At 66.4% G+C, this 114,117-nt stretch carries 98 protein-coding genes and 8 tRNA genes (1 of these 106 only partly in view); 33 read left to right on the forward strand and 73 right to left on the reverse strand.

What is annotated here, in order from left to right; genetic code table 11:
• Window positions 1-229: 229 nt before the first annotated feature.
• On the reverse strand, window positions 230-2,629 hold the full coding sequence (gene ppsA / locus O1Q03_RS15680; protein WP_269504573.1) for a phosphoenolpyruvate synthase: 2,400 nt from the start codon (window positions 2,627-2,629) through the stop codon (window positions 230-232).
• Between the two features lie 375 nt (window positions 2,630-3,004).
• On the opposite strand from ppsA, the gene ppsR reads away from it, so the two are divergent.
• Window positions 3,005-3,820, forward strand: a complete 816-nt coding sequence (gene ppsR / locus O1Q03_RS15685) for a posphoenolpyruvate synthetase regulatory kinase/phosphorylase PpsR (protein ID WP_269504574.1) — start codon at window positions 3,005-3,007, stop codon at window positions 3,818-3,820.
• Window positions 3,821-3,931: 111 nt separating this feature from the next.
• On the opposite strand, the gene O1Q03_RS15690 is transcribed toward ppsR, so the two are convergent.
• The 16 genes from O1Q03_RS15690 to rpsB all read right to left on the reverse strand — a co-directional run bounded on the left by O1Q03_RS15690 (window position 3,932) and on the right by rpsB (window position 19,968).
• Window positions 3,932-4,714 (reverse strand): TrmH family RNA methyltransferase, encoded by a 783-nt coding sequence (locus O1Q03_RS15690; protein WP_269504576.1) that lies wholly within the window; start codon window positions 4,712-4,714, stop codon window positions 3,932-3,934.
• A gap of 277 nt (window positions 4,715-4,991) precedes the next feature.
• Window positions 4,992-5,648: a ribonuclease HII gene (gene rnhB / locus O1Q03_RS15695; protein WP_269504577.1), complete on the reverse strand. Its 657-nt coding sequence runs from the start codon at window positions 5,646-5,648 to the stop codon at window positions 4,992-4,994.
• The gene (gene lpxB, locus O1Q03_RS15700) at window positions 5,645-6,814 is read right to left on the reverse strand and encodes a lipid-A-disaccharide synthase (RefSeq protein ID WP_269504578.1); all 1,170 of its coding nucleotides are present in this window, start codon (window positions 6,812-6,814) and stop codon (window positions 5,645-5,647) included. The genes rnhB and lpxB overlap by 4 nt, the downstream gene beginning before the upstream one ends.
• Before the next feature lie 3 nt (window positions 6,815-6,817).
• A complete protein-coding gene (gene lpxA / locus O1Q03_RS15705; RefSeq protein ID WP_269504579.1) occupies window positions 6,818-7,606 on the reverse strand; it encodes an acyl-ACP--UDP-N-acetylglucosamine O-acyltransferase in 789 nt (262 codons plus the stop codon).
• A 67-nt stretch (window positions 7,607-7,673) separates the two neighbouring features.
• Window positions 7,674-8,141, reverse strand: a complete 468-nt coding sequence (gene fabZ, locus O1Q03_RS15710; protein WP_006402657.1) for a 3-hydroxyacyl-ACP dehydratase FabZ — start codon at window positions 8,139-8,141, stop codon at window positions 7,674-7,676.
• A 129-nt stretch (window positions 8,142-8,270) separates the two neighbouring features.
• Window positions 8,271-9,350, reverse strand: coding sequence for a UDP-3-O-(3-hydroxymyristoyl)glucosamine N-acyltransferase (gene lpxD / locus O1Q03_RS15715; RefSeq protein WP_269504581.1), 1,080 nt, complete (start codon window positions 9,348-9,350; stop codon window positions 8,271-8,273).
• 16 nt (window positions 9,351-9,366) lie between these two features.
• Window positions 9,367-9,864, reverse strand: a complete 498-nt coding sequence (locus O1Q03_RS15720) for an OmpH family outer membrane protein (RefSeq protein WP_269504583.1) — start codon at window positions 9,862-9,864, stop codon at window positions 9,367-9,369.
• Between the two features lie 65 nt (window positions 9,865-9,929).
• A complete protein-coding gene (gene bamA / locus O1Q03_RS15725; protein ID WP_269504584.1) occupies window positions 9,930-12,236 on the reverse strand; it encodes an outer membrane protein assembly factor BamA in 2,307 nt (768 codons plus the stop codon).
• Window positions 12,237-12,300: 64 nt separating this feature from the next.
• On the reverse strand, window positions 12,301-13,671 hold the full coding sequence (rseP, locus tag O1Q03_RS15730; RefSeq protein WP_269504585.1) for an RIP metalloprotease RseP: 1,371 nt from the start codon (window positions 13,669-13,671) through the stop codon (window positions 12,301-12,303).
• 11 nt (window positions 13,672-13,682) lie between these two features.
• Window positions 13,683-14,879: a 1-deoxy-D-xylulose-5-phosphate reductoisomerase gene (locus tag O1Q03_RS15735; RefSeq protein WP_269504586.1), complete on the reverse strand. Its 1,197-nt coding sequence runs from the start codon at window positions 14,877-14,879 to the stop codon at window positions 13,683-13,685.
• Between the two features lie 15 nt (window positions 14,880-14,894).
• Window positions 14,895-15,716 carry a phosphatidate cytidylyltransferase gene (locus tag O1Q03_RS15740; protein ID WP_269504587.1) on the reverse strand — a complete coding sequence of 274 codons (822 nt, stop codon included), beginning with the start codon at window positions 15,714-15,716 and terminating at the stop codon, window positions 14,895-14,897.
• Complete coding sequence (uppS, locus tag O1Q03_RS15745) at window positions 15,710-16,492, reverse strand: polyprenyl diphosphate synthase (RefSeq protein ID WP_269504588.1); 783 nt, start codon at window positions 16,490-16,492, stop codon at window positions 15,710-15,712. The genes O1Q03_RS15740 and uppS overlap by 7 nt, the downstream gene beginning before the upstream one ends.
• 47 nt (window positions 16,493-16,539) lie before the next feature.
• Entirely contained in the window at window positions 16,540-17,100 is a 561-nt protein-coding gene (frr, locus tag O1Q03_RS15750) for a ribosome recycling factor (RefSeq protein ID WP_269504589.1), read from the reverse strand.
• Window positions 17,101-17,202: 102 nt separating this feature from the next.
• Window positions 17,203-17,916, reverse strand: coding sequence for a UMP kinase (pyrH, locus tag O1Q03_RS15755; RefSeq protein ID WP_011885142.1), 714 nt, complete (start codon window positions 17,914-17,916; stop codon window positions 17,203-17,205).
• Window positions 17,917-18,183: 267 nt separating this feature from the next.
• The gene (tsf, locus tag O1Q03_RS15760; RefSeq protein ID WP_269504591.1) at window positions 18,184-19,065 is read right to left on the reverse strand and encodes a translation elongation factor Ts; all 882 of its coding nucleotides are present in this window, start codon (window positions 19,063-19,065) and stop codon (window positions 18,184-18,186) included.
• A 162-nt stretch (window positions 19,066-19,227) separates the two neighbouring features.
• Window positions 19,228-19,968 carry a 30S ribosomal protein S2 gene (gene rpsB, locus O1Q03_RS15765; RefSeq protein WP_006483818.1) on the reverse strand — a complete coding sequence of 247 codons (741 nt, stop codon included), beginning with the start codon at window positions 19,966-19,968 and terminating at the stop codon, window positions 19,228-19,230.
• Window positions 19,969-20,358: 390 nt separating this feature from the next.
• On the opposite strand from rpsB, the gene map reads away from it, so the two are divergent.
• From map to O1Q03_RS15780, 3 genes are read left to right on the forward strand one after another with little or no spacing between them, the layout of a single operon-like run.
• Window positions 20,359-21,174, forward strand: a complete 816-nt coding sequence (gene map / locus O1Q03_RS15770) for a type I methionyl aminopeptidase (RefSeq protein ID WP_126362171.1) — start codon at window positions 20,359-20,361, stop codon at window positions 21,172-21,174.
• Window positions 21,175-21,220: 46 nt separating this feature from the next.
• Window positions 21,221-23,797: a [protein-PII] uridylyltransferase gene (locus O1Q03_RS15775; RefSeq protein ID WP_269504592.1), complete on the forward strand. Its 2,577-nt coding sequence runs from the start codon at window positions 21,221-21,223 to the stop codon at window positions 23,795-23,797.
• 16 nt (window positions 23,798-23,813) lie between these two features.
• Complete coding sequence (locus O1Q03_RS15780) at window positions 23,814-25,697, forward strand: pseudouridine synthase (RefSeq protein ID WP_269504593.1); 1,884 nt, start codon at window positions 23,814-23,816, stop codon at window positions 25,695-25,697.
• A 116-nt stretch (window positions 25,698-25,813) separates the two neighbouring features.
• Here the strand turns inward: O1Q03_RS15780 and def are convergent, their stop codons facing one another.
• The 5 genes from def to O1Q03_RS15805 form a co-directional block, all read right to left on the reverse strand.
• Complete coding sequence (gene def / locus O1Q03_RS15785; protein ID WP_269504594.1) at window positions 25,814-26,347, reverse strand: peptide deformylase; 534 nt, start codon at window positions 26,345-26,347, stop codon at window positions 25,814-25,816.
• A complete protein-coding gene (ligA, locus tag O1Q03_RS15790) occupies window positions 26,344-28,419 on the reverse strand; it encodes an NAD-dependent DNA ligase LigA (RefSeq protein WP_269504595.1) in 2,076 nt (691 codons plus the stop codon). The genes def and ligA overlap by 4 nt, the downstream gene beginning before the upstream one ends.
• A 177-nt stretch (window positions 28,420-28,596) precedes the next feature.
• Window positions 28,597-29,898 (reverse strand): cell division protein ZipA C-terminal FtsZ-binding domain-containing protein, encoded by a 1,302-nt coding sequence (locus O1Q03_RS15795; protein WP_269504596.1) that lies wholly within the window; start codon window positions 29,896-29,898, stop codon window positions 28,597-28,599.
• 85 nt (window positions 29,899-29,983) lie between these two features.
• Window positions 29,984-33,496: a chromosome segregation protein SMC gene (smc, locus tag O1Q03_RS15800; protein WP_269504597.1), complete on the reverse strand. Its 3,513-nt coding sequence runs from the start codon at window positions 33,494-33,496 to the stop codon at window positions 29,984-29,986.
• A 139-nt stretch (window positions 33,497-33,635) separates the two neighbouring features.
• Window positions 33,636-34,577, reverse strand: a complete 942-nt coding sequence (locus O1Q03_RS15805; RefSeq protein ID WP_269504599.1) for a DMT family transporter — start codon at window positions 34,575-34,577, stop codon at window positions 33,636-33,638.
• 92 nt (window positions 34,578-34,669) lie between these two features.
• Here O1Q03_RS15805 and O1Q03_RS15810 point away from each other — a divergent pair, with 92 nt between their 5' ends.
• From O1Q03_RS15810 to cls, 7 genes are all read left to right on the forward strand, one after another.
• Window positions 34,670-35,722: an RNA-guided endonuclease InsQ/TnpB family protein gene (locus O1Q03_RS15810; RefSeq protein ID WP_269504600.1), complete on the forward strand. Its 1,053-nt coding sequence runs from the start codon at window positions 34,670-34,672 to the stop codon at window positions 35,720-35,722.
• 175 nt (window positions 35,723-35,897) lie between these two features.
• On the forward strand, window positions 35,898-37,145 hold the full coding sequence (dapC, locus tag O1Q03_RS15815; protein ID WP_269504695.1) for a succinyldiaminopimelate transaminase: 1,248 nt from the start codon (window positions 35,898-35,900) through the stop codon (window positions 37,143-37,145).
• Window positions 37,146-37,190: 45 nt separating this feature from the next.
• Window positions 37,191-38,018 (forward strand): 2,3,4,5-tetrahydropyridine-2,6-dicarboxylate N-succinyltransferase, encoded by an 828-nt coding sequence (gene dapD / locus O1Q03_RS15820; protein ID WP_006478479.1) that lies wholly within the window; start codon window positions 37,191-37,193, stop codon window positions 38,016-38,018.
• On the forward strand, window positions 38,018-38,386 hold the full coding sequence (locus tag O1Q03_RS15825) for an ArsC family reductase (RefSeq protein ID WP_269504601.1): 369 nt from the start codon (window positions 38,018-38,020) through the stop codon (window positions 38,384-38,386). The genes dapD and O1Q03_RS15825 overlap by 1 nt, the downstream gene beginning before the upstream one ends.
• Before the next feature lie 88 nt (window positions 38,387-38,474).
• Entirely contained in the window at window positions 38,475-39,614 is a 1,140-nt protein-coding gene (gene dapE, locus O1Q03_RS15830) for a succinyl-diaminopimelate desuccinylase (protein ID WP_269504603.1), read from the forward strand.
• 11 nt (window positions 39,615-39,625) lie between these two features.
• Window positions 39,626-40,534, forward strand: coding sequence for a 50S ribosomal protein L3 N(5)-glutamine methyltransferase (gene prmB / locus O1Q03_RS15835; RefSeq protein WP_269504605.1), 909 nt, complete (start codon window positions 39,626-39,628; stop codon window positions 40,532-40,534).
• A gap of 113 nt (window positions 40,535-40,647) precedes the next feature.
• Complete coding sequence (cls, locus tag O1Q03_RS15840) at window positions 40,648-42,087, forward strand: cardiolipin synthase (RefSeq protein ID WP_269504607.1); 1,440 nt, start codon at window positions 40,648-40,650, stop codon at window positions 42,085-42,087.
• Between the two features lie 119 nt (window positions 42,088-42,206).
• Here the strand turns inward: cls and O1Q03_RS15845 are convergent, their stop codons facing one another.
• The gene (locus tag O1Q03_RS15845) at window positions 42,207-42,686 is read right to left on the reverse strand and encodes a glutathione peroxidase (protein ID WP_269504608.1); all 480 of its coding nucleotides are present in this window, start codon (window positions 42,684-42,686) and stop codon (window positions 42,207-42,209) included.
• Window positions 42,687-42,821: 135 nt separating this feature from the next.
• Between O1Q03_RS15845 and O1Q03_RS15850 the strand changes: the two genes are divergently transcribed.
• Window positions 42,822-44,753 carry an ATP-binding cassette domain-containing protein gene (locus O1Q03_RS15850; RefSeq protein WP_269504609.1) on the forward strand — a complete coding sequence of 644 codons (1,932 nt, stop codon included), beginning with the start codon at window positions 42,822-42,824 and terminating at the stop codon, window positions 44,751-44,753.
• Window positions 44,754-44,940: 187 nt separating this feature from the next.
• On the opposite strand, the gene O1Q03_RS15855 is transcribed toward O1Q03_RS15850, so the two are convergent.
• From O1Q03_RS15855 to alr, 3 genes are all read right to left on the reverse strand, one after another.
• Window positions 44,941-45,207, reverse strand: a complete 267-nt coding sequence (locus O1Q03_RS15855; RefSeq protein ID WP_050012917.1) for a DUF2866 domain-containing protein — start codon at window positions 45,205-45,207, stop codon at window positions 44,941-44,943.
• Window positions 45,208-45,355: 148 nt separating this feature from the next.
• Window positions 45,356-46,732 (reverse strand): DNA repair protein RadA, encoded by a 1,377-nt coding sequence (radA, locus tag O1Q03_RS15860; RefSeq protein WP_269504610.1) that lies wholly within the window; start codon window positions 46,730-46,732, stop codon window positions 45,356-45,358.
• Between the two features lie 11 nt (window positions 46,733-46,743).
• Window positions 46,744-47,814 (reverse strand): alanine racemase, encoded by a 1,071-nt coding sequence (gene alr / locus O1Q03_RS15865; protein WP_269504611.1) that lies wholly within the window; start codon window positions 47,812-47,814, stop codon window positions 46,744-46,746.
• Window positions 47,815-48,032: 218 nt separating this feature from the next.
• Here alr and lplT point away from each other — a divergent pair, with 218 nt between their 5' ends.
• On the forward strand, window positions 48,033-49,340 hold the full coding sequence (gene lplT / locus O1Q03_RS15870; protein ID WP_269504613.1) for a lysophospholipid transporter LplT: 1,308 nt from the start codon (window positions 48,033-48,035) through the stop codon (window positions 49,338-49,340).
• A 58-nt stretch (window positions 49,341-49,398) separates the two neighbouring features.
• The gene (gene thiD / locus O1Q03_RS15875) at window positions 49,399-50,208 is read left to right on the forward strand and encodes a bifunctional hydroxymethylpyrimidine kinase/phosphomethylpyrimidine kinase (protein ID WP_269504615.1); all 810 of its coding nucleotides are present in this window, start codon (window positions 49,399-49,401) and stop codon (window positions 50,206-50,208) included.
• 18 nt (window positions 50,209-50,226) lie between these two features.
• On the opposite strand, the gene O1Q03_RS15880 is transcribed toward thiD, so the two are convergent.
• Genes O1Q03_RS15880 through tsaB form a run of 4 tightly spaced genes read right to left on the reverse strand, consistent with a single transcriptional unit; the run spans window position 50,227 to window position 53,465 of the window.
• The gene (locus O1Q03_RS15880) at window positions 50,227-51,186 is read right to left on the reverse strand and encodes a DUF1853 family protein (protein ID WP_269504616.1); all 960 of its coding nucleotides are present in this window, start codon (window positions 51,184-51,186) and stop codon (window positions 50,227-50,229) included.
• Window positions 51,183-52,214, reverse strand: coding sequence for a uracil-DNA glycosylase (locus O1Q03_RS15885; protein WP_269504617.1), 1,032 nt, complete (start codon window positions 52,212-52,214; stop codon window positions 51,183-51,185). The genes O1Q03_RS15880 and O1Q03_RS15885 overlap by 4 nt, the downstream gene beginning before the upstream one ends.
• Window positions 52,201-52,701 carry a ribosomal protein S18-alanine N-acetyltransferase gene (gene rimI, locus O1Q03_RS15890; protein ID WP_269504618.1) on the reverse strand — a complete coding sequence of 167 codons (501 nt, stop codon included), beginning with the start codon at window positions 52,699-52,701 and terminating at the stop codon, window positions 52,201-52,203. The genes O1Q03_RS15885 and rimI overlap by 14 nt, the downstream gene beginning before the upstream one ends.
• A complete protein-coding gene (gene tsaB, locus O1Q03_RS15895) occupies window positions 52,698-53,465 on the reverse strand; it encodes a tRNA (adenosine(37)-N6)-threonylcarbamoyltransferase complex dimerization subunit type 1 TsaB (RefSeq protein WP_269504619.1) in 768 nt (255 codons plus the stop codon). Before tsaB ends, rimI begins: the two co-directional genes overlap by 4 nt.
• Window positions 53,466-53,613: 148 nt before the next feature.
• Here tsaB and O1Q03_RS15900 point away from each other — a divergent pair, with 148 nt between their 5' ends.
• From O1Q03_RS15900 to aceA, 3 genes are all read left to right on the forward strand, one after another.
• Complete coding sequence (locus tag O1Q03_RS15900; protein WP_269504621.1) at window positions 53,614-53,883, forward strand: acyl-CoA-binding protein; 270 nt, start codon at window positions 53,614-53,616, stop codon at window positions 53,881-53,883.
• Window positions 53,884-54,240: 357 nt separating this feature from the next.
• The gene (locus O1Q03_RS15905; RefSeq protein ID WP_269504623.1) at window positions 54,241-55,782 is read left to right on the forward strand and encodes a DEAD/DEAH box helicase; all 1,542 of its coding nucleotides are present in this window, start codon (window positions 54,241-54,243) and stop codon (window positions 55,780-55,782) included.
• 380 nt (window positions 55,783-56,162) lie between these two features.
• Window positions 56,163-57,470, forward strand: coding sequence for an isocitrate lyase (gene aceA / locus O1Q03_RS15910; RefSeq protein WP_269504624.1), 1,308 nt, complete (start codon window positions 56,163-56,165; stop codon window positions 57,468-57,470).
• 212 nt (window positions 57,471-57,682) lie between these two features.
• Here the strand turns inward: aceA and O1Q03_RS15915 are convergent, their stop codons facing one another.
• Window positions 57,683-58,117: a universal stress protein gene (locus tag O1Q03_RS15915; RefSeq protein ID WP_269504625.1), complete on the reverse strand. Its 435-nt coding sequence runs from the start codon at window positions 58,115-58,117 to the stop codon at window positions 57,683-57,685.
• A 192-nt stretch (window positions 58,118-58,309) separates the two neighbouring features.
• Window positions 58,310-59,215: a LysR family transcriptional regulator gene (locus tag O1Q03_RS15920; RefSeq protein WP_269504626.1), complete on the reverse strand. Its 906-nt coding sequence runs from the start codon at window positions 59,213-59,215 to the stop codon at window positions 58,310-58,312.
• Between the two features lie 157 nt (window positions 59,216-59,372).
• Between O1Q03_RS15920 and O1Q03_RS15925 the strand changes: the two genes are divergently transcribed.
• From O1Q03_RS15925 to O1Q03_RS15935, 3 genes are all read left to right on the forward strand, one after another.
• Window positions 59,373-60,134 (forward strand): haloacid dehalogenase type II, encoded by a 762-nt coding sequence (locus O1Q03_RS15925; RefSeq protein WP_269504627.1) that lies wholly within the window; start codon window positions 59,373-59,375, stop codon window positions 60,132-60,134.
• Window positions 60,135-60,201: 67 nt separating this feature from the next.
• Entirely contained in the window at window positions 60,202-61,794 is a 1,593-nt protein-coding gene (gene aceB / locus O1Q03_RS15930; RefSeq protein WP_269504629.1) for a malate synthase A, read from the forward strand.
• A 172-nt stretch (window positions 61,795-61,966) separates the two neighbouring features.
• On the forward strand, window positions 61,967-63,295 hold the full coding sequence (locus O1Q03_RS15935; RefSeq protein WP_269504630.1) for an IS4 family transposase: 1,329 nt from the start codon (window positions 61,967-61,969) through the stop codon (window positions 63,293-63,295).
• A gap of 61 nt (window positions 63,296-63,356) precedes the next feature.
• On the opposite strand, the gene O1Q03_RS15940 is transcribed toward O1Q03_RS15935, so the two are convergent.
• Window positions 63,357-63,770 carry a gamma-glutamylcyclotransferase family protein gene (locus O1Q03_RS15940; RefSeq protein WP_269504632.1) on the reverse strand — a complete coding sequence of 138 codons (414 nt, stop codon included), beginning with the start codon at window positions 63,768-63,770 and terminating at the stop codon, window positions 63,357-63,359.
• A gap of 295 nt (window positions 63,771-64,065) precedes the next feature.
• On the opposite strand from O1Q03_RS15940, the gene O1Q03_RS15945 reads away from it, so the two are divergent.
• Window positions 64,066-64,947, forward strand: a complete 882-nt coding sequence (locus O1Q03_RS15945) for an AraC family transcriptional regulator (protein ID WP_269504634.1) — start codon at window positions 64,066-64,068, stop codon at window positions 64,945-64,947.
• Between the two features lie 24 nt (window positions 64,948-64,971).
• On the opposite strand, the gene O1Q03_RS15950 is transcribed toward O1Q03_RS15945, so the two are convergent.
• The 9 genes from O1Q03_RS15950 to gltX form a co-directional block, all read right to left on the reverse strand.
• The gene (locus tag O1Q03_RS15950) at window positions 64,972-65,436 is read right to left on the reverse strand and encodes a GNAT family N-acetyltransferase (protein WP_269504696.1); all 465 of its coding nucleotides are present in this window, start codon (window positions 65,434-65,436) and stop codon (window positions 64,972-64,974) included.
• Window positions 65,437-65,815: 379 nt separating this feature from the next.
• Window positions 65,816-65,892 (reverse strand) — tRNA-Asp (locus tag O1Q03_RS15955).
• Window positions 65,893-65,965: 73 nt separating this feature from the next.
• Window positions 65,966-66,041 (reverse strand) — tRNA-Glu (locus O1Q03_RS15960).
• 65 nt (window positions 66,042-66,106) lie between these two features.
• Window positions 66,107-66,183, reverse strand: a tRNA-Asp gene (locus tag O1Q03_RS15965).
• 79 nt (window positions 66,184-66,262) lie between these two features.
• Window positions 66,263-66,338 (reverse strand) — tRNA-Glu (locus tag O1Q03_RS15970).
• A 63-nt stretch (window positions 66,339-66,401) separates the two neighbouring features.
• Window positions 66,402-66,478, reverse strand: a tRNA-Asp gene (locus tag O1Q03_RS15975).
• Between the two features lie 78 nt (window positions 66,479-66,556).
• Window positions 66,557-66,632: transfer RNA gene (locus tag O1Q03_RS15980), tRNA-Glu, on the reverse strand.
• Window positions 66,633-66,773: 141 nt separating this feature from the next.
• A tRNA-Ala gene (locus O1Q03_RS15985) sits at window positions 66,774-66,849 on the reverse strand.
• A gap of 127 nt (window positions 66,850-66,976) precedes the next feature.
• On the reverse strand, window positions 66,977-68,386 hold the full coding sequence (gene gltX, locus O1Q03_RS15990; protein WP_269504636.1) for a glutamate--tRNA ligase: 1,410 nt from the start codon (window positions 68,384-68,386) through the stop codon (window positions 66,977-66,979).
• A gap of 281 nt (window positions 68,387-68,667) precedes the next feature.
• Between gltX and O1Q03_RS15995 the strand changes: the two genes are divergently transcribed.
• Window positions 68,668-69,594, forward strand: coding sequence for a patatin-like phospholipase family protein (locus O1Q03_RS15995; protein WP_269504638.1), 927 nt, complete (start codon window positions 68,668-68,670; stop codon window positions 69,592-69,594).
• Between the two features lie 184 nt (window positions 69,595-69,778).
• Here the strand turns inward: O1Q03_RS15995 and O1Q03_RS16000 are convergent, their stop codons facing one another.
• The 18 genes from O1Q03_RS16000 to cysS all read right to left on the reverse strand — a co-directional run bounded on the left by O1Q03_RS16000 (window position 69,779) and on the right by cysS (window position 90,495).
• Window positions 69,779-70,453, reverse strand: a complete 675-nt coding sequence (locus tag O1Q03_RS16000) for a C40 family peptidase (RefSeq protein WP_269504639.1) — start codon at window positions 70,451-70,453, stop codon at window positions 69,779-69,781.
• 128 nt (window positions 70,454-70,581) lie between these two features.
• The gene (locus tag O1Q03_RS16005) at window positions 70,582-72,204 is read right to left on the reverse strand and encodes an ABC transporter ATP-binding protein (protein WP_269504640.1); all 1,623 of its coding nucleotides are present in this window, start codon (window positions 72,202-72,204) and stop codon (window positions 70,582-70,584) included.
• The gene (locus O1Q03_RS16010; protein ID WP_269504641.1) at window positions 72,201-73,298 is read right to left on the reverse strand and encodes an ABC transporter permease; all 1,098 of its coding nucleotides are present in this window, start codon (window positions 73,296-73,298) and stop codon (window positions 72,201-72,203) included. The genes O1Q03_RS16005 and O1Q03_RS16010 overlap by 4 nt, the downstream gene beginning before the upstream one ends.
• 75 nt (window positions 73,299-73,373) lie before the next feature.
• The gene (locus O1Q03_RS16015; protein WP_269504642.1) at window positions 73,374-74,417 is read right to left on the reverse strand and encodes a microcin C ABC transporter permease YejB; all 1,044 of its coding nucleotides are present in this window, start codon (window positions 74,415-74,417) and stop codon (window positions 73,374-73,376) included.
• A 51-nt stretch (window positions 74,418-74,468) separates the two neighbouring features.
• A complete protein-coding gene (locus O1Q03_RS16020) occupies window positions 74,469-76,352 on the reverse strand; it encodes an extracellular solute-binding protein (protein WP_269504643.1) in 1,884 nt (627 codons plus the stop codon).
• Window positions 76,353-76,553: 201 nt separating this feature from the next.
• On the reverse strand, window positions 76,554-76,925 hold the full coding sequence (locus tag O1Q03_RS16025) for a hypothetical protein (protein ID WP_269504644.1): 372 nt from the start codon (window positions 76,923-76,925) through the stop codon (window positions 76,554-76,556).
• Between the two features lie 331 nt (window positions 76,926-77,256).
• The gene (gene cyoD, locus O1Q03_RS16030; protein ID WP_269504646.1) at window positions 77,257-77,589 is read right to left on the reverse strand and encodes a cytochrome o ubiquinol oxidase subunit IV; all 333 of its coding nucleotides are present in this window, start codon (window positions 77,587-77,589) and stop codon (window positions 77,257-77,259) included.
• The gene (gene cyoC / locus O1Q03_RS16035; protein ID WP_269504647.1) at window positions 77,590-78,198 is read right to left on the reverse strand and encodes a cytochrome o ubiquinol oxidase subunit III; all 609 of its coding nucleotides are present in this window, start codon (window positions 78,196-78,198) and stop codon (window positions 77,590-77,592) included. It lies immediately after the preceding gene.
• The gene (cyoB, locus tag O1Q03_RS16040; protein ID WP_269504648.1) at window positions 78,198-80,204 is read right to left on the reverse strand and encodes a cytochrome o ubiquinol oxidase subunit I; all 2,007 of its coding nucleotides are present in this window, start codon (window positions 80,202-80,204) and stop codon (window positions 78,198-78,200) included. The genes cyoC and cyoB overlap by 1 nt, the downstream gene beginning before the upstream one ends.
• Window positions 80,205-80,207: 3 nt before the next feature.
• Window positions 80,208-81,095, reverse strand: coding sequence for a ubiquinol oxidase subunit II (gene cyoA / locus O1Q03_RS16045; RefSeq protein ID WP_124829351.1), 888 nt, complete (start codon window positions 81,093-81,095; stop codon window positions 80,208-80,210).
• Window positions 81,096-81,362: 267 nt separating this feature from the next.
• A complete protein-coding gene (locus O1Q03_RS16050) occupies window positions 81,363-82,892 on the reverse strand; it encodes a complex I subunit 4 family protein (RefSeq protein ID WP_269504649.1) in 1,530 nt (509 codons plus the stop codon).
• A 481-nt stretch (window positions 82,893-83,373) separates the two neighbouring features.
• On the reverse strand, window positions 83,374-83,754 hold the full coding sequence (locus tag O1Q03_RS16055) for a hypothetical protein (RefSeq protein ID WP_269504650.1): 381 nt from the start codon (window positions 83,752-83,754) through the stop codon (window positions 83,374-83,376).
• A gap of 108 nt (window positions 83,755-83,862) precedes the next feature.
• Window positions 83,863-83,956, reverse strand: a tRNA-Ser gene (locus O1Q03_RS16060).
• A gap of 111 nt (window positions 83,957-84,067) precedes the next feature.
• Window positions 84,068-85,321, reverse strand: coding sequence for an aspartate kinase (locus O1Q03_RS16065; protein WP_269504651.1), 1,254 nt, complete (start codon window positions 85,319-85,321; stop codon window positions 84,068-84,070).
• A gap of 342 nt (window positions 85,322-85,663) precedes the next feature.
• The gene (tilS, locus tag O1Q03_RS16070) at window positions 85,664-87,070 is read right to left on the reverse strand and encodes a tRNA lysidine(34) synthetase TilS (protein ID WP_269504652.1); all 1,407 of its coding nucleotides are present in this window, start codon (window positions 87,068-87,070) and stop codon (window positions 85,664-85,666) included.
• A 43-nt stretch (window positions 87,071-87,113) separates the two neighbouring features.
• Window positions 87,114-88,085 (reverse strand): acetyl-CoA carboxylase carboxyltransferase subunit alpha, encoded by a 972-nt coding sequence (locus tag O1Q03_RS16075; protein ID WP_006478433.1) that lies wholly within the window; start codon window positions 88,083-88,085, stop codon window positions 87,114-87,116.
• Between the two features lie 102 nt (window positions 88,086-88,187).
• Window positions 88,188-89,054, reverse strand: a complete 867-nt coding sequence (locus O1Q03_RS16080) for a DNA-3-methyladenine glycosylase family protein (protein ID WP_269504653.1) — start codon at window positions 89,052-89,054, stop codon at window positions 88,188-88,190.
• Window positions 89,055-89,097: 43 nt separating this feature from the next.
• On the reverse strand, window positions 89,098-90,495 hold the full coding sequence (gene cysS, locus O1Q03_RS16085) for a cysteine--tRNA ligase (protein WP_269504654.1): 1,398 nt from the start codon (window positions 90,493-90,495) through the stop codon (window positions 89,098-89,100).
• A 235-nt stretch (window positions 90,496-90,730) separates the two neighbouring features.
• Between cysS and O1Q03_RS16090 the strand changes: the two genes are divergently transcribed.
• From O1Q03_RS16090 to O1Q03_RS16105, 4 genes are all read left to right on the forward strand, one after another.
• Window positions 90,731-91,453 carry a tetratricopeptide repeat protein gene (locus O1Q03_RS16090; protein WP_269504655.1) on the forward strand — a complete coding sequence of 241 codons (723 nt, stop codon included), beginning with the start codon at window positions 90,731-90,733 and terminating at the stop codon, window positions 91,451-91,453.
• 39 nt (window positions 91,454-91,492) lie between these two features.
• Window positions 91,493-92,068: a peptidylprolyl isomerase gene (locus O1Q03_RS16095; protein WP_269504656.1), complete on the forward strand. Its 576-nt coding sequence runs from the start codon at window positions 91,493-91,495 to the stop codon at window positions 92,066-92,068.
• A gap of 92 nt (window positions 92,069-92,160) precedes the next feature.
• Window positions 92,161-92,652 (forward strand): peptidylprolyl isomerase, encoded by a 492-nt coding sequence (locus tag O1Q03_RS16100; protein ID WP_269504657.1) that lies wholly within the window; start codon window positions 92,161-92,163, stop codon window positions 92,650-92,652.
• Between the two features lie 23 nt (window positions 92,653-92,675).
• Complete coding sequence (locus O1Q03_RS16105) at window positions 92,676-93,476, forward strand: UDP-2,3-diacylglucosamine diphosphatase (protein WP_269504658.1); 801 nt, start codon at window positions 92,676-92,678, stop codon at window positions 93,474-93,476.
• Window positions 93,477-93,514: 38 nt separating this feature from the next.
• Here O1Q03_RS16105 and cysE read toward each other — a convergent pair whose 3' ends face one another.
• Both cysE and O1Q03_RS16115 read right to left on the reverse strand, forming a co-directional pair.
• Entirely contained in the window at window positions 93,515-94,288 is a 774-nt protein-coding gene (gene cysE / locus O1Q03_RS16110) for a serine O-acetyltransferase (RefSeq protein ID WP_269504659.1), read from the reverse strand.
• A gap of 299 nt (window positions 94,289-94,587) precedes the next feature.
• A complete protein-coding gene (locus O1Q03_RS16115) occupies window positions 94,588-95,412 on the reverse strand; it encodes an RNA methyltransferase (RefSeq protein ID WP_269504660.1) in 825 nt (274 codons plus the stop codon).
• A 280-nt stretch (window positions 95,413-95,692) separates the two neighbouring features.
• Here O1Q03_RS16115 and O1Q03_RS16120 point away from each other — a divergent pair, with 280 nt between their 5' ends.
• From O1Q03_RS16120 to O1Q03_RS16140, 5 genes are all read left to right on the forward strand, one after another.
• Entirely contained in the window at window positions 95,693-96,496 is an 804-nt protein-coding gene (locus O1Q03_RS16120) for an inositol monophosphatase family protein (RefSeq protein ID WP_096507276.1), read from the forward strand.
• A gap of 312 nt (window positions 96,497-96,808) precedes the next feature.
• Window positions 96,809-98,431: an NAD(P)/FAD-dependent oxidoreductase gene (locus O1Q03_RS16125; RefSeq protein ID WP_269504661.1), complete on the forward strand. Its 1,623-nt coding sequence runs from the start codon at window positions 96,809-96,811 to the stop codon at window positions 98,429-98,431.
• Between the two features lie 612 nt (window positions 98,432-99,043).
• On the forward strand, window positions 99,044-99,928 hold the full coding sequence (gene galU / locus O1Q03_RS16130; protein ID WP_269504662.1) for a UTP--glucose-1-phosphate uridylyltransferase GalU: 885 nt from the start codon (window positions 99,044-99,046) through the stop codon (window positions 99,926-99,928).
• Between the two features lie 486 nt (window positions 99,929-100,414).
• Entirely contained in the window at window positions 100,415-103,072 is a 2,658-nt protein-coding gene (mutS, locus tag O1Q03_RS16135; RefSeq protein ID WP_269504663.1) for a DNA mismatch repair protein MutS, read from the forward strand.
• Window positions 103,053-104,324, forward strand: coding sequence for a hypothetical protein (locus O1Q03_RS16140; RefSeq protein ID WP_269504664.1), 1,272 nt, complete (start codon window positions 103,053-103,055; stop codon window positions 104,322-104,324). Before mutS ends, O1Q03_RS16140 begins: the two co-directional genes overlap by 20 nt.
• Here O1Q03_RS16140 and O1Q03_RS16145 read toward each other — a convergent pair.
• Window positions 104,304-104,846 (reverse strand): FKBP-type peptidyl-prolyl cis-trans isomerase, encoded by a 543-nt coding sequence (locus O1Q03_RS16145; protein ID WP_269504665.1) that lies wholly within the window; start codon window positions 104,844-104,846, stop codon window positions 104,304-104,306. The two genes, O1Q03_RS16140 and O1Q03_RS16145, sit on opposite strands and share 21 nt — an antisense overlap.
• Window positions 104,847-104,878: 32 nt before the next feature.
• Here O1Q03_RS16145 and O1Q03_RS16150 point away from each other — a divergent pair, with 32 nt between their 5' ends.
• Entirely contained in the window at window positions 104,879-106,099 is a 1,221-nt protein-coding gene (locus O1Q03_RS16150; RefSeq protein WP_269504666.1) for a cupin domain-containing protein, read from the forward strand.
• A 54-nt stretch (window positions 106,100-106,153) separates the two neighbouring features.
• Window positions 106,154-106,399 carry a hypothetical protein gene (locus tag O1Q03_RS40190; RefSeq protein ID WP_011657350.1) on the forward strand — a complete coding sequence of 82 codons (246 nt, stop codon included), beginning with the start codon at window positions 106,154-106,156 and terminating at the stop codon, window positions 106,397-106,399.
• Here the strand turns inward: O1Q03_RS40190 and O1Q03_RS16155 are convergent.
• The 10 genes from O1Q03_RS16155 to O1Q03_RS16200 form a co-directional block, all read right to left on the reverse strand.
• Window positions 106,327-106,539: a hypothetical protein gene (locus O1Q03_RS16155; protein WP_269504667.1), complete on the reverse strand. Its 213-nt coding sequence runs from the start codon at window positions 106,537-106,539 to the stop codon at window positions 106,327-106,329. The genes O1Q03_RS40190 and O1Q03_RS16155 overlap by 73 nt on opposite strands.
• A gap of 170 nt (window positions 106,540-106,709) precedes the next feature.
• The gene (locus tag O1Q03_RS16160; RefSeq protein ID WP_269504668.1) at window positions 106,710-107,486 is read right to left on the reverse strand and encodes an MBL fold metallo-hydrolase; all 777 of its coding nucleotides are present in this window, start codon (window positions 107,484-107,486) and stop codon (window positions 106,710-106,712) included.
• A gap of 3 nt (window positions 107,487-107,489) precedes the next feature.
• Window positions 107,490-108,635, reverse strand: a complete 1,146-nt coding sequence (gene bamC / locus O1Q03_RS16165; RefSeq protein WP_269504670.1) for an outer membrane protein assembly factor BamC — start codon at window positions 108,633-108,635, stop codon at window positions 107,490-107,492.
• 111 nt (window positions 108,636-108,746) lie between these two features.
• On the reverse strand, window positions 108,747-109,652 hold the full coding sequence (dapA, locus tag O1Q03_RS16170; RefSeq protein WP_175689003.1) for a 4-hydroxy-tetrahydrodipicolinate synthase: 906 nt from the start codon (window positions 109,650-109,652) through the stop codon (window positions 108,747-108,749).
• Window positions 109,653-109,699: 47 nt separating this feature from the next.
• Complete coding sequence (locus O1Q03_RS16175) at window positions 109,700-110,302, reverse strand: class I SAM-dependent methyltransferase (protein ID WP_269504671.1); 603 nt, start codon at window positions 110,300-110,302, stop codon at window positions 109,700-109,702.
• A gap of 9 nt (window positions 110,303-110,311) precedes the next feature.
• On the reverse strand, window positions 110,312-111,514 hold the full coding sequence (locus O1Q03_RS16180; protein WP_269504672.1) for a tryptophan--tRNA ligase: 1,203 nt from the start codon (window positions 111,512-111,514) through the stop codon (window positions 110,312-110,314).
• Between the two features lie 8 nt (window positions 111,515-111,522).
• Window positions 111,523-112,185 carry a site-2 protease family protein gene (locus O1Q03_RS16185; protein ID WP_269504673.1) on the reverse strand — a complete coding sequence of 221 codons (663 nt, stop codon included), beginning with the start codon at window positions 112,183-112,185 and terminating at the stop codon, window positions 111,523-111,525.
• A gap of 47 nt (window positions 112,186-112,232) precedes the next feature.
• Complete coding sequence (locus O1Q03_RS16190) at window positions 112,233-112,865, reverse strand: L-threonylcarbamoyladenylate synthase (protein ID WP_269504675.1); 633 nt, start codon at window positions 112,863-112,865, stop codon at window positions 112,233-112,235.
• 73 nt (window positions 112,866-112,938) lie between these two features.
• On the reverse strand, window positions 112,939-113,769 hold the full coding sequence (locus tag O1Q03_RS16195) for a 3',5'-nucleoside bisphosphate phosphatase (protein WP_269504676.1): 831 nt from the start codon (window positions 113,767-113,769) through the stop codon (window positions 112,939-112,941).
• 82 nt (window positions 113,770-113,851) lie between these two features.
• On the reverse strand, window positions 113,852-114,117 hold the final stretch of the coding sequence (locus O1Q03_RS16200; protein WP_269504677.1) for an alpha/beta fold hydrolase. It continues 625 nt past the right edge of the window; 266 of the gene's 891 nt are visible here — the last part of the coding sequence; its start codon lies beyond the right edge, outside the window; the stop codon is at window positions 113,852-113,854.

A 114,117-nucleotide genomic window follows, 5' to 3' on the forward strand; every position in this document is an offset into this window, starting at 1 on the left:
TTCGCTCCACGCTTCCTCCCCACACTCGGTCGCCCTCATGCAGTTGCGCTTCGCTTCGCTCGCTGTGATCAACTTGCGGTGGGACTTGCACCCACTAGAGTGCGCCCATGCTGGGCGCACAAAAAAAACACCCCGGTGCTTACCGGGGTGTTTATAGCACGAACCTTGCATTTTGCCTTCAACGAAAGCGCGGCAGCACCGCGCTTCGTCGAACCGGCATGACCGGGTGTTACTTCCGGTTGGCCAGCGCCTGCCACGTATCGATGATCGTGTCGGGGTTCAGCGAGATCGACACGATGCCTTCGTCGGTCAGCCATTCAGCGAAGTCCGGGTGATCGGACGGGCCCTGACCGCAGATCCCGACGTACTTGCCCATCTTGCGGCAGGTGTCGATCGCGCGCTTCAACAGGAACTTGACGGCCGGATCGCGTTCGTCGAAGTCGGCAGCCAGCAGTTCCATGCCCGAGTCGCGGTCGAGGCCGAGCGTGAGCTGCGTGAGGTCGTTCGAACCGATCGAGAAACCGTCGAAGTGTTCCAGGAACTCTTCGGCGAGGATCGCGTTGGTCGGCACTTCGCACATCATCACGAGGCGCAGGCCGTTCTCGCCGCGCTTCAGACCGAACTTCGCGAGCAGGCCGACGACACGCTCCGCCTGCTTCACGGTCCGCACGAACGGCACCATGATCTCGACGTTGGTCAGGCCCATCTCGTCACGCACGCGCTTCAGTGCACGGCATTCCATCTCGAACGCCTGCGCGAAGTCGTCGGCGATGTAGCGCGACGCGCCGCGGAAGCCCAGCATCGGGTTTTCTTCGTCCGGCTCGTAACGCGAACCGCCGATCAGCTTCTTGTACTCGTTCGACTTGAAGTCGGACAGACGCACGATCACGGGTTTCGGATAGAACGCCGCCGCGATCGTCGCGACGCCTTCCGTCAGCTTGTCGACGTAGAACTGGCGCGGCGACGCGTGACCGCGCGCAACGCTCTCGACGGCCTTCTTCAGATCCTGGTCGATATTCGGATACTCGAGGATCGCCTTCGGGTGCACGCCGATGTTGTTGTTGATGATGAACTCGAGACGCGCGAGGCCAACACCACCGTTCGGCAGTTGCGAGAAGTCGAACGCGAGCTGCGGGTTGCCGACGTTCATCATGATCTTGACCGGGATTTCCGGCAGTTCGCCGCGCTGCACTTCCGTGACTTCCGTCTCGAGCAGCCCGTCGTAGATCTTGCCTTCGTCGCCTTCCGCGCACGACACGGTGACGAGCGCGCCGTCCTTGAGGATGTCGGTCGCGTCGCCGCAGCCGACGACTGCCGGCACGCCGAGCTCACGCGCGATGATCGCCGCGTGGCAGGTCCGGCCGCCACGGTTCGTGACGATCGCCGACGCCCGCTTCATCACCGGCTCCCAGTTCGGGTCGGTCATGTCGGCCACCAGCACGTCGCCCGGCTGCACGCGTTCCATTTCGGACGGATCCTGGATCACGCGCACGGGGCCCGCGCCGATCTTCTGACCGATCGCGCGCCCCGTCGCCAGCACCTGCGACTGGCCCTTCAGCTTGAAGCGCTGCTCGGCCTTGCCGCTCGCCTGGCTCTTCACCGTTTCCGGACGCGCCTGCAGGATGAAGATCTTGCCGTCGCGACCGTCCTTGCCCCACTCGATGTCCATCGGACGCTGGTAGTGCTTCTCGATGATGACCGCGTACTTCGCGAGCTCGATCACGTCTTCGTCGGTGATCGAGTAGCGGTTGCGCTGCTCGTGCGGCACGTCGACCGTCTTCACGCGGCCCGGCTCGCCCGGCTGCGTGAATTCCATCTTGATCAGCTTCGAGCCGATCGAGCGGCGGATGATCGGGTACTTGTCCTGCGCGAGCGTCGTCTTGAACACATAGAACTCGTCCGGGTTCACCGCGCCCTGCACGACGGTTTCGCCCAGGCCGTAGCTCGACGTGATGAACACGGCGTCCTTGAAGCCCGATTCGGTATCGATCGTGAACATCACGCCGGCCGCGCCGACGTCCGAGCGCACCATGCGCTGCACACCGGCCGACAGCGCGACTTCCGCGTGCGTGAAGCCTTTGTGCACGCGGTACGAGATCGCGCGATCGTTATACAGCGACGCGAACACGTGCTTCATGCGGTCGAGCACGTCGTCGATGCCGACGACGTTCAGATACGACTCCTGCTGGCCGGCGAACGAGGCGTCGGGCAGGTCTTCCGCGGTCGCGGACGAGCGCACGGCAAACGACAGCTCGCTCGGCGAGCCGTTCTTCAGGATTTCGAACTGCTCGCGGATTTCCTGCTCGAGACGCGCCTGCATCGGTGCGTCGACGATCCACTTACGGATTTCGGCACCGGCTTCGGCGAGCGCCTTCACGTCGTCGATGTCGAGCGACTCGAGACGCTTGGCGATGCGATCGGTCAGATCGTTGTGCTTGAGGAAATCACGGAAAGCGAGCGCGGTCGTGGCGAAACCGGTGGGTACGCGAACGCCTGCCTCGGAAAGCTGGCTGATCATCTCGCCGAGCGACGCATTCTTGCCGCCCACGATCTCCACATCGGTCATCCGCAACTGCTCGAACGGGATTACATACGCCTGGTCCTTTGCGACGTTTGCTGCGTTAGTCATACAAGCCCCTAAGTGTGAAAAAAATGCTCGATTGCGCAAGTGGGCTCGGACGCGGGCGCTTGCAAAAAGGCGCGGCGCGTCTTGCGCAACCTGTTAGATAAACACTCGCAGCGGCGGAAATCTTCCGACCCGATTTGCAAAAATCCCGGCAGAAGGGCGATATTTGCAGACAAATCGCCAGACTTGCCGGGAATTCCGGAATCGTGCGGCCCAGCTACGGGCCGCCGTTCGCGCCCCGCCCCGCAATTGCTTATCCAACAGGTTGCCGCTATTCTACCGTGCCGGCTGCCGGATGTGGCGCGACCTTGTCACTGCGTCTGGAGGCGATCCTCCAGCCGTCCGCGCAACTGCCCTTCACGCTCGACGCCCAGATTCATGCTGCCTACCGTTTTCATCGTCTCCGACGGCACCGGGATCACTGCCGAAACCTTCGCGCACTCGATCCTCTCCCAGTTCGACCAGAAATTCCGTCTCGTGCGCGTGCCGTTCGTCGACTCGCTCGAGAAAGCCTATGCGACCGTCGAGAAGATCAACGAAGCGGCCGTGCACGACGGCCGTCGCGCGATCGTGTTCACGACGCTCGTCGACAGCGAGTCGAACGACATCGTCAAGCGCTCGAACGCGCTCGTGCTCGACATGTTCCAGCGCTTCGTCGAGCCGCTCGAGCAGGAACTGGAACTGAAGTCGAGCCATGCGATGGGCCGCGGCCACCAGAACGCCGATACCGAGGAGTACAAGACGCGGATCGAGGCGATCAACTTTTCGCTCGCGCACGACGACGGCCAGTCGAACCGCAACCTGTCGGAAGCCGACGTGATCCTGGTCGGCGTGTCGCGCAGCGGCAAGACGCCGACGAGCCTGTATCTCGCGATGCAGTACGGCGTGAAGGCGGCCAACTACCCGCTGATTCCGGAAGACTTCGAGCGCGGCAAGCTGCCGTCGGCGCTGTCGCCGTACAGCGACAAGCTGTTCGGGCTGTCGATCGATCCGCAGCGCCTGTCGGAGATCCGCAACGAGCGCCGCCCGGGCAGCAAGTACGCGGCCCCCGAGAACTGCCGCTACGAGATCAACGAGGCCGAGGCGATGATGCGCCGTGAAGGGATCAAGTGGCTGTCGTCGACGCACAAGTCGATCGAGGAGATCGCGACGACGATCCTGCAGGAAATCCGTCTCGACCGACAGTCGTACTGATCGCCTGCCCGCCGGCGGCCCGCAGGCCGCCATGGAAAACAAGAAGGCCGCGTCCAACGCGGCCTTCTTGCTTGTTGCGGCATGCCCGCGGGCATGCCGCACGGCACGTCGTCATCCGTGCCGTTGCTGTCGCACCTGCTCGAACAGGCATACCGCCGCCGCCGCCGCGACGTTCAGCGACTCCATGCCGCCGGGCTGCGGAATCGTCACGCGATGCGTGGCCGCGTCGCGCCAGAACGCCGACACGCCCGCGCCCTCGTTGCCGAACACCCATGCGACCGGCCCGGCCAGGTCGCAATCGTAGATCGCCTGCGCGCCGTGCGAATCGGTCAGCGCGACCGGCACGTCGAGCCGCGCGGCGAGCGCGTCCGGCGCGACGTCCTCGTGAATCGACAGCAGGAAATGCGCACCCATCCCCGAGCGCAGCACCTTCGACGACCACGCATACGCGGTGCCCGGCGCGCAGAACACGTGCCGCACGCCGGCCGCCGCCGCACTGCGCAGGATCGACCCGACGTTGCCGGCGTCCTGCACGCCGTCGAGCACGACCGACGTGTGCGTCACGCGCTCGGGCAACGGCTGCGCGGGCCGCTCGACGAGCAACAGGAAGCCGACGCCGCTGACCACGTTCGACAGCTGCCCGAACAGCGCATCGGGCAGCGTGACCACGCGCTGCGCGTCGATGCGCGCGATGATCGCCTGCGCTTCGGCGTGATCGAGCGCGCCTTCGGTCGCGACGCACAGCTCGGGCGTGGCGCCCGTATCGAGATACGCGCTCGCGAGGTGGAACCCTTCGAGCAGCGCGTGGCCGGCGCGGCGCTGCTGGGACGTCGACCCCGCGAGCGCCTTCAGGCGCTTGTACAGCGGGTTGTCGCGGGAAGTAATACTTTTCATCAGAGGGCCTGTTCCCGCTCAAAACGGGCTTGCGAACGTGCGTTGCCGGTCGCGGTGCAAGAAGCAACGCGTGCAGTTTGCGCCGAGCCAGCCAAACAAGCGACGCACGACGCCGCACTGCGGCCGGCAACGCACATTGCCGAAACTAAAAAACCCCTTTCCCGGGGCCTGGCCGCCAGAAAGGCCGGTCGCGGCGTCAGCCGCGTTGCGAATACGCCGGGCATCCGCCGCGTCCAATTCGTTGCGCCCGGCCCTTGTCGCGGCCGGCGCAAGCCCTTTATCCGCGGGAATTGGCCATCAGGTCGAACGCCTCGCGCACGGGTGCGAACGAGCGCCGATGCGCTTCGCACGGGCCGTGTTTGCGCAGCGCGGCAAGGTGTTTCTCGGTGCTGTACCCGGCGTGCACGTTGAAGCCGTATACCGGGAAGCGTTCGTGCAGTTCGACGAGCATCCGGTCGCGCGAGACCTTCGCGAGGATCGACGCGGCCGAGATGCTCGGCACGAGCGCGTCGCCGCTGACGATCGCCTCGGCACGCACCTTCAGCGTCGGACAGCGGTTGCCGTCGATCTGCGCGAGCGTCGGCAGCACCGACAGCCCCTCGACGGCCCGCTTCATCGCGAGCATCGTCGCGTGCAGGATGTTGAGCGTGTCGATTTCGTCGACGCTCGCCGACGCGACGCAATACGCGCGAGACCGCGAGACGATCAGTTCGTACAGCGCGTCGCGCTTCTTCGCGGACAACGCCTTCGAATCGTCGAGCCCGTCGATCGGCTGCGCGGGATCGAGAATCACCGCGGCGGCGACCACCGGCCCCGCGAGCGGGCCGCGGCCGGCTTCGTCGACGCCGCACACGATCTCGTCGGGGCGGCTGAAGTCGAACCCGGCCTGCACGTCGGTCGGTGCGCCGCGGCGTGAGATACGGACCGTCGTCATGCGCGCCCCTTGCGTTGCTCGAGCACGCGTACGACCGCTTCGGCGGCCTTCGCGGCCGTGTTCTGCCGCAGCGTCAAATGCATTTCGGTAAAGACTTCGGTCAGCGTACGGCGGTTCGCATCGTCGCGCAGCTGCGTGAGCGTCGCATCGGCGAGCGCCTCGGGCGTCGCGAAATGCTGCAGCAGCTCGGGCACGACGAAGCGCCCCGCCAGGATGTTCGGCAAGCCGACATACGGCAGATAGCCCTGCCGCCGCATGATCTGCCCGGTCAGCCAGGGCACCTTGTACGAGATCACCATCGGCTTCTTCAGCAACGCGGCTTCCAGCGTGACGGTGCCGCTCTTCACGAGGATCGCGTCGGCAGCCGTCATCGCGAGCTGCGAGCGGCCGTCGGTGATCGTCAGCGCGAGTTGCGGATGCGCGTCGACGAGCGGCTGCAGCAACTCGCGCAACGCGGGCGTCGCCGCCGGCATCACGAACCGCACGCCGGGCTCGCGCTGCTGCATCAGCGCCATCGCCGCGAAGAACGTCGGGCCGATCAGCCCGATCTCCGAGCGCCGGCTGCCCGGCAGCACCGCGATCACGGGGCCGTCGGCCGGCAGCCCGAGCGCGATGCGGGCGCCGTGCGTGTCGGGCTCGAGCGGAATCTCGTCGGCCAGCGGATGGCCGACGTAGGTCGACGCGACGCCCGCCTTGTCGAGCAGCGCCGGTTCGAACGGGAACAGGCACAGCATGTGATCGACGGACTTCGCGATCTTCTTGATCCGGCCGCCGCGCCATGCCCAGATCGACGGGCACACGAAATGAATCGACGGAATGCCCGCGTCGCGCACTGCCTGTTCGACGCTGAAGTTGAAGTCGGGTGCATCGACGCCGATGAACGCGTGCGGCCGCTCCGCGAGCAGCTGGCGCTTCAGTTCGCCGCGAATCCGCAGGATCTCGGGGATCTGGCCCAGTGCCTCGACGTAGCCGCGCACGGTGAGCTTGTCCATCTGCCAGTGCGAGTCGAAGCCATGCGCGAGCATCCGCTGCCCGCCGATCCCGTAATACTGGGTCGACGCGGGCAGACGCTCGTGAAGGCCGCCGAGCAGCGAAGCCCCGAGCAGGTCGCCCGACGGCTCGCCGGCCACCATCGCGAGCCGGATCTGATTGGTCGGGAGCGACATCGCTTAGCGGATGATGCCGCGCTGCGACGCGTCGATGAACTCGACGAACGCGCCGACTGCCGCGTCGCCTTCGCCGCCTGCCGTCGCCAGTTCGCGCAACTGCACCTTCGCTTCCTCGAGCGACAGGCCGCTCTTGTACAGCAAGCGATATGCGCTGCGCAGCGCGGAGATCGCGTCGGGCGCGAAACCGCGCCGGCGCAGGCCCTCGACGTTGATGCCGTGCGGTTCGGCCTTGTTGCCGGCCGCGATCACGAACGGCGGCACGTCCTGCACGAGCGCCGATGCGCCGCCCAGCATCGAGTGCGCGCCGATCCGCACGAACTGGTGCACGCCCGACATCCCGCCGACGATCGCGAAGTCGCCGATTTCGACGTGACCGGCCATCTGCGCGTTGCTCGACAGGATCACGTTGTTGCCGACGCGGCAGTCATGGCCGATGTGCACGTAGGCCATGATCCAGTTGTCGTCGCCGAGCGTCGTCACGCCGACGTCCTGCACGGTGCCCGTGTGGATCGTCGTGAATTCGCGGATCGTGTTGCGGTTGCCGATCACGAGCCTGGTCGGCTCGTCCTTGTACTTCATGTCCTGTGGACGGCCGCCGACCGACGCGTAATGGCCGATGCGGTTGTCCTCGCCGAGCGTCGTGTGACCTTCGATCACGCTGTGCGACCCGATCGTCGTACGCGCGCCGATCGTGACGTGCGGCCCGACGATCGCGTACGGCCCGATCTCGACGGACTCGTCGATCTGCGCGCCCGGTTCGACAATCGCGGTGGGATGAATCCTGGTCATGCGCCGTTGCCTCTCGATGTGATGTGTCGCGTTGCTCGCGTTGCGTTACCCATGCGTGCCGCGTCGCTCAAGGCGCCGCGTCGGCCGTCTTGACCGTGCACATCAGTTCGGCTTCTGCCGCCACCTTGCCGTCGACTTCCGCCACCGCCTTGAACTTCCAGATGCCGCGGATGTAGCGCTCGAACGTCACGTTCAGAATCAGCTGGTCGCCCGGCTCGACCACGCGCTTGAAGCGCGCACCGTCGATCCCGACGAAGTAGTACAGCGTGTTTTCCGGATCCTTCGGCTGCTCTTCCGAGAACGTCAGCAGCGCGGCGGCCTGAGCGAGCGCCTCGAGGATCAGCACGCCCGGCATCACGGGCCGCTTCGGGAAATGCCCCTGGAAGAACGGCTCGTTGATCGACACGTTCTTCAGCGCTTTGATCCCTTTGTGCGGTTCGAGTTCGAGCACGCGGTCGACGAGCAGAATCGGATAGCGGTGCGGCAGCAGCGTGAGGATCTTGTGGATGTCGAGATTGATTTTTTCGGTGCTCATGATGGTTCGTCTCACGCAGGTGCTGCGCGGTGGTGATGCAAAGGCTGAAGCGGGCCGCCACGCGGCCCAGTCTGGCAAACCGGGCCGGATGCGCTGGCCGTGCCCGGTTCGTGGTCTCGCATGATGAGGTCAGGCGTCCGTGCCGCCCTGGGCGGCAAGCGCGGTCTCAAGCGCCTTGATGCGGTCGCGCAGCTTGTCGAGATTGCGCACGAGCGCGGCGCTCTTGTTCCATTCGCCGTGGTCGACGGCGGGAAACGCGCTGGTATAGATGCCGGCCTTCGGCAGCGACTTCGACACGCCCGACTTCGCGGTGATGATGACATAGTCGCCGAGCGTCACGTGGCCGGCGATGCCCGCCGCGCCGCCGATCATGCAGTGGCGGCCGATCGTCGTGCTGCCCGCGATGCCCGCGCTGCCGGCGATCACCGTATACGCGCCGATCCGGCAGTTGTGGCCGATCTGGACCTGATTGTCGATCTTCACGCATTCCTCGATGACGGTGTCCGCCATCGCGCCGCGATCGATCGTCGTGTTCGCGCCGATCTCGACGTCCGGGCCGATCGTCACGCCGCCGACCTGCGGGATCTTGACCCAGCTGCCGGTGCGCGCGTCGCCTTCGCCGACGAAATCCGGCGCGAAGCCGAAGCCGTCGGAGCCGATCACGGCGCCCGAGTGGATGATCGCGCGCGGGCCGATCTTGCAACCGTGGTACACCGATGCGTTCGGATACAGGTGCGAATCCGCGCCGATCGTCGTGCCGCGGCCGACGAATACGTTCGCGTCGAGCTGCACGCCGTCCTCGATCACCGCGCCGGCTTCGACCGTCACGTGCGGGCCGATGACCGCGCTCGCGGCGACCTTCGCAGCCGGATCGATCGTTGCGCTCGGATGCACGCCGGCCGCGCGCGGCGGCGTGGCGAGATCGATGAACATCTGCGCGACGCGTGCGAAGTACGCGTACGGATTCGGCGTCACGATGAAATTGCGACCCGTCGCGGCCGCACCCAGCTTTTCCAGATCCTTCGGCGCGATCAGCACCGCGCCGGCGCGGGTCGTCTCGACCTGCGACAGGTACTTCGGATTCGCGAGAAACGCGAGTTGCTGAGGGCCTGCCTGGTCGAGCGGCGCGAGGCCGCTCACCTTGCACTGGGCGTCGCCGGCGATCTCGCCGCCGAACCGCTTTACGAGTTCCTCGAGCGTCAATGCCATTCGTCGTCTGCTCCGTTCAGTTCGTCGAGCCGGACGCGAGCGCCTTGAGCACCTTGTCGGTGATGTCGATGCGCGGGCTGACGTACACGGCTTCCTGCACGATCAGGTCGTAATTCTGCTGCTCGGCGATCTGCTTGATGACCCGGTTCGCACGCTCCAGCACGGCAGCGAGTTCCTCGTTGCGGCGCTGGTTCAGGTCTTCGCGAAACTCGCGCTGCTTGCGCTGGAAGTCGGTATCGAGCTGCGCGAGATCGCGCTGCTTCTGCGCGCGATCGGCCGACGACAGCGACGCGCCGTTCTTGTCCAGCGAATCGGACATCGACTTCAGGCGGGCCGCCATGTCCTGCAGATCCTTGTCACGTTTCGCGAACTCGGCTTCGAGCTTCGTCTGCGCCGCCTTGGCGGGCGCGGACTCGCGCAGGATCCGATCCGAATTGACCGCCGCGATGCGGGCGACGTCCTGAGCGTGTGCCGTCGCCGCGCCCAAGGCCAGCGCAACGGTCAGCGCACACATCACTCGTTTCGAAAACTTACCGGTTAGCAAAATTACCCTCTCGATGCTTGTTGTCATGCGTTCGGTCAGAACGCCGTCCCGATCTGGAACTGGAATTTCTGGTACTGGTCGCCTTCGTGCTTCTGCAGCGGGAAACCGAGGCTCAGCTTGAGCGGGCCGATCGGCGAGATCCACGCCAGACCGACACCGTAGCCGTAACGCAGGCCGTTCGCACCCGTACTCGTGCCGCCCGGCGCGTTGCCCCACACGTTACCGCCGTCGAGGAACGTGAACACGCGCAGCGTGCGGTCGTAACCCGTGCCCGGCAGCGGGAACGTCAGTTCGATGTTGCCGACCAGCATCTTCGAACCGCCGATCGGGTCGTTCGTCTTCGTGTCGCGCGGGCCCAGCGAGCTCGGCTCGTAGCCGCGCACGGAGCCGATACCGCCCGCGTAGTAGTTCTTGAAGATCGGGTACGGGTTGCCGATACCGTTACCGTAGCCGCCTTGCAGGTTCAGGCCCAGGATGAAGCCGCGCGAGAACGAATAGTAGTACTGCGCCTGCAGGTCGGCCTTGTAGTACTGGATCTTGCCGACCGGCACGCCGTACTCCATGTTCGCCTGCGTGAAGTAGCCGCGGCTCGGAATCAGCGCGCTGTCACGCGCATCGCGCGACCATGCGACCGTCAGCGGCACCGTGTTCGACACGCGGCCGAACTCGTTCACGTAGTCCTGGTAGCTCTGCGGCGTGTTCGAATCGATGTCGAGACGGTTCTGCTCGAAGCCTGCGCCGAAGTAGACAGTGTCGACTTCCGAGAACGGAATGCCGAACTTCAGGTTGCCGCCCGCGCTGATGATCCGGAAGCTCGAGCTCGTCGAATAGTAGAGCGGCTGGTACGTGCGGTAGTAGACGTCCGTGATCCGCTTGATGCCGTCGACCGTGAAGTACGGATCGACCTGCGTGACGGTCAGCGTGCGGTAGCTGCGCGCGGTGTTGACGTTCACCGACAGGCTCGTGCCCGAACCGAACACGTTGTCCTGCGACACGCCCGCCGACAGCACGACCTTGTCCGTCGACGAGAAGCCTGCGCCCAGCGTGATCGCGCCGGTCGGCTTTTCGTCGACCTTCACGTTCACGTCGACCTGGTCGTTCGTGCCTTCGACCGGCACCGTCGTCACGTCGACGTTCGTGAAGTAGCCGAGACGGTTCACGCGGTCCTTCGACAGCGCGAGGCGGTTCGAATCGAACCACGAGCTTTCGAGCTGGCGCATTTCGCGACGCACCACTTCGTCACGCGTACGCGTGTTGCCGACGACGTTGATGCGGCGCACGTACACGCGGCGGCTCGGGTCGACGACGAGGTTCAGGTTCACCTTGTGGTTCGCCTGGTCGATGTCCGGCTGTGCGTTGACGGTCGCGAATGCGTAACCGTATTCGCCCAGCTTGTCGACGATCGACTTGGTGGTCTGCTGCAGCTTTTCGGCCGAGAAGCGATCGCCCGGCTTGATCTTGATCAGCTTGTTCAGCTCGGCTTCGCGATCGAGCAGGTTGCCCGACAGCTTGATGCCCGACACGGTGTACGGCTGGCCTTCGTGCAGCGTGACCGTCAGGTACATGTCCTTCTTGTCGGGCGAGATCGACACCTGGGTCGAGTCGATGTTGAACTCGAGATAGCCGCGGTTCAGGTAGTACGAGCGCACGGCCTCGAGGTCGCCCGTGAGCTTTTCCTTCGAGTACAGGTCGTTCTTCGTGTACCAGGAAAACCAGTTCGGCGTCGACAGCTGCATTTCGTCGCGCAGCGTACTGGTGCTGAACGCCTTGTTGCCGATGAAGTTGATCTGGCGGATCTTCGCGCTCGGGCCTTCGGCGACCGCGAACAGGATCGACACGCGATTCGCGTCGACCGGCGTGACCGTCGTCTTGACCTCGGCCGCGTAGAAGCCGCGCGTCAGGTACTGACGCTTGAGCTCCTGTTCGGCCTTGTCGACCAGCGCCTTGTCGTAATAACGACCGTCGGCCAGGCCGACCGCGCGCAGCGCCTTCGTCAGGTTGTCCTTGTCGAATTCCTTCGTGCCGGTGAAGTCGATCGACGCGATGGCCGGACGCTCCTGCACCTGCACGATCACGACGTTGCCTTGCGTGGCGATGCGCACGTCGTTGAAAAAACCCGTCGCGTACAGTGCGCGAATTGCTTCGGATGCCTTGTCGTCGGTGAAGGTATCGCCCTGCTTGATCGGCAGGTAGGCGAACACCGAGCCCGCTTCGACGCGCTGCAACCCCTCGATCTTGATGTCTTGCACCACGAACGGTGCCGCTGCATGTGCCGCGAGGCCGTGAGCGGCGAGCGCGGCCGCTGCAACTGTCTTAGGTACAAAGCGATGAGGTTTGAACAACGTGCATCCCCAATATTTAGCTGCATCAAATCAGGCGGCTGCCCAGCGGCCGCCGCCTGACGCTTCAGAAATGGATTAACCGAGCCAGGTCGTTGAACAGCGCGATCGCCGATAACGCGACGATGCAGATCAACCCGGCTCTTTGCAGAATCAGCTGCCAGCGCTCCGAGATCGCTTTCCCGGTCGCGGCTTCAACCAGATAATATAACAGATGCCCCCCGTCCAAAACGGGAATCGGCAGCAAGTTCAATACGCCGAGGCTAATGCTGACAAGGGCGAGGAACGACAGGAAGGCCGACGGACCGAGTCGCGCGCTCTTGCCCGCGTAGTCGGCAATCGTCACCGGGCCGGACAGGTTCTTCAGCGACGCATTGCCCGTGATCATCCGCCCGAACATCTTCAGCGAATAAACGGAGATGTCCCACGTGCGGCGCGCGCCGAGCCGCAGGCTCTCGATCGGCCCGTAGCGCACGTCGACCGACGGCGTGTGCATCGACAGCGCCGCCCCGATGCGGCCGACCGCCTGCCCCGTGTCGTCGTCGCGCTGCGCCTGCGGCACGATCGACACGGCCCGCGTGGCGCCGCCCCGCTCGATCCGCAGCTCGAGCGCCTTGCCCGCATGGTGCTTCACCGTGTCGATGAAGCGCGATGCGCCGCCGATGGGCGTACCGTCGAGCGCGAGCAGCTTGTCGCCGGCCTTCAGGCCCGCCTGCTCGGCCGCGCTGCCGGGCTGCACGGACGCCACCGACAGCGCGCCGCCACCGGTCTCGAAGCCCAGGCGCGACATGAAATCGTCGTCGAGCTCGCTTTCGGGAACGTTGCGCAGATCGACGCGGAAGTCGAACGTCGAGCCGTCGTCGCGTCCACCGAGCACGATCTCGCGATGATCGAATGCGGCGGACAGCAGCTTCCAGCGCAAGTCCGACCACGACCGCACGGGCTCGGACTCGCCGCCGTGCTCGTCGCGGATCGATACGATCGTCTCGCCGCCGTCGAAACCCGCGCGCGCGGCGACCGTGCCGGCGGCCGGCGGTGCGAGCACCGCGACCGGCTCGGTCACGCCGGTTGCGAATACGGCGGAAAACAGCAGGATTGCCAGCAGGAAGTTCGCGATGGGGCCTGCGGCGACGATCGCGATGCGCTTGAACACCGATTGCCGGTTGAACGCCTGGCCGAGCTCCTCGGGCTTGATGTCCGGCCCCGGCTCGCGCTCGTCCAGCATCTTCACGTAACCGCCGAGCGGCAATGCGGAGAGCGTCCATTCGGTGCCGGTCTTGCGGCTGACCCAACGGGCGACGGGCTGGCCGAAACCGATCGAGAAACGCAGCACCTTCACGCCGCACCAGCGCGCGACGCGATAATGTCCGTACTCATGCACGACGACCAGCACCCCGATCGCCACCGCAAACGCGATCAGTTCGACCAGCACGTTCATGAGCACCTCATTCAGACAGTACGCTCCACGCGAGGCGCAGGCGCTTTGGCAATGATGTCGGCGGCGAGGCGGCGTGCATCGGCATCCGCCGCAAGGACGTCATCGAGCCCGTTCGGGTTGCGGTTCGGCAGCGCGTTGAGCACGGCGTCGACCGTCGCCGCGATCGCCATGAAGCCGATCCGGCGCTCGAGAAATGCTTCGACCGCCACTTCGTTCGCCGCGTTCAGCGCCGCGCTCGCGATGCCGCCCTCCTCGAGCGCCTTCAGCGCGAGCGCGAGGCACGGGAAACGCGTGTAGTCGGGCTGCTCGAACGACAGCTGCGCGATCTGCGCGAGGTCGAGCTGCTCGACGCCGGCGTCGACGCGCTCGGGGAACGCGAGCGCGTGCGCGATCGGCGTACGCATGTCGGGATTGCCGAGCTGCGCGAGCACCGAGCCGTCGCGGTACGACACCAGCGAATGGATCACGCTTTGCGGATGGATCAGCACGTCGATCCGGTCGCCCGGCAGGCCGAAGATCCAGTGCGCCTCGATCACTTCGAGGCCCTTGTTCATCATCGTCGCGGAATCGACCGAGATCTTGCGACCCATCACCCAGTTCGGATGCTTGCAGGCTTCGTCCGGCGTCACATCGACGAGCGTGGCCGGCTCGCGCGTGCGGAACGGGCCGCCCGACGCGGTCAGGATGATCTTCGAGATCCCGCCGTGCTCGTTCGCGTCGCGCGGCATGCACTGGAAGATCGCGTTGTGTTCGCTGTCGACCGGCAGCAGGATCGCGCCATGGTCGCGCACCGCGTCCATGAAGATCCCGCCCGACATCACGAGCGATTCCTTGTTGGCGAGCAGGATACGCTTGCCGGCGCGCGCGGCCGCGAGGCTCGGCGCGAGGCCGGCCGCGCCGACGATCGCCGCGACGACCGTATCGCAACCGTCGCTCTTCGACACGTCGACGAGCGCCTGCGGCCCGTACAGCACCGTCGTCTTGCTGCCCGCCGCACGCAGTTGCGCGTCGACGTGCGCGGCCGTCGCCGCATCGCCGACCACCGCGACTTCGGGTGCGAAGCGCAGGCACTGCTCGACGAGCTTGTCGCCGTTGCGGTGCGCGGTCAACGCGTAGACCGAGAAACGCTCGGGATGGCGGGCGACCACGTCGAGCGTGCTGTCTCCGATCGAGCCCGTGGAACCGAGCAGTGTCAGACGTTTTTGCATAACAGAAATAGTGGTTTAACCAAGCAGCAGCATCGCGAGCGGCAGCACCGGCAGCAGCGCGTCGACGCGGTCGAGCACGCCGCCGTGACCGGGCAGCAGTCCGCTCGAATCCTTCACGCCCGCCTGACGCTTGAGCAGCGACTCGAACAGGTCGCCGACCACGCTGTAGACGACCAGCAGCGTCAGCGCGGCCCACGCGCCGAGCATCCGGTAGCGTGCGGCAAATGCGGAAAACAGGGTCGGCTCGAACCAGTGCGCGCCCATCGCGACGCCGGCCACGACCATCACGGCAAGCCAGCCGCCGATCGCGCCTTCCCAGCTCTTGCCGGGACTGATCGTGATCGCCAGTTTACGCTTTCCGAAGGCCTTGCCCGCGAAGTATGCGCCGATATCGGCCAGCCAGACGACCAGAAGCAGCGACAACACGAACGGAACGCCCTGCGCACGCGCCGCGACGAGCGCGTGCCAGCAGGCCGCGAAGACCACCAGTCCGGCCGCGAGCAGGAACGGCCGCCATATGCCGGAAGCGAGCGTCGGCTTGCGCCGCAGCGCGAACGGGCCGACCAGCAGCCAGAACACCCCGGCCGCCATGAAAAGGGGGCGGGATGAAGCCGCATCGCGGCCGAGCGGCAGGGTCGCCGCGAGCGCCAGCGCCGCGACGACTGCGTAGACGACGGAACCGGCGCCGCCCAGCTTCAGCAGGCGCGCCCATTCCCACGCGGCGAACACGAGCACGACGCCGATCAGCGCGCCGAACGCCGTGAGCGGCGCGAACAGCGTCACCGGCAGCAGCACTGCCAGCATCACGATCGCCGTGATCACACGGGTTTTCAGCATGAAAGGGAGTCGGCGTTCTGCGAGTTCGGTTCGAGTTGCGCGCTGGTGCGCCCGAAACGGCGCTCGCGCTCGGTATACGATGCGATCGCGTCGGCCAGCGCCGCGCCGTCGAAGTCCGGCCAGTATTTGTCGGTGAAATAGAATTCGGCGTACGCGAGCTGCCACAGCAGGAAATTGCTGACGCGCTGTTCGCCGCCGGTACGGATGAAGAGATCGGGCTCCGGCGCGTAGGCCATCGCCAGGTGCGGCGCGAACGCGTCTTCGGTCACGTCGACCTCGCGTCCCTCGCGCACCGATTGCTCGATGAGTTTCTTCGTCGCCTGCAGGATGTCCCAGCGGCCGCCGTAGTTCGCGGCGATCGTCAGGGTGAGGCGGGTGTTGCGCGCCGTCTTGGTTTCCGCGCGGCGGATCAGGTCGCGGATGCGCGGCTCGAAGCGGTCGAGGTCGCCCACGACACGCAGACGGATCCCGTTTGCGTGCAGCTTGCCGACTTCGCGCTCCAGCGCGGTGATGAACAGCCGCATCAGGAACGACACTTCCTCGTTCGGACGCCGCCAGTTTTCCGAACTGAACGCGAACAGCGTCAGGTATTCGACGCCGGCGCGCGCGCAGCCTTCGACCACCGACCGCACGGCGTCCACGCCGCGGGTGTGGCCCGCGACGCGCGGCAAGCGGCGTTCGGTTGCCCAACGGCCGTTGCCGTCCATGATGATCGCGATGTGACGCGGCACGGCGCCGACGTCAGGCACGCGAACGGTAGAGCTGGTATAAGTCATGGCCGTTGAGACAGTTGCGGGAAGAAGGCGGCGCGCGAGGACGGTCGTCAGACCGTCATGATCTCGGCTTCCTTGGTCTGCACGAGCTTGTCGACTTCGGCGACGTGCTTGTCCGTCAGCTTCTGCACGTCGTCGTTCGCACGGCGCTCGTCGTCTTCCGAGATTTCCTTGTCCTTCACGAGCTTCTTGAGCGCTTCGTTCGCATCGCGGCGCAGGTTGCGGATCGCGACCTTGGCCGTTTCGCCTTCGCTCTTGACCACCTTGGTCAGCTCGCGGCGGCGCTCTTCCGTCAGCGCGGGCATCGGCACGCGGATCAGGTCGCCGGCCGTGGCCGGATTCAGGCCGAGATCGGCTTCGCGGATGGCCTTCTCGACCTTCGCGACCATGTTCTTTTCCCACGGCTGCACGCCGATCGTGCGCGCGTCGACGAGCGTCAGGTTCGCGACCTGCGAGATCGGCACCATCGACCCGTAGTAGTCGACCTGCACGTGATCGAGCAGACCGGTATGCGCACGGCCCGTACGGATCTTCGCCAGATCGTTCTTGAACGCTTCGATCGAGCGCTGCATCTTCTGCTCTACGCCCTTCTTGACATCAGCGACACTCATTTCAACCTCCGAACCTTCAAACCTTCAAAGAACGCGGGCCCCGCCCGGCGCGCTTCGCACCGCGGCCGGCGACCCACGCCGCTTGCCCGCATCCGCGGGAGTTTACACGTGGACGAGCGTACCTTCGTCCTCGCCCAGCACGATGCGCTTGAGCGCGCCCGGCTTGTTGATCGAAAACACGCGAATCGGCAGCTTCTGGTCGCGGCACAGCGCGAAGGCCGTCGCGTCCATCACCTGCAGATTGCGGCTGATCGCCTCGTCGAAGCTGATCGTCGTGTAGCGCGTGGCCGACGGATCCTTCTTCGGATCGGCAGAATATACGCCATCGACCTTGGTCGCCTTCAGTACGACCTCGGCGCCCACTTCCGAACCGCGCAGCGCGGCGGCCGTGTCCGTCGTGAAGAACGGGTTGCCCGTGCCGGCCGCGAAGATCACGACCTTGCCTTCCTCGAGCTGGCGGATCGCGCGGGGCCGGATATACGGCTCGACGACCTGGTCCATGCGCAGCGCGGACTGCACACGCGCGACGATACCGGCGTGGCGCATCGCGTCCTGCAGCGCCAGCGCGTTCATCATCGTCGCCAGCATCCCCATGTAGTCGGCCGTTGCGCGGTCCATGCCCGCCGCACCGCCCGCGACACCGCGGAAAATGTTACCGCCGCCGATCACGACAGCGAGCTGCGTGCCGAGACCCACGACTTCGGCGATATCCGCCACCATCCGCTCGATCGTCGCGCGATTGATGCCGAAGGCATCGTCGCCCATCAGCGCTTCGCCGGAGAGTTTGAGGAGGACGCGTTTATAGGCATTGGACATAGGGGCTTCCGAGCGACGAGAGGATGACAACCACGAACTGTAGGGGCGAAATACTGATTCGGGCAAGCGCCGCCGGTCGGACCGGGTTTCCCGGCCGGCCGGCGGCGCCGCCGGGGCCGGGGCGGCGGACCCCCCCCCCCGCACTAAACCGAAAAGATAATCGGGTGTTGCGCCCCCCCCCCCGCGGCGGGGCGGGGGCCCCCGGCGGGGCGGCCCCCGCCGCCGGCCGCGGCGGAGCGGACGCCCGCCGCGGATACTACCTGATGCTTACTGCTGCTTTGCTGCTGCGACTTGCGCGGCCACTTCGGCGGCGAAGTCGTCCTGGCGCTTCTCGATGCCTTCGCCGACGACGAACAGCGCGAACTTCTGCACGGCTGCATTCGCTGCCTTCAGCATCTGCTCGATCGTCTGCTTGTCGTTCTTAACGAACGTCTGGTTCAGCAGCGACACTTCCTTCAGGTACTTCTGCACGCTGCCTTCGACCATCTTCGCGACGATTTCAGCCGGCTTGCCCGATTCGGCAGCCTTCTGCTCGGCGACGCGGCGTTCCGTGTCGATCAGTTCCGCCGGCACGTCGGCCGCCGACAGCGCGACCGGCTTCATCGCGGCGATGTGCATCGCGACGTCCTTGCCGACCTGTTCGTCCGCGCCCGTGTACTCGACGATCACGCCGATACGCGCGCCGTGCAGGTACGTTGCGATCTTGTTCGCGGTTTCGAAACGGACGAAACGGCGGATCGACACGTTCTCGCCGATCTTGCCGATCAGCGCCAGACGCACTGCGTCGACCGTCGAGCCTTCCAGCGGCAGCGCCGACAGCGCAGCCACGTCGGCCGGGTTTTGCGTCGCGACGAGCTCTGCAACCGTCTTCGAGAATGCGAGGAAGTCGTCGTTCTTCGCGACGAAGTCGGTTTCGCAGTTCAGCTCGACCAGCGCGCCCGCGTTGCCGCCGACGAACGATGCGACGACGCCTTCGGCCGTCACGCGCGATGCCGCCTTGCTTGCCTTGTTGCCGAGCTTGACGCGCAGCAGCTCTTCAGCCTTGGCCAGATCGCCGTCGGCTTCCGTCAGCGCCTTCTTGCACTCCATCATCGGTGCGTCGGTCTTTGCGCGCAGTTCTGCCACCATGCTTGCGGTAATTGCCGCCATCATTCGCTCCTTGAGTCTGTATTCACAACGCCGCCCGCTTGGACGCGAACGGCCGAGATTCGTTTCCGGACCCGCGCCGATTCGGCGCGATCAGGTCCGGCGCACAAGCTTAAAAAAAGGGGGCCTGTTGAGAGCCCCCTTTTTGCGCCGGCTCGGGGCCAGTTACGCGTTTTCCTCGACGTACTCGTCGTCGCCACGCGCTGCCTGGACCACTTCGTTGACCGCGTTCGCACGGCCTTCCAGGATCGCGTCGGCCACGCCTTCTGCGTACAGCGCGACTGCCTTGCTCGAGTCGTCGTTGCCCGGGATCACGTAATCCACACCTTCCGGCGAGTGGTTCGTGTCGACCACGGCGATGACCGGCACGCCCAGCTTGTTCGCTTCCGTGACGGCAATCTTGTGGTAGCCGACGTCGACGACGAAGATCGCGTCCGGAATGCCGCCCATGTCCTTCACGCCGCCGATCGACTTCTGCAGCTTGGCGATTTCGCGTTCGAACAGCAGCGCTTCCTTCTTGCTCATCTTCTCGAGCTCGCCTGCCTCGACTGCCGCTTCCATGTCCTTCAGGCGCTTGATCGACACCTTCAGCGTCTTGAAGTTGGTCATCATGCCGCCGAGCCAGCGTGCGTTGACGTACGGCATGCCCGCACGTTGCGCTTCCTGGGCGATCGTGTCACGCGACTGGCGCTTCGTGCCGACGAACAGGATCGTGCCGCGGTTAGCCGCCAGCTGACGCACGTACTTCTGTGCGTCCGTGAACATCGGCAGCGTCTTTTCGAGGTTGATGATATGAATCTTGTTGCGGTGACCGAAAATGAACGGAGCCATCTTCGGGTTCCAGAAGCGCGTCTGGTGACCGAAGTGGACACCCGCTTCCAGCATTTGGCGCATCGTAACTGCCATTTAAATTCTCCACGAGGGTTGGGTCTTAAGCCGGCTGCCGTACCGCCGCGCGAACGTGCCCGGAAGGCTCTTCGTTCCGCGCGGCCGGCACCCTGGTTGCGCCGGCTTGCGATTCGGCACGTGCGAAAATGCGCGTGCCGCAAGCCTTTCATCGCCACTGCCGCCCTGCCCGCGGCACACCTCAGGCAAGTTCGGCATTTGGATGTCGACTTAGCCAGAGAGTATAGCACGCCGATTTGTCGGCTCTCAAGTCGCCCGCCACTTTCGCTTGCCGTGCGGCAGCGGGCCGGACAATCCGCGAAAACCCGCATCCGCACCGCCAGCAAGGGCTGCGAGGGCCGCCATAAGGTGCGATAATCCATCAATTCACCGCATTCCAGGCATACCTCGATGGCTATTACGCTCAAAAACGAACACGATATCGCCGAGATGCGCGTCGCCTGCCGTCTCGCGAGCGAAGTGCTCGACTTCATCACCCCGCACGTCGTCGCGGGCGTCACGACCGCCGAGCTCGACCGGCTCTGTCACGAATACATGCTCAACGAGCAGGGCACGATCCCCGCGCCGCTGAACTACCAGCCGCCCGGCTATCCGCCGTACCCGAAGGCCACCTGCATTTCGGTCAACGACGTGATCTGCCACGGCATCCCGGGCGAGAAGGTGATCAAGAACGGCGACGCGCTGAACATTGACATCACCGTGATCAAGAACGGCTACTTCGGCGACACCAGCCGGATGTTCATCGTCGGCGAGGGCTCGATCCTCGCGAAGCGCCTCGTGCAGACCACCTACGAGTGCATGTGGCTCGGCATCGACCAGGTCAAGCCGGGTGCACACCTCGGCGACATCGGCTACGCGATCCAGAAGCACGCGGAAGCACAGGGCTACAGCGTCGTGCGCGAATACTGCGGCCACGGCATCGGCACGGTGTTCCACGAGGATCCGCAGGTCGTCCACTACGGCCGCCCGGGCACCGGCATCGAGCTGAAGGCCGGGATGATCTTCACGATCGAGCCGATGATCAACGCCGGCAAGCGCGACATCCGCACGATGCCCGACCAGTGGACGGTGAAGACGCGCGACCGCAGCCTGTCCGCGCAGTGGGAGCACACGGTGCTCGTCACCGAAACCGGCTACGAAGTGCTGACCGTGTCGGCCGGTACGCCGGCGCGCCCCGTGTTCGCGCAACCGGCCGCCGCCGTCTGAGCGCCGTCGCGCCAGCCCGCCCCACCCCGCATCTGAACGGCCGCCCATGAGTGCTCACGCCGCCCCCTCGCCCGAAGCGCTGTCGCGGCGCGCCGAATTCAAGGCCGCCAAGACGGAGATGCTCGAGCGCTTTCGCAGCGCGACGAACGTCGCGTCGCTGATGCACGCGCTGTCGAAACTCACCGACGACGCGCTCAGGCGCGTGTGGGACGACTGCGGGCTGCCCGCGACGCTCGCGCTCGTCGCCGTCGGCGGCTACGGGCGCGCGGAGCTGGCTCCGCATTCCGACGTCGACATCCTCGTGCTGCTGCCCGACGCGCACGATCCCGCGCTCGACGCGCGGATCGAGCGCTTCATCGGCATGGCATGGGATCTCGGTCTCGAGATCGGCAGCAGCGTGCGTACCGTCGCCCAGTGCATCGAGGAGGCGTCGCAGGACGTCACCGTGCAGACTTCGCTGCTGGAAGCGCGCCGCATCGTCGGCAGCACCGCGCTGTTCGAACGCTTCACCGTGAGCTACCACGAAGCGCTCGACGCGCGCGCGTTCTTCACCGCGAAGGTGCTCGAGATGCGCCAGCGCCACGCGAAGTGCCAGGACACGCCGTACAGCCTCGAACCGAACGTGAAGGAAAGCCCCGGCGGGCTGCGCGACCTGCAGACGATCCTGTGGATCGCGCGCGCGGCCGGCTTCGGCAGCAGCTGGCGCGAACTCGACACGCGCGGCCTCATCACCGATCGCGAAGCGCGCGAGCTGCGCCGCAACGAAGGTTTCCTGAAGACGCTGCGCGCGCGGCTGCACGTGATCGCCGGCCGCCGCCAGGACATGCTGGTGTTCGACCTGCAGACGCAGGCCGCCGAGAGCTTCGGCTTCCAGCCGACGCAGGCCAAGCGCGCGAGCGAGCAGCTGATGCGCCGCTACTACTGGGCCGCGAAGGCCGTCACGCAGCTCGCGACGATCCTGATCCAGAACATCGAGGCGCAGCTGTTCCCCGCGACGAGCGGCATCACGCGCGTGCTGTCACCCGACCGCTTCGTCGAGAAGCAGGGCATGCTCGAGATCGTCGACGACGGCGTGTTCGAGCGCCATCCGGACGCGATCCTCGAAGCGTTCCTGCTGTATGAAACGACCCGCGGCGTGAAGGGCCTGTCCGCCCGCACGCTGCGCGCGCTGTACAACTCGCGCGAAATCATGAACAACACGTGGCGGCGCGATCCGCAGAACCGCCGCACGTTCATGCAGATCCTGCAGCAGCCCGAAGGCATCACGCATGCGTTCCGGCTGATGAACCAGACGAGCGTGCTGGGCCGCTACCTGCTGAATTTCCGCCGCATCGTCGGCCAGATGCAGCACGACCTGTACCACGTGTACACGGTCGACCAGCACATCCTGATGGTGCTGCGCAACCTGCGCCGCTTCGCGGTGGCGGAGCACGCGCACGAGTACCCGTTCTGCAGCCAGCTGATCGGCAATTTCGAGCGTCCGTGGGTGCTGTATGTGGCTGCGCTGTTCCACGACATCGCGAAAGGCCGCGGCGGCGATCATTCGACGCTCGGGATGGCCGACGCGCGGCGCTTCTGCCGCGAGCACGACATCGCCGGCGACGATGCGGCGCTGATCGTGTGGCTCGTCCAGCATCACCTGACGATGAGCCAGGTCGCGCAGAAGCAGGACACGAGCGATCCGGAAGTGGTCAAGCGCTTCGCCGAACTCGTCGGCACCGAGCGCCGGCTTACCGCGCTGTACCTGCTGACCGTCGCCGACATCCGCGGCACGAGCCCGAAGGTGTGGAACGCGTGGAAGGGCAAGCTGCTCGAGGATCTGTACCGGATCACGCTCGCGGTGCTCGGCGGCGCCAACCCCGACGCGCATTCGGAACTGAAGTCGCGCCAGGAGCAGGCGCTCGCGCTGCTGCGCCTCGAGACCGTGCCCGACGACGCGCACCGCGCGCTGTGGGATCAGCTCGACGTCGGCTTCTTCCTGCGTCACGACGCGGCCGACATCGCGTGGCAGACGCGCGTGCTGTACCGCCACGTGAACGCCGAGACGGCGATCGTGCGCGCGCGGCCGTCGCCGATCGGCGACGCGCTGCAGGTGCTCGTGTACGTGAAGGACCGCCCCGACCTGTTCGCGGGCATCTGCGCGTATTTCGACCGCAACGGGCTGTCGGTGCTCGATGCGCGCGTGAGCACGACGCGGCACGGTTATGCGCTCGACAACTTCATCGTCACGCAGACCGAACGCGACGTGCGCTACCGCGACATCGCGAATCTCGTCGAACAGCAACTCGCGACGCGGCTCGCCGAATCCGCGTCGCTGCCGGAGCCGTCCAAGGGCCGCCTGTCGCGGCTGTCCCGGACGTTTCCGATTACGCCGCGCGTCGACCTCCGGGCCGACGAGCGCGGCCAGTACTACATCCTGTCCGTGTCCGCCAACGACCGGCCGGGCCTCCTCTATTCGATCGCGCGCGTGCTGGCCGAGCATCAGGTCGGCGTCCACGCGGCGCGGATCAATACGCTCGGCGAACGCGTCGAGGACATCTTCCTGCTCCACGGTGCCGGCCTGTCCGACAACCGCCTGCAGATCCAGCTCGAAACCGAATTGCTGCGCGCGATCGCAGTCTGAATGAATCCCAGCGTTTATGCGCACCAAATTAACCGTCAAGAACCCGAAGCCGGCGTCGCCGACCCGCGCCCCTGTCCGCTCCGGCAGCCTCGTCGCCCGCAAGGCCGTACGCCCCGCCGCCCCGCCCGCGGCGGACAAGCCGCCGCGCCCGAAGAAGGCGTCCGCGCCGGCTGCCGCCGGCGAACGCGCATTCAAGCCGCGCGGCACGGAACGCCCGGATGCGGAACGCGCGCCAGCGAAGCGGGCACCGCGTGACGGCGGTGCGGAACGCGGCTATCGCAGCGATGCGAAGCCGGGTGGCCGCGGCGAACGCGGCGATGCCCGTCCGTATCGCAGCGCCGAAGGCGGCGCACGCGCGCCGTATCGCGACAAGGCAGCTGGCGACGGTGCGAAGCGCAGCTTCGGCGAAAAGCGCAGCTTCGGCGAGCGCGGCGCGTCGTCCGATCGCCCCGCACGTCGCAGCGACGACGATACGCGGCCGCGCCGTGCAGACGCCGAAGGCGGCGCACGCGCGCCGTATCGCGACAAGGCAGCTGGCGAAGGTGCGAAGCGTAGCTTCGGCGAACGCGGCGCGTCGTCCGATCGCCCCGCACGTCGCAGCGACGACGATACGCGGCCGCGCCGTGCAGGCGCCGAAGGCGGTGCACGCGCGCCCTACCGTGACAAGGCAGCCGGCGAAGGCGCGAAGCGCAGCTTCGGTGAAAAGCGCAGCTTCGGCGAACGCGGCGCGTCGTCCGATCGTCCCGCACGTCGCAGCGACGACGATACGCGGCCGCGCCGTGCAGGCGCCGAAGGCGCCGCACGCGCACCCTACCGCGACAAGGCAGCCGCCGGCTACGGCGAGAAGCGTAGCTTCGGCGAACGCGGTTCATCGTCCGATCGCCCCGCGCGTCGCAGCGACGACGATGCCCGGCCGCGCCGCGCCGGTGCCGAAGGCGGCGCACGTGCGCCCTACCGCGACAAGGCAGCCGGTGAAGGCGCGAAGCGCAGCTTCGGCGAGCGCCGCACGCCGTCCGATCGTCCGCCCCGTCCCGCGCGCGACGGCGAACGCAGCAGCACCGAGCGCCGCTCGAGCGGCGCGCCGCTGAAAACCGCGCAGCCCGTGAAGCACCGTGCGGCCGACATCGATCACGGCGACGAAACGGGCCTGATGCGGCTGTCGAAGCGCATGTCCGAGCTCGGCCTGTGCTCGCGCCGCGAAGCCGACGAGTGGATCGAGAAAGGCTGGGTGCTCGTCGACGGCGAACGCATCGACACGCTCGGCACCAAGGTCCGCCCCGACCAGAAGATCGAGATCGACGAGCGCGCCAGCGCCGCGCAGGCCGCGCAAGTGACGATCCTGCTGCACAAGCCGGTCGGTTATGTGTCCGGTCAGGCGGAAGACGGCTATGAGCCCGCCTCCGTGCTGATCACGCGCGCGAACCAGTGGAGCGGCGACCGCTCGCAGATACGCTTCTCGCCGCAGCACCTGCACGCGCTCGCGCCGGCCGGCCGCCTCGACATCGATTCGACCGGCATGCTGGTGCTGACGCAGAACGGCCGGATCGCCAAGCAACTGATCGGCGAGCAGTCGGACATCGACAAGGAATACCTGGTGCGCGTGCGCTTCGGCGAGCGCCTCATCGACATCGATCAGCACTTCCCGGCGGAGTCTCTCGCGAAGCTGCGCCACGGCCTCGAGCTCGACGGCGTCCCGCTGAAGCCGGCGATGGTGAGCTGGCAGAACGGCGAGCAGCTGCGCTTCGTGCTGCGCGAAGGCAAGAAGCGCCAGATTCGCCGCATGTGCGAACTGGTCGGCCTCGAAGTGATCGGCCTGAAGCGCGTGCGCATGGGCCGCGTGATGCTGGGCGCGCTGCCGCAGGGGCAATGGCGCTATCTGTCGCCCGACGAGTCGTTCTGACGTTCTGACGGCGAGCACGCTGCGCGTGCGACGCAAAGAATAAGCCCGCGCAAGCGGGCTTATTCGTTTCCGGTACAGCGACGGCACGCTACGCCGCACGGGCGTTGGCGTGCCGGTCAGTCGTCGTCGGCCGGATCGAGCCCCGGGAACAGCACCTCGGTGAAGCCGAAGCGCGTGAAGTCGGTGATCCGCATCGGGTACAGCTTGCCGATCAGGTGATCGTATTCATGCTGGACCACGCGCGCATGGAAGCCGTCGGCGACGCGATCGATCTTCGCGCCGAACCGATCGTAACCGCTGTAGCGCACCTTCGCGTAGCGGCTGACCACGCCGCGCATGCCCGGCACCGACAGGCAGCCTTCCCAGCCCTCTTCCATGTCCGGCGGCATGTATTCGATCTTCGGGTTGATCAGCACGGTCTCGGGCACGGGCGGCGCGTCGGGATAGCGATTGTTGCTGCCGAAGCCGAAGATGATGATCTGCAGCCCGATGCCGACCTGCGGCGCGGCGAGCCCCGCACCGTTCGCGTGATGCATCGTCTCGAACATGTCCGCGACGATCTCGTGCAGCTCGGGTGTATCGAACCGCTCGACCGGTTTAGCGACTTCGAGCAGGCGCGGGTCGCCCATCTTCAGGATCTCGCGAATCATGGCGTGTTGCCCTCCAGGAGTTGGTGCAGTCCGTCTTCGTCCAGTACGGGAATGCCGAGTTCCTCGGCCTTCGCGAGCTTGCTGCCCGCCTCGGCACCCGCCACCACGTAATCCGTCTTCTTCGATACCGAGCCCGCGACTTTCGCGCCCGCCGCTTCGAGCATCTCTTTCGCGGCGTCGCGCGTGAGGTTCGGCAGCGTGCCCGTCAGCACGACGGTCTTGCCGGCCAGCACGCCCTGCGGCGCCTTCGGCGCGGGCGGCCCTTCCGGCCACGTGACCTTGCCGGGCGCGCGCAGTTGCTCGATCACGGTCCGGTTGTGCTCTTCCGCGAAGAACTGGTGGATCGATTCGGCGACGATCGGCCCGACGTCGTTGACCTCGAGCAGCTCGTCGATCGACGCGTCCATGATCGGCGTCAGCGAACCGAAATGCTTCGCGAGATCCTTCGCGGTCGACTCGCCGACATGGCGGATGCCGAGCCCGTAGATGAAGCGCGCGAGCGTCGTGTGCTTCGCCTTCTCGAGCGAGTCGAGCAGGTTCTGTGCGGACTTGTCGGCGAACCGGTCGAGCTCCGCGAGCGTCGCGAAGCCCAGATTGAACAGGTCGGCCGGCGTGCGCACGAGATTCAGCTCGACGAGCTGGTCGATGATCTTCTCGCCGAGCCCGTCGATGTCGAGCGCGCGGCGCTGCGCGAAATGCCACAGCGCCTGCTTGCGCTGCGCCGGGCAGAACAGGCCGCCGGTGCAGCGCGCGATCGCCTCGTCCGGCAGCCGCTCGATCTTCGACCCGCACACCGGGCATTCGGTCGGCATCACGAATTCGGCCGCATCGGCCGGCCGGCGATCGAGCAGCGCGCCGACCACTTCCGGAATCACGTCGCCCGCGCGTCGCACGATCACGGTATCGCCGATCCGGATGTCCTTGCGGCGTACTTCGTCCTCGTTGTGCAGCGTCGCGTTGGTCACCGTCGCGCCGCCGACGAACACCGGTTCGAGCCGTGCGACGGGCGTGATCGCGCCGGTGCGGCCGACCTGCACGTCGATCGCGACGAGTTTGGTCAGCGCCTCCTGCGCAGGGAACTTGTGCGCGAGCGCGAAGCGCGGCGCGCGCGACACGAAGCCGAGGCGATCCTGTTCGTCGCGCCGGTTCACCTTGTAGACGACGCCGTCGATGTCGTACGGCAGCGACTCGCGCTTCTCGCCGACCTTGCGGAAGAACCCGAGCAAGCCATCGGCGCCGTGCACGACTTCGCGCTCGCGATTCACCGGCAGGCCGAGCGACTCGTACCAGTCGAGCAGCGCGCTGTGCGTGTCGGGCATCGGCATCCCGTCGAGCACGCCGATGCCGTACGCGAAGAACGACAGCGGACGCTGCGCTGTGATCTTCGGGTCGAGCTGGCGCAGGCTGCCGGCCGCCGCGTTGCGCGGGTTCGCGAATTCGCGCAGCTCAGCCGCGCGCTGGCGTTCGTTCAGGCGTGCGAAATCGCGCTTGAACATCAGCACCTCGCCGCGCACGTCGAGCACGGCCGGCACGTGCTTGCCCTTCAGCTTCAGCGGGATCGAGCGGATCGTGCGCACGTTCTCCGTCACGTCCTCGCCCGTCGTGCCGTCGCCGCGCGTCGCGGCCTGCACGAACACGCCCTGCTCGTAGCGCAGCGAGATCGCGAGGCCGTCGAACTTCAATTCGCACGCGTATTCGACAGGCTCCGTCACCGAGCCGGCGAGATCGGTCGTCTTGGCGAGCGCGTCGGCCACGCGCTTGTCGAACGCGACGATGTCCTCGTCGGCGAAGCCGTTGTTCAGCGACAGCATCGGCGCATCGTGGACGACCGGCGTGAAGCCGCCGGCTGCTTCGCCGCCGACACGCTGTGTCGGCGAATCGGGCGTCACGAGTTCGGGATGGTCGGTTTCGAGCTGCTGCAGCTCACGGAACAGCCGATCGTATTCGGCGTCGGGCAGATCCGGCTGGTCGAGCACGTAGTAGGCGTAGCTCGCCCGCTCGAGTTGGTCGCGCAGCCACGCGGCGCGCGCGTCGGGCTGGCTGGCTGGCGGTTCGGCTTGGGTTCGGGCCATGCTGGCGGCAGATTCGTTCTGAAAAATCGGATGTTCGATTATCTCAGTTTGATGCCGCGGCGGCGACACGCAATACGTGCCGGACGGCCCGTCGCAGCGCACACCGGCGGCGTGCATGCTGCGTTGCAGCGAAGGCGACGGGCGGCGGCACGGGATGCCGCCGGCCCGCACGACGCGTTACTGGCTGAACAGGCGACGCGTGACCGGCGAACCGGCCGGGATGCCGGCTTCCTCGAGCTTCGCGTACAGCTTCATCAACTGCTGATCGATCGCGACGAGCGTCGATTCCGGCAGCGGCCGGCGCGAATCGTCGACGACGCGCGCACCGATGCGCTCGGACAGCGACTTCGCGTAATCGCACATCAGCCGGAACGGCAGGATGTCCTCTTCGGCGACCGGCACGTCGAGCACCAGCGTGATCATGTTGCCGCCCTTGTACGTGAGGTCGTCGCGCAGGAAGTTCGTGTCGCCGAACTGCAGCATGAACACGGGGTTCTGCTTCGCGTCGAGCTTCACGAAGCGCGTGCCGTCGCGCGACAGCAGCAGCCCGTCCTGCGATGCAACGGCCTGCACGTAGTTCGCCGACCACGGCGCGCCGTCAGACATCACGTTGATCGACAGCTGCGCGTCGCACTGCGCGGCAAAGCCGTCGAGCTCGCGCGCCATCGCGACCGTCTCCATCATGTCCGGGAATTCCGGCGCGCCGTCGATCGCGTCGGCGAACTGCTGGACGCCCGTCACGAATTCGGAGAATTCGAGCTCGTTGAGCGCGCCGCTGCGGTTCGCGAGCTGCGCGGCCGCGCGCAGCTCTTCATAGCGCACGCCGTTCTGCAGCAGCTCCCACTGACCGCCTTCCGGCTTGCCTTCGATATGCACGGGCTTGCTGCCCGCGCGGCGCAGCCGCTGGGCGGCCGGCAGGATCTTGTCGCCCGGCAGCGGTCCGCCCAGGCGAATCGGCACGATGCAATCGATCCGGCGGTCGACGATCGCGGGCGGCGCCGACGAGATCGTCGTCGCCGCCGGCAGCACGGGTTCGTCCGGCTCGGCCGATGCCGCGGGCGCCGCTGCTTCGGAAGCGCCGGCGACCGACGCTTCGTGAACGGCCTGTTCGGTCGATGCAGCCGACTCGCTCGACTCCGGCGACGCGGCGGTGCCGGTCGCCTCGGCCTGCAGGTCGGCCGGCGTGTCCGCCGGCGCGACGCCGCCGAACGTCGGCTCGACGCGCGCGGCCTCGGTCGGCGCGCTCGGGGCGGCCGCCGGCGCCCGTGCCGCGGGTTCACGCCGCGTGGGCTGACGCACCGGCTCGATGAACGGCCGCTCATCGTCGCGCTCGGGGCGCTGCATCGCCTCGGCCGCTTCTTCCGGCATCGGGCGCGGCATCTTGCGCCGCACCTTCGCGCCCTGCCACGCGTTGTAGACCACGACGCCGCCCACCACGACGGCGCCCGCGCCGATCAAACCGAGTGTCAACTCGTCCATGCACGCTCCATCAGCAATTCTTTTTCGTCGGAACCGCGAACGGGCGCCCATGCGCCGCGCGAACGCGGTCCGGTTTCGTCAAACGTCAATTCTGCGCAAAACCCGCGGCGGTTTCCATGTCCACCGCGACGATCCGCGACACGCCCTGCTCCTGCATCGTCACGCCGATCAGTTGCTGCGCCATCTCCATCGCGATCTTGTTGTGCGAGATGAACAGGAACTGCGTCTTGTCGGACATCGCACGCACGAGATTCGCGAAACGCTCGGTGTTCGCGTCGTCGAGCGGTGCGTCGACCTCGTCGAGCAGACAGAACGGCGCCGGGTTCAGCTGGAACATCGCGAACACCAGCGCGGTGGCGGTCAGCGCCTTCTCGCCGCCCGACAGCAGGTGAATCGTCGCGTTCTTCTTGCCCGGCGGCTGCGCCATCACCTGCACGCCGGCATCGAGGATTTCGTCGCCCGTCATGATCAGCTTCGCCTGGCCGCCGCCGAACAGGCGCGGGAACAGGTCGCTGAAGTGACGGTTGACCTCGTCGAAGGTGCCCTGCAGCAACGTGCGGGTTTCCTGGTCGATCTTGTGGATCGCGTCCTCGAGCGTCGTGATCGCGTCGGTCAGGTCGGCCGACTGCGCGTCGAGGAACACCTTGCGCTCGCTGGCGGCCTTCAGCTCGTCGAGCGCGGCCATGTTCACCGGGCCGAGCGCGTTGATCGCGTTGTTCAGGCGCGTGACTTCGCCCTGCAGGTACGACGGCTTGAGATCCGGCGTCAGCTTGTCGCGCAGCGCTTCCTCGTCGACCTCGGCCGCCGTGAGCTGCTCGGCGAACTGCTCGACGGACAGGCGCGCGGCCTGCTCCTTCAGCTGCAGCTCGGTGATGCGATCGCGCAGCGGCTGCAGCGAACGTTCGGCGACGAGACGCTGCTCGTCCGATGCGCGCAGCTTCGCGGTCAGGTCGTCGAGTTCGATCCGGGCCGCCTGCAGCGCTTCTTCCTTGACCGCGCGAATTTCGAGCGCGTCCTGCAGGCCCGTATGCGCGGTCTGCTCGTTGATCGTCTCGAGTTCGGCGCGCGCGTCTTCCAGCGATGCGGCAACGCGTTCGCTCTGCTCGTGCGCGACCTGGATGCTGCGCTTGAGCTCGTCGATCCGCGTGACGGCGTTGCGCGCGGCGAAGCGCGCGTCGTTCGCGCCGCGCTCGAGGTCGCGCGCTTCCTGGCGTGCCTGCGTCAGCGATTCGTCGAGTGCTTCGAACGCGAGCTGGTTGTCTTCGAAACGCGCCTGCAACTCGGCCAGTTCGCCGTCGAAGCGCTCGAAATTCGCTTCCGATTCCGCGCGCAATGCGCGCTGCTCGTCGATCTGCGCGCCGATTTCCTCGAGTTCCTCGCGGATCTGCGTGCTGCGCTGCGTATAGCGTTCATGTGCCTGCGCGAGCTTCAGCACGTCCATCTGCAGCGCGTGCACGCGCTGCGTCGCGCGTTCGGCCTGCGCGCGCACGTCGCCCAGCGCCTGCGTGGCCTGCGTGTGTGCGGCTTCCGCCCGCACGGCGGCCGTGCGCGCGTCGTCGGCGAGCAATGCCTGTGCGCGCACCTGGCGCGTCAGGTTTTCGATTTCCTGCTGGCGGGCCAGCATCCCGGCCTGCTCCGAATCGGCTGCGTACAGCTGCACGCCGACCCGCGTGACGATATGGCCGGCCTTGACGACGAATGCGCCGCCCGCCGGCAGTTGCGCGCGCGTCGCGAGCGCCTGCGCGATGTCGTCGGCGACGTACACGTTGCCGAGCCAGTCGTTCAGCACCGCGCGGATGCCCGCATCGTCGATACGCACGAGCGACAGCACCGGGCGCAGCCCGGCCGGGGCGACCGGCGCTTCACCGGCCATCGGCGGCGCGTAGAACGCGAGCTTCGCCGGCGGCGCATCGGTCGCGAACGCCTTCACCCAGTCGAGATTCGACACTTCGAGCGCGGCGAGACGCTCGCGCAGCACCGCCTCGAGCGCCGCTTCCCAGCCCGCCTCGACGTGCAGCTTCTTCCACAGGCGCGGCAGCGCGCCGAGCTCGTGCTTGTCGAGCCACGGCTGGATCTTGCCTTCGGTCTGCACGTTCTCCTGCAGCTGCTTCAGCGCGGCGAGCCGCGCCTCGAGCTGGTGGATCTGCGCGCTTTCGGCCTGCACGCGCTCATGCGCGGCGCGGCGTTCGCCGTCGAGGCGCGGCACCGTTTCCTGCGCATCGGCAAGCCGCGCCTGCGCTTCCGCGAGGATCTCTTCCTGTTCGGCGAGCTGCATGCGCAACTCTTCGAGCTGCGCTTCGTCGGGCGCGTCGAGGCCGCCCGCTTCGCTCTTCAGACGCTCGTGGCGCTGCTGAAGCTGCTGGAGCTGCTGGTCGGCGTTGCGCTGATGCGCGGCTTCGAGCTTCAGCGACTGTTCCGTCTGCGCGATGCGCGCGCGCTCGTCGTTGAGCTGCGCCTGCGCGTCGCGCCACTTCGCCTCGAGGGCCGGCAGCGCGTCGTGCTTCGCCGCTGCGTTGTCTTCGGCGAGCGCGGCCTTCTCGTCGGCCATCGCGCGCGCCTCTTCGGCTTCCTCGAGCTCGTCCTGCGCCTTCTCGGCCTGCGCGCGCCATTGCTCGCGCTGCGCGTTCAGCGCGGCGATCTGCGCCTGCACGCGGTTGCGCGATTCGACGATGAACTTGATCTCCGCCTCGAGGCGGCTCACTTCGGCGTTCGCCTCGTAGAGCGCGCCCTGTGCGCCCTGCATCGCGTCACTCGCCGCGTAATGCGCGACCCGCAGCGTCTCGAGCTGCGACTCGACCTCGCGCAGCTTTGCCGTCTGCGCGTCGAGGTCGATCTGCGCCTGCTCGATCGCACGCTGCTGCTTCTGCTGCTCGCCCGCGGCCTCGTTCTTGCGCAGCAGCCACAACAGGCGCTGCTTCTCCTCGCCGTCGGCGACGAGCTCCTTGTACTTGGTCGCCACCACCGCCTGCGCCTCGAGCTTCTCGAGGTTCGCGCCGAGTTCGCGGACGATGTCTTCAACGCGCGTCAGGTTCTCGCGCGTGTCGTGCAGACGGTTCTCGGTCTCGCGGCGGCGCTCCTTGTACTTCGACACGCCCGCGGCTTCCTCGAGGAACACGCGCAGCTCTTCCGGCTTCGCCTCGATGATCCGCGCGATCATCCCCTGCCCGATGATCGCGTACGCACGCGGGCCGAGGCCGGTGCCGAGGAAGATGTCCTGGATGTCGCGGCGGCGCGCCGGCAGGTTGTTGATGTAGTAGCTCGACGTGCCGTCGCGCGTCAGCACGCGCTTCACGGCGATTTCGCCGTACTGGCCCCACTGCCCGGCCGCGCGGCCGTCGGAGTTGTCGAAGATCAGTTCGACGCTGGCCCGGCTGCCGGGCTTGCGGGCGGTCGAACCGTTGAAGATCACGTCCTGCATCGATTCGCCGCGCAGCTCGGACGCGCGCGACTCGCCGAGCACCCAGCGCACGGCATCGATGATGTTGGACTTGCCGCACCCGTTCGGGCCTACCACGCCGACAAGCTGGCCCGGAACCTGGAAATGCGTGGGATCGACGAAGGATTTGAAGCCAGCGAGTTTGATCGAGCTCAGACGCACGGCGGTATCGGATGTGAAGAAGGTGTGAAACGGACGGGGCCGCACGGCGCGGGGCCGGAAAGCCCCTGCGCGCCACGCGCCCCGGAATTCAAAAGCGGGGCCGCGCGCATCCAGCGTTGGGCCCCGCAAACGGCGTCCATCATACCATCGCGCGTGCGCCGTCCCGACCGTCGCCGGGTTTGCCCGGTGCCGGCGCGGCACGATGGACCCGGCTCGACAGCAGCGTGGCGAGCACGATGCACGCGCCGCCCGCCCACTCGCGCGCGCTCGGCAGTTCATTCGCGAACACCCACGCCGACAGCGCGGTGATCACGATCTCGAACAGCATGATGATCGAAGCACGGTTCGCCGGCACGCGCGCGAGCCCGTATTGCACGAGCAGGTTGTTCACCGCGATCGTCGCGCCGATCGCGACGACGATCAGCGCGGCAATGCCGAGCGAACCGCTTGCCGGCACCGGCGGCAAGCCTTCGAACAGCGACGCGATCGCGCCGAACACCGCCGCGCCGCCGAACAGCGTCGCCGTGCGCATTTCGGCGCGCATCTCCGGCAGCTCGCGGCTCGCCTTGATCACGAGCACGTTGCTCATCGCGAAGCTCAGCCCGGCCGCGAGCCCCGCCCATTCCGCAGGATTGGCCGGCAGCGGCACGCCGAGCTGCGGCGACCATAGCATCAGCATCGCGCCGCCGATCGACAGCGCCGCGAGGCCGGCGCCGGCCCAGGTCAGCCGCTCGCGCAACAGGAAGTGCGCATAGATCGCGGTCCATGCCGGGGTCAGGTAGAACAGCAGCATCACGCGCAGCACCTCGCCGTGGATCGTGCCCCACACGAAGCCGAGGTTCGTCACGCCGGCCGTGATCGCGATGCCCGGCAGCACCCAGTGCCAGCGCAGCGTCGAGATCGTGCTGTGGCGCACGACGATCACGAACAGGAATGCGACGAGGCTCGTCAGCGCGCTCGCCAGCGTGCCGGTGAGGCCGAGCGACGCGAGAATCCGCAACGGATACCAGATCAGGCCCCATACCGACGCGCCGATCAGGATGGCCAGTGTCGGCAGGCTGCCGCGTACCGCGTTGTTCATCAGAATTTGCTCCGAGAAACCCCGCCATTGATGGCCGGAAGGAAAGGCGTGCTGTTGACAGGCAGCTTCTTCCACGGGGTAGGATCACCGGCATGATCCTTGTCTACCGCTACCGGGTGAAGTCGCTCAACGGACTGCTCAACAAGCAGAGCCGTGCGGTGAACTACGTCTGGAACTTCTGCAATGACACGCAGAAGCACGCGCTCAAGTGGGGCAAGAAGTGGCCGACAGGATTCGACCTGAACGTGCTGACGACCGGCAGCAGCAAGGAAGTCGGCATCCACTCCGGCACGATCAACGCGACGTGCGAGCAATATGCGAAGTCGCGCAGTCAGCACCGTCGGCCCTACCTGCGCTATCGCGGCAGGAAATCGCTGGGCTGGGTGCCGCTGAAGGGGCGTGACCTGAAGCGCGAGGATGACGCGTTCCGTTTCGCCGGCAACACCTTTCGCGTGTTCAACAGCCGGCCGCTTCCCGAAGGTAAGATCAGGGATGGAACCAACTTCGCGCAGGACGCGCGTGGTAATTGGTTTCTCAATATCGTGATCGAGATGCCCGATGTTCAGGCCCGCCCGATCCGTTCCGGCGTCGGCATCGATCTCGGCCTGAAAGACTTCGCCACACTTTCGACCGGCGAGAAGCTGCCCAATGACCAATTCGGTCGACGAGCGGCGGAAAAGCTGGCGAAAGCGCAACGGGCGCGAAAGCACAAGCGGCATATCGCGAAGCTGTACGCCAAGGTCGCGAATGCCCGTGCCGATTTCCAGCATAAGCTCGCGCTCGATCTGGTGCGGCGTTTCGATTACATCGCGGTCGGCAACGTGTCGGCCGTCAAACTTGCCAGAACCAGGATGGCGAAGAGCGTCTACGACGCATCCTGGTCGTCCTTCCGAAACAAGCTCCGTTACAAAGCGATCGCGCACGGGGCCACATTCGAGAAAGTCGACGAAAGCGGTTCCACCCAGTCTTGTTCGTCGTGCGGGTCGAAAGACAGCACGACGCGGCCGAAAGGTATCGCGGGACTGCGAATAAGAGCATGGGCCTGCAGTGACTGTGGTGTCGAACATGATCGTGATATCAACGCTGCGCTGAACATTCTCCGATGCGGACGTGCATCGCCAGGTGTGGGAATCCTCCGCCATTAGGCGGACGAGGACGTCAATTGCTTCGATACCCTTTATTCGACCGGCACGGCCGCCGTTCCGGCAGGCCGTGACCGCATTCCGTCACGCTATAATCGTCCGTTGCGACCCGCGCGCCCCGGCGCCCGCTCGCAGCCGCGCGGCGCGCCCGCCGCTTCTTTCGCTCCAACCGGCCGCGATGGCCGCTTCGCCCGTGAACCCTCGACTCGACTCGCTCCAGCCCTATCCCTTCGAAAAGCTGCGCGCCCTGTTCAAGGACGTGACGCCCGGTGCCGGTACGCCTTCCGGCAACCTGAAACCGATCAGCTTCGGCATCGGCGAGCCCAAGCACGCGACGCCGGCGCTGATCCGCGACGCCGTGGTCGCTTCGCTCGACGGCCTCGCGTCGTATCCGGCCACGGCCGGCTCGGACGCGCTGCGCACGTCGATCGCGCGTTGGCTCGAACGCCGCTACGGGCTGCCGGCGATCGATGCGGCCACGCAGGTGCTCCCTGTGTCGGGCTCGCGCGAGGCGCTGTTCTCCCTCGCGCAGACGGTGATCGACGCGCGCCCACGCGCGGACGGCAAGAAGGCGATCGTACTCTGTCCGAATCCTTTCTATCAAATTTACGAAGGCGCGGCGCTGCTCGCCGGTGCCGAACCCTATTTCGCGAACAGCGACCCGGCGCGCAACTTCGCGTGCGACTACGCGGCCGTGCCCGATGAAGTGTGGGCGCGCACGCAGCTGCTGTACGTGTGCTCGCCGGGCAACCCGACGGGCGCCGTGCTGACGCTCGACGATTGGCGCGAGCTGTTCGCGCTGTCCGACCGTCACGGCTTCGTGATCGCGTCCGACGAGTGCTATTCGGAAATCTATTTCGACGAAGCGGCGCCGCCGCTCGGCGGCCTCGAGGCCGCGCAGCGCCTCGGCCGCGGCTTCGAGCGCCTCGTGATGCTGTCGAGCCTGTCGAAGCGCTCGAACGTGCCGGGCATGCGCTCGGGTTTCGTCGCCGGCGACGCCGCGCTGCTCAAGAAATTCCTGCTGTACCGCACGTACCACGGCGCCGCGCTGTCGCCGGTCTGGCAGCACGCGAGCATCGCCGCGTGGAACGACGAGGCGCACGTGCGCGAGAACCGCGCGCTGTACGTGCAGAAGTTCAATACCGTCACGCCGATGCTCGCCGAGGTCATCGACGTGAAGCTGCCCGACGCCGCGTTCTACCTGTGGGCCAACGTCGCGCGCACCGGCCTGTCGGACACCGAGTTCGCCCGCCGCCTGTACGCCGACTATAATGTGACGGTTCTGCCCGGCTCGTACCTGGCGCGCGATGCGCACGGCACGAACCCGGGCCGCGATTTCATCCGGATCGCGCTCGTCGCGGGCACCCCCGAATGCGTCGAGGGCGCGCAACGCATCGTCGATTTCTGCCGGGCTCTCGCGCAGTAAGACGTCCATCCCGATCAATTCCATTCATCTCCTGCGAAAACGAACATGTCGCAACAACTTCAGCAAATCATCGATACCGCCTGGGAAAACCGCGCCGAGCTGTCGCCGAAGGCCGCACCCGCCGACGTCCGCGAGGCCGTCGCTCACGCGATCGAGCAACTCGACAAAGGTGCGCTGCGCGTCGCCGAGAAGATCGACGGCAACTGGACGGTCCACCAGTGGCTGAAGAAGGCCGTGCTGCTGTCGTTCCGCCTGGAGGACAACGCACCGATGCCGGCCGGCGGCTACTCGCAGTTCTACGACAAGGTGCCGTCGAAGTTCGCGAACTACACGGCTGAAGACTTCGCCGCGGGCGGCTTCCGCGTCGTGCCGCCGGCCATCGCGCGCCGTGGCTCGTTCATCGCGAAGAACGTCGTGCTGATGCCGTCGTACACCAACATCGGCGCATACGTCGACGAAGGCACGATGGTCGACACGTGGGCGACGGTCGGTTCGTGCGCGCAGATCGGCAAGAACGTGCACCTGTCGGGCGGCGTCGGCATCGGCGGCGTGCTCGAGCCGCTGCAGGCGAACCCGGTCATCATCGAAGACAACTGCTTCATCGGCGCGCGCTCGGAAGTCGTCGAAGGCGTGATCGTCGAGGAAAACTCGGTGATCTCGATGGGCGTATACCTCGGCCAGAGCACCAAGATCTACGATCGCGAAACGGGCGAAGTCAGCTACGGCCGCATCCCGGCCGGCTCGGTCGTGGTCGCCGGCAACCTGCCGTCGAAGGACGGCTCGCACAGCCTGTACTGCGCGGTGATCGTGAAGAAGGTCGACGCGAAGACCCGCGCGAAGGTCGGCCTGAACGAGCTGCTGCGAGGCGACTGATGGCGAAGCCGCACACCGTGGTCGTCTACGGCATTCCGAACTGCGACACCGTGAAGAAGGCCCGCGTGTGGCTCGACGAGCACGGCGTCGAATTCGAGTTCCACGATTTCAAGAAGCTCGGCGTCAGCGCACCGCTCGTCGAGGACTGGCTGAAGGACGTGTCGCTCGACGCGCTCGTGAACAAGCGCGGCACCACGTGGCGCGGCCTCGACGACGCCATGAAGGCGGCCGCGGAAACGAAGTCCGGCGCGGTCGCGCTGATGATCCACAAGCCGTCGGTCATCAAGCGTCCGGTGCTCGTCGTCAACGGCCGCGTGAAATCGCTCGGCTTCGTGGCCGATCAGTACGCGGCGCTGTTCGCCGCCTAGGGCCGCGCGCTGCGCCCGCGGGCGCCGCCCGACGTCTCATCGCTGCCGGCCACCGCGCCGGCATTTTTTATCCAAAGTGGTCCGAACCATGTCCGCCACCCTAGCCCTTACCGAACAGTTGATCGCCCGCGCATCCGTCACGCCCGACGACCAGCATTGCCAGCAGATCATGACCCAGCGCCTCGCCGCGCTCGGCTTCGAATGCGAGACCATCGCGTCGCACGGCGTGACCAACCTGTGGGCCGTCAAGCGCGGCGCCGACGGTCGCGACGGCAAGCTGCTCGCATTCGCGGGCCACACCGACGTCGTGCCGACCGGCCCGCTCGAACAGTGGACGTCGCCGCCGTTCATCCCGACCCATCGCGACGGCAAGCTGTACGGCCGCGGCGCGGCCGACATGAAGACGTCGCTCGCGGCGTTCGTCGTCGCGTCGGAGGAATTCGTCGCCGCCCATCCCGGCCACCGCGGCGCGATCGCGTTCCTGATCACGAGCGACGAGGAAGGCCCGGCCACCGACGGCACCGTGAAGGTCGTCGAGCTGCTGCAAGCGCGCGGCGAACGCCTCGACTACTGCATCGTCGGCGAGCCGACGTCGACCACCGAACTCGGCGACGTCGTGAAGAACGGCCGCCGCGGCTCGATGTCGGGCGAACTGGTCGTCAAGGGCGTGCAAGGCCACATCGCGTACCCGCATCTCGCGAAGAACCCGATCCACCTGCTCGCGCCGGCGCTCGCCGAGCTCGCCGCCGAACAGTGGGACGAAGGCAACGAATACTTCCCGCCGACCACCTGGCAGGTGTCGAACCTGCACGCCGGCACCGGCGCGACCAACGTGATCCCCGGCCACGCGGACCTGATGTTCAACTTCCGCTTCTCGACGGCGAGCACGGTCGAAGGCCTGCAGGCACGCGTGCATGCGATCCTCGACAAGCACGGCCTCGAATACACGCTGAAGTGGTCGGTGAGCGGCCTGCCGTTCCTCACGCCGCGCGGCGACCTGTCGAACGCGCTGGAAAACGCGATCCGCGCCGAGACCGGCATCACGACCGAACTGTCGACGACGGGCGGCACGTCCGATGGCCGATTCATCGCGCGCATCTGCCCGCAGGTGATCGAGTTCGGCCCGCCGAACGGCAGCATCCACAAGATCGACGAGCACATCGACCTGCGCTTCGTCGACCCGCTGAAGAACGTGTACCGCCGCGTGCTCGAACAACTGATCGCCTGATGGAGCCTCGCATGACGACACCTTTTGCAACCGTTCGCGACCTGCTGCGCTATGCAGTCACGCGCTTCTCGAAAGCGAAGCTCTCGTTCGGCCACGGCTCGGACAACGCGTACGACGAAGCCGCGTACCTCGTGCTGCATACGCTCGACCTGCCGCTCGACACGCTCGAACCGTTCCTCGATGCGCGCCTGCTGCCCGATGAAATCGCCGCGGTGCTCGCGGTGATCGAGCGGCGCGCGACGGAGCGCGTGCCGGCCGCCTATCTCACGCATGAAGCGTGGATGCACGGCCATCGCTTCTACGTCGACGAGCGTGTGATCGTGCCGCGCTCGTTCATCGGCGAGCTGCTCGACGACGGGCTGCAGCCGTACGTCGCCGATCCCGAGCAGGTCGGTGCAGTGCTCGAGCTGTGCACGGGCTCGGGCTGTCTTGCGATCCTCGCGGCCAGCGCGTTCCCGAACGCCGAGATCGACGCGGTCGACCTGTCCGACAAGGCGCTCGAAGTCGCCGAAATCAACGTGCACGACTACGGGCTCGACGATCGCATCGCGCTGCATCGCGGCGACCTGTACGCGCCGCTGCCCGCGTTCCGCGCCGAACCCGATACGCGCTACGACGTGATCCTGACGAACCCGCCGTACGTCAACGCAACGTCGATGGCGGCCCTGCCGCCCGAGTACCGGCACGAGCCGGAGATGGCGCTCGCCGGCGGCGACGACGGGATGGACATCGTGCGACGGATCATCGCCGAAGCGCACAAGTGGCTGCACGACGACGGCGTGCTCGTCGTCGAGATCGGGAACGAGCGCGAGAACGTCGAAGCCGCGTTCGGCGGTCTGAATCTCACGTGGTTGCCCACCAGCGCCGGCGACGACAGCGTGTTCCTGATCCAGGCGTCGGACCTGCCGCGCAAGGCCTGAAGGCGCGCGGCGACCGAACCGTGCGGCGCGGCACACCGCTGTCCCGCACGGTTCGGTAAGATGCGCGTGAGCGGCCGCCGCGCCGCACGACTTCAGGAGTCCGTCACGCGCCTATGACCCTCGACTGGCTACATCTCGGCACCCTCATCCTGGCCATCCACGTGCTCGGGATCGTCGCGGCGTTTCACGCAGTCATGAACACGCGCACGTCGCAAGGCGCGATCGCGTGGGCCGTGTCGCTCGCCGCGATGCCGTACCTGACGCTCATCCCCTACCTGTTCCTCGGCCGCAGCAAGTTCTCCGGCTACGTCGACGCACGACGCCACGAGATGGAAGCGTTGCGCACGCACACACCGCGCGCGCCGTGGCTCGAGGCCGACGCGGCCGACGGGCCGGTCGCCGATGCGATCGGCCGGACCGCGATGCTCGCGCTCACGCGACTCGGCGGGACGCCGTTCGTCGGCGGCAATGCGGTGCGCACGCTCGTCAACGGCGATGCAACGTTCTCCGCGATCCTGTCGGCGATCGACGACGCGCGCGACTACGTGGTCATCCAGTTCTTCATCGTGCGCGACGACGCGCTCGGCCAGATGCTGCGCGACGCGCTGCTCGCCCGCGCCGCGGCCGGCGTGCGCTGCTACCTGCTGTACGACAGCATCGGCTGCTTCGACCTGCCGCGCAGCTACGTCGACGCGCTGCGTCGCGGCGGTGTCGAGGTCCACCCGTTCGCGACCCACCGCAAGTTCGTCAACCGCTTCCAGCTCAACTTCCGCAACCATCGCAAGATCGTCGTCGTCGACGGCAATCGCGCGTTCGTCGGCGGGCACAACGTCGGCGTCGAATATCTCGGCGCGAACCGGCGCCTGTCGCCGTGGCGCGACACCCACATCGAGATACGCGGCCCGGTGGTCGCCAGCATTCAGTACGTGTTCGCCGAAGACTGGCACTGGGCGACCCAGACGCTGCCGCCGCCCGCCACACCGCCAGCGGCGCGGGCGGACGACACGATGCATTGCCTCGCGGTGCCGATGGGGCCGGCCGACAAGCAGGAAACCGGGTCGCTGTTCTTCGTCGAGGCGATCAACGCGGCGCGCGAACGCGTCTGGATCACGACGCCGTACCTCGTGCCCGACGAAGCGGTGGTCGCCGCGCTGAAGCTCGCGGTGATGCGCGGCGTCGACGTACGGATCCTGATCCCGAGCCGGCGCGACCACTACGTCGTGTTCGAGGCGTCGAAGCTCTACGCGCGCGATCTCGTCGATGCCGGCGTGAAGGTGTTCCGCTACCGGCCGGGCTTCCTGCACCAGAAAGTCCTGCTGATCGACCGCGTGGCGGCCGCGGTCGGCAGCGCGAACCTCGACAACCGCTCGTTCCGGCTCAATTTCGAGATCATGGTGCTGACCGTCGATCGCGCCTTCGCCGGCGAGGTCGAGGCAATGCTCGACGCCGACTTCGCGCAGGCGTACGAGGTCGATGCGAGCGAGTATCGGACCTCGCCGGCGTGGCGGCGCATCGCGATGCACGTCGCGCGCCTGTTCGCGCCGATCCTGTAGCGAACGCACGAACGCCGCCGCCGGCCGGCCGGCACGGCGGCGCGCGTCTACCCTTTCCTGCCCTGCGCCGCCCGCGCGGCGACCCGCAGCCCGTTCGGGCCACCGGCCGCCTCATGCGGTTACAGCAGCTTGTCGATATCCGCGGCGATTTCCTCGGGCTTCGTCGACGGTGCGTAGCGCTTGACGATGCGCCCGTCGCGGTCGACCAGGAATTTCGTGAAATTCCACTTGATCGCCTTCAGGCCCAGGATGCCCGGCGCTTCATCGGTCAGATAACGGTACAGCGGATGCGCGTGATCGCCCTTCACGTCGATCTTCGCGAACATCGGAAACGTGACGCCGTAGTTGCGCTCGCAAAACGCGCCGATCTGCGTCGCGTCGCCCGGCTCCTGCTTGCCGAACTGGTTGCACGGAAAGCCGAGCACGAAGAAGCCGCGGGCCGCGTACTGGTCGTACAGCTTCTGCAGCCCCGCGTACTGCGGCGTGAAACCGCACTCGCTCGCGGTGTTGACGATCAGCAGCACCTTGCCGCGGTACGCATCGAGCGAGGCCGGCTGGCCGGCGAGCGTCTCTGCGCTGAACGAATACAGGGTGGACATCGGACACTCCTTTTACGAAACCGGTCGACGTGGAGTCTAGGCGAAATCGCGCCGTTGCGGCATCCGCCGAGCGGCCGATGCCCGGGGCGAGTCGCGCGCAGTCTAGAATAGCGGTTTTGGCCAGTCATTCACGCCGTGATCCGTTTCAATCAGTTCAGCCTTGCGCGCGGCACCAAGCCGCTGTTCGAGTCGGCCTCGTTCGTCCTCAATCCCGGCGAGAAAGCCGGCCTGATCGGCGCGAACGGCGCCGGCAAATCGACGCTGTTCTCGGTCCTGCGCGGCGAGCTGCATTCCGACGCCGGCGATTTCTCGATGCCGCCGTCGTGGCGGATCGCCCATGTGTCGCAGGAAACGCCTGCCGTCGACCGCTCCGCGCTCGACTACACGCTCGACGGCGACACCGCGCTGCGCGAGATCGAAGTGCGCATCGCCGCCGCCTCGGCCGCGCATGACGGCGCAGCCGAAGCTGACGCGCACGCGGCTTTCGCCGACGCCGACGGCTATACCGCGCCCGCGCGCGCCGAAGCACTGCTGCTCGGCCTCGGCTTCACGCTCGCGCAGACGCGCGAATCGGTGGCGAGCTTCTCCGGCGGCTGGCGCATGCGCCTGAACCTCGCGCAGGCGCTGATGTGCCGCTCCGACCTGCTGCTGCTCGACGAACCGACCAACCACCTCGACCTCGACGCGATCGTCTGGCTCGAAGACTGGCTGCACCGTTACGCGGGCACGCTCGTCGTGATCTCGCACGACCGAGAATTCCTCGATTCGATCTGCAACGTCACGCTGCACCTGGAAAATCGCCAGGTGAAGCGCTACGGCGGCAACTACTCGCAGTTCGAAGTGCTGCGCGCGCAACAGCTGGCGCTGCAACAAAGCGCATACGAAAAGCAGCAGAAGACGATCGAGCACCTGCAGAGCTTCGTCGACCGCTTCAAGGCCAAGGCGACCAAGGCCAAGCAGGCGCAAAGCCGGATGAAGGCGCTCGAAAAAATGGAGCTGATCGCGCCCGCGCACATCGCGTCGCCGTTCACGTTCGAATTCCGCACGCCCGATGCCGCGCCGAACCCGATGATGGTGATGGAAGACGTCCGCTGCGGCTACCATGCCGACGACGGCGCGGAAATCCCGATCGTCGAACGCGTGGCGCTGTCGATCCAGAACGGCCAGCGCATCGGGCTGCTCGGCGCGAACGGCCAGGGCAAGTCGACGCTGATCAAGACGCTGGCCGGCACGCTCGCGCCGCTGTCGGGCCATGTGCGCGACGGCAAGGGGCTGACGATCGGCTATTTCGCGCAGCACCAGCTCGAAACGCTGCGCGAGGACGATTCGCCGCTCGCGCATCTGGCACGGCTCGCGCCCGACACGCGCGAGCAGGAACTGCGCGACTTCCTCGGCGGCTTCAATTTCTCGGGCGACATGGCGACGAGCGCCGTCGGCCCGTTCTCCGGCGGTGAGAAGGCACGGCTCGCGCTGGCGCTGATCATCTGGCAGAAGCCGAACCTGCTGCTGCTCGACGAACCGACGAACCACCTCGACCTCGAAACGCGGCACGCGCTGACGATGGCGCTCGCGCAGTTCGAAGGCACGCTGATCCTCGTGTCGCACGACCGCCACCTGCTGCGCGCGACGACCGACCAGTTCATGCTCGTCGCGAAACACCGGCTGCAGCCGTTCGACGGCGACCTCGACGACTACCGCGACTGGCTGCTGCAGCATGCGGCCGAGCAACGCGCGGCTGCAAAGGCCGACAGCGCGACCGCCGCGGGCGCGGATCCGGGCGTCAACCGCAAGGATCAGAAGCGTCAGGCGGCCGAGGAACGCCAGCGGTTGTCGCAGTTGAAGAAACCGCTGCAGAACCGCATCACGAAGCTCGAAAAGGAAATGGAAACGCTGCACGCGGAGAAGGCGCGCCTCGACGCGTTCGTCGCCGATCCGGCAAGCTACGAGGCCGCGCGCAAGACGGAACTGACCGACGCGATCCGCAAGCTCGGCGAAGTCACGACCCGGCTCGAGACGGTCGAGGCGGACTGGCTCGCCGCGCAGGAAGAACTCGAGCAGATCGGCTGAACGCGGCCATCGGCGCCGAGCGCGTCATCGGCCGCGCAGCGTGTCGGGGCGTCAACGCCCCACTAACTTGCCCGGCCGCACCGGCCCCGAAAACGACGAGGCCGGGCGCCCTGGCCCGGCCTTGTTGTCATTGCTGCGTTCGACGTGGCTGCGTCGGCGGCGCCCGTATGCCCGCCGCACCATCCGCTCAGCGACGCGGCAGCGTATCGCGCGGCATCTGCTCGTCGTCGTCCATCAGGTACCGGCGCCCTTCGGTCGGCCGGCGGATCGCCGCGGCGACTTCCGCTTCCGTCACATCCTCGGACACGACCTTGCGCGCGAGGCGCCCTTCTTCGTCGATCCACTCGACGATCCGGCATCCGCCGCCCCACGGCTGGCGAATCGGCTCCGACACGCGGCAGCCGCGCAGGTTGTAAAGGCGTCCGCCAGGCGCTTCCCCATACGATTTCAACATAGGTTCCCTTCGCATTGCGCGGTTCGACAATCCGGCAAAGGATAGGGAAAAGCGATGTCCGGCGGGTTACAGAAGCCTACATATTCTTTACAGAGAATTACGCGACAGATCGGCCGGCGCCGCACGAACCGTGCGCGCGCCGGACCGCTCATTCGAGATCGCGTACGCGGTCGATCGCCTGCTCGAGCCGCTCGACGGCCATCACGTTCAGCCCTTCGATCGGCTGCTTCGGGGCATTCGCCTTCGGAATCAGCGCGGCCGTGAAGCCGAGCTTCGCGGCTTCGCGCAGCCGCTCCTGCCCGCGCGGCGACGGCCGGATCTCGCCCGCCAGCCCCACTTCGCCGAACACGATCAGCCCTTTCGGCAGCGCCTTGTTGCGCATCGACGAGTGAATCGCGAGCAGCACTGCGAGGTCGGCAGCCGGCTCGGTGATCTTCACGCCGCCCACCGCGTTCAGGAACACGTCCTGGTCGAAGGCCGCGATGCCCGCGTGCCGGTGCAGCACCGCGAGCAGCATCGCGAGCCGGTTCTGCTCGAGGCCGACCGCGAGCCGGCGCGGGTTCGGCACGTGCGCGGTATCGACGAGCGCCTGGATTTCGACGAGCAGCGGGCGCGTGCCTTCCTGCGTGACGAGCACGCACGAACCGGGCACGACCTGCTCGTGCTGCGACAGGAACAGCGCGGACGGGTTCGCGACACCGCGCAGCCCGCGCTCGGTCATCGCGAACACGCCGAGCTCGTTGACCGCGCCGAAGCGGTTCTTGAACGCGCGCACGAGCCGGAACGACGAATGCGTGTCGCCCTCGAAGTACAGCACCGTGTCGACGATGTGCTCGAGCACGCGCGGGCCTGCGAGGTTGCCCTCCTTCGTCACGTGCCCGACCATGATGATCGCGGTGCCCGACTGCTTCGCGATGCGCGTGAGCTGCGCCGCGCATTCGCGCACCTGCGCGACCGAACCGGGCGCCGACGTCAGCGCTTCCGAATAGACGGTCTGGATCGAGTCGATCACGGCGACATCGGGCCGCTCGGCATCGATTGCCGCCTGGATCTTCTCGAGCTGGATCTCGGCGAGCAGCTTCAGCTCGTCCGCCGGCGCGCCGCCGTCGAGCAGCGCGAGCCGTTGCGCGCGCAACGCGATCTGCGCGGCCGATTCCTCGCCACTGATATAGAGTGCGCGCCGCTCGCTCGCGATGTCCGCGAGCGACTGCAGCAGCAGCGTCGATTTGCCGATGCCCGGATCGCCGCCGATCAGCACGACGCCGCCTGGAACCAGCCCGCCGCCGAGCACGCGATCGAATTCACCGATCCCCGTCGAGAAGCGCGGCACGTCGGCCGCCTCGATGTCGACGAGACGCTGCACGGGCGCCCGCTTCGCGAGCGACTGAAAGCGATGGGCCGCCGGCGACTCGGCAACCGATTCGACGAGGGTGTTCCAGGCCTGGCACGACGGGCATTGCCCCTGCCACTTCGGCGTTTGTCCGCCGCATTCGCTGCAGACGTAGACGGTTTTCTGTTTGGCCACGCGCGACGCCCTTATTCCGCGCGTACCGGTACGCGGGCGGCGACCGCGCACATCAGTTCATAGCCGATGGTGCCGCAATGGCGCGCGACGTCGTCGATCGGCAGCGCGTCGCCCCACAGCTCGACCCGCGCGCCGACGCCGGCCTGCGGGCACGGCGTCAGGTCGACGGTGATCATGTCCATCGACACGCGGCCGACGATCCGCGTGCGGATGCCGTCGACGATCACCGGCGTGCCCTCGGGCGCGACGCGCGGATAGCCGTCCGCGTAGCCGCACGCGACGACGCCGATGCGCATCGGCGTTTGCGCGGAAAACGTCGAGCCATAGCCGATCGCCTGGCCCTTCGCGATCGTCTGCACGGCGATCAGCTCGGACTGGAGCGTCATCGCGGGCTTGAGCCCCGTGTCGGCGATATCGGCCGACCGCCCCGACGGCGACGCGCCGTACAGCACGATCCCCGGGCGCACCCAGTCGAAATGCGTATCCGGATGCCACAGCACGGCGGCCGAATTCGCGAGGCTGCGCGCGCCGGCAATGCTGAGCGCGCCGCGCTCGAACGTCGCGAGCTGCTCGGCCACGCCGCGCTCGTTGTCGGCATCCGAAAAATGGGTCATCAACGTGATCTGGCCGATGCCCGGGCACGCACGCGCGCGTTCCCACGCGGCACGGTATTTTTCCGGCGTGTAACCGAGCCGGTTCATCCCGCTGTTCATCTTGAGCTGCACGTTGACGGGCTTCGACAGCCGCGCCGTCTCCAGCATCCGCATCTGCTCGTCGTTGTGGACGGTCGTGGTCAGGCTGTAGCGGTCGATCACGTCGATGTCGGTCGAGCGGAAGAACCCTTCGAGCAGCAGGATCGGGCCGGCCCAGCCGAGCTCGCGCAGCTTCACGGCCTCGTCGAGATCGAGCAGGCCGAAGCCGTCGGTGCCGCGCAGGCCGGGAAACACGCGTGCGAGACCGTGGCCGTACGCGTTGGCCTTGACGACCGCCCAGACCTTGGACGGGCCGGCAAATCGGCGGACGACGGAGAGATTGTTCGCGAGAGCGGCGGTATGGATGGTGGCGGAGATCGGGCGCGGCATGGGAAATTTACGTAAAGACGCTTGCGAATCATCAGCTTACCGCGCCTTTTGAGCACCGAAGCCGACAATTTGCGGAACGATCGGGGAATCTTGCTAGTCCGAATTGCCGTATTTTCGTGTTATAAAGCCGTGCGCACAACCCATTTCGAACGGAATAAGCCGATCGCATACCAGGCGGCCTACGCGGCCCTGCCGCAGCGACGAAAGCATCGCATCAGATGAAAAAAGGTTTTTACACCATCATGGCCGCGCAGTTTTTCTCGTCGTTGGCCGACAATGCGCTTCTCATCGCCGCCATCGCCCTGCTGAAAGACTTACACGCCCCCAACTGGATGACACCGCTGCTCAAGCTGTTCTTCGTGTTGTCCTATGTGGTACTGGCGGCCTATGTCGGTGCGTTCGCCGATTCCCGCCCGAAGGGCCGCGTGATGTTCATCACCAACACGATCAAGGTGGTCGGCTGCCTGATCATGCTGTTCGGCGCGCATCCGCTGATCGCGTATGGCATCGTCGGGTTCGGCGCCGCGGCCTACTCGCCCGCGAAATACGGGATCCTGACCGAGCTGCTGCCGGCCGACCGGCTCGTCGCCGCGAATGGCTGGATCGAAGGCACGACCGTCAGCTCGATCATTCTCGGCACCGTGCTCGGCGGCGCGCTGATCAGCCCGCACATCGCGTCGCACGTGATCGCGCACACGCCCGCCTGGATCGGCACGCCCGCCGAAGCGGCGATGGCGATCATCATGGCGATCTACGTGGTCGCCGCGATCTTCAACCTGCGGATTCCCGACACCGGCGCGCGCTACCCGAAGCAGGAGCGCGGCCCGGTCAAGCTCCTCACCGATTTCGCCGACTGCTTCATGGTGCTCTGGCGCGACAAGCTCGGCCAGATCTCGCTCGCCGTCACGACGCTGTTCTGGGGCGCGGGCGCGACGCTGCAGTTCATCGTGCTGAAGTGGGCCGAAGTATCGCTCAACATGTCGCTGTCCGAAGGCGCGATCCTGCAGGCCGTGGTGGCGGTCGGCGTCGCGGGCGGCGCCATCGCGGCCGCCGCGCGCATCCCGCTGAAGAAGTCGCTCAGCGTGCTGCCCGTCGGCATCATCATGGGCATCGCCGTCATGCTGATGGCGTTCTATACGCGCCACCTGTTCCCGTCGAACTGGGCACTGCACCTCGGCCATCTGCGGCTGCCGGTGTACCTGATCGTCGCGTACCTGTTCCTGATCGCCGTCGGCGCGCTGTCCGGCTATTTCGTGGTTCCGATGAACGCGCTGCTGCAGCATCGCGGCCATGTGCTGCTGTCGGCCGGCCACTCGATCGCGGTCCAGAACTTCAACGAGAACCTGTCGGTGCTCGTGATGCTGTGCCTGTACGCGGTGCTGGTCTGGCTCGACGTGCCGGTCGGTGTCGTGATCGTGCTGTTCGGCACGTTCGTGTGCCTGACGATGTGGCTCGTGATGCGCCGCCACCAGGCGAACCAGCGTCAGTTCGATTCGGTCGCGCTGATCGGCGAATCGCGGCACTGACGCTACACTTCCCGTTTCCGTCCGTCGGCGCCGGTCCTCGAACCGGCGCCTTGCCATCATGACGCACCCGATACCCAACGTCCTGACGATCGCCGGCTCCGACTCCGGCGGCGGCGCAGGCATCCAGGCCGACCTGAAGACGTTTTCCGCGCTCGGCGCGTACGGCGCGAGCGCGATCACCGCGCTGACCGCGCAGAACACGCGCGGCGTGACCGGCGTCCACGTGCCGGACGCGTCGTTCGTCACCGCGCAACTCGACGCCGTGTTCGACGACATCCGCATCGACGCGGTCAAGATCGGCATGCTCGCGAACGCGGCGATCGTGGATGCGGTCGCCGATGCGCTGCGGCGTTACGCCCCGCGCTTCGTCGTGCTCGACACGGTGATGATCTCGAAGAGTTCGCACGCGCTGCTCGCGCCCGATGCGGTCGACGCGTTGCGCGACGTGCTGCTGCCGCTTGCGACCGTCGTCACGCCGAACCTGCCCGAAGCAGCGGCACTGCTCGGCGATGCGCCGGCAACGACGGAAGACGACATGGTCCGGCAAGGCCGCGCGCTGCTGAAGACCGGTGCGCGCGCCGTGCTGATGAAGGGCGGTCACCTGCCGGATGCAGCCGCGAGCCCCGACTGGCTCGTCGATGCGGCGCATGTCGTGCGGCTCGACGGCACACGCGTGCCGGTCAGCAACACGCACGGCACGGGCTGCACGCTGTCGTCGGCGATCGCGGCACTGCTGCCGCAGCAGCCCGATCTCGACAGCGCGGTACGCGAAGCGAAGGCCTATCTCACCGGCGCGATCGCCGCGAGCGGCCAGCTCGACGTCGGCCACGGCGTCGGCCCCGTCCATCACTTCCATCGCTGGTGGTAAGCGCCGCGTGACGCGGCGTCAGTCGTCTTCTGCCGCGAATGCCTGCGCGCGTGCGGGCCAGTCGTCCGGCACGATGAAGCCGCGCGATATTTCGCGCCATGCACCGTCGCCGTCCGGTCGATGAACGCCGATCAGCGCGGGGGCCTGGCGTGCCGTCAGCACCGGCGGCAGCGTGAGCGCCTTCGACAGCGGCTCGGGCGCGGCGTCGGCCGCACCATACCGCGGCGCAAGCCATGCAAGTCGCGCCAGTACGTTCCATCCCACGCCGTCCGGTTGCGCGGCCGCCCAGGCCGGCCACTGCGCATGCGTGAGCCAGAAGCCGCGACAATGATCCGCCGCGATTTCCGCGGACACCGGCGGCAGCGGCGCTCCATGCGGATAGAACAACCATCCCTTGACGAACATCTGCGCATCGGACGGCGCGCCGTAGCCGAGCAGCGCAAATCCGTGGCGAGCGCTCAACCTCAGCTGATGGTCGAGCAGCCGGCTGCGCTTGCGGTCGAGGCGGTCGACGAGATTCGGGCCGACGAAATCCGCGAGCGATGCGTCGCCGCGCACCGGCGCGCACAGATAGCACTTCACCGCGAGTTCCCAGTGCAGGCGCTGCCCGGCCACCGCGTCGACGAGGAAGTCGACTTCGCCGAGCGTCTTGCCGTTGCTGCGCAGCGGCAGGTTGGCGGCGACGAGCCGCAGCGACGGCCCGTGCGTGAGGAAATATTCGAGCAGGCATTCGGCATAGCGGCCGAGCCGCACGGGACGCAACACGTCGAGCGCCCGGTGCAACGGCTCGGGCGCGGCGTCGAGCGCGACGAGCCACGCTTCGACGGCCACCCGTTCGACCGCATCGGACCACGGATGCGCGAGCGGCGCGCCGGGCGCCGCGGTAAGCAGGCTCGGGCTCGCGAGGAGCCAGCCCAGGTCGCGAACCGCGACATCGCGCAGCGTATCGACGAACGCGAACGCCGCGCCGGTCGTCATGGTGCCGGCGGCTCGTTCGCGTCGGCGCTGCCTGCACGCCGGAACGTGTCGCGGGCGAGGCACAGGTCGGCCCACGCCTTCGACTTGTCCTGCAGGCTGCGCAGCAGATAGGCGGGGTGGTAGGTGACGACCACCGGCACGCCCTCGTACTGGTGCACGCGCCCGCGCAGCGACGCGATGCTCGCGTCCGTCTTCAGCAGCGTCTGTGCGGCGAAACGCCCGAGCGCGACGATCAATTTCGGCTTCACGAGCGCGACCTGGCGCTGCAGGTACGGCTCGCAACGCGCGACCTCGTCGGGTTCCGGATTGCGGTTGCCGGGCGGCCGGCACTTGATCACGTTCGCGATGTAGACGTTCTCGTCGCGCTTGAGCGACAGCGACTGCAGCATGTTGTCGAGCAGCTTGCCGGCCTGGCCGACGAACGGCTCGCCCTGCCTGTCCTCGTGCTCGCCCGGCGCTTCGCCGACCAGCATCCAGTCCGCGTCGCGATCGCCAACGCCGAACACGGTGTTGGTGCGTTTCTCGCACAGACGGCAGCTCGTGCAATCGGCCACGCGCGCGGCAAGCGTATCCCAGTCGAGCGCCGCAATCGGCGTGGCGGCGGGACGCGCGTCGGCAGCCGGCAGCGGGTCGCCCGGCGGCGCGGCGTCGAACCATGCGAAATCGTCTTCGGTGATCGGCGGCATGTCGTCCGCGGCGGCAGCCGGCATGCGCTGCACGGGAGCACCGCCTTCGTCGAGCGCCGCGCGGGCAGCATTGCCCGCGCCATCGGCCGGCACCGCATCGCGCGCAGGCCCGCCAACCGGCGGCACATCGTCGCGTACGCGTTCACGGGCTGCCGGGACCTGCGCGTCGCGCGCCTGCTTAACCACCGGCTGCGGCACTTGCGCGACGGTTGCAGCCGCAACGGCAGACGGCTCGTCCGCCGCAGCGGGCGCTTCGATCGCTTCGGTCGCCGCGCGTTGCCCGCGCCGCACCCAGCGCTGCGCGAGCCCCATTTCCTCGAGCGCTGCTTCAGCCCACGCCATGCGCGTCCCCTTCATCCTTGTTCAGCGTCAGACGCATCACGATCGCATCCTCCCGGCTGCGATGCCGCGCCGGATAGTAGTTCTTGCGCCGGCCGATCGTGACGAAACCGAAGCGCTCGTACAGATGGACCGCGCGCTGATTGGACGGTCGCACCTCGAGCAGCACGCCGTCGAGCCCTTCCGCACGCGAAACGCGCACGGCCTCACGCAGCAGCGCGAGACCCGCGCCAGAGCGCTGGGCGGCCGGCGCGACGCACAGGTTCAGCAGGTGCATTTCGTCGATCACCGGCATCAGCACGCAGTAGCCGACGAGCGCGCCGGTCACGTGCCGCAGGCACACGCCGAAGTAGCCGTTGCGCAGCGAATCCTCGAAGTTGCCGCGGCTCCACGGGAATTCGTACGCGACCTGCTCGATCGCGACGACCTCGTCGAGATCCGTATCGGTCATCGGCGACAGATAGCGGTCGCTCAGCAGTACGCCAGTCATCCTTTCGCTCCGCCCGCTTGCGCGGCACGCGCCGCGAGCCGCTCCGCGGTGGTCTGCGCGACCTTGTCGCGCACGTATTCGGGCGCGGCCTGGTCGGCCGGCACCGCGCGGCCGGCGCGAAACGCCCGCAGCGCGGCATGCGCGACCGCCAGCGCATGCGGCAGCGCTTCGCCGTCGATCACGGCCGCGCGCGCCGCGGCCGGCAACTGCGCGCCGAATGCAGCCGCCGCGTTGCCCGCTAGCGTAAACGGCGCGTCGGGTACGCCGACGGCGCCCGGCGCATCGAGCGAAGCCGGATGCAGCGTGCGCCAGTCGCCCGTGCCGTCGTCCCACACGAAGTCGGCCCAGTACGCTTCGTCCATTCGCGCGTCGAGCGCGGCGAGCACGCGCGTCGTGCCGGGCGCACGCAGCCGCGCGTGCTCGGCGCACGCGAGCAGCGTGCCGACCGGCACGACCGGCAGCCCGCGCCCGAACGCGAGACCCTGCGTGATGCCGGTCGCGGTGCGTAATCCGGTAAACGAGCCGGGGCCCGCGCCGAACGCGATCGCATCGCAGTCGGCGAGCGTCAGGCCCGATTCGGCGAAAAGCGCCTGGATCGCCGGCAGCACGCGCGTGCTCGACACGGCGCCCGTCAGCTCGTGGCGGGCCCAGGTTTGCGGGGTGGAAACGGCGTCATCGGCGTGAGCCGAGCGCAGCAGCGCGACCGAGCAGTATTCGGTCGACGTATCGATGGCGAGGAGCACTGTTTGCGTCATGGCCGACATTGTAATGCGGCGCCCCGCTCCCACGGGCGATCGGGCCTGATTCCGCCCGCTGCGCGCGCGCCGCCAGCGGTTTGGAAGGATCGCTCGACCCCGCGCCGCGCGTCGCTTGTTAAGATCGCCCGACTCGAAACCCTTACGGAGACACCCGATGAGCGACCTCACCGCCCGCTTCGACCAGGCGCAGATCGACGTCAAGCAACTGACCGAGCGTCCGGGCAACCTGACCCTGCTGCGCCTGTACGCGCTCTTCAAGCAGGCCACCGACGGCGATGCGCACGGCGACAAGCCGGGCTTCACCGATATCGTCGGCAAGTACAAGTACGATGCGTGGGACGCGCTGAAAGGCACGTCGCAGGACGCGGCGAAGCAGCAGTACATCGACCTCGTCGAATCGCTGAAGAACGGCACGGCGTCCTGATTACTCCGCCCCACCCGCAATAGGCAATCAAATCAGTGGCGCAGCGCAGCAATATTCTCTATAATGCGGCCTGCGTCACTTCCCGCGCTCGGCTCGTAAGCCGTTCCGGCCCGACGCCTCGTAGCGTTAAGCTCCAATCCGGTTTAGAACCTGTCCCCTCCTGCTTCGACCCTCGCGGTCGTCAACTAGGCTGGCGGCCTCGCTCCAGAAGCGCGCCGCACCCAAAACAGCTTCTAATGCCTCATCCGCCGAAGGTTCGGCGGATTGCACCCGTTTCCCGATTTGCTCGCTGAATCCGACGACTTGGGTATGCGCGATTGGCGCCGACGTTTCACCCACTGTGTTTCAAGGATTGTTATGACTTCGAGCATCAACACCAGCCCGCTCAACGCGATCGCCGACCAGGCGCTCGGTCTCGACGACGCCGCCGCACCGGCCGCGGTCGAACCGACGTCGGACGAGCCGACTTTCGCGTCGCTCGGGCTGTCGCCGGAGATCGTCTCCGCGCTGCAGGCCGCCGGCTACGCCAAGCCGACGCCCGTCCAGCAGCGCGCGATTCCGGCCGGCATCGCCGGCCGGGATCTGCTGGTATCGAGCCCGACCGGTTCGGGCAAGACCGCCGCATTCATGCTGCCCGCGATCGAACGCTTCGCGCAACTCCAGAAGACGCTGGCGCAGCAACCGCGCGCGCCGCGTGAACCGAGCCAGGGCGACCGCCGCGTGCGCCGCCCGCAGCCGGTCGCCCGCCCGGGCCTGCTCGTGCTGACGCCGACCCGTGAACTCGCGATGCAGGTCACCACGGCCGCGTCGACCTACGGCAAGCACCTGAAGCGCCTGCGCACGGTCAGCATCCTCGGCGGCGTGGCCTACGGCCAGCAGCTGATGCTGCTCGCGAAGAACCCGGAAATCCTGGTTGCGACGCCGGGCCGTCTGCTCGACCACCTCGAGCGTGGCCGCATCGACCTGTCCGAGCTGAAGATGCTCGTACTGGACGAAGCCGACCGCATGCTCGACATGGGCTTCATCGACGACATCGAAACGATCGTCGCCGCCACGCCCGAGTCGCGCCAGACGATGCTGTTCTCGGCCACGCTCGACGGCAAGATCGGTTCGCTGACGAGCCGCCTGCTGAAGGATCCGGAGCGCATCGAAATCCAGCAGCGCCTCGAATCGCGCGCGAACATCGCGCAGACCGTGCATTACGTCGACGACCGCGACCACAAGGATCGCCTGCTCGATCACCTGCTGCGCGACGACGCGCTCGACCAGGCGATCATCTTCACGGCGACCAAGATCGACGCCGACCAGCTCGCCGGCCGCCTCGCCGACGCAGGCTTCGAATCGGCTGCACTGCACGGCGACCTGCCGCAGGGCGCGCGTAACCGCACGATCCGCGCGCTGCGCGAGCGTCGCGTGCGCGTGCTGGTTGCGACCGACGTCGCGGCACGCGGCATCGACATCCCGGGCATCACGCACGTGTTCAACTACGACCTGCCGAAGTTCGCGGAAGACTACGTGCACCGGATCGGCCGTACGGGCCGTGCCGGCCGTTCGGGCACCGCGGTGAGCCTCGTGCACCACGCCGAACAAGGCGCGCTCAAGCGCATCGAGCGCTTCGTGCGCTCGCCGCTGCCGGTCAACGTGATCGAAGGCTTCGAACCGCGCAAGGCGCCCCCGCGCAACGATCGTGGCAACGGCGGCCGCGGCCGTCCGGGCGGCGGTAACGGCGGTCGTCGTTTCGGCGGCAAGCCGGGCGGCGGTCATGGCGGCAACGGCCGCAGCTACGGCGGCGGCAATGGCGGCGGCTGGAGCGGCAAGCCGAGCGGCAGCCGTGACGGTGGCCCGCGTCGCGACGGCCAGCGCAGCAGCGGGCCGCGTCGCAGCAACTCCGCGTCGTAAGCACGCACGGGCGGCCTCTCGGCCGCCTCGCCTATCCGGCAGACCGGCGCATCCGCGCCGGTTTTTTTTCGTCCCGCCCCGCATTTCACGATGCGGAAAATTTTTTTGCGTCGTAAAAAGGCATGCTGCGCGGCACAACCCCGCGATTGCGGGATGGAAAAATACGTTCCTCATTGCGAAACGCGCATCGCAATCAATTGATTAATAACAACTAAATTTTTCCTCCTATCCCGAAAAAGTCCCTGTCTCGCGCCGGCCGATTTGCCTAGACTCTTATACAAGACTTCACGAACGGGAACGCCACACCGGCCCGCTTCGCGAACCGCATCGCCACCGTCCGTTTTGACCCATTAGGCAACACGCACATCAAGGAGCTCATCATGTCGCGTCAGCAACAGGCACAGGAACTGCAAAAGCAATGGGAAACCGATTCGCGCTGGAAGGGCATCAAGCGCAGCTACACGGCTGAGGACGTGGTCCGCCTGCGCGGCTCGATCGTGGTCGAGCACACGCTCGCCAAGCGCGGCGCCGAAAAGCTGTGGAGCCTCATCAATGAAGAGCCGTTCGTCAACGCCCTCGGCGCGCTGACCGGCAACCAGGCCATGCAGCAGGTGAAAGCCGGCCTGAAGGCGATCTACCTGTCCGGCTGGCAAGTGGCGGGCGACGCGAACGTCGCCGGCGAAATGTACCCGGACCAGTCGCTGTACCCCGCAAACTCGGTGCCGCTCGTCGTCAAGCGCATCAACAACACGCTCACGCGTGCCGACCAGATCCAGTGGTCGGAAGGCAAGAACCCGGGTGACGAAGGCTATGTCGACTTCTTCGCGCCGATCGTCGCGGATGCCGAAGCCGGCTTCGGCGGCGTGCTGAACGCGTTCGAGTTGATGAAGGCGATGATCGAGGCCGGCGCATCGGGCGTCCACTTCGAGGACCAGCTCGCTTCCGTGAAGAAGTGCGGCCACATGGGCGGCAAGGTGCTCGTGCCGACGCGCGAAGCGGTCGCGAAGCTGTCGGCCGCGCGGCTCGCCGCCGACGTGATGGGCACGCCGACGGTGCTGGTCGCGCGGACCGACGCGGAAGCCGCAGACCTGATCACGTCCGACATCGACGACAACGACAAGCCGTTCCTGACGGGCGAGCGCACGGTCGAAGGCTTCTTCCGCACCAAGCCGGGCATCGAGCAGGCAATCTCGCGCGGCCTCGCGTATGCGCCGTACGCCGATCTCGTCTGGTGCGAAACCGGCAAGCCGGATCTCGAGTACGCGAAGAAGTTCGCGGAAGCGATCCACAAGCAGTTCCCGGGCAAGATGCTGTCGTACAACTGCTCGCCGTCGTTCAACTGGAAGAAGAACCTCGACGACGCGACGATCGCGAAGTTCCAGAAGGAACTCGGCGCGATGGGCTACAAGTTCCAGTTCATCACGCTGGCCGGTTTCCATGCGCTGAACTACTCGATGTTCAACCTCGCGCACGGCTATGCCCGCACGCAGATGAGCGCGTTCGTCGAGTTGCAGCAGGCCGAGTTCGCGGCGGCCGACAAGGGCTTCACGGCCGTCAAGCACCAGCGCGAAGTCGGCACCGGCTACTTCGACGCAGTGACGCAGACGGTCGAGCGCGAAGCGTCGACGACCGCGCTGCACGGCTCGACCGAAGACGAACAGTTCTTCGACGGCAAGAAGGTCGCCTGACGCGTGCAAGCGACGCACCGGTGCCCGTCGGTCATGCGACGGCGCGGCATCGGGCGATACCGAATAAGAATCAGGGAGGAGACGGCAGGCGCGCGGTGATTCGCGCGACCGGCCGCGCGGCTTCGTGCCGCCAGTCGCAACGCGCGCCGGCTTCGCCCGGCGCGCCCTTTTTCTGCGGCGCTGCGGCCCGCGCGGCGCAGACGGCGCCAGTCCTACCGATAGACGATCACCGGAATTTTCGTATGGGTCAGCACGCGCTGCGTTTCGCTGCCGATCAACAGGCTGCCGAGCCCGCGGCGTCCGTGGGACGCCATGAAGATCACGTCGCAGCCGCCGCGTTCGGCCGCCTCGATGATGCCGAGATAAGGCGACGGATGCACGCTCGTCCAGCTGTCGCAGACGACGCCGGCCTGCTGCGCGGCCGCCTGCACGTCGTCGAGATGTGCGCGCGCCTCGCGCTCGCTGCGCGCCCGGAAATCGGCGGGCGGCTCGATGATCACTTCGGAAAACGGCGAGTACGGATATTGCGGCAGGCACGCATAGGCCGTGATCTGCGCGCCGACCGCGCGCGCCAGATCGATCGCGCCGTCGATCGCCTTTTGCGACAGTTCGGAACCGTCGGTTGGAACGAGGATGTGCCGGAACATCGCGCCCTCCTGCGTCAGTCGCACCGCGTGCGCCGCGAACCCGTGCGATCCGGCCGCGACGCGTCGCGCATGCCAGCTTCGATTGTAGTGCGCGAAACGGCGCGACCGGCGACGGCAGCGGGTTCGCCCTCATATCGGAAACACGCGGGCCGGCACGGCTCGCCGGCGGCTCCGGCTCGCGCGGCAGACGCCCTACTCGCCCCAATATCCGGGCCTTTCGTACGTATGTTTCAGGTAATCGAGAAAGAGACGCACACGCAGCGGCAGGTGGCGGCGCTGCGGAAACACCGCATGAATGCCGATCGGCGGCGCCGCGAACGCGTCCAGCACGCTGACGAGGTGGCCGGCCGCGATGTCGTCGCCGACCTCCCACCACGATCGCCATGCGAGGCCGTGACCGGCGAGACACCACTCGTGCAGCACCGCGCCGTCCGAGCACTCCATCGTGCCGTTCACGCGAATCGACACGACCTTGTCGCCGTCCTGGAACGCCCAGCCGCGCTGCTGGTTCGCGTTCGCGGCAAGCGCGAGACAGTTGTGGCGCGCCAGTTCCGCGAGCGTGAGCGGCGTGCCGCGCCGCGCGAGATACGCGGGCGACGCGACGCACACGCGGCGGTTCTCGCCGAGCTTCAGCGACACGAGGGACGAATCGGGCAGCTCGCCGAGCCGCACCGCGCAGTCGAATCCCTCGTTGACGAGGTCGACCATCCGGTCGGACAGATCCAGCGTGACCGACACGTCCGGATGCGCGCCGCTGAATTCGGGTACGAGCGGCGCGACGTGACGCCGGCCGAACCCGGCCGGCGCCGAAATGCGCAGGTGGCCGCTGGCCTTCACGCCGCCGGCGGACACGCTCGCCTCCGCGTTCTGCATGTCGTTGATGATGCGCTGGCAATCCTCGAGGAATGCCGAGCCCTCGAAGGTCAGCGTGAGCTTGCGCGTGGTGCGCACCAGCAGCTTGACGCCGAGCCGCTCCTCGAGCGCGTCGAGGCGGCGGCCGATGATCGCCGGCGCGACGCCTTCCGCGTGTGCGGCCGCCGACAGGCTGCCCTTCGCCGCGACCGCGGCGAACGTTTCGATCTGCTTGAACCGGTCCATGACTCTGTCGAGAGGACGGCATCGCCGCCCTTCAAATAGCGTGAGCCGCCCAGATTAGGTATATGAAAGTAAAAGATCAAGTGATGATTAGCGTCTTTTTTAGCACCTTCGATCACGAATAGAATCGACCCGACCTCTGAAACCGGAGCGCAAGGCTATGTCGGCCACAACGACACTCTCCTCTCCCGACGCAATCATCTTCGACGCATTCGGCACGTTGTTCGACGTGCGTGCGGTGCTGGCCGCTGCGGAGCAGATGTTTCCTGGACACGGGGAACGGTTGTCGCAGCTGTGGCGACGCAAGCAAATCGAATACTCGCAGTTGCGCACGCTGGCCGATCCGGCCGGCGCGCACTATCGCCCGTTCCGCGACATCACCCTCGACGCGCTCCGGTTCGCCGCGCGGCGGCTCGGGCTCGCGCTGAATAGCGCGGCCGAAAAGCGGCTGATGGACGAATACGCGTGCCTGTCGACCTATCCCGACACGGTGCCCGCGCTGCGCAAGCTGCGCGCGCTCGAACCGCGCCCGCCGCTCGCGATCCTGTCGAACGGCACCCCGCAGATGCTCGACATCGCGATCAAGAGCGCCGGCATGACCGGCCTGTTCGATCGCGTGCTGTCGGCCGATGCAGTCCGCGCGTACAAGCCGAGCCCCGTCGCGTACGCACTCGGCACAGCCGCGTTCGGGGCGAACCCGCGCGACATCGTGTTCGTGTCGTCGAACGCGTGGGACGTCGCGGGGGCCGCGTGGTTCGGCTACACGACGTTCTGGCTCAACCGCACGGGCGCGCCCGCCGAGGAACTCGGCGCGCCGCCCGACGGCACCGGCACCGGCATGGCCGACCTGCTCGCATTCCTCGCCGCCCCGGCTCCGTCCGGCAAACCCGCAAACCGCGCGCGCCCCGGCCCGGGCGCATGACGTTCGCAGCGCTGCCGCCTTCCCCCTTCACCGAAACCGCAACTGACCGACCAAGGAGATGAGACTCATGAGCACCCCGATCACGCTGCCGCAAGGCATGGCGATCACCGGCGACATCAAGCCGGGTTACGAAGCGATCCTGACGCCCGAAGCGCTCGCACTCGTCGCAGCGCTGCACCGCGCGTTCGAGCCGCGCCGCCAGGCGCTGCTGCAGGCCCGCGTCGAGCGCACCCAGCGCCTCGATGCCGGCGAGCGCCCCGATTTCCTCGCCGACACGAAGGCGATCCGCGAAGGCGACTGGAAGGTCGCGCCGCTGCCGGCCGACCTGCAATGCCGGCGTGTCGAGATCACGGGCCCGGTCGAGCGCAAGATGATCATCAACGCGCTGAACTCCGGCGCTGATTCGTACATGACGGACTTCGAGGATTCGAACGCACCGAACTGGACGAACCAGATCGACGGCCAGATCAACCTGAAGGACGCGGTGCGCCGTACGATCTCGCTCGAGCAGAACGGCAAGTCGTACCGGCTGAACGACAAGGTCGCGACGCTGATCGTGCGTCCGCGCGGCTGGCACCTCGACGAGAAACACGTGACGGTCGACGGCCAGCGCGTGTCGGGCGGCATCTTCGATTTCGCGCTGTTCCTGTTCCACAACGCGAAGGAGCTGATCGCGCGCGGCTCGGGCCCGTACTTCTACCTGCCGAAGATGGAAAGCCATCTCGAGGCGCGCCTGTGGAACGACATCTTCGTCGCCGCGCAGGAAGCGGTCGGCGTGCCGCGCGGCACGATCCGCGCGACGGTGCTGATCGAGACGATCCTCGCCGCGTTCGAGATGGACGAGATCCTGTACGAACTGCGCGAACACAGCTCGGGCCTGAACGCCGGCCGTTGGGACTACATCTTCTCGGCGATCAAGAAGTTCAAGAACGACCGCGACTTCTGCCTGGCCGAGCGTTCGAAGATCACGATGACGGTGCCGTTCATGCGTGCGTACGCGCTGCTGCTGCTGAAGACCTGCCACAAGCGCAACGCGCCGGCGATCGGCGGGATGAGCGCGCTGATTCCGATCAAGAACGATCCGGAAGCGAACGACAAGGCGATGGGCGGCGTGCGCTCGGACAAGCAGCGCGACGCGACCGACGGCTACGACGGCGGCTGGGTCGCGCACCCGGGCCTCGTGCCGATCGCGATGGAAGAGTTCGTCAAGGTGCTCGGCGACAAGCCGAACCAGATCGCGAAGCAGCGCGACGACGTGCAGGTCGAAGGCAAGAACCTGCTCGACTTCCAGCCGGAAGCGCCGATCACCGAAGCCGGCCTGCGCAACAACATCAACGTCGGGATCCACTATCTCGGCGCATGGCTCGACGGCAATGGCTGCGTGCCGATCCACAACCTGATGGAAGACGCGGCGACGGCCGAGATCTCCCGCTCGCAGGTGTGGCAATGGATCCGCTCGCCGAAGGGCGTGCTCGACGACGGCCGCAAGGTCACGGCGGAACTCGTGCGCGAATACACGAAGGCCGAGCTCGACAACGTGAAGCACTCGGTCGGCGGCAACACGCAGCCGTACGAGCGTGCCGCGGCGATCTTCGAACAGATGTCGACGTCGGAAGGCTTCACCGAATTCCTGACGCTGCCGCTGTACGAGGAAATCTGACGGCCGGACCGGGCCCGGCCGGGCCTGGTCTGCGTCGTTCTGCCCGCCGGCCGTACGGCACGGCGGCATGAAAAAAGCGCCCCGCGGGGCTAATGCCGTTCAGTTAAGAGCTGAACGGCATTTTTGTTTTGGGTGTTGTAAACGGTGACGGGGGCTGTTAACCTGCGTCGCCATGCTTGATGACACCCTGAATTTTCTCGCTGAAGAACAGGAGACGCCCGACTGGGCTCGCCTGGGCGAGCACTTGCCCTACGAGTGGATTGAGCAGGTGGTGGCTTACACGGGACGGGCGAGCATCCGGCAACGCCGCTTGCCCGCTGAGCAGGTTGTTTGGCTGGTTATTGCGCTGGCATTGTATCGGCATCAATCGATCAGTGAGGTTGTCGACGATCTCGATCTTGCGTTACCGGATATGCAGGCGCCGTTCGTCAGCAAGAGCGCTGTCGCTCAGGCCCGGCAGCGCCTGGGCGCGCAACCACTGAAGGCGCTGTTCGAATTGTCGGCCAAGGCGTGGGCTGAGCAGGACCGCAAACAATACCTGTTCAAGGGGTTGAGCCTGTTTGCAATGGATGGCACGACGCTGAGGACGGCGGACACCCCCGAGCATCGGGCTCATTTCGGCGCCCAGGTTTATGCCGGCAACACCGTCGCCAGTTATCCGCAGGTCCGTGGCGTGACGCTGACTGCCGTGCCCACGCACCTGATCCGCAGCGCGACGTTCGGTCCATATGGCAGGAACGAGATGCTATATGCCAAGGATCTGCTCGACGCCATCCCCGATGATTCGCTGACAGTATTCGACAAGGGGTTTCTATCTGCAGAAATCCTGTGTGGCTTGAGCAGCGTGGGTTCGAACCGTCACTTCCTCATCCCGGCCAAGGCCAACACCAAATGGGAAGTCATCGAGGGAACACCTGATGATGCCGTGGTAAGCATGCGCGTGTCGCCCCAGGCACGCAAGAAATGCCCGGAGCTGCCTGAGGTGTGGCAGGCGCGAGCCGTCACCATGATCGACTCAAGTGCCCGAAAGCGCGTACTGCTGACGTCACTGTTCGACCGAAAACGCTACACGAGCGCCAATATCGTGGCCTGCTATGTGCGCCGCTGGCAAATTGAAACCAGCTATCGAGAACTCAAGCATGCGATGATGGGCATGGCGCCGATCCTGCGTAGCCGCAGCGTTGAGGGGGTGTATCAGGAAATCTGGGGCACGCTAATTGCCTACAACCTCGTGCGATTGGAGATTGCCAAGGCCGCGCTTGCGGTGAAGTGCGAGCCGACCGAGATTAGCTTCGTGCGCGCCTTCCACGTCATCCAGTACGAATTGCACTGGGCCGCTGTTACCCGTGCGCAGGGCAAACTCCCAGCCCTACTGCAACGACTGCGACTACGTCTGGTCGCGCTCCTCAAAGAAGAACGGCCCGCTCGAAAATTCGAGCGGGCCGTGAAGGCTGTACCCAAACGCTATGCCGTCCGTGTCCTTAAAAAGAACCTTAACTGAACGGCATTACCCCGCGGGGCGCTTGTTCTTTTTGCGGCGCGGTTGCCGGCCGCACGGACGCTCAGGCGGCTGCCCGCTCGCGCCGATGCTGGACCCAGTCGCCCGACGCGATGCGCGGACGGTCGGCCACCGCATGTGCGGCAACCGGATAGTAGACGCATGCGTACTGGCGGCCGCCGAGTTCGACACTCACCGGTTCCTGACGGAACAGCGTGTCGACGCCCGGATAGACGCGCTCGATCTCGTCGAGCACGGGCATCAGCGGCTCGTCGATCTCGTAGACGTCGCCCCATACGAGCGACTGATCGGCCGAGCCGGCGATCATCCCCGGATACGTGCCGAAATCGTACAGTTCGCCCGGCAGCGCGACCGCACCGAGCAGCGTCGGCGCGGCGATCCCGTGCCGCGCGGCCACATGGCCGATGTCGTTGGCTTCTCCCGCTCTCAACGTGCCGTAGACGAATACGTAGCGCATCTGGTTCTCCTCTTCGATTCAGGTGTTGCCGGACTGGACGCTGTTTGCGCGTCGCTTGCCCGAAAAACGCGCAAAACACGCAAAACGCGTCCACATCGATAGACCGCGGCGGCGGCCCGAAGGTTCTGTTCGGCAGGCGGCGCTGCCCGGCAGCGGCTCGTGCCGCACGCCGGAATGTGCACGGCTCCATACAAAGTTCATTTGAACGGTGCACTATCGGCCGAAAAACCGCCGCATGCGCCTGCGCGGCGCCTTCTAAAATAACGGCATCGCCGCCGCGCCGCCCGAGTCGTCCATGAATCCGCCAGCCCAAGCCGACGCATCGAATCCGTACGACGTAATCGACATCCCGCCCGAGTTCGCGCCCACGCGCGTTCACCCGATGCGCGTTCGCGCGCGGCAGGTGGATGCCGGCCGCCGGATCCCGCTGCACACGCACGCGTGGGCGCAACTCGCGTACGCGTCGCGCGGCGTGCTGCGCGTCGCGACGACCGGGACGACGTGGATGGTGCCGCCGTCCCGCGCGATCTGGGTGCCGCCGCACATTACGCACGAGGTCGTGATCGTCGAGGAGGCGTATCTGCGCACGCTGTATATCGACGAGTCGATCGTGCCGGACGGGCTCGACGCATGCCGGGTCGTCGAAGTGACGGGCTTGCTGCGCGAACTGATCGTCGCGCTCGACGCGCGCGATCTCAGCAGCAGCCGCGAGCGGCTGCTGTGCGGGCTCGTGCTCGACGAACTGAGCCACGCCGAACCGCTGCCGCTCGCGGTGCCGATGCCCGACGAAAAACGGCTGCGCACGCTGTGCGAATCGGTGCTCGCCCAACCCGCGCACGCGGAGTCGCTCGAACACTGGGCAAGCGAGGTCGGCGCGAGCACCCGCACGATCTCGCGGCTTTTCAAACAGGAACTCGGTGTGAGCTTCTCGCAATGGCGGCAGCAGGCGCTGCTCGCGCGCGCGATCCCGCTGTTGAACCAGGGTCGACCGCTGTCGCATATCGCGCGCGAGCTCGGCTATCAAAGCCAGAGTGCGTTTTCGGCGATGTTCCGGCGCGCATTCGGCGAGAGCCCGCGTGCATTCATGCTGCGCGGCTACGAACATCGCGGCCCGGAAGGCAGCATCACAGCGGACGACGAAGGGGCCGACGACGAGGCGATCGGCGCTGGCCGCTGAGCCGCGCGTCGAATCTTTATGCGCTCAGACCGGGCGCACCATGTGACGGATCGATCCGAGCTGCGCAAGCCTCGGCCCGGTGACGCGGTAGCCCATGCGCTGGTAGAGCCGGGCGGCGGGATTGTCGACGAACACGCGCAGCTGCAATTCGTGCAGCCCGCGGGCGCGGGCCCAGCGATGCGACATGTCGAGCATGTAGGTGCCGGCGCCCTGCCCGCGATGACCAGCCGCGATCTGCACGTCGCGGATATGCAGCGAATCGCTTTCCTCGGTCACACGCAGCACGCCGATACGCTCGCCGTCCGCCTCCAGGATGAAGTTCTCGGACTCGCGCCAGCTCGCATAGAACAGGTCGCTGCGCCAGACGAGCCCATGGCGCTTGTAATAGCCGCCCATGTTGCCGTGCGTCAGCGCTTCGGCAAACGGGAAGTCGCCAGGCTCCGCGGGCCGGAGCTGGTACAGCAGTCGCAGGTCGGTCGGATCGAGCATCGCGCAGGGGTCAAGAACGCATCCCGCCACGATAGCGCAGTCGCGGGCGGATGCAATCGCGAATTTCTCGTAGCGGCGCCAGCGGTGGCGCTCGCGCTGAAGCACAAATGAAGAAGCCCGCACAAAGGTGGGCTTCTTCATTTCCGAATGCACAAACAACAATGCCCGCACAAGGCGGGCATCGTTGTTTGTTTGGCGGAGCGGACGGGACTCGCCTACATCCCGCAGGCCGCGGCTGCGCGTGCACGCGCAGCCCTTCTCGTCCCGCCGGAAGCCGCGCAGGCGGCTTCCTCCACTCCGCAGTCACGCGCCCGCAAGCGGGCGCAAAACCGAATGCACAAACAACAATGCCCGCACAAGGCGGGCATTGTTGTTTGTTTGGCGGAGCGGACGGGACTCGAACCCGCGACCCCCGGCGTGACAGGCCGGTATTCTAACCGACTGAACTACCGCTCCAGTCTTACTGCTTGCCTGGCAGGCGTCGGTTACTTCCTGCCGGCGCATCGTTTGTTCGAACGACGCCGAAATCTGGCGTCCCCTAGGGGATTCGAACCCCTGTACTCACCGTGAAAGGGTGATGTCCTAGGCCTCTAGACGAAGGGGACAACGTACTGCTTACATCTTTAACGCAAAAGCCCGTTCAAAGCGTTCATTTTGAATGGGCTTGTTCTGGCGGAGCGGACGGGGCTCGAACCCGCGACCCCCGGCGTGACAGGCCGGTATTCTAACCAACTGAACTACCGCTCCAGCTTTCTGCACCACCACCTGCAGGACCACGTTCACGCCCTGCAAGCGTTGCGACACTTCTACGAAACGCCGCTGAATCTGGCGTCCCCTAGGGGATTCGAACCCCTGCACTCACCGTGAAAGGGTGATGTCCTAGGCCTCTAGACGAAGGGGACAACGTACTGCCTACATCCTTAATACAAAAGCCCGCTCAAAAACGTCTTGAACGGGCTTCGTTCTGGCGGAGCGGACGGGACTCGAACCCGCGACCCCCGGCGTGACAGGCCGGTATTCTAACCGACTGAACTACCGCTCCAGCTTTCTTACCCAACCTGCAGGACGTCGGTTACGTTCCTGCAAGCCTTGCAACACTTCTACGAAACGCCGCTGAATCTGGCGTCCCCTAGGGGATTCGAACCCCTGTACTCACCGTGAAAGGGTGATGTCCTAGGCCTCTAGACGAAGGGGACATGATCTTTTCAGATTTGTCTGACTTTCGCTATTTACTTAGTAGCGTCAACAGCGAAGGCCGAAATTCTAACTGCTTTAAATCATTTTGTGAAGCATTTATTACTACTACCACTGCTTCGCAAATCAATCTTTTGTTCTGATGGTGGAGGTAAGCGGGATCGAACCGCTGACCTCTTGCATGCCATGCAAGCGCTCTCCCAGCTGAGCTATACCCCCTTGCAGAACAGAAATGAGATTATATGGACCGAATTCGAACTTGTAAATACCCTTTTTGCGATTCGAGCGAAATTTTTGCGAAGACGCCGCGACATCCCGTGCCGACGGCTTCGCGCACGCCCGAACCTCAGGCCAGCGCAGCCTCGATGCGCGACACGACGATGTCGCGGCCGAACAGCACCAGCACCGCGTCGATCGACGGCGTATGCGTCGTCCCCGCCACCAGCAGGCGCACCGGCATCGCGAGCTGCGGCATCTTCAGCTTGTGCGCGCCGAGCGTCGCCTTCAGCGCGGCGGACACCGCTTCCTTCGTCCAGTCGGCCGCCTTCAGCGCGGCAACGAGATCGGCCAGCGCCGGTCGCACCGCGTCGGTCACGTGCTGCGCGATCGCGTCGGCGTCCGGTGCCGGCACGCGATAGAACATCGCGGCACCTTCGGCGATTTCCTTGACCGTCGTCGCGCGATCCTTCATCAGGCCGACCACCGCGTCGAGCGCCGGGCCCGTCGCGATGACCGCATCGTCGATGCCGAGCGCATCCAGGAACGGCTTCGCCAGCGCGGCAAGGCGCGCGTTGTCGGCTTCCTTGATGTAGTGGGCATTCAGCCAGCTCAGCTTGCTGTGGTCGTACTGCGCGGGCGACTTGCCGAGGTGCTCGAGATCGAACCATTCGACGAACTGCTCGCGCGAGAAGATCTCGGCGTCGCCGTGCGACCAGCCCAGACGCGCGAGATAGTTGACGACGGCCTCCGGCAGGAAGCCTGCGTCGCGGTACGCCATCACGCTCATCGCGCCATGCCGCTTGCTCATCTTCTCGCCCTGCTCGTTCAGCACGGTCGGCAGGTGCGCATAGACGGGCGGCTCGCCGCCGAGCGCGCGCAGGATGTTGATCTGGCGCGGCGTGTTGTTCACGTGGTCGTCGCCACGGATCACGTGCGTGATGTTCATGTCCATGTCGTCCACGACCACGCAGAAGTTGTAGATCGGCGTGCCGTCCGGACGCGCGATCACGAGGTCGTCGAGCTCCTCGTTCGAGATCTCGACACGGCCCTTCACCGCGTCGTCCCACACGACCGTGCCGGTCAGCGGATTGCGGAAGCGCAGCACCGGCTTCACGCCGGCCGGCGGCTCCGGCAGCACCTTGCCCGGCTCCGGACGCCACGTACCGTCGTAGCGCGGCTTCAGGCCGGCTTCGCGCTGGCGCTCGCGCAGCGCGTCGAGTTCCTCGGCCGACATGTAGCACGGGTACGCGAGGCCCTTCTCGAGCATCTGCGCAAGCACCTCGCGATAGCGGTCCATCCGCTGCATCTGGTAGATCGGGCCTTCGTCGAAATCCAGGCCGAGCCACTGCATCCCTTCGAGGATCGCGTCGACGGCTTCCTGGGACGAACGCTCGACGTCGGTATCCTCGATACGCAGCACGAACGTGCCTTTCATCTTGCGGGCGAACGCCCACGGATAGAGCGCGGAGCGGATGTTGCCGAGGTGAATGAAGCCGGTGGGACTCGGCGCGAAGCGGGTACGGACAGGACGGGTCATAAACGGTAACTCGAACGCCTGGGGCGCATGAATGATTCGACGCGGGATCGACGGCGACAGCCCGGACAGCAATGGGGCCGGCCGCGCCCGGAACGGGAAAGAAGCCGGAATTATACTCGCGCCCGTCATCGCGCCAAGCGCGCCGCTTGCTTTATGATGTGCGCGCCGCGGCCGCCAGCCGGCGCCGCGCCGGCCGCACGTTCGCAAGTCGCTCGGCCACTCGGAACCTATCGCCGCCGCGGGCCGCACGGCCCGCCGCCCAGCCGCCGGAGAACCATTCGATGTCGTCCCCTCGCCTGTCGCGCCGCCACTTCACGATCGCGTGCGCGTCCGCCAGCCTCGCTGCCTGCACGTCGTTCGGCGACAAGTCCCGTCCCGACAACGCCGCGACTTCCGCGCAGTCGCGCGAGAAACCCGTGAAGATCGGCATCGCGCTCGGCGGCGGCGCCGCGCGCGGCTTCTCGCACATCGGCGTCTTGAAGGCGCTCGAGGCGCGCGGCATCCCGATCGACATCGTCGCGGGCACGAGCGCAGGCTCGGTGGTCGGCGCGTTGTACGCGTCCGGCATGAGCGGGCTGCAGATCAACAAGATCGCGCTCGACATGGATCAGGCATCGATCAGCGACTGGGCGCTGCCGTTCCGCTCGCGCGGGCTGCTGCAGGGCGTCGCGCTGCAGAACTTCCTGAACAAGGCGCTCAACAACCGGCCGATCGAAAAGATGACGCGGCCGCTCGGCGTCGTCGCGACCGATCTGCAGAGCGGCCAGCCGATCCTGTTCCAGCAGGGCAACACGGGGCTCGCGGTGCGCGCGTCGTGCAGCGTGCCGTCGGTGTTCGAACCCGTGAAGATCGGCAACCGCGAGTACGTCGACGGCGGCCTCGTGAGCCCGGTGCCCGCATCGTTTGCGCGCAAGATGGGCGCGAACTTCGTGATCGCGGTCGACATCTCGGCGCGCCCGGACGGTGCCGCGACCAACAATCCGATCGAGATGCTGCTGCAGACCTTCACGATCATGGGGCAGACGATCAAGACCTACGAGCTCGACAAATATGCGGACGTCGTGATCCGCCCGAACCTCCCGGCGATGGGCGGCAGCGACTTCAACCAGCGCAACGCGGCCGTCCTCGCGGGCGAGGAAGCCGTCGCGCGCATCATGCCCGAGCTGCAGCGCAAGCTCGCGGCGGCCCGCGGCGTCGCTGCCGCGTAACGCGACGACGCGCCGCCTTGCGCGGCGCGCGGCCATCGACGGCAGCCCGGCCGCCCAGCCGCCGTCGGCGGCCGCTCCGTTCGGCGCTCGCCACTCGTCACTCGCCCTGCGCGCGCAGCAAAACAAAAACCCTGCCGCCTTTCGGTGACAGGGTTTTCTTGATCCGGCGGTTTGCCGGCGAGCGTCAGTTGTTGCCGTTCGCCGTATCGTCGCCGATCGTCGCGCGCACGCGCTGGCGCAGATCGTCGGCCTTCATCGGAAACTCCGATTCGAGGCGCCGTGCGCCGGTGAAACGCTTTTCCCAGTAGCCGCTGTCGAGATCGTCGACGCGAATGGTGCTGCCGGTCGACGGCGAATGCACGAACTTGTTGTCGCCGATGTAGATGCCGACGTGCGAGAACGTACGGCGCATCGTATTGAAGAACACGAGGTCGCCCGGCTTCAGGTTGCTCATGCTGACCTTCTCGCCGACGCGGCTCATCTCCTCCGCGCGACGCGGCAGCGACATGCCGAGCGTGTCCTGGAACACGTAGCGGACGAAGCCGCTGCAGTCGAGGCCCGAATCCGGCGAGTTGCCGCCCCAGCGGTAACGCACGCCTATCATGTTGAGCGCGCCGACGACCACGTCGCCTGCCTTGCCCGCCATGCCGGCGAGGAACGACTTTGCGCCGCCGGTCGACGGCTGCGCGCTGGTCTGCTGGAGGGAGGAAGGCGACCCGATTTGGGCCGAATTCGTGACGTTCTGGTTAAAACTGCTGACTTCGTCGGCGAACGCGCCGGAAGCTGCTGCGAACAGGGCGCCGATGAATAGCCCGGCGATGGTGCGCGCGCATGCCTGGGTCAGGGATCGATGCTGCATTGGTCGATGGAATGTGCTTAAAAATCAGCTGATTGGCGGAAAATTTCGGTCGATACTAGCCAGCGCGTAATCGTTTGTCAAAACAAATTAAAAAATACAATCGAGATAGTCAGACCATTGGGCGCCTATCACGCTTTCCAGACCGCTTTCAACAGCTTTTGTGTGTAAGGATGTGACGGATTCGTGAAGATATCGGCCACCTCCCCGGACTCCACGACCACCCCGTCCTGCATCACCGCGACCCGGTGCGCCATGGCGCCGATCACCTCCAGGTCGTGGCTGATGAATACATAGCCGAGGTTGTATTTTTGTTGCAAATTCGCGAGCAGCTTCAGCACCTGCTGCTGGATCGACACGTCCAGCGCGGAAGTTGGCTCGTCGAGGATCAGAATGCGCGGCTCCAGCACGAGCGCGCGCGCGATCGCGATCCGCTGGCGCTGCCCGCCCGAGAATTCGTGCGGATAGCGGTGCAGCACCGTGCGGTCGAGGCCGACTTCGCGCAGCACCGCGAGCGACTTCGCACGGCGCGCGTCCGGCGTCAGTTCCGGGCGATGCAGCTCGAGCCCCTCGCCGACGATCCGCTCGATCGTGTGGCGCGGCGACAGCGAACTGAACGGATCCTGAAAGACGACCTGCATGTTCGAGCGCAGCGCGGTCTGCTCGCGGCCGCGGTAGGACGACAGCGCACGCCCCTGGAATTCGATTTCGCCATGCGCCGTCTTCTGCAGACCGAGCAGCGCCATTGCGAGCGTCGATTTCCCGGAGCCGGATTCGCCGACGATGCCGAGCGTCTCGCCCTGCCGCACCGATACGGATACGTCCGAGACCGCCGTCACCGGGATCGTGCCGAACCAGCCGGCAAAGCCCGGCCGCTTGCGCGCGAACTGGACGCTGACGTGGCGCGCATCGAGCACGACGGGCGCGATCGGCATCACCGGCGCGACCGCCCGCTGCGGCCGGCTGTTCAGCAAACGCCGCGTATACGGATGCTCCGGCTCCGCGAAGATCCGCTCGACCGGCCCGCTTTCGACCAGCTTGCCGTGCTCCATCACCGCGACCCGGTCGGCGAAGTGCCGCACGAGATTCAGGTCGTGCGTGATCAGCAGGATCGCCATCCCGCGCTTTTCCGCCTCCTCGCGCTGCAGTTCGAGCAGCAGGTCGACGATCTGCGCGCGGATCGTCACGTCGAGCGCGGTGGTCGGCTCGTCGGCAAGCAGCAACCGCGGCCGGCATGCGAGCGCCATCGCGATCATCGCGCGCTGGCGCTGGCCGCCCGACAGCTGGTGCGGGTAGCTGTCGACACGCCGCTCCGGCTCGCCGATGCCCGTGCGCGCGAGCAGTGCAATCGCGCGCTTGCGCGCTTCGGCCGCCGTCACGCCGTCGTGCAGCACGATCGTCTCGCCGATCTGCGCGCCGATCGTATACAGCGGATTGAGCGCCGTCATCGGTTCCTGGAAGATCATCGCGATATCCGAGCCGCGCAGCCCGCGCATCTGGCGCTCGCTCTTGCCGGCGAGATCGTGCCCCGCGAAACGGATCTTGCCGCTCACGTCGGCGTCGCGCAGCAGCCGCAGGATCGACAGCGCGGTCACGCTCTTGCCCGAGCCCGACTCGCCGACCAGCGCGACGCGTTCGCCGCGGCCGATCGCGAGCGTCACGTCGTCGACGGCCACCGTGTCGCCGAAGCGCACACGCAGATGCTCGAGCGACAGCAGCGGCTCGCCGTGCGTCGATGCGGTCGTGTCGCTCATCGCTGCCCTCCCGCCGCGCGCACCGAGTCGGAGATCCGCGTGTCGAGCGCGTTGCGCAATGCGTCGCCCATGAAGGTCAGCAACAGCAGCGTCGCGACCAGCACGCCGAACGTCGACAGCGAGATCCACCACGCATCGAGATTGCCCTTGCCCTGCGCGAGCAGCTCGCCGAGGCTCGGGGTCGGCGGCGGCACGCCGAGCCCGAGGAAGTCGAGGCTCGTGAGCGCGAGGATCGCGCCGCTCATCCGGAACGGCAGGAACGTGATCACGGGCGTCAGGCTGTTCGGCAGCACGTGGCGCCAGATGATCTGCCAGTTCGTGAGCCCCATCGCGCGCGCCGCGCGCACGTAGTCCTGCGTCCGGTTGCGCAGGAATTCGGCGCGCACGTAATCGGCGAGCCCGATCCAGCCGAACAGCGACAGCAGCACGATCAGCAGCACGAAGCTCGGCTCGAAGATCGACGCGAAAATGATCAGCAGGTACAGCTCGGGCAGCGAGCTCCAGATCTCGATCAGCCGCTGCCCGACGATGTCGATGCGGCCGCCGAAGAACCCCTGCACGGCACCCGCGGCGATCCCGAGCAGCGTGCCGATCACGGTCAGGATCAGCCCGAACTCGACCGACACGCGGAAGCCGTACACGAGCCGCGCGAGCAGGTCGCGCCCCTGCGCATCGGTGCCGAGCCAGTTCGCGCGCGACGGCGGCGCGGGGTTGGGCACGGTCGAGAAGTAGTTCAGCGTGTCGTAGTAGTAGCGGTTCGGCGGGTAGACGACGAAGTTGCCGGGCGCCGCGAGCCGTTTGCGTACGTACGGATCGAGATAGTCGGCCGGGGTCGGGAAGTCGCCGCCGAAGGTCGTCTCCGGATACGCATGGAACATCGGGAAATAGTAGTGGCCGTCGTAGCGCACGACAAGCGGCTTGTCGTTCGACCACAGCGGCGCCGCGAGGCTTGCCGCGAACGCGATGACGAAGATCACGAAGCTCCAGTAGCCGAGACGCTGCTGGCGAAAGCGCTGCCATACGCGGCGCGCGGGCGATGGCGACACGCGCGCGCGCGCCACGTCGATGCGGGACGACACGGCGACCCGGCTCATCGCGCACCTCGCCCGGCGACGCCGGACATGCGGGCAGGCGCGCCGGCCAACGGCGTGCGAACGGACGGATTCATGTCAGCGCTCCAGGTTGTCGAATTGAATGCGCGGGTCGACCCACACGTAGCACAAATCGGAGATCAGCTTGGTCGCGAGCCCGATCAGCGTGAACAGGTACAGCGTGCCGAGCACGACCGGATAATCGCGCCGCACGACCGACTCGTACGACAGCAGCCCGAGGCCGTCGAGCGAGAACAGCGTCTCGATCAGCAGGCTGCCCGTGAAGAACGCGCCGATGAACGCGGCCGGAAAACCGACGATCAGCGGCAGCATCGCGTTGCGGAACACGTGCTTCCACAGCACGGTGCGCTCGGCGAGCCCTTTCGCACGCGCGGTCAGTACGTACTGCTTGCGGATCTCGTCGAGAAACGCGTTCTTCGTCAGCATCGTGACGACGGCGAAGCTGCCGACGACCGACGCCGTGATCGGCAGCGCGATGTGCCACAGATAATCGAGCACCTTGCCGACCAGCGACAGCTGCGCGAAGTTGTCCGACGTGAGGCCGCGCAGCGGAAAGATCTGCAGGAACGAGCCGCCGCCGAACAGCACGAGCAGCAGCACGCCGAGCACGAAGCCCGGAATCGCATAGCCGACCAGCACGACGAGGCTCGTCGCGACGTCGAACGGCGAACCGTTGCGCACGGCCTTCGCGATGCCTAGCGGCACCGAGATCAGGTAGGTGATGAAGAACGTCCACAGCCCGATGCTGATCGACACCGGCAGCTTCTGCACGACCAGCGACCACACGCTCTGGTGGCGGAAGTAGCTGTCGCCGAGATCGAAGCGCGCGAAGCGCTCGAGCATCAGCCAGTAGCGTTCGAGCGGCGGCTTGTCGAAGCCGTACAGCGCCTTGAGCTGCGCGAGCTGCTGCGCGTCGACGCCCGTATGCGCGCGCATCCCGAACGGCGTCGCGCCCTGCTCCGTCGCGCCCTTGCGCAGCTCCTGCACGGCCTGCTCGACGGGGCCGCCGGGCACGAACTGGATCACCGCGAACGTGAGCGTGAGCACGCCGACGAGCGTCGGGATCATCAGCAGCAGGCGTTTGAGGATGTAGCTCCACATAGGGCGTCGACTCGCGATCGATAGGCTGGTTGAACGAAGGGCCGGGAGGTGTCAGTGACCGGGCCTGGCCCACCACGTCGACACGATCCAGCCCTCGGCCGAATAGTACAGCGGCAGCATGTGCGGATAGCCGAGCGTGCGCTTGTACGCGATCCGGTGCGTGGTGCTGTACCACTGCGGAACCGCGTAATAGCCGTGCATCAGCACACGGTCGAGCGCATGCGTCGCATCGAGCAGCTCGTCGCGCGTCTGCGCGGTGCCGAGCGCATGCAGCAGCGCGTCGACGGCCGGCGACTTCAGGCCGATGATGTTGTCGGAGCCCGGCACGTCGGCGAACTTGCTGTCGAAGCGCGAGAACTGTTCCGCACCGGGCACCTGCACGCCCGGATAGCGGACCGTCGTCATGTCGTAGTCGAATGCATCGAGCCGCTTTTGCAGCAGCGCATAGTCGGCTGTGCGAAAGCGCGCGTCGATGCCGAGCTTCGCGAGATTGCGCTGGTAGGCCGTCACGATGCCTTCCATCGCCGCGCCCGAGTCGTCGAGGATCTCGAACGTGAACGGCTCGCCGTTCGCATTGCGCAGCGCGCCGTCGCGATAGGTCCAGCCGGCTTGCGCGAGCAGCGCGCGCGCCTTCAGCAGGTTCGCGCGCAGCGAGCCTGGCGGATGCGTGTCGGGCTGCGTGACCATCGGGCCGAACACGGCCGCATCAAGTTGCGCGCGCAGCGGTTCCAGCAGTGTCAGCTCGCCCGGGCCCGGCGTGCCGGTCGCCTGCAGGTCGGTGTCCGCGAAATAACTGTCGAGACGCGTGTATGCGCCGTAGAACAACTGGCGGTTCAGCCATTCGAAATCGAACGCGAGGTCGAGCGCCTGGCGCACGCGCACGTCGCGAAACAGCGGCCGGCGCAGGTTCATGAAGAAACCCTGCATGCCCGCGCCGTTGTGCTGGCGGAATTCGCGCTTCACGAGCTCGCCGCTGTCGAAGCGCTTGCCGACGTCGCGCCGCGTCCAGTTGCGCGCGACGTACTCGACGAGCACGTCGTACTCGCCGGCCTTGAACGCCTCGAGCCGCGCGACGCCGTCGCCGTACAGCTTGTAGACGATCCGCGCGAAGTTGTGGGTGCCGACCCGCACCGGCAGGTCGGCACCCCAGTACGCGGGATTGCGCCGGTACGTGATCGTGCGGCCGTTGTCGTAGCGCTCGATCAGGTACGGCCCGCTGCCGATCGGTTGCTCGAATGCGAGCTGGTCGAACGGAATGCGCGAGCCGTCCGCGCGCAAGCCCCACTTGCGCGAGAACACCGGCACGCCGCCGGCGATCAGCGGCAACTCGCGATTCGTACTGCGGAACTCGTAGCGCACGGTCGCCCGATCGACCACCACGGCCTTCGCGATGTCGGCGAAATATGCGCCGAACTGCGGTGCGGCGAGCTTGCTCTTCAGCGTGTCGAACGAAAACTTGACGTCGTCGGCCGTGACCGGGTCGCCGTTCGAGAAGCGTGCGCGCGGGTTCAGATGGAATGTGACCGAGCGGCGGTCCGGCGCGATCGCGATGTCGTCGGCGAGCAGCCCGTACGCGGAAGCCGGTTCGTCGAGACTGCCGGTCGCGAGGCTCTCGAACAGCATGTCGATGCCCGGCGCCGGGTTGCCGCGCATCGTGAACGGATTGAACTTGTCGAACGACGTGAGCCGGCTCGGGTTGGCGAGCACGAGCGTGCCGCCCTTCGGCGCGTCCGGATCGACGTAGTCGAAATGCTTGAAGCCCGGCGGATATTTCGGCTCGCCGTATTGCGCGATCGCATACGCTGCGTGTGCGGCCGTCGCGGCCAGCAGCGCCTGTATGGCCAATACTGCCGCCGTGCGGCCGGCAGCCCGCACGGCATGTGCGACGCCGAAGCGCAGGTGCGCGGCGACAGTCCGGGGCAAACCGTTGGTCATAGAGGCCCTGTCGATCGATTGTGGGGTGTAACGAGGGTCGATTCTACCCATTCAATTCGACGTCGAGCCAACTTGCGGGTTTTCGCGTAGGGCGCCGGTGCATCGCGCGTCGCGCGCGCGGCCCGCGCGGGCAAAAGAAAACCGCCACGCGGGCGGTTTTCGTTCGATGCGCGCACGCGTCACGCGTGCGCCGCAGGTCGATCAACGCCAGCCGTTGTGACGGCCGTTGTCCCAGTGACCGCGGTCCCAGCGATCGCGATCGCCGCCCCAGCCGCGGCCATGGTGGCGATACCACTCGTCGCGACCCCAGTAGCGGCGGCCATCCCAGTAACGGTCGCCGTGCCAGCCGATCACGATCGCCGGTGCCGGCGCGTAGACGGGCGCCGGCGCGTAGACCGGTGCCGGCTGATAGACGACCGGCGGAGGCGGTGGCGCATACACGGGCGCAGGTGCGACGTAGACCGGAGCCGGCACGCCGACATTGATCCCGACATTGACTCCCGCCATTGCTGCGCCCGACACGAGCAAGGCCGTCATACCGGTCAAGAGCGAGGCAACACGCAAAGTCTTCATGGATTCCTCTTTGAGTTGTGTCATGTGTGATTCGACTATAAGGGCAAGCGCCGGCCCCGCATATTTCAAGTTTGTAAGAACTGATGCGCGGCATCGCAACGGCACGCGCGCGCTAACGTCTTGTAACAATTGGCGGCCCGACCCGCGCCAGGCGCCGCTGCGGGCCGCCTGCCGGGCTCCTCGGCCGCGCTCGCACCGGATCATACTGCCTCCCCACGCTCGTGCGCGCCGCCAGTGCAATTGATAGGGTGCGCGCGGATTTCGCGGGCGAAAAAAAAGCGGCACGCGCGTGCCGCTTCTCCATGGCCGGCGCGTTGCGCCGCGACGTCGCTCAGCGCGACATCATGTTCATGCTGACGTTGTGCATCACCCACAACGTGCCGACGATCAGGATCGCCGCGGTCAGCACGGTATAGCTGAACGCCATCACGTTCCAGCGCTGGCCCGACGAACCGTTCATGTGCAGGAAGTACACGAGGTGCACGACGATCTGCACGAGCGCGAGCACGGCAAGCGCGATCAGCGACGCGTGCGGCGACAGCACGCCTTGCATCACCAGGCCGAACGACGCGGCCGTGAGCAGCACCGACAGGATGAAGCCGGCGACATAGCCGCCGACGCTGCCGTGCCCTTCTTCGAGTTGAGACGAATGCGAATGGGCCATTTAGATCACGCTCGCGAGATAGACAAAGGAAAACACGCAGATCCACACGATGTCGAGGAAGTGCCAGAAGAGGCTCAGGCACGTCAGGCGACGCAGGTCGCGATCGGTCAGGTCGCCGCCGCGCAGCACGATCTGCCCGGCGAGCACGACCATCCACAGCAGGCCGGCCGTCACGTGCAGGCCGTGCGTGCCCACCAGCGTGAAGAACGCCGACAGGAACGCGCTGCGTTGCGGGCCTGCGCCTTCCGCGATCAGGTGCGAGAACTCGCGCAGCTCCATCGCGAGGAACGCCGCGCCGAGCACGAACGTCACCGCCAGCCACGCGAGCAGCGCACCGCGTCGCTGCTTGTACGCGGCCAGCATCGCGAAGCCGTAGGTGATGCTCGACAGCAGCAGCGCGGCGGTTTCCACCGCGACGCCCGGGATGTCGAACAGGTCCTTCGCGGTCGGGCCGCCCGCGTACTGGTTGCCCAGCACGGCGAACGTCCCGAACAGCGCCGCGAAGATCACGCAGTCGGTCATCAGATACAGCCAGAAGCCGAACACCGAGTGCGACGGCGGATGGTCGTCGTGCTCGAGCAGGGTTGCGCTCAACGTTTTCTGCAACATCAGTTGGCCTCCAGTTCGACGTCGTCGACGCGCGTGGCCACGCGCACCGCCGGTTGCTTCTCTTCGATCTTGCGCACCTTGGTCGCCGGGATGTAATAGCCGTCGTTGTCACGCGAGCTATAGATCACGAGCGTCGCGACGATCCCGACCAGGCCGCCGATCGCCATCCACCAGATGTGCCACACCAGCGCGAAGCCCAGCACGAGGCTGAAGATCGCGACCACGAGACCCGCACACGTATTCGACGGCATGTGGATGTCGCGGATCGACGCCGGGTTCGGACGGGCATCGCCACGTGCCTTCATGTCGGCGTATGCGTCCAGCGTGCGCACTTGCGGGATCACCGCGAAGTTGTAGTCGGCCGGCGGCGACGTGGTGGCCCACTCGAGTGTGCGGCCGCCCCACGGATCGCCCGTGGTATCGCGGTATTCCGGCAGGTTGCGGTTGCGGATGCTGACGACCAGTTGCAGCAGCTGGCATGCGATGCCGATCGCGATCAGCACGGCGCCGAACGCGGCGACCAGCAGCCACGGATGCCACGCCGGGTTGTCGTAGTGGTTCAGACGGCGCGTCATGCCCATGAAGCCGAGCACGTACAGCGGCACGAACGCGACATAGAAGCCGACCTGCCAGAACCAGAACGCAGCCTTGCCGAGCTTCTCGTTCAGCTTGAAGCCGAACGCCTTCGGGAACCAGTAGTTGAAGCCCGCGAGATAGCCGAACAGCACGCCGCCGATGATCACGTTATGGAAGTGCGCGATCAGGAACAGGCTGTTGTGCAGCACGAAGTCCGCACCCGGGATCGCCATCATCACGCCGGTCATCCCGCCGATCGTGAACGTGACCATGAAGCCGATCGTCCACAGCACGGGCGTCGTGAATTCGATCCGGCCGCGATACATCGTAAACAGCCAGTTGAACACCTTCACGCCGGTCGGGATCGCGATGATCATCGTCATGATGCCGAAGAACGCATTCACGTTCGCACCGGAGCCCATCGTGAAGAAGTGGTGCAGCCACACGAGGAACGACAGCACCATGATCGCGCAGGTCGCGTACACCATCGTCTTGTAGCCGAACAGCGGCTTCTTCGAGAACGTCGCGATGACTTCCGAGAAGATGCCGAACGCCGGCAGGATCAGGATGTAGACCTCGGGATGGCCCCACGCCCAGATCAGGTTCAGGTACAGCATCGCGTTGCCGCCGGCTTCGTTCGTGAAGAAGTGCATGCCGAGGTAACGGTCGAGACCGAGCAGCGCCAGCGTCGCGGTCAGGATCGGGAACGACGCCATGATCAGCACGTTCGTGCAGAGGGCCGTCCACGTGAACACCGGCATCTTCATCAGCGTCATGCCGGGCGCGCGCATCTTGATGATGGTCACGAAGAAGTTCACGCCGGTCAGCAGCGTGCCGACACCCGAGATCTGCAGCGCCCACAGGTAGTAGTCGACCCCTACCCCCGGACTGAACTGCAGCTCCGACAGCGGCGGATATGCGAGCCAGCCCGTCTGCGCGAACTCGCCGATCACGAGCGAGATGTTGATCAGGATCGCACTGACTGCCGTCATCCAGAACGACAGCGAGTTGATGAACGGGAACGCGACGTCGCGCGCGCCGATCTGCAGCGGCACGACGAGGTTCATCAGGCCGACCATGAACACCATTGCCATGAAGAAGATCATGATCACGCCGTGTGCCGTGAAGATCTGGTCATAGTGGTGCGGCGGCAGGTAGCCGGGCGCGTTGTACGCGAGCGCGAGCTGCATGCGCATCATGATCGCGTCGGCGAAGCCGCGCAGCAGCATGATCAGCGCGACGATGATGTACATCACGCCGAGTTTCTTGTGGTCGACTGTCGTCAGCCATTCCGTCCACAGCCACTTCCAGCGGCCGGTGATCGTCAGGCCGCCGAGAACGGCCAGCACGGCCAGCCCCATGAAGGCGCCGGCCACCATGATGATGGGCTGATCGAACGGGATCGCCGATAGTGTGAGTTTGCCGAACATGCGTTACCCCTTCGTGCCGCAGGCGGCGTCCTTCAGATCGAGGACGTGGCCATCGTTGTATTTCGCGATGATGTTGTGGAAGAGCCGCGGATCGACCGACGAGAAGTAGCGCACCGGCGCCTTCTCGCTCGGCTGCGCGACCGAGCCGTACACGGTCGCGTCGAGACGATCAGGCGATGCCTTGACCTTCTGCACCCATGCATCGAACTGCTCGCGCGGCTCGGCCAGCGTGCGGAATTTCATGTCGGAGAAGCCGCGACCGCTGAAGTTGGCCGACGTGCCCGCGTAGTCGCCGGCTTCGTCGGCGATCAGGTGCAGGCGCGTCTGCATGCCGGCCATCGCGTAGACCTGGCCGCCGAGCTGCGGGATGAAGAACGAGTTCATCACCGAATCCGACGTGATGCGGAAGTTCACCGGCGTGCCGACCGGAATCGCGAGCTGGTTCACCGACGCGATGCCGAGTTCCGGATAGATGAACAGCCACTTCCAGTCGAGCGCGACGACCTCGACGTCGATCGGCTTCACCGACGACTCGAGCGGCTTGTACGGGTCGAGCTCGTGCGTGGTCTTCCACGTGAGCACGCCGAGGAACAGGATGATCAGCGTCGGCACCGTCCAGATCACGACTTCGATCGCGGTCGAGTGCGACCAGTTCGGCGCGTAGGTGGCGTTGCGATTCGACGCACGATAACGCCACGCGAACCATAGCGTGAGCAGAATCACCGGCACGACGACGATCAGCATCGCCCACGTGGAGGTTGCGATCAGCGCCTTTTCGGCGGCACCGACACTTCCTTTCGGATTTAGTACATCTAAATTACAGCCTGACAGGCTCAGCGCCGCGCCGATTGACATCAGCGCCGTCCAGCCTTTTGAAGCTTTTCTTTTCATCACACAGCCCGAGGGGTCATTGAATCCGTAGCGTTTGCCCGATGCGCATGCGAGCCACGAAACTGGCCGAATCATACGTCGCGCGATGACGATGAAAAACCGGTGGATGCGGCAAATCATCATTGCAATATCTGTGATGGGACAGATTGTCGCGGGGCAATTTCGCGCAGCCGGGAGTCGGCAGGTGCGCTCGGCACCTGCTCCGATGGATGTGCGCGCAACGGCCGCATCGTCGAGCGATGCAGCCGTTGCGCGCATGCACTGCGATCAGTTGCGTGCCGAGGCCATGTAGGCCGGCTGCGGCGGCGTGATGCCGTCCCCTGCCGGTACCTTCGAGCGGCTCGCGTCTTCGATCAGTTGCGCGACGGTCGGATCGATCGCGTCGGTGAACGGCTTCGGATAGATGCCGACGCCCAGCACGATCAGCGCGAACGACGCGAACACCACGATCTCGCGACGGCTGAGGTCGGAGAGCTTGGCGACGCGCGCGTTATCGACCTTGCCGAACACGACGCGCTTGATCATCCACAACGTGTACGACGCGCTGAGGATCAGCGTGAGCGCCGCGATGGCGCCGATCCAGAAGTTGAAACGGATCGCGCCCATGATGACCATGAACTCGCCGACGAAGCCCGACGTGCCCGGCAGGCCGACGTTGGCCATCGCGAACAGCACCGCGAACATCGCGAAGCGCGGCATCACGCCGGCCACCCCGCCGTATGCGGCGATCTCGCGCTGCTTGGTGCGATCGACCAGCACGCTCACGCAAAGCAGCATCGCGCCCGCGACGAAGCCGTACGAGACGAGCTGCACGATCGCGCCTGCGACGCCGATCTGGTTGAACAGGAACAGGCCAAGCGTGACGATCCCCATGTGCGCGACGGTCGAATACGCGAGCAGCTTGGTGAGGTCGGTCTGCGCGAGCGCGACGAGGCTCGCGTAGACGATCGCGAACAGCGACAGCGCGATCACGGCCGGCGCGAAGAAGTGGGCCGCATCCGGCGTAATCGGCAGCGCGAAGCGCAGGAAGCCGTAACCGCCGAGCTTCAGCATCGCGAGCATCAGCGCGGCGCCCGTCGGGCCGTCCGTGTAGACGTCGCGCAGCCACGTGTGAACCGGCCACATCGGCACCTTGACCGCGAACGCGGCGAAGAAGCCCAGGAACACCAGCAGCTGCGGCGAGAAGCCGAGCTCCAGCGTGCGCCATGCGTTCATGTCGAACGTATGCGACTTCGCATACAGGTAGAGCATCGCCATCAGCAGCAGCAGCGAACCCGCGAACGAGATGAAGAAGAACTTCACCGCCGCATACACGCGATGCTCGCGGCCCCACGTACCGATCAGCAGGTACAGCGGGATCAGCGTCGCCTCGAAGAAAATGAAGAACAGCAGGCCGTCCTGCGCGACGAACACGCCGACCATCAGCCCCGACAGGATCAGGAACGACGCGTAATACTGCGCGATGCGAACCGTGATCGATTCCCACGATGCGATCACCACGATGAGCGTCGTGAACGCGGTCAGCACGACGAGCCAGAGCGATGCGCCGTCGATGCCCACGCGCCAGCCCGAGTTGAATGCCGCAAGCCAGTCGCGGGTTTCGACAAACTGCATCGCAGCCGAATGCGAATCGAAACCGGTGACGAGCGGGACGACCGCTGCCAGCCCGATCAGTGCGCCGATGAGCGCGATCCACCTCGTGCGATTGGGATGATGGTCGCTGCCGGCACGCAGCAGGCACGCGCCAACCAGGATCGGAGCCCAGATCGCCAGGCTCAGAAAGGGAAAATCATGCATGTCAACAAACCTAGAGAGGGTCGCACGCTGCATCGGGACAGGCGTGACGAAAGAATCGAAATCAAATCGTAAGCTAGATTTCGCGAATCGCCCTTGTTGGCAAACTGTAAAGCACCGTCAAAACGAAGTTTGACGTGGCTCAAGCGCAATCGGGTTAACGAGGATAAATCGAACGGAGAAATTTTGCATCGCAACAGACGCTAGTTCTTCGACGCGTTTGCAAACACCTGATTTTTATATGTAATTTTTTGTAGCATCGAAGGTCTGGATGCGGGCGAATCAGTGCGATGCCGCATTTTTGTCGTCAGGTCACTGTTTTTGCGTGCCCGAACAGGATGCGGGGAACGATCGGCATATCCGGCTCGAACCTTACACCTATACTTTCGTTTTACTTACATCTTGCCGTCATCAAGGCTGCACTGAAGGCGCGCGATAAGCGCGTCGCAGCCCCTTCCGGCTGGCGCTGATGACTCAACCGGTCTCATCTGCGCATCGGCACCGCACGCTCGTGGTTGTGTTGCGCAGGGATATGGACGACGCGGCTGCCGTGCGTCGCATAAACCTGCGAAGTCGCAAGCATGATCGCATCGACGATGTAGCGCGCGTCGATCATGCGGCCCGCAGCAACAACTCGACATGGATCGCCTGCTGCGCGCCGCCGCTCGCGTAGACGGACGACGATCGTCGAAGCATCTCGATGCACGCGCACATGCGCTCGACCACTTCGCGCATCGGCGCGACGCTTCGCCCGGTTCGCGTCGGTGCCGGGCGACAGGAACGCCGGCGGCTCGCGATACGCATCGTACGCATAGCCGTGACGCATGCAGCAGCGCAGCGCATGAGCGCCGCCGAACTCGGGCATTGATTGGCTGTCCGGACGAAGTGCGATGCCGACTCGTATGTCCGAACACGAAGCGGAAAAGAAAAAGCCCCGCAAGTCCGAGAACTTGCGGGGCTTTGTCACCGCTTTTGGCGGAGACGGAGGGATTCGAACCCTCGATCCAGGTTTTGGCCCAGATGCTCCCTTAGCAGGGGAGTGCCTTCGACCTCTCGGCCACGTCTCCCAAACTTTCGCTCGCACCAGGGAGGCAGTGCGACGAGAACGAAATAATATAGGGTTTCGAACCGTGCGTCAATTTCCGCGATGCATTTTCTTCAATGCATCACGAAAAAATTCACGCGGGCTGATCGAGTTCGAATGCCTTGTGCAGTGCGCGGACAGCGAGCTCCATGTACTTCTCGTCGATCAGCACCGAAATCTTGATTTCGGACGTCGAGATCATCTGGATGTTGATGCCCTCTTCCGACAGCGTGCGGAACATCTTGCTCGCAACGCCCACGTGCGAACGCATGCCGACACCGACGACCGACACCTTCGATACCTTCGGGTCGCCCTGCACGCGCTCGGCGCTCACATGACCCTGAACCTGGTTGGTCAGGATGTCCATCGCCTTCTGGTAGTCGCCGCGGCCGACCGTGAACGTGAAGTCGGTCTTCCCTTCGACGCTCTGGTTCTGGATGATCATGTCGACGTCGACGTTCGCGTCGGCCACCGGGCCAAGGATCTGATACGCGATGCCGGGCTTGTCGGGCACGCCCATCACAGCAATGCGTGCTTCGTCGCGCTGGAACGCGATGCCGGAAATGACTGCCTTTTCCATGGTCTCGTCTTCTTCAAAAGTAATCAGGGTGCCCGAGCGCATTTCTTCGTCGAGCGCAATCAGCGGATCGGTCAGGCTCGACAGCACACGCGTCTTCACCTGGAATTTGCCGGCGAATTCGACCGAGCGGATCTGCAGGACTTTCGAACCGAGGCTCGCCATTTCCAGCATTTCCTCGAACGTCACGCGATCGAGGCGGCGTGCCTCTTCGACCACGCGCGGATCGGTCGTGTAGACGCCGTCGACGTCCGTGTAGATCAGGCACTCTTCGGCACCCAGCGCAGCCGCCACCGCCACCGCCGACGTGTCCGAGCCGCCACGGCCCAGCGTCGTGATGTGGCCGTCCGGATCGACGCCCTGGAAGCCGGTGATGATCACCACCTTGCCGGCGTTCAGATCGGCCTTCACGCGTTCGTCGTCGATCGAGTGGATGCGCGCCTTGGTGAACGCGCTGTCCGTCTTGATCGGCACTTGCCAGCCTGCATAGCTCACGGCTTCGACGCCGATTTCCTGCAGCGCGATCGACAGCAGGCCGACGCTCACCTGCTCGCCGGTCGATGCGATCATGTCGAGCTCACGCGGGCTCGGCTGGCTCGAAATCTCTTTCGCGAGACCGAGCAGACGGTTGGTTTCGCCGGACATCGCGGACGGCACGACCACCATCTGGTGCCCGGCCTGATGCCATTTTGCGACGCGTTTCGCGACGTTCTTGATGCGCTCGACCGAGCCCATCGAAGTGCCGCCGTATTTGTGTACGATGAGTGCCATTGTCGTTCTGAACTGGAGGAGAAACCGCACGGGCGCGATGGGCAGGCCGCGTTGCCGTTCGGTCACGCGGCTTGTGGCTGTGGACGGACGACGAGGGGGACGGCTGGGACGCAACACGCAAGCGTGACGGATTTTGCCCGGAAGGCCGATCAGGCCGCGCAAACCGGGTACGTCACGCGGAAAACCTGCACAAATCGCTCAAAAATCGAGCCGAGCAAACGACCGAGCGTACCCGATAGATGCCCGCTTGACAAGCCGCTCGCCGCGCCGGCAGGCGTTCCGGCGCTGTTTACCAAATGGTGAAAACCGGCGAGCGATCACGCCGCCGGGAACCCGCCGCGGCTACGCGATCAGCAGGTCGGGACGCCATTCGATCCGGCGCCACGCGCCGTCGCCGTGCAACCCGTCGCCGTGATTGACGCCGAGCCGCGGCACGTAGACGAGCCGGTCGCCCGCGAACAGCAGCGGCACGTCGCGCTGCCAGGCCGGCACGCCGCGCTCCTGGAACAGGTTCTTCAACGTGCGGCCCGGGCCGCCGGGCGACGTGCGCATCCGCTCGCCACCCGCACGGGCGCGCGCGCCGAGCGCCGCGGCACGCAGCAGCGCCTCCGGCACCGCCCCGTCGCTGCAGGCTTCGGCCGGCGCGAACACGAACGTGCCGCGCCACGCCGGCAGGCGCCAGATTTCCTGTCCGTCCCACGCGAGCACCGATTCGGGATGCGGCGTCCCGGTGCCGTCATCGGCCGGCTCGGCACTGTCGCCCGCCTCCCAGTACACGACATCGCGATACAGCCGCAGACACCGGCCCGCATGATCGACACGCAGCGCATGCGCGTCGTGCGCGGCACGCAACTGCCGCATCATGTTCGCGAGCCGGCCGGCGGACGCACTCGGCAAGCCGAGCCGACGCATCCAGAAGCGCAGCAGGTTCGCGCCGCGCGTGTCGTCGAACGCGACCAGCGCATCGCGCGACAGCGCGCGCCCGCCGTCGCGCGCGGCGGTCGCGAAATCCAGTTCGGCCAGATCGTCGAGCAGCCGCTGCGCGGCGGCCGCATGCTGGGCCGCCCGGCCCAGCGCATCGCGAAAGCCCGGGAAATGCACGGCGAGCGTCGGTAGCACGTCGATGCGCAGCGCGTTGCGCGCATAACGCGTATCACCGTTCGATTCGTCGTCGATCCACGTGAGCTCGCGCTGCGCCGCATAGCGCTCCAGTTGCGCGCGCAACAATCGCAACAGCGGGCGCACGCGCTCGACGCTCGCGCCGTCCGGGCGATAGCGCGGCGCCATCGCGGCGAGTCCCGCAATCCCGGCGCCGCGCAGCAACTGCAGCAGCACCGTCTCGGCCTGGTCGTCCGCATGCTGGGCGACCCATAGCGCGACCGCGCCGTGACGCTCGCACATCGCGTCGAGCACCGCATAACGACGCTCGCGCGCCGTCGCCTCGATGCCGAGGCCGCTGTCGCGCGGCACGTCGACACGCTCCGCTTCGAACGCGACGCCGAGCCCTTCGGCCGTTGCTTGCGCATGCGCGACCCACGCGTCGGCGTTTTCGCTCAGGCCGTGATGCACATGCAGCGCCACGCAACGCGCAGCGCCCGCGACGCGCACGGCCGCATCGAGCAGCACCGTCGAGTCGAGGCCGCCGCTGTATGCGATGGCGATGCGTGCATCGGGCGGGAGCTCGGCAAGCGCAACGCCGACCGCGTCGAGTACGACGCGGTCGGCGGAGAATTCGGTCGGGGGGATCACGAGAGAAGCGCGCGCCGAGCGGCGCGCGATGCGAGCACGCCGGTCATGCGCCGGGCGTGGTTTCCTTGAACTTGCCGTAGGCCATCAGGCGCTCGAAGCGACGCTCGCGCAGCGCATCGATGCTCATGCCCTGGAACTGGCGCAGCGAATCGGCAAGCGCGCGGCGCAGCAGCGCGGCCATGCCCTTCGGATCGCGATGCGCGCCGCCGAGCGGCTCGTTGATGATCTTGTCGATCAGGCCGAGCGCCTTCAGGCGGTGCGCGGTCAGGCCCAGTGCTTCCGCGGCTTCGGGCGCCTTCGCGGCGCTCTTCCACAGAATCGACGCGCAGCCTTCCGGCGAGATCACCGAGTAGGTCGAGAACTGCAGCATCATCACGGTGTCGGCCACGGCGATCGCGAGCGCGCCGCCCGAACCGCCCTCGCCGATCACCGTCGTGATGATCGGCGTCTTCAGCTCGGCCATCACGTACAGGTTGCGGCCGATCGCTTCGGATTGGCCGCGCTCTTCGGCGCCGATGCCCGGGTACGCGCCCGGCGTGTCGACGAACGTGAAGATCGGCAGCCCGAACTTCTCGGCGAGACGCATCAGCCGTTCGGCCTTGCGATAGCCTTCCGGACGCGGCATCCCGAAGTTGCGCGCGGCGCGCTCCTTCGTGTCGCGGCCCTTCTGATGGCCGATCACCATGCACGGGTGGCCGCCGAAGCGCGCGAGCCCGCCGACGATCGACAGGTCGTCCGCGAATGCGCGGTCGCCATGCAGCTCGTGAAAATCGGTAAACAGCTCCGCAACGTAATCGAGCGTGTACGGACGCTGCGGATGCCGCGCGATCTGCGAGACCTGCCACGGCGACAGGTTCGCGTAGAGGTCTTTCGTCAGTTGCTGGCTTTTCTTCGACAGCCGCTCGATTTCTTCCGAAATATCGACAGCCGAGTCGTCCTGCACGAATCGCAGCTCTTCGATCTTGGCCTCGAGTTCGGCGATCGGCTGTTCGAAATCCAGAAACGTGGTCTTCATGTGTTCGAATCCTTGGGTCTTGCGGCAGCGCGTATTCTACCCGCGCGGGCGATACGCAAGATCGGCTCTCAACTATTGATGTTTAAAACCCGATAGCCTCGATCAGGCGTCGGCGTCAGGCGCGTCGAGGCTGCGCCACATGTACCAGGTCGCGACGGTGCGCCACGGTTCCCAGTTGGCAGCCACTTCCCGCGCCTCGCTACGCGTGACGGGTTCTCCGCTGAAGTAATTGACGCTGATCGCGCGGATCAGGCCCGGATCGTCGAGCGGCAGCACGTCCGGCCGCGACAGGTTGAAGATCAGGAACATCTCGGCCGTCCAGCGGCTGATGCCGCGGATCTGCGTGAGTTCCGCGATCACGTCCTCGTCGTCCATCGACGTCCATTTGTCGACGTGCAGCGCGCCGGACACGAAATGTTGCGCGAGATCGAGAATGTATTCCGTCTTGCGCTTGGACAACCCGCACGCAATCAGCTTGTCCGCGCCGAGCCGAATCACCGGCTGCGGTGCGAGTTTCGGACACGCATCTTCGATGCGCGCCCACAGCGCCTGCGCGGACGGCACCGAGATCTGCTGGCCGACGACCGAACGCGCGAGCGTGACGAACGGGTCGCCGCGCTTCACGAGATGCGCGGGACCGAACTTCGGAATCAGCTTCTTCATGATCCGGTCGCGCTTGACGAGATCGGCGCACGCCTTGTCCCAGTAGGCGGGACGCACGACGCCATCGGCGCCGTCGGCTGCCGCGTCGGATGCGCGCGTCTTGCGGGCCGCGTCGGCGGCCGCCATCGCAGCGTCCGGCTGCCCCGCGTCCGCGCCTTTCGCGCGCGCGGGCTTCGCATGACCGTTGAGCGCGCCGTTCGGCACGGCGCGCGTCGCGTCCGCCTTCGCCGCTGGCGCGCGCTTGGCTGCCGGACGCGCGGCGACCGGAGTCGCACGCCTGACCGGCGCTTTTCTGGCCGTTGCCATCCTGCCTCCTACCTGACGGATCGGTCAGTGGAACGCACCGCGCTCATACGCGACGCCATTCGGTCGATCCGCCCGGTTTGTCTTCAAGAGCGATCCCGGTCTCGAGCAGTTCCGCCCGGATCCGGTCCGCTTCGGCATAGTCCTTCGCTTGTTTCGCCGCGATGCGCGCGGCGATCCTCGCTTCGATCTCGTCGGCTGCGAGCCCGCCTGCCTGCGCGGCGCCGGCGCCCTGCTGCAGGAACGCGCGCGGTTCGCGGCCAAGCAGGCCCAGCAGGCCCGCGAGTTGTTTCAGTTGCCGCGCGAGCGACGCATCGCGCGTGCGGTTGACTTCGCCCGCCAGCTCGAACAGCGTCGCCACCGCGACCGGCGTGTTGATGTCGTCGTTCATCGCCGCCGCGAAACGCTGTGCATGCGGCTCGTTCCAGTCGAGCGCGAGCGCGTCGGGCTCGACGTCCTTCAGCGCCGTGTACAGGCGCGTGAGCGACGCGCGCGCATCGTCGAGATGCACGTCGCTGTAGTTGAGCGGCGAACGGTAATGCGTGCGCACGATGAAGAAGCGCATGACTTCCGCGTCGTAACGCTCGAGCACTTCGCGGATCGTGAAGAAGTTGCCGAGCGATTTCGACATCTTCTCGTTGTCGACCTGCACGAAGCCGTTGTGCATCCAGTAATTGACGAACGTCTGGCCGGTCGCGCCTTCGCTCTGCGCGATCTCGTTCTCGTGGTGCGGGAATTGCAGATCCTGCCCGCCACCATGGATGTCGAAATGCTCGCCGAGCAGCGTGCAACCCATCGCAGAGCACTCGATGTGCCAGCCCGGCCGGCCCATCCCGTACTTCGACGACCACGACGCGCCGTCCGGCTCGTTTTCCTTCGCGCGCTTCCACAGCACGAAGTCGAGCGGATCCTGCTTCGCATCGTTCGCGGTGACGCGTTCGCCCGCCCGCAGATCGTCGAGCGACTTGCCCGACAGCTTCCCGTAGTTCGCGAACTTGCGCACCGAATAATTGACGTCGCCGTCGCTCGCCTGATATGCGTAGCCGTTCGCCTCGAGCTTCTCGATCATGCCGAGCATCTGCGGAATGAACTGCGTCGCGCGCGGCTCGATGTCGGGCCGCTGGATGCCGAGCGCCGCTTCATCCTCGTGCATCGCGCCGATGAACCGGTCGGTCAGCGACTTGATCGTCTCGCCGTTCTCGACCGCGCGGCGGATGATCTTGTCCTCGATGTCGGTGATGTTGCGCACGTACGTGACCCGATAGCCGATCGCACGCAGCCAGCGCTGGACGAGGTCGAACACGACCAGCATGCGCGCGTGGCCCACGTGACAATAGTCGTAGACGGTGATCCCGCATACGTACATCCGCACTTCGCCGGGCTGGCGCGGCACGAAAACTTGCTTGTCACGCGCGAGCGTGTTGTAGATGCGCAGTGATTCCATAGAGATGAACCGTGAGCCGAAGGAAACCGCCCTGGCGAAGCTCGCCCAGCATGCGAAACGGACGGACCACCTGCCGCGGCACGACGCCGCGCGTCCTCGATATCACATGGGGCGGTCAGGCTGCAAGCACAGCGGTGACGGCCACGAGAGGCAAAAGAAAGACTGCCTGCGGCTCGCCGGAACGCGCAGACGTTTTGTTAGAATGGCTCGGAGTATAACATTCCGATTTACGCCTATGAAACCTCATCGCGGCCGCGCGCCGAGCGCTGCGACCCTCGTTGCGACCGCCGTCATGGGCGTCGCGCTGGCGCTTTTCGCAGCCCCCGCGGCGCATGCGCAAAAGGCCCCGGCCGTCGCCGACGGCACCCCGGAAATCGACGCGTCGATCACCGGCAAGCAGTGGAAACAGGCACTCGCGCAGCTCGACGCCCGCATCGCGGCGAACCCGCACGACGTGCAGGCGCAGTTCAAGCGCGGCACCGTGCTCGCGCGCCTGAACCGCGATGACGACGCGATCCAGCAATTCGTCGCGATCACGCAGGCGTACCCCGAACTGCCCGAACCCTACAACAACCTCGCGGCGCTCTACGCGAAGCACGGGCGCTACGACGAAGCGCGCAGCGCGCTCGTCACCGCGACGCAATCGAACCCGAGCTACACGCTCGCGTACGAGAACCTCGGCGATCTCTATCTGCGCCTCGCGGCCGAGTCGTACAAGCGCGCGCAGTCGCTCGGCCGCACGAGCGGCGCGACGGCCCAGCGCCTCGCCGATCTGCAGAAGATCATCTCGCCGCCCAGGCCCGCCGCGAACGCGCGCGCCGTCACGCCGGCTACGCGCGAGTACACCGACCGCGCCGCCGCGAACGTGAGCACCACCACGCTGCCGATGTCGCCAACGTTCCAGTTCAACGGGCCGTCGGGCGCGCTGGCGGCGCCGTACGTCGCGCCGTCGCAGTAAGCGGCGCAACCTTTCTTCCCTCCCAACCTGAGGATCGCAATGAAACGTCTGTTGCTGGCGCTTGGCGGCGCCGCCCTTCTCGCGACCGCACCCGCGTTCGCGCAATCGGCTACCGCGCACCCCGTCGTGCAGCTGAAGACCTCGCAGGGCGACATCCGCGTCGAGCTCTACCCGGAGAAGGCGCCGAAGACGGTCGCCAACTTCCTCGATTACGTGAAGGCCGGCCAGTACAACGGCACGGTCTTCCATCGCGTGATCAAGGGGTTCATGATCCAGGGCGGTGGCTACAAGACCAACTTCGAGGAGAAGCCGACCCGCGCGCCGATCCCGCTCGAAAGCCGCAATGGTCTGAAGAACCTGACCGGCACGATCGCGATGGCGCGCACGAGCGATCCGAATTCGGCCACCGCGCAGTTCTTCATCAACACGGTGGACAACAGCGGCCTCGACTACCCGAACCCGGACGGCAACGGCTATGCGGTGTTCGGCAAGGTCGTGTCGGGCCTCGACGTCGTGAAGAAGATCGAAGGCGTCGCGACGACCTCGCGCGGCCCGATGCAGGACGTGCCGGCGCAGCCGGTCGTGATCGAATCGGCCAGCATCGTCTCGAAATAAGCCAGCACCTGCCGGCACGTCCGGCGCCACACGCGGCCGCGTCGCACGACCGGCCGCGTGCCATTTAAACCGCCTTACCGAAGGAATTCATCATGGTTGAACTGCATACGAACCACGGCGTGATCAAGCTCGAGCTCGACGCCGCAAAGGCACCGAAGACGGTCGAGAACTTCCTGAACTACGTGAAGAAAGGCCACTACGACGGCACGGTGTTCCACCGCGTGATCAACGGCTTCATGATCCAGGGCGGCGGCTTCGAGCCGGGCCTGAAGCAGAAGCCGACCGACGCGCCGATCGACAACGAAGCGAACAACGGCCTGAAGAACGACAACTACACGGTCGCGATGGCGCGCACGAACGATCCGCATTCGGCAACCGCCCAGTTCTTCATCAACGTGAACGACAACGACTTCCTGAACCACTCGTCGCCGACGCCGCAGGGCTGGGGCTACGCCGTGTTCGGCAAGGTCGTCGAAGGCCAGGACGTGGTCGACAAGATCAAGGGCGTCAAGACGGGCAACGCGGGCTTCCATCAGGACGTGCCGACCGAAGACGTCGTGATCGAAAAGGCCGTCGTGGTCTGACGCGCGGGAAAGGAGACACTTCGATGTTGCAGGAGAGTCCGCCGCGAAGCGTCTCCGCGGGCGTGCCTGGCGAGCGCGAGTACGCGCAAGCAGCACGCCCGTTCCTGTTTCTCTCCGATCTGCATCTGAGCGAAGCGATTCCGAAGACGGTCGCCGCGTTCGAGCATTTCGTGAAACACACAGCCGACAGCGCCGATTCGGTGTTCATCCTCGGCGACCTGTTCGAATACTGGATCGGCGACGACCTGCTCGACGACGATCCGTTCGCGGCACGCATGGCCGCGCTGATGCACACGTTCTCGGAGCGCGGGATCGCGCTGTACGTGATGCACGGCAACCGCGATTTCCTGCTCGGCCGGCGCTTCATGAAGGCGGCCGGCGCGATGCTGTTGCCCGATCCGGCGCTGGTCATGGCATTCGGCCAGCGCATCGTGCTCACGCATGGCGACGCGCAATGCACGGCCGATCGCGGCTATCAGATCTTCCGGCGGTTCGCGCGCAATCACGTCGCGCAGTGGCTGTTTCTCGCATGGCCGTTCCGCTGGCGCCGCGCACTCGCGCAGCGGATGCGCTCGAACAGCGAAGCGGGCCGGATGCGCCCCGCCTCGTCGGTCTACGACGTCACGCGCGAAGGCGTAGCCGCCCTGTTCCGGAAAAGCCGCGCGAGCGTGATCATCCATGGCCACACGCATCGCCCTGCGCGGCACCTCGAACCAGGCGGCATTCGCTGGGTGCTGCCCGACTGGGATCTCGACCACGGGATGCCGCGCGGCGGCTATCTGCGCGTCGACGCGGAAGGCATCCGCGCGATGCCGCTCGACTGACGCAACCGCACTGCCGCCCGCCGCCGGCGTGCGCCGCGTTACGACTGACGCTCGACCGCCTTGCCTTCCAGCACCGCCGACAGCCGGCGCAGATCCAGACGCGCCGCGTCCGCGCCCTGCAACGTTTCCAGATGCGTGCCGAGCCGCTCGAGCGCCGCGACGATCTCGTCGACGCGGCGGCTTTCCTTCGCCGCGTGATCGATCAGCCCGTGAATCGCGAGCGACATCGGATCGTCGGCGTTCGGCGTGATCCCGTATGCGCAGAACGCGGCGCGCTCCGGCTGCGGCTTCGGCTGAGCCGGCATCACGACGCGCGCCGGATTGCCGACCGCCGTGCCGCCCGCCGGCACCGGCTTCACGACGACGGCATTCGAACCGATCTTCGCGCCCGCGCCGACCGTGAAACCGCCGAGCACCTTCGCGCCCGCGCCGACGATCACGCCGGCCTCGAGCGTCGGATGGCGCTTCGCGCCGCGCGTGAGCGACGTGCCGCCGAGCGTCACGCCCTGATAGATCGTGCAGTCGTCGCCGACGATCGCCGTCTCGCCGATCACGACGCCCATCCCGTGATCGATGAACACGCGCCGGCCGATCGTTGCGCCCGGATGGATCTCGATGCCGGTCAGGAAGCGCCCGGCCTGCGACACGAAGCGCGCGAGCCAGTAGCGCTTTGCGCGCCAGCACGCATGCGCGAAACGATGCAGGACGAGCGCGTGCAGCCCCGGATAACAGGTCAGCACTTCCCAGGCACTGCGAGCGGCGGGATCCCGCTCGCGAATCGTCGCAACGTCTTCGCGCAGTCTAGTGAACATGATCTGATCGGGGAAAAGGCCGGCGCGCCCCGCCGGCGATGGCCGGCCGTTATCGCACCGGGTAATTTGCTTATGACGTTCGGCGATTGTAGGGCCAGTCGCACGCGGCCGCACAGCGCCGTGCGTTCACCCCGCCGTCGGCGCGGGTATTCGCGCCGCACGCCTGCAGTGAACGCCTTCCGCGATCGAGCGGCGAACCGGCGCGAGCCGACCCGGCGCCGTCGGACGATCGATACGGCACGACCGCTGCGGGCTGGGACGCCGTGTTCACACCGCCCGACCTCCCGCGCGCCGACCGCTCAAGCGTCGCCGTGGGGCGTACCGGACTTCAACAGGATGTGCTTCGCGATGCCGCGCAGGATGTTGACCTCCTCGCGCTCGAGGCCCGTGCGTGCGAACAGCCGCCGCAGCCGCGGCATCAGCTTCTTCGGATTGCGCGGATCGAGGAAATCGAGCGCGACCAGCGCGTCCTCCAGATGCGCGTACATCCGCTCGATCTCGTCGCTCTGCGCGAGCGTGCCGAGCTCGACCTGTGCCGGGTGCGACGACGCGCTGCCCTGCTCCAGAAACGCGACGCGCAATTCATACGCGAGCACCTGGATGGCCTGCGCGAGGTTCAGCGAACTGTAGACCGGGTTCGCCGGGATATGCGCGAGGGCGCTGCACTGCTCGACGTGCTCGTTCGCGAGACCCGTGCGCTCGTTGCCGAACACGAGCGCGATATCGCCGGTGCCGACCTGCGTGCACGCCTGCTCGGCGGCCGCGCGCGGCGCGAGGCGCGGCGGCCCGTATTCGCGCGTGCGCGCGGTCAGCGCGATCGACCAGTGAACGCCGGACAGCGCGTCGCCGAGCGTGGGCACGACATGCGCGGACGCGAGGACGTCGTCCGCGCCGCTCGCCATCGCGATCGCCTCCGGGTCGCTCTGTACGTGCGGCACGCGCGGCGCAACCAGCACGAGCCGCGAGAAACCCATCGTCTTCAGCGCGCGGGCGGCCGCCCCGACGTTGCCGGGATGGCTCGGCTCGACGAGCACGAAGCGGGTTGACGTGAAGCCGCCGGACGGCGGCAGGGAGGTGGCCGCGCCCGATTCGGACGGTGCGGCGGGGTTCTGCGGGGTTTCCACTACGATGCGACTCGGTTCATCAGAATGGCAGTATGGTATCGCCATCGCCCCGGCAAACCCACTCGTCCGGACGGACAGTGGGGTTTCCCCGCATTCCGGTCACCTGAGGCGCTCGAAAATCGGGTAAAATCATGCGCTTACGCGTCGCACCTCGTGCGGCGCGGGTCGTACCCCGTTCTTTGTCAATTTGCGTCTCATCTCGCCGGGCATGCTTGCGCCGTTCCGGGCGGGTTGTTCCACTTCGTGGCGGCTCGTGCCGCCGGCTACAGGATTCAGGCTCATGCATCCCATGCTCAACATCGCTGTCAAGGCTGCGCGCCGCGCCGGACAGATCATCAATCGCGCCTCGCTCGATCTCGACCTGATCGAGATCCGCAAGAAGCAGCAGAACGACTTCGTCACCGAAGTGGACAAGGCCGCCGAAGAGGCGATCATCGAGACGCTGAAGACCGCCTACCCCGACCACGCGATCCTCGCGGAAGAATCGGGCGAGTCGGAGAACGAATCCGAATTCAAGTGGATCATCGATCCGCTCGACGGCACGACCAACTTCATCCACGGCTTCCCGTACTACTGCGTATCGATCGCGCTCGAGCACAAGGGCGTCGTCACGCAGGCCGTCGTCTACGATCCGAACAAGAACGACCTGTTTACGGCCACCCGCGGCCGCGGCGCGTACCTGAACGACCGCCGCATCCGCGTCGGCCGTCGCGACCGCCTGTCGGACGCGCTGGTCGGCACAGGCTTCCCGTTCCGCGAGAAGGACGGCCTCGACGCCTATGCGCGCCTGTTCACGGAAATGACGCAAGCATGCACGGGCCTGCGCCGTCCGGGCGCCGCGGCGCTCGACCTCGCGAACGTCGCGGCCGGCCGTCTCGACGCATTCTTCGAGCAAGGCATCAACGTGTGGGACATGGCCGCAGGCAGCCTCCTGATCACCGAGGCCGGCGGCCTCGTCGGCAACTACACAGGCGATGCCGATTTCCTGCATCGCCACGAGATCGTCGCTGCCAACCCAAAGATCTACGCGCAGATGATCCCGATCCTGAACCGCTACAGCCGCCTGCACCCGGCAGCGGAGTAAGCCCGAGCCGCGCCCGTGCGGCGCGGCTTTCGCGCGAACCACGCCGGTACCGTCATGACGGAGCGCCTGCTGCCGTTCGATTGCCCGGAGGGATAAACGAGATGTTCCCCACGCAAGAATCGCTTCAGGCGCCTGTCCCGACATTGCGCGCGTTGCCCGGCCTGGTCAGGGTGCTGCAGCTCGCCGAGCTTTTCGCGGCACCCACCGGGTTGCCGGCGGAATGCCCGCGCGGCGCACCACGCCGCCGGGGCATGCCGGCCACCGCCCGTCTCAACATCGCCACGACTTCGTGGCAACCGTATCCGAATACTCATGTTACGGCTAAGCGAACTTAAACTCCCTCTCGACCACCCCGAAAGCGCCCTCGAAGCCGCGATTCGCGCGCGCCTCGCGGACCTCGGCGTGGCGGCGGACGGGCTCCTCCGTTACACGGTGTTTCGCCGCGCGCACGATGCACGCAAGCGCTCCGACATCAAGCTCACGTACATCGTCGACGTCGAGGTGAAGGACGAAGCAGCGGTGCTCCCGCGACTCGCCGGCACGCCCCATTGCGGCGTGGCGCCCGACATGGCGTACCACTTCGTCACGAAGGCCCCCGAGCATGGCAACTTCCTGCGCCCGGTCGTCATCGGCATGGGGCCGTGCGGCCTCTTTGCAGGACTGATCCTCGCGCAGATGGGCTTTCGCCCGATCATCCTCGAACGCGGCAAGGCCGTGCGCGAGCGCACCAAGGACACGTTCGGCCTGTGGCGCAAGAGCGTGCTCAATCCCGAGTCCAACGTGCAGTTCGGCGAAGGCGGGGCCGGCACGTTCTCCGACGGCAAGCTGTACAGCCAGATCAAGGATCCGAACCACTACGGCCGCAAGGTGCTCGACGAATTCGTCAAGGCCGGCGCGCCGGAGGACATCCTGTATCTGAGCCGCCCGCACATCGGCACGTTCCGCCTCGTCAGCATGGTGGAAAAAATGCGCGCGACCATCCACGAGCTGGGCGGTGAAGTGCGCTTCGAAACCCGCGTCGAGGACATCGAAATCGATCAGGGCAAGGTCCGCGCGCTCAAGCTGTCGAACGGCGAAACGCTGCGGTGCGACCACGTCGTGCTGGCCGTCGGCCACAGTGCGCGCGACACGTTCCAGATGCTGCACGATCGCGGTGTCTACGTCGAAGCGAAGCCGTTTTCGCTCGGTTTCCGGATCGAACATCCGCAGGGGCTCATCGATCGCAGCCGCTTCGGCAAGTTTGCGGGCCACAAGCAGCTCGGTGCGGCCGACTACAAGGTCGTTCACCACTGCAGCAACGGCCGCGCGGTCTACAGCTTCTGCATGTGCCCCGGCGGCACGGTGGTCGCGGCGACCTCCGAGCCGGGCCGCGTGGTCACCAACGGGATGAGCCAGTATTCGCGCGCCGAGCGCAACGCGAACGCGGGCATCGTGGTCGGCATCACGCCGGAAGACTATCCGGGCGGCCCGCTGGCCGGCATCGCGTTCCAGCGCAAATGGGAAGAGCGTGCGTTCGAACTCGGCGGCGGCGACTACAGCGCACCGGGGCAACTCGTCGGCGACTTCATCGCGGGCCGGCCGTCGACGTCGCTCGGCTCCGTGGTGCCGTCGTACAAACCCGGCGTGCGTCCGACCGATCTCAGCACGGCCCTTCCCGACTACGTGATCGAAGCCATTCGTGAAGCGCTCCCGCAGATCGACAAGAAGATCGCCGGCTTCGCGATGCACGATGCGGTGCTGACCGGCGTGGAGACGCGCACGTCGTCGCCGATCCGGATTCGCCGCAAGGACGACTACCAGAGCGTGAACACCGCAGGGCTGTATCCGGCCGGCGAAGGCGCGGGCTATGCGGGCGGCATCTATTCGGCGGCCATCGACGGCATCGAAGTCGCGCAAGCCGTGGCGCTCGACCTGATGTCGGCGCACACGTCCTGAGTTGCGGGGAAGGCTCGGCACACGAAGGCGCGTGTGCCGAGTCGAATCTGATGACAGCACGACATGGGGCGCTTGCGCTGCGCCGTCACGTGAGCGCGGCGAGCCGCATGTAGCGGCCGCCTCGTTGAAACCGTCGACAAGCAGCGCTGAACGTCAGGTCACCCGCGTCGTTGCGGATCTCCCGGGGCCCGGTCGCCCCCGCCTACATCGCAATTCCTCTGGCTGCAAACGCTCTCCTCCTGGTTTGCGCACCGCACCGACCTTCCCAGTGATCACCGCGCACAGTGCCCGCTCCGAAGCTGAACCACGTGCGCGTTCGCGCGTGCCTGCTACAGGCGCCTTTTCACGACGACCGGGTGTTGTCGAAGGGTCATTGCAGAACAGGTGGATTCCGATACCCGCTTGATCCGGTCAGGTTACCTCCCGGCTTTTCAATGGCGCGGCGCTTCAGTAGACTCGCGTCTCCGTTGGCGCGGCATGCGCGCGCCGATTGAAAATCCAGATTGATAATAAAACCCGACGGATCGTTCATTCGGGTAGAAGAAAAGACGGTCGGACGCATTGCTTCGGCAATCAGTCCGGACCCGCGACGACTCGTATCAGGAAAATGCAATGCTAAGAGTAACGAAAGCCGTTTTCCCCGTAGCCGGTTTAGGCACACGCTTTCTGCCGGCAACCAAGGCCAGCCCGAAAGAAATGCTGCCCGTCGTCGATAAACCGCTGATTCAGTACGCCGTCGAGGAAGCGATCGCCGCCGGGATCACCGAGATGATCTTCGTCACCGGCCGAAGCAAGCGCGCCATCGAGGATCATTTCGATAAATCGTACGAGGTCGAGGCGGAACTCGAAGCGCGCGGCAAGGAAAAGCTGCTGGATCTCGTGCGCAGCATCAAGCCGCGCAACGTGGACTGCTTTTACGTACGGCAGCCCGAAGCGCTTGGTCTCGGGCACGCCGTGCTCTGCGCCGAAAAGCTCGTCGGCGATCATCCGTTCGCCGTCATTCTGGCCGACGACCTGCTCGACGGTAAGCCGCCCGTCATGAAGCAAATGGTCGATGTATTCGATCATTACCATAGCTCGGTCATCGGCGTCGAAGAAATCCCGCCGTCCGATACGAAATCGTATGGGGTCGTCGACGGTAAAGAATGGGAAGATTCGATCATCAAGATGTCCGGAATCGTGGAAAAGCCGGCGCCGGATGTCGCACCGTCCAATCTGGGTGTCGTCGGCCGCTATATTCTCAAGCCGCGGATTTTCAAACACCTGCGCGGACTGAAACCCGGCGCGGGTGGCGAGCTTCAATTGACCGACGGGATCCAGGCGTTGCTCGCGGAAGAGCAGGTTCTCGCGTATCGGTACGCCGGTACCCGATACGATTGCGGCAGCAAGCTCGGCTACCTGAAGGCGACGGTCGATTTCGCGCTCCGCCACCCCGAGGTCGCGCGTGATTTCACCGCGTATCTGGCTGCACGGGCATCCGCGACGTCGGCAGCATGACCTGAAGGCAGATTCGATGTCGCCGGCATTCAGGATGCGCTCTGCGTCATCCATTGCCGGGGCATCGGAATTACCGCGCCGCGTCGGTCTCGATCGATGCGCGGCTCACTACAGCACCTGTCGCTGGATTGCTGTCTGTCCGCGTGCCCGTCTCGACAGCGCGCGGCGCAATGAGGCAGGCGTTCGACGACGATCCTGGTGTTGCCATACCGCACGAGGAACGGCTCGTTCGTGCAGACGCGATCAGCCCACTTTGAATCTGTCCCTGCACTCCGCACTGCTGCGGCACCACCATCAGCCCGCCCATTCAGCGAGCCGCTGAAAAAGATAAAGACGGCCCGCGGCTCGCCCGCCACCCCGCCGAAATACAATACGCGGCGACCGTCGAACAGCCGACCGAAACCGTCCGATCGGCGAACATCGGCCGTAACGAGCGGAGCCACTGGTAAACTCGGGCAACTCAAGCAACAACTTTACGCCGGATCTATGACCACGCTGTCGCCCGAGGCCTTCGCAGGCCACACTCCGATGATGCAGCAGTACCTGCGCATCAAGGCCGATCATCCCGACACGCTCGTCTTCTACCGGATGGGCGACTTCTACGAGCTATTCTTCGACGATGCGGAGAAGGCCGCGCGCCTGCTCGACCTGACCCTCACGCAGCGCGGCGCATCGGCCGGCACGCCGATCAAGATGGCCGGCGTCCCGCATCACGCGGTCGAACAGTATCTGGCGAAGCTCGTGAAGATGGGCGAGTCGGTCGCGATCTGCGAGCAGATCGGCGACCCGGCCACGTCGAAAGGGCCGGTCGAGCGCAAGGTCGTGCGCGTCGTCACGCCCGGCACGCTGACCGATGCCGCGCTGCTGTCCGACAAGAACGACGTGTACCTGCTCGCGATGTGCTCGGGCCACAACAAGCGCGGTGTCGCGGTGAATATCGGCCTCGCGTGGCTGAACCTCGCGAGCGGCGCGCTGCGGCTCGCCGAAATCGAACCGGACCAGCTCGGCGCCGCACTCGAACGCATCCGGCCGGCCGAGATCCTGACGGCGGACGGCGCGACCGACGCCGTGCCGGCGGGCGCCGGCGCGATCAAGCGCGTGCCCGCATGGCACTTCGACATCGCGTCGGGCACGCAGCGCCTGTGCGACCAGCTCGATGTTGCCGGGCTCGACGGCTTCGGCGCGCACTCGCTGACGAGCGCCTGCGGCGCCGCCGGCGCACTGCTGCTGTACGCGGCCGCGACGCAAGGTCAGCAGTTGCGCCACGTGCGCAGCCTGAAGGTCGAGAACGAAACGGAATACATCGGCCTCGATCCGGCGACGCGCCGCAATCTCGAATTGACCGAAACGCTGCGCGGCACCGAATCGCCGACGCTCTATTCGCTGCTCGATACCTGCTGCACGACGATGGGCAGCCGGCTGCTGCGCCACTGGCTGCATCATCCGCCGCGCGCGTCGGTCGCCGCGCAGTCGCGCCAGCAGGCGATCGGCGCGCTGCTCGATGCCCCCGCGAACGCGAGCCTGGATGCACTGCGCAGCGCGCTGCGCCAGATCGCGGACGTCGAGCGGATCACCGGACGTCTCGCGCTGCTGTCCGCGCGGCCGCGCGACCTGTCGAGCCTGCGCGACACGTTCGCGGCGCTGCCGGCATTGCGCGAGCGCATCAGCGCGATCGTCGCGAACGCGGATGCGCTCGCGCGCGTCGACGCGGCGCTCGCACCGCCCGCCGAATGTCTCGACCTGCTGACGAGCGCGATCGCGCCCGAGCCGGCCGCGATGGTGCGCGACGGCGGCGTGATCGCACGCGGCTACGATGCGGAACTCGACGAACTGCGCGACATTTCCGAGAACTGCGGACAGTTCCTGATCGATCTCGAGGCACGCGAGCGCACACGCACTGGCATCGCGAACCTGCGGGTCGAATACAACAAGGTGCACGGCTTCTACATCGAGGTCACGCGCGGGCAGACGGACAAGGTGCCCGACGACTATCGCCGTCGCCAGACGCTGAAGAACGCCGAGCGCTACATCACGCCCGAACTGAAGACCTTCGAGGACAAGGCGCTGTCCGCCCAGGAACGCGCGCAGGCACGCGAACGCGCGCTGTACGACGGCGTGCTGCAGGCGTTGCTGCCGTTCATTCCGGAATGCCAGCGCGTCGCGTCGGCGCTCGCGGAGCTCGACGTGCTCGCCGCGTTCGCCGAGCGTGCCTGCTCGCTCGACTGGGTCGCGCCCACCTTCACCGACGAAATCGGCATCGAGATCGAACAGGGGCGTCACCCGGTCGTGGAAGCGCAGGTCGAGCAGTTCATCGCGAACGACTGCCGGTTCGGCGCCGAGCGCAAGCTGCTGCTGATCACCGGCCCGAACATGGGCGGCAAGTCGACGTTCATGCGGCAGACCGCGCTGATCGCGCTGATGGCGTACGTCGGCAGCTACGTGCCCGCGAAGTCGGCGTGCTTCGGCCCGATCGACCGCATCTTCACGCGAATCGGCGCGGCCGACGACCTCGCCGGCGGCCGCTCGACGTTCATGGTCGAGATGACCGAAGCCGCGGCGATCCTCAACGACGCGACGCCGCAAAGCCTCGTGCTGATGGACGAAATCGGCCGCGGCACGTCGACGTTCGACGGCCTCGCACTCGCATGGGCCATCGCACGCCATCTGCTCGCGCAAAACGGCTGCTACACGCTGTTCGCGACGCACTACTTCGAGCTGACGCAACTGCCGGCCGAATTCCCGCAAGCGGCCAACGTCCACCTGTCGGCCGTCGAGCACGGTCATGGCATCGTGTTCCTGCACGCGGTCAACGAAGGTCCGGCGAACCAGAGCTACGGGCTGCAGGTTGCGCAGCTGGCAGGCGTTCCGGCACCCGTGATTCGCGCCGCACGCAAGCATCTCGCGTATCTCGAACAGCAATCGGCCACGCAGCACACGCCGCAGCTCGACCTGTTCAGCGCGCCGCCGGCGGCGGCCGACGAATTCGAATGCGCGGATGCGCCGGTGCCGTCCGACCTCCCGCATCCTGCGCTCGAAAAGCTGCGCGACATCGACCCCGACGATCTGAAGCCGCGCGACGCGCTCGATCTGCTGTACGAACTGCGCACGCTGGTCCGTTCGCACGATGCCGCCGGGCACGCGTAACCGCATCCCGTCGGGCCGGCCGGCCCGCGTCGCCGCCGCGCTCGCCGCGGCGGCGCTGATGCTGGCGCAGGCCGGCGCGCTGGCCGCGTCACCCAAGCGCGCAGCCCCGCCCTATTCGTTCGCGGTCATCTCGGGTGTCATCGGCTCGCCCGCCGACGAGCCGGCGGCGCAACGGCTCCTCGAATCGATCGCGCGCGAGCGCAACGTGGCCTTCGTCGTCTATGCAGGCGACCTCAAGAGCGCGAAGGAAGCGTGCCGCGACGCGCTGTATACGGGGCGCGGCGCGATCCTGGACGCGTCGCGCGTGCCGCTCGTGTTCATCCCCGGCCACGACGACTGGGCAACGTGCAACACCGCGGCAGGCGGCAACTACGATCCCGTCGAGCGCCTGGACTTCCTCCGTCAGACACTGCTCGCCGATGCGGCCGTGCCCAACGCCGGCGCGCTGCCGATCACGCGCGAAAGCGAAGTGGCGCGGTTCCGGCCGTATCGCGAGAACGCGCGCTGGCTGCACGACGACGTCGTCTATGTCGCGCTCAACGCGCCGGCGCCGAACAACCACTTCCTGACGGCCGGCGGCCGCAACGGCGAATTCGAAGATCGCATCATCGCGAACAACTTCTGGATCGACCATGCGGCCGAATTTGCGAAACGACGCGAAGCGCGTGCGATGGTGGTGATTTTCGAGGGCGATCCGCAGTTCGATCGCTACGATCGCGCGGAACGGTTTGCATGGCTGCGTTTCAACCGGCCGCGCGTGCGCGACGGCTTCCGTGAACTGAAACGAACGCTGGTGAAGGCGGCAGCGGCATTCCGCGGCCCGATACTGGTGATGCACGCAAGCAGCGAACCGCTCGCGAACGGATTCCTGATCGATCGCCCGCTGCATGCGGACGACGGTGCGCTGGTGGGAAATGTGACGCGCGTCGCGATCGGACCGCGCCATCCGACGAGCCAATGGGTGAAGGTGAGCGTGTCGCCGGCCCGGCAGACGATCTTCAACGTGAGCCTGCAGGACGTGCCGAAGAATCTGCCGATCCCGCCCGCGCTGCCGCTCGTGCCGCACGACGATGTGCCGCTGCCCCAGATGCCGGAAATTCCGGCGTTGCCGGCCCTGCCCGACTCGTCGTCGGTCGCGCCGCCGCTGCAAGGCGACGGCACGATGCCGGGCGGTGCGTCATCGCCCGCGCCGCCCCCTGCTTCAGGGCCGGCGCCGGGCTTGCCGGGCAGCTCAGTGCAGGGTGCGCCCTGACGGCGCGTCGCCGTCCTCGTCTTCGTCCTCGTCGACGATCTCGAGCCCTTCCGCGCCGTGCGCGTGTTCATGCTCGATCTCGTCTTCGGTCGCTTCGCGCACGTCCTTCACGGTGAGCGCAAAACGCAGCGCCATGCCCGCGAGCGGGTGGTTGCCGTCGAGCACGACCTTGTCTTCCGCGACGTCGGTGACCGTGTAGATCAGCGAATCGACTTCCTCGTCGCCGTCTTCCGGCGTGCCTTCGAACTGCATGCCCACTTCGAGCGGCTCGGGAAAACGATCGCGCGGCTCGATCTTCACGAGCTCGGGATCGTAGTCGCCGAAGGCGTCCTGAGGTTCGAGCTGAACCTGCGCCTGGTAACCCGGCTCCTGCCCGTCGAGCTGTTCCTCGATCTTGGGGAACGTGCCATCATAGCCGCCGTGCAGATAGACCATCGGCTCGTCGCTCTCTTCGATCAGATTGCCTTGCGCGTCCGACAGCTTGTACGCGACCGACACGACGGTGTTTTTTGCGATTTTCATCCAATTCTCCCAAATACAAGTCTCATTATACGATGCGCAACCGGTCTCAAACCGAACCGCGGAATGCCGCTGTCGCCGCGCTCGGCGCGCCGCCCCCCGATCTTCCCACGCCGCTGCTCGGCGGCCTCACACCGGCGCAATTCATGCGCCGCTACTGGCAGAAAAAACCGCTGCTGATCCGCCAGGCGATTCCCGGCGTGAAGGCGCCGGTCACGCGCAACGCACTGTTCGAACTGGCTGCCGACTATGACGCGGAATCGCGACTGATCACCCATTTTCGTAACAAGTGGCAACTCGCGCACGGTCCGTTCGAACCGGGCTCGCTGCCGCCCGTGTCGCGCAAGTCCTGGTCCCTGCTCGTGCAAGGGCTGGACCTGCACGTCGACGCGGCACGCGCGCTGCTCGACCGCTTCCGCTTCGTCCCCGACGCACGCCTCGACGACCTGATGATCTCGTATGCGACGGACGGCGGCGGCGTCGGCCCGCACTTCGACTCGTACGACGTATTCCTGCTGCAGGTCGAAGGCCGGCGCCGCTGGCGCATCGGCGCGCAGAAGGATCTGTCGCTGCAGCCGGACGTGCCGCTGAAGATCCTCGAGCATTTCGAGCCGAGCGACGAATGGGTGCTGGAACCGGGCGACATGCTGTACCTGCCGCCCCACATCGCGCACGACGGCGTGGCCGAAGGCGAATGCATGACCTGCTCGATCGGCTTTCGGGCGCCGTCCGCCGGGGAGCTCGGCGCGCAGTTCCTGTACTACCTCGCCGAGCGCGGCGGCCTGCGCGACGCGCTCGGCGACACGCTCTACCGCGATCCGAAGCAGCCCGCGGTTGGCGCGCCGGCCGAATTGCCGCCGGCCATGGTCGAACGCGTTGCCGAGATCGTCGATGCGATCCGCTGGCGCAAGCGCGACATCGCGGAATTCCTCGGTTGCTACCTCAGCGAGCCGAAATCGAACGTCGTATTCGAGCCGCCGGCACGCCCGCTGTCCGAGGCCGCGTTCGTTGCCCAGGCGTCACGCCGTGGCGTGTATCTCGACAGACGCGCCGCATTGATGTATAACGCGCGCTCGTACTTCATTAATGGCGAGGAAGAACCGCTCGAGCAGGCCGGTGAATGGCTGCCCGAACTGGCCAACCTGCGTCGGATGGAGGCGAAACGGTTTGTAACACTATCCCGGGTTCCTTCAATGACAGCCTTGCTGCACGAGTGGTATTGTGCGGGCTGGCTGCGGGTCGGAAACCGGATTTAGTGGGCCGCCCCGTATGCCCATGCAGATCAAATTCTGTATGGGAAAGACAACGTATTGACCCCGCATTTGTCGACGGTCGATAGGAAAGTGCATATAATTTCCGCCCAAGCCGTAGGGAAGATTCACGCTCTAGAAGTGCGTCTCCACCAGCGGCCCAGGTCGGTGTTGGAGCACATTACCGGTATTGTTTCGCGCTGTTGCTTACCTTTAACCATAAAAGGACGTGATCATGAAGAAATCCCTCCTCGTAGCTTCCCTGTTGGCTGCTGTTGCACTGGCTGCTTGCAACAAGAGCGCTGATCAAGCTGCTTCGTCGGCTGCAAGCGACGCTTCGGCTGCTGCTTCGTCGGCTGCTTCGGCAGTTGCTGGTGCTGCGAGCGACGCTTCGGCTGCTGCATCGTCGGCATCGGCTGCTGCGAGCGACGCTGCTGCTGCAGCATCGGACGCTACGGCTTCGGCTGCTGCGGCTGCTCCGGCTTCGGGCGCAAGCCAGTAAGCCTCAGCGTCAGCTGAAAAAAAAACCGGCCCGAGGGGCCGGTTTTTTTACGTCTGCCGGCGGCGCTCGCACCGGCAACGGTCCGATCGCGCCGGGCGCCTCCGCCCGAGCCGCTCAGCCGAGCGCGAGCCAGTCGAAGCCCGCGTCCTGCGTGGCCACGACCACCTCCTCCCCGTCCGTGCCCAGCACGCCGGCCAACGCCTGGCGGGCCAGCTCCGGCCGATTGTTCTGCTGGCTCAGGTGCGCCGCAATCAGATGCCGCAAGCGGCTGCGTTCGAGCGACGCGAGGATGCCGGCCGCCGCATCGTTGCTCAGGTGGCCGTGATTGCCGCCGATCCGCGCCTTCAGCGACTGCGGATAGCGGCTTCCCGCCAGCATCGCGGTATCGTGGTTGGATTCGAGCACCAGCGCGTCGCAGCCGCTCAGGACGGTCGTGATGTGCGGCGTGGCCATCCCGACGTCGGTCAGCACGCCGAGCCGGCTGCAGCCGTCCATAAAGACGAACTGGAGCGGTTCCCGCGCGTCGTGCGGCACCGTATAGGGCATGACGGCCAGATCGCGTATCGAAGCCGTCTCGTCGCCCCACAGCACGTGGAGATCGACGTCGGCCTCGTCCGCGCCCACCGCGCGTGCCGTGCCCCAGCTCATGTAGAGCGGCAGCGACGCGCGACGCGCGAGCGTCAGCGCACTGCCGACGTGGTCGCTGTGTTCGTGGGTGACGAGGATCGCATCGAGATCGTCGATGCCGAGATTCAGGCGGCCGAGCCGGCGCTCGACCTCCTTCGCTGAAAAGCCGCAGTCGAGCAGTACGCGGGTGGTCGTCGTGCCGCTCGAGGCCTCGACGACCAGCGCGTTGCCTTCGCTGCCGCTACCGAGGCTGGCGAAGCGCACGCGTCAGTTCAGTTGCGCGTGGAGCAGCGAGATGATCCGCTGTGCATCCGACGAGTTGTCGATCTGGCCGTTGGCGTCGACCACCGCGACCTGCGTGCCGCCATTGCCCTGCGCGCGCACGTTGACCAGGAATTCCCTGCCGGGCTTGGCTGCCGTCGGGCCGCCGTAGAACAGCTTGCCGAACAGGCCGTCGCGCTTGAGCTCTTCCATCGTATTCGCGTAGCGGACGGTGTACAGGCCCTTCTCGCGGTCGCGATTGTCGACCGCGAAGTTGGTGCGGTCGAGCGCGAGACCGACACGCAGCCACGCACGATCGAACGACTCGGCCAGGTGCAGCGTCGCCGCGCCGTTGCTCGCGTCGCTGACCTGCGACTGCGCCGTCGCCGGATGCGCGTCGGCCAGCAGTTGCTTCGCCTGCGCATCGGTCAGGCCGAACTTCTGCATCAGCTTCGACAGGAACACGGCCTCGAGCACCGGATTGCGCGGACGTTCTTCCCAACGCGACGACGTGCCGCCCTGCGGGCCGACCATCATTTCCTCCATCGCGCTGTGCGTGATCGAGATATCGGTGTCGCCGTTCGGCGTGCGGGTCACGAGCGTACGGAAACGGTCGCGCGTGCCGGACGAGTAGGCGAAGTCGATGACCTTGCCGATCGTGCGGCGGAACCAGTCGTCAGGAATGTTCCCGCGGTTCTCGGCCCAGTCGGTGGCCATGATGCCGGTCGACGGCGCGTCGGTCTTCAGCGAGAAGCCGTTTTCCTGCCAGAATTCCTTCAGGATCGGCCACAGCTGCTCGGGCGTGCGCCCGTCGACGACGAGCCAGCGGCGGTCGCCATCGCGCTCGATGTGCATGCCGAGCGGATCCTGCGCGCTCGGCACGCCGTCGGTCGCGTTGCCGGCGGTCGTCGTCGCGCGCGGCGGCAGCGTGCCGAGGCCGGCGTTGGTCGGCGGCGCGACGAACTGCTGCGTCGTCGGCACGGGCTTCAGGTCGCTCGGCACCGCGAGCGGCGGCGCCGAACCGGTGTTCTTGTAGTTGACCTTGTCGGGGGCCAGGTAATCGTTCAGCGTATCGCAGCCGGCGAGCGCGCCCAGCGCCAGCGCCACCACCGAAACCTGGATGGCGCGAGAGGAAAAGGCGAAACGTTTCATGAAATCCTTCGTCTTGCTAGAACGCTCGTCAGGAGCGGCGCCGGACGGAGCCGGCCGGTGCGGGTTGATGAGGGGTCGAGCCGGCGGCCGCAGGGCGCGGCCGCCTGTGCATCAGGCGAGGACGCCGGCCTCGACGAGGGCCGAACGCACGACATCGTGGCAGCGCTCGTCGAGCGGCGTGAGCGGCAGCCGGATGCCGCCCTGCATCTTGCCCATCGCCTGCAGCGCCCACTTCACCGGAATGGGGTTCGCCTCGATGAACAGGTTCTTGTGCAGCGACAGCAGCTTCATGTGCAGCTCGCGCGCCGTTGCGACGTCGCCGGCCAGTGCCGCGCGGCACAGGTCGCTCATCGCGCGCGGCGCGACGTTCGCCGTTACCGAGATGTTGCCGTGGCCGCCGAGCAGCATCAGCGCGATCGCGGTCGGATCGTCACCGCTGTAGATCGCGAAATGCTTCGGCGCGGCCTTGATCAGGTGCGCGGCGCGATCGATGTTGCCCGTCGCTTCCTTCACGCCGATGATGCCCGGCACCTGCGCGAGGCGCAGCGTCGTCTCGTGCGCCATATCGGCGACCGTACGGCCCGGCACGTTGTACAGGATCACCGGCAGGTCGACCGCTTCGGCGATCGTCTTGAAGTGCCGGTACATCCCTTCCTGCGTGGGCTTGTTGTAGTAAGGCACGACCTGGAGCGTCGCGTCGGCGCCGACGGCCTTCGCGTGCTTCGTCAGCTCGATCGCCTCCGCAGTCGAGTTGCCGCCCGCGCCGGCGATGATCGGGATGCGCTTCGCCGCATGCTCGACCGCCGTGCGGATCATCAGGATGTGCTCTTCGACGCTGAGCGTTGCCGACTCGCCGCTCGTGCCGACCACGACGAGCCCGTCGGTGCCTTCCGCGATATGCCAGTCGATCAGTTTGCGGAACGCCGGCAGATCGAGACTGCCGTCTTCGAGCATCGGAGTGACGATCGCGGGGATGCTGCCGCGGATTTGAATGCCGTCTTGGGTGCCGTTAGCCATGAAACGCGATTGATTGATGTACCGGTAAACGTTGAGATTGTAGCGGATTAGCCGGGCAGTTCGTAACGTGGAATTCCCGCCCCCGCCTTCGGGGTCGCGCCCTCGCGTACTGCGCAGATGCGCTGAACGAACGCCTCGCGCGGCGCGGCGACGAAGCCGTCCTCGTACGCGACCACCCGCAGGCGGCCGCGCACCGCGTCCAGCAACTCGCCGGGGGCGAGCAAGAACGCGGGATTGGACGGTTTGCCGACCGTTTCGTTTCCTTGCGCGAAGGTTTCGTAGATCAGCACGCCGCCCGGCGCCAGTGCGTCAAGCAGATGGGGCCAGAGCGGGCGATGCAGATAATGGGTGACGATCACGGCCGAGAACGACTGCTCGACCGGCAGCGGCCATGGCGCGCCCTCGAGATCGGCGTCGCGCACGTCGACGCCGGCAATCGCGCGCAATACGGCGAGCGCGGCCGGGTCGCGGTCGACCGCGACGACCGGATGCCCGCGCGACGCGAACCAGCGCGCGTGGCGCCCGCCGCCCGCAGCGACGTCGAGCACCGCGCCGCCCGCCGGGATGAGCCCGGACCAGCGGGCGACCCAGCGCGACGGCTCGGTCTGGGCGACGTGGCCGCCCGCGGCGGCAATGACGGGTTCGCGCATGCCGTCGGCTCAGGTGTACGACAGGCCCATCGCGTCGCGCACGTCGCGCATCGTCTCGACCGCGTGCTTGCGCGCCTTGTCGCAGCCGTCCGCGACGATCGCGCGCAGCAGCGACGGATCGTCCATGTACTTCTGCGCGCGCTCGAGCATCGGCTGCTGTTCGCGCAGGATCCCTTCGACGACCGGCTGCTTGCAGTCCAGGCAGCCGATGCCCGCCGAGCGGCAGCCCTTCTGCACCCACTCGTGCGTCGCTTCGTCGGTATAGACCTGATGAAGCTGCCACACCGGGCACTTGTCGGGGTCGCCCGGATCGGTGCGGCGCACGCGCGCCGGATCGGTCGGCATCGTGCGGACCTTCTTCGTGATCGTGTCCGCGTCTTCGCGCAGGCCGATCGTGTTGCCGTACGACTTCGACATCTTCTGGCCGTCGAGGCCCGGCATCCGCGACGCTTCGGTCAGCAGCGCCTGCGGCTCGACCAGGATGATCTTGCGCGCGCCTTCGAGATAGCCGAACAGGCGCTCGCGGTCGCTCATCGACAGGCTCTGCGATTCCTGCAGCATCGCGCGCGCCTGTTCGAGCGCCTCGTCGTCGCCCTCCTGCTGATAGGCATTGCGCAGCTCGTGATAGAGCTTCGCGCGCTTGCCGCCGAGCTTCTTCGCGGCTTCGAGCGCCTTCTCCTCGAAGCCCGGCTCGCGACCGTACAGGTAGTTGAAGCGGCGCGCGATCTCGCGCGTCATCTCGACGTGCGGCACCTGGTCTTCGCCGACCGGCACGAGCGAGCCGCGATACAGCAGGATGTCGGCCGCCATCAGCACCGGATAGCCGAGGAAGCCGTAGGTCGACAGATCCTTGTCCTTGAGCTTCTCCATCTGCTCCTTGTAGGTCGGCACGCGCTCGAGCCAGCCGAGCGGCGTGCTCATGCCGAGCAGCAGCGCGAGCTCCGCATGCTCGGGCACCTTGCTCTGGATGAACAGCGTCGCCTGCGCCGGATCGATGCCGGACGCGAGCCAGTCGATCAGCACGTCCCACACGTTCTTCTCGATGACCTCGGGCGTTTCGTAGTGCGTCGTCAGCGCATGCCAGTCGACCACGCAGAAGAAACACGGGTACTCGGACTGCAGCTTCACCCAGTTTTTCAGCACGCCGTGGTAGTGGCCGAGGTGCAGCGACCCGGTGGGTCGCATGCCGGAGAAAATACGATCTGGGAACATGATTGTCGTTAGAAAAGCGAGGCGAAGGGAGACAGGATGGCACTCAGGATGCCGGCCGCGGCGCTCACGAGCGGACGCAGCCAGAAGTTCGTCAGCACGCCCGTCGCGACCAGCACGAGGACGATGATGAAACCGTACGGCTCGAGGCGCGACAGCGCGACCGATTGCTTCGGCGGCAGCAGCGCCGCCAGAATGCGGCCGCCGTCAAGCGGCGGCAGCGGGAACAGGTTCAGCACGCCGAGCACGAGGTTCGCGCTGACGCCGGCGTAGGCCATCCGCGTGAAGAACGGCTCGTCGACGCCGCTCGCGGCCAGCACGACGCTCACCACGCCCCAGATCAGCGCCTGCACGAAATTGCAGGCCGGGCCCGCAAGCGACACCCACAGGCTGCCCCAGCGCGGATCGCGCAGGTTGCGGAACGATACCGGCACCGGCTTCGCATAGCCGAACAGGAAGGCACCGCCGGTCAGGAAATACATGGCGAGCGGAATCGCGATCGTGCCGAGCGGATCGATGTGGCGCATCGGGTTGAACGACACGCGCCCCATCATGTACGCGGTGTTGTCGCCGAGCAGGCGCGCGGCATAGCCGTGCGCGGCCTCGTGCAGCGTGATCGCGAAGATCACGGGCAGCGCGTAGACGGCGATGGTCTGTATCAGGGAAGCATCCATATCGCGGTATTGTAACAAGCGCACTCGCGCAAAAATGAATGGCGCGCTTACGCGGCCGAGAGGCCGAACGGTTCGAGCGCGCCGCGCCCCGCACGCACGAGCTGCGGCGCGTCGCCGGTCAGGTCGATCACCGTCGACGGCTCGCGCGGACACGCACCGCCGTCGATCACGAGGTCGACCTGCTTCTCGAGCCGCGCGCGAATGTCCTCAGGGTCGTTGAGCGGCTCGTCGTCGGGCGGCAGGATCAGCGTCGTGCCGAGCAGCGGCTGGCCGAGCGACTCGAGCAGCGCGAGCGTGATCGCGTGATCGGGCACGCGCAGCCCGATCGTCTTGCGCGACGGGTGCGACAGCCGGCGCGGCACTTCCTTCGTCGCCTGCAGGATGAACACGTACGGGCCCGGCGTCACCGACTTGATCTGCCGATACTGCCGATTGTCCACCATCGCGAAATTGGCCAGCTCCGACAGGTCGCGCACGAGCAGCGACAGGTGCTGCTTCTCGTCGAGGCCGCGAATCCGCCGCACCCGCTCGACCGCATCCTTGTCGTCGAGATGGCACGCGAGCGCATAGCTCGAATCGGTCGGCATCGCGATGACGCCGCCCTTGCTGACGATTTCCGTCGCCTGCTTGATCAGGCGCGGCTGCGGATTATCCGGATGAATCCTGAAGAACTGGGACATGGGAGCAGGTAAAGAAGGAAGAATCGGATGCGCGCGTCGGCGGGCACCACGAACGGCAGACGGCCGATTTGCGTCAGAGCCAGCGCTCCCAGACCGGTTTCAGGTCGGGCGGCAACGGCGGCAGGCTGCCGAGCTCGATACGGCCCTCGCCCGGCGCATGAAAATCCGAGCCGCGCGACACTTCGAAGCCGAAGCGGCGTGCGACGTCCGCGTATTCGCGGTACTGGTCGGGCGTATGGCTGCCCGTGATGACCTCGATCGCGCGGCCGCCGAGATCGATGAATTCGCCGAAGAATGCGTCGAACTCGACCGGCGTATAGCGGTAGCGGCCCGGGTGCGCGACCACCGCATCGCCGCCCGCGGTGCGGATCCATGCCACCGCGTCGGGCAGCGCCGCCCAGCGGTGCGGGACGAAACCGGGCTTGCCGTCGCCGAGCAGGCGGTCGAATACGTCGGAGGTCGATGCGGCGTGGCCGTTCTCGACGAGAAAGCGCGCGAAGTGGGTGCGCGAGATCAGGTCGGGATTCGATACGTACTTCAGCGCGCCTTCGTACGCGCCCGGAATGCCGAGCGTCTCGAGCTGCGCGGCGATCGCCTGCGCGCGCGCAGCACGGCCGTGACGCGTGCGGTAGAGGCCGTCGACGAGCGTCGGGTTCGAAGGGTCGATGTTCAGCCCGACGATGTGCACGGTGCGCGACGCCCACGTGACCGAAATCTCGACGCCGCTCAGGTAACGCATCCCGAGCGCTTCCGCCTCGCTGCGCGCCGCCGCCTGACCGCCGATTTCGTCGTGGTCGGTCAGCGCCCACAGGGTCACGCCGCCGGCATGGGCGCGGCGCGCGACGTCGGCAGGCGACAGCAACCCGTCGGAAACATTCGAATGGCAGTGGAGATCAGCGTTCATTGTCGGTAGGGCAGGTGAAGCTTCATTCTACTGCAACGCGGCAATTCCGCCGCCCACCTGCCCCGCCGCTGCCGCCGCCGGCCTACGCGCAGAACGCTTCGATCAGCGCGGCGACCTGCTCGGGCTGGTCGTGATGGACCATGTGGCCGGCATCTTCGACGCGCTTTTCGCGCCAGTCCGGAAACGCGCTGAAACGCGCCTTGAACTCCGGCAGCGGGATGTCGCCGGCAAGGTACGCGAGCGTCGGCGAATTGACGGCCTCGACGTGCAGCACCTTTGCGCGCACCTTCGCCCAGACGGCCATCACCTCGTCGAGCCGGTACAGCATCGGGCCCGCCATCTTGTGTG

It is taken from the genome of Burkholderia sp. IMCC1007, assembly GCF_027257875.1.
GTDB lineage: Bacteria > Pseudomonadota > Gammaproteobacteria > Burkholderiales > Burkholderiaceae > Burkholderia.

Excerpts from the sequence above, each read along its gene's own strand:
- cyoA (WP_124829351.1), bottom strand. The coding sequence starts at position 81,095 with ATGAAAAGAAAAGCTTCAAAAGGCTGGACGGCGCTGATGTCAATCGGC.
- O1Q03_RS16075 (WP_006478433.1), bottom strand. The coding sequence starts at position 88,085 with ATGAAGACCACGTTTCTGGATTTCGAACAGCCGATCGCCGAACTCGAG.
- O1Q03_RS16020 (WP_269504643.1), bottom strand. The coding sequence starts at position 76,352 with ATGACCAACGGTTTGCCCCGGACTGTCGCCGCGCACCTGCGCTTCGGC.
- cyoC (WP_269504647.1), bottom strand. The coding sequence starts at position 78,198 with ATGTTGCAGAAAACGTTGAGCGCAACCCTGCTCGAGCACGACGACCAT.
- pyrH (WP_011885142.1), bottom strand. The coding sequence starts at position 17,916 with ATGTCCAATGCCTATAAACGCGTCCTCCTCAAACTCTCCGGCGAAGCG.
- rseP (WP_269504585.1), bottom strand. The coding sequence starts at position 13,671 with ATGAACGTGCTGGTCGAACTGATCGCGTTTGCGGTGGCGATCGGGGTG.
- aceB (WP_269504629.1), top strand. The coding sequence starts at position 60,202 with ATGAGCACCCCGATCACGCTGCCGCAAGGCATGGCGATCACCGGCGAC.
- O1Q03_RS15945 (WP_269504634.1), top strand. The coding sequence starts at position 64,066 with ATGAATCCGCCAGCCCAAGCCGACGCATCGAATCCGTACGACGTAATC.
- O1Q03_RS16140 (WP_269504664.1), top strand. The coding sequence starts at position 103,053 with ATGCCGCCGGGCACGCGTAACCGCATCCCGTCGGGCCGGCCGGCCCGC.
- lpxB (WP_269504578.1), bottom strand. The coding sequence starts at position 6,814 with ATGTCGCTCCCGACCAATCAGATCCGGCTCGCGATGGTGGCCGGCGAG.
- O1Q03_RS16185 (WP_269504673.1), bottom strand. The coding sequence starts at position 112,185 with ATGGATGCTTCCCTGATACAGACCATCGCCGTCTACGCGCTGCCCGTG.
- ligA (WP_269504595.1), bottom strand. The coding sequence starts at position 28,419 with ATGGCCCGAACCCAAGCCGAACCGCCAGCCAGCCAGCCCGACGCGCGC.
- O1Q03_RS16000 (WP_269504639.1), bottom strand. The coding sequence starts at position 70,453 with ATGCAGCATCGATCCCTGACCCAGGCATGCGCGCGCACCATCGCCGGG.
- O1Q03_RS15925 (WP_269504627.1), top strand. The coding sequence starts at position 59,373 with ATGTCGGCCACAACGACACTCTCCTCTCCCGACGCAATCATCTTCGAC.
- dapC (WP_269504695.1), top strand. The coding sequence starts at position 35,898 with ATGGCCGCTTCGCCCGTGAACCCTCGACTCGACTCGCTCCAGCCCTAT.
- dapD (WP_006478479.1), top strand. The coding sequence starts at position 37,191 with ATGTCGCAACAACTTCAGCAAATCATCGATACCGCCTGGGAAAACCGC.
- O1Q03_RS16145 (WP_269504665.1), bottom strand. The coding sequence starts at position 104,846 with ATGAAAATCGCAAAAAACACCGTCGTGTCGGTCGCGTACAAGCTGTCG.
- ppsA (WP_269504573.1), bottom strand. The coding sequence starts at position 2,629 with ATGACTAACGCAGCAAACGTCGCAAAGGACCAGGCGTATGTAATCCCG.
- O1Q03_RS15690 (WP_269504576.1), bottom strand. The coding sequence starts at position 4,714 with ATGAAAAGTATTACTTCCCGCGACAACCCGCTGTACAAGCGCCTGAAG.
- O1Q03_RS16180 (WP_269504672.1), bottom strand. The coding sequence starts at position 111,514 with ATGTTCCCAGATCGTATTTTCTCCGGCATGCGACCCACCGGGTCGCTG.
- O1Q03_RS15900 (WP_269504621.1), top strand. The coding sequence starts at position 53,614 with ATGAGCGACCTCACCGCCCGCTTCGACCAGGCGCAGATCGACGTCAAG.
- O1Q03_RS16010 (WP_269504641.1), bottom strand. The coding sequence starts at position 73,298 with ATGAGCCGGGTCGCCGTGTCGTCCCGCATCGACGTGGCGCGCGCGCGC.
- lpxA (WP_269504579.1), bottom strand. The coding sequence starts at position 7,606 with ATGACCAGGATTCATCCCACCGCGATTGTCGAACCGGGCGCGCAGATC.
- O1Q03_RS15940 (WP_269504632.1), bottom strand. The coding sequence starts at position 63,770 with ATGCGCTACGTATTCGTCTACGGCACGTTGAGAGCGGGAGAAGCCAAC.
- fabZ (WP_006402657.1), bottom strand. The coding sequence starts at position 8,141 with ATGAGCACCGAAAAAATCAATCTCGACATCCACAAGATCCTCACGCTG.
- bamC (WP_269504670.1), bottom strand. The coding sequence starts at position 108,635 with ATGAAACGTTTCGCCTTTTCCTCTCGCGCCATCCAGGTTTCGGTGGTG.
- tsf (WP_269504591.1), bottom strand. The coding sequence starts at position 19,065 with ATGGCGGCAATTACCGCAAGCATGGTGGCAGAACTGCGCGCAAAGACC.
- O1Q03_RS16065 (WP_269504651.1), bottom strand. The coding sequence starts at position 85,321 with ATGGCACTCATCGTACACAAATACGGCGGCACTTCGATGGGCTCGGTC.
- aceA (WP_269504624.1), top strand. The coding sequence starts at position 56,163 with ATGTCGCGTCAGCAACAGGCACAGGAACTGCAAAAGCAATGGGAAACC.
- dapA (WP_175689003.1), bottom strand. The coding sequence starts at position 109,652 with ATGGCTAACGGCACCCAAGACGGCATTCAAATCCGCGGCAGCATCCCC.
- O1Q03_RS15740 (WP_269504587.1), bottom strand. The coding sequence starts at position 15,716 with ATGCTGAAAACCCGTGTGATCACGGCGATCGTGATGCTGGCAGTGCTG.
- O1Q03_RS16100 (WP_269504657.1), top strand. The coding sequence starts at position 92,161 with ATGGTTGAACTGCATACGAACCACGGCGTGATCAAGCTCGAGCTCGAC.
- thiD (WP_269504615.1), top strand. The coding sequence starts at position 49,399 with ATGACGCACCCGATACCCAACGTCCTGACGATCGCCGGCTCCGACTCC.
- cysS (WP_269504654.1), bottom strand. The coding sequence starts at position 90,495 with ATGGAATCACTGCGCATCTACAACACGCTCGCGCGTGACAAGCAAGTT.
- lplT (WP_269504613.1), top strand. The coding sequence starts at position 48,033 with ATGAAAAAAGGTTTTTACACCATCATGGCCGCGCAGTTTTTCTCGTCG.
- mutS (WP_269504663.1), top strand. The coding sequence starts at position 100,415 with ATGACCACGCTGTCGCCCGAGGCCTTCGCAGGCCACACTCCGATGATG.
- O1Q03_RS15735 (WP_269504586.1), bottom strand. The coding sequence starts at position 14,879 with ATGCAAAAACGTCTGACACTGCTCGGTTCCACGGGCTCGATCGGAGAC.
- O1Q03_RS15805 (WP_269504599.1), bottom strand. The coding sequence starts at position 34,577 with ATGAACAACGCGGTACGCGGCAGCCTGCCGACACTGGCCATCCTGATC.
- prmB (WP_269504605.1), top strand. The coding sequence starts at position 39,626 with ATGACGACACCTTTTGCAACCGTTCGCGACCTGCTGCGCTATGCAGTC.
- cysE (WP_269504659.1), bottom strand. The coding sequence starts at position 94,288 with ATGTTCACTAGACTGCGCGAAGACGTTGCGACGATTCGCGAGCGGGAT.
- rimI (WP_269504618.1), bottom strand. The coding sequence starts at position 52,701 with ATGACTGGCGTACTGCTGAGCGACCGCTATCTGTCGCCGATGACCGAT.
- cyoB (WP_269504648.1), bottom strand. The coding sequence starts at position 80,204 with ATGTTCGGCAAACTCACACTATCGGCGATCCCGTTCGATCAGCCCATC.
- O1Q03_RS16080 (WP_269504653.1), bottom strand. The coding sequence starts at position 89,054 with ATGGCAACGGCCAGAAAAGCGCCGGTCAGGCGTGCGACTCCGGTCGCC.
- map (WP_126362171.1), top strand. The coding sequence starts at position 20,359 with ATGGCTATTACGCTCAAAAACGAACACGATATCGCCGAGATGCGCGTC.
- O1Q03_RS16095 (WP_269504656.1), top strand. The coding sequence starts at position 91,493 with ATGAAACGTCTGTTGCTGGCGCTTGGCGGCGCCGCCCTTCTCGCGACC.
- O1Q03_RS15825 (WP_269504601.1), top strand. The coding sequence starts at position 38,018 with ATGGCGAAGCCGCACACCGTGGTCGTCTACGGCATTCCGAACTGCGAC.
- O1Q03_RS15935 (WP_269504630.1), top strand. The coding sequence starts at position 61,967 with ATGCTTGATGACACCCTGAATTTTCTCGCTGAAGAACAGGAGACGCCC.
- O1Q03_RS16150 (WP_269504666.1), top strand. The coding sequence starts at position 104,879 with ATGCGCAACCGGTCTCAAACCGAACCGCGGAATGCCGCTGTCGCCGCG.
- O1Q03_RS16175 (WP_269504671.1), bottom strand. The coding sequence starts at position 110,302 with ATGCGCGAACCCGTCATTGCCGCCGCGGGCGGCCACGTCGCCCAGACC.
- O1Q03_RS16050 (WP_269504649.1), bottom strand. The coding sequence starts at position 82,892 with ATGCATGATTTTCCCTTTCTGAGCCTGGCGATCTGGGCTCCGATCCTG.
- frr (WP_269504589.1), bottom strand. The coding sequence starts at position 17,100 with ATGAGTGTCGCTGATGTCAAGAAGGGCGTAGAGCAGAAGATGCAGCGC.
- rnhB (WP_269504577.1), bottom strand. The coding sequence starts at position 5,648 with ATGACGACGGTCCGTATCTCACGCCGCGGCGCACCGACCGACGTGCAG.
- lpxD (WP_269504581.1), bottom strand. The coding sequence starts at position 9,350 with ATGGCATTGACGCTCGAGGAACTCGTAAAGCGGTTCGGCGGCGAGATC.
- alr (WP_269504611.1), bottom strand. The coding sequence starts at position 47,814 with ATGCCGCGCCCGATCTCCGCCACCATCCATACCGCCGCTCTCGCGAAC.
- O1Q03_RS15810 (WP_269504600.1), top strand. The coding sequence starts at position 34,670 with ATGATCCTTGTCTACCGCTACCGGGTGAAGTCGCTCAACGGACTGCTC.
- O1Q03_RS15950 (WP_269504696.1), bottom strand. The coding sequence starts at position 65,436 with ATGCTCGATCCGACCGACCTGCGACTGCTGTACCAGCTCCGGCCCGCG.
- O1Q03_RS15915 (WP_269504625.1), bottom strand. The coding sequence starts at position 58,117 with ATGTTCCGGCACATCCTCGTTCCAACCGACGGTTCCGAACTGTCGCAA.
- O1Q03_RS16015 (WP_269504642.1), bottom strand. The coding sequence starts at position 74,417 with ATGTGGAGCTACATCCTCAAACGCCTGCTGCTGATGATCCCGACGCTC.
- tsaB (WP_269504619.1), bottom strand. The coding sequence starts at position 53,465 with ATGTCGGCCATGACGCAAACAGTGCTCCTCGCCATCGATACGTCGACC.
- O1Q03_RS15780 (WP_269504593.1), top strand. The coding sequence starts at position 23,814 with ATGCGCACCAAATTAACCGTCAAGAACCCGAAGCCGGCGTCGCCGACC.
- O1Q03_RS15880 (WP_269504616.1), bottom strand. The coding sequence starts at position 51,186 with ATGACGACCGGCGCGGCGTTCGCGTTCGTCGATACGCTGCGCGATGTC.
- O1Q03_RS16055 (WP_269504650.1), bottom strand. The coding sequence starts at position 83,754 with ATGCCCGAGTTCGGCGGCGCTCATGCGCTGCGCTGCTGCATGCGTCAC.
- cyoD (WP_269504646.1), bottom strand. The coding sequence starts at position 77,589 with ATGGCCCATTCGCATTCGTCTCAACTCGAAGAAGGGCACGGCAGCGTC.
- def (WP_269504594.1), bottom strand. The coding sequence starts at position 26,347 with ATGATTCGCGAGATCCTGAAGATGGGCGACCCGCGCCTGCTCGAAGTC.
- O1Q03_RS15905 (WP_269504623.1), top strand. The coding sequence starts at position 54,241 with ATGACTTCGAGCATCAACACCAGCCCGCTCAACGCGATCGCCGACCAG.
- O1Q03_RS15995 (WP_269504638.1), top strand. The coding sequence starts at position 68,668 with ATGTCGTCCCCTCGCCTGTCGCGCCGCCACTTCACGATCGCGTGCGCG.
- O1Q03_RS15720 (WP_269504583.1), bottom strand. The coding sequence starts at position 9,864 with ATGTGTGCGCTGACCGTTGCGCTGGCCTTGGGCGCGGCGACGGCACAC.
- O1Q03_RS15795 (WP_269504596.1), bottom strand. The coding sequence starts at position 29,898 with ATGGACGAGTTGACACTCGGTTTGATCGGCGCGGGCGCCGTCGTGGTG.
- O1Q03_RS16125 (WP_269504661.1), top strand. The coding sequence starts at position 96,809 with ATGTTACGGCTAAGCGAACTTAAACTCCCTCTCGACCACCCCGAAAGC.
- cls (WP_269504607.1), top strand. The coding sequence starts at position 40,648 with ATGACCCTCGACTGGCTACATCTCGGCACCCTCATCCTGGCCATCCAC.
- O1Q03_RS16005 (WP_269504640.1), bottom strand. The coding sequence starts at position 72,204 with ATGAGCGACACGACCGCATCGACGCACGGCGAGCCGCTGCTGTCGCTC.
- uppS (WP_269504588.1), bottom strand. The coding sequence starts at position 16,492 with ATGACTTATACCAGCTCTACCGTTCGCGTGCCTGACGTCGGCGCCGTG.
- O1Q03_RS16195 (WP_269504676.1), bottom strand. The coding sequence starts at position 113,769 with ATGAACGCTGATCTCCACTGCCATTCGAATGTTTCCGACGGGTTGCTG.
- dapE (WP_269504603.1), top strand. The coding sequence starts at position 38,475 with ATGTCCGCCACCCTAGCCCTTACCGAACAGTTGATCGCCCGCGCATCC.
- ppsR (WP_269504574.1), top strand. The coding sequence starts at position 3,005 with ATGCTGCCTACCGTTTTCATCGTCTCCGACGGCACCGGGATCACTGCC.
- rpsB (WP_006483818.1), bottom strand. The coding sequence starts at position 19,968 with ATGGCAGTTACGATGCGCCAAATGCTGGAAGCGGGTGTCCACTTCGGT.
- O1Q03_RS15885 (WP_269504617.1), bottom strand. The coding sequence starts at position 52,214 with ATGGCGTGGGCTGAAGCAGCGCTCGAGGAAATGGGGCTCGCGCAGCGC.
- O1Q03_RS15845 (WP_269504608.1), bottom strand. The coding sequence starts at position 42,686 with ATGTCCACCCTGTATTCGTTCAGCGCAGAGACGCTCGCCGGCCAGCCG.
- galU (WP_269504662.1), top strand. The coding sequence starts at position 99,044 with ATGCTAAGAGTAACGAAAGCCGTTTTCCCCGTAGCCGGTTTAGGCACA.
- O1Q03_RS16025 (WP_269504644.1), bottom strand. The coding sequence starts at position 76,925 with ATGAAGACTTTGCGTGTTGCCTCGCTCTTGACCGGTATGACGGCCTTG.
- O1Q03_RS16190 (WP_269504675.1), bottom strand. The coding sequence starts at position 112,865 with ATGTCCCAGTTCTTCAGGATTCATCCGGATAATCCGCAGCCGCGCCTG.
- O1Q03_RS15855 (WP_050012917.1), bottom strand. The coding sequence starts at position 45,207 with ATGTTGAAATCGTATGGGGAAGCGCCTGGCGGACGCCTTTACAACCTG.
- O1Q03_RS15775 (WP_269504592.1), top strand. The coding sequence starts at position 21,221 with ATGAGTGCTCACGCCGCCCCCTCGCCCGAAGCGCTGTCGCGGCGCGCC.
- O1Q03_RS16090 (WP_269504655.1), top strand. The coding sequence starts at position 90,731 with ATGAAACCTCATCGCGGCCGCGCGCCGAGCGCTGCGACCCTCGTTGCG.
- gltX (WP_269504636.1), bottom strand. The coding sequence starts at position 68,386 with ATGACCCGTCCTGTCCGTACCCGCTTCGCGCCGAGTCCCACCGGCTTC.
- O1Q03_RS16155 (WP_269504667.1), bottom strand. The coding sequence starts at position 106,539 with ATGCTGCAGCAGCAGCGTCGCTCGCAGCAGCCGATGCCGACGATGCAG.
- O1Q03_RS15920 (WP_269504626.1), bottom strand. The coding sequence starts at position 59,215 with ATGGACCGGTTCAAGCAGATCGAAACGTTCGCCGCGGTCGCGGCGAAG.
- O1Q03_RS16120 (WP_096507276.1), top strand. The coding sequence starts at position 95,693 with ATGCATCCCATGCTCAACATCGCTGTCAAGGCTGCGCGCCGCGCCGGA.
- O1Q03_RS16105 (WP_269504658.1), top strand. The coding sequence starts at position 92,676 with ATGTTGCAGGAGAGTCCGCCGCGAAGCGTCTCCGCGGGCGTGCCTGGC.